This is a genomic window from Alpinimonas psychrophila, from assembly GCF_014137865.1.
GTDB lineage: Bacteria > Actinomycetota > Actinomycetes > Actinomycetales > Microbacteriaceae > Alpinimonas > Alpinimonas psychrophila.
Genome location: NZ_JACGWU010000003.1, coordinates 1 through 115,343 on the forward strand (window position 1 = coordinate 1; position 115,343 = coordinate 115,343).

At 59.8% G+C, this 115,343-nt stretch carries 103 protein-coding genes, 1 tRNA gene and 1 riboswitch (1 of these 105 running past the window's edge); of the genes, 52 read left to right on the forward strand and 52 right to left on the reverse strand.

Annotated elements, in window-relative coordinates; all coding sequences use genetic code 11:
• From FB555_RS05850 to FB555_RS05865, 4 genes are all read left to right on the forward strand, one after another.
• On the forward strand, positions 1–2,272 hold a 2,272-nt coding region (locus FB555_RS05850), incomplete at its 5' end, for a DNA topoisomerase (protein ID WP_182484548.1).
• Positions 2,269–2,889, forward strand: a complete 621-nt coding sequence (tmk, locus tag FB555_RS05855) for a dTMP kinase (RefSeq protein ID WP_182484549.1) — start codon at positions 2,269–2,271, stop codon at positions 2,887–2,889. The genes FB555_RS05850 and tmk, both read left to right, overlap by 4 nt.
• A gap of 64 nt (positions 2,890–2,953) precedes the next feature.
• Positions 2,954–4,165, forward strand: a complete 1,212-nt coding sequence (locus FB555_RS05860) for a DNA polymerase III subunit delta' (protein ID WP_182484550.1) — start codon at positions 2,954–2,956, stop codon at positions 4,163–4,165.
• The gene (locus tag FB555_RS05865; RefSeq protein ID WP_182484551.1) at positions 4,165–5,754 is read left to right on the forward strand and encodes an alpha/beta hydrolase; all 1,590 of its coding nucleotides are present in this window, start codon (positions 4,165–4,167) and stop codon (positions 5,752–5,754) included. Before FB555_RS05860 ends, FB555_RS05865 begins: the two co-directional genes overlap by 1 nt.
• A 15-nt stretch (positions 5,755–5,769) precedes the next feature.
• Here the strand turns inward: FB555_RS05865 and FB555_RS05870 are convergent, their stop codons facing one another.
• Genes FB555_RS05870 through FB555_RS05880 form a run of 3 tightly spaced genes read right to left on the reverse strand, consistent with a single transcriptional unit; the run spans position 5,770 to position 8,219 of the window.
• Complete coding sequence (locus tag FB555_RS05870; protein ID WP_182484552.1) at positions 5,770–7,017, reverse strand: MFS transporter; 1,248 nt, start codon at positions 7,015–7,017, stop codon at positions 5,770–5,772.
• Positions 7,017–7,820 (reverse strand): M48 family metalloprotease, encoded by an 804-nt coding sequence (locus tag FB555_RS05875; RefSeq protein WP_182484553.1) that lies wholly within the window; start codon positions 7,818–7,820, stop codon positions 7,017–7,019. Before FB555_RS05875 ends, FB555_RS05870 begins: the two co-directional genes overlap by 1 nt.
• 9 nt (positions 7,821–7,829) lie before the next feature.
• Positions 7,830–8,219, reverse strand: coding sequence for a BlaI/MecI/CopY family transcriptional regulator (locus FB555_RS05880; protein WP_182484554.1), 390 nt, complete (start codon positions 8,217–8,219; stop codon positions 7,830–7,832).
• 99 nt (positions 8,220–8,318) lie between these two features.
• On the opposite strand from FB555_RS05880, the gene FB555_RS05885 reads away from it, so the two are divergent.
• From FB555_RS05885 to FB555_RS05900, 4 genes are all read left to right on the forward strand, one after another.
• Positions 8,319–8,909 (forward strand): copper chaperone PCu(A)C, encoded by a 591-nt coding sequence (locus FB555_RS05885; RefSeq protein WP_182484555.1) that lies wholly within the window; start codon positions 8,319–8,321, stop codon positions 8,907–8,909.
• Between the two features lie 42 nt (positions 8,910–8,951).
• Positions 8,952–10,142, forward strand: coding sequence for a Dyp-type peroxidase (locus tag FB555_RS05890; RefSeq protein WP_343046416.1), 1,191 nt, complete (start codon positions 8,952–8,954; stop codon positions 10,140–10,142).
• Positions 10,142–10,753 (forward strand): copper resistance CopC family protein, encoded by a 612-nt coding sequence (locus tag FB555_RS05895; protein ID WP_182484556.1) that lies wholly within the window; start codon positions 10,142–10,144, stop codon positions 10,751–10,753. Before FB555_RS05890 ends, FB555_RS05895 begins: the two co-directional genes overlap by 1 nt.
• A 62-nt stretch (positions 10,754–10,815) precedes the next feature.
• Positions 10,816–10,891: transfer RNA gene (locus tag FB555_RS05900), tRNA-Thr, on the forward strand.
• Between the two features lie 20 nt (positions 10,892–10,911).
• On the opposite strand, the gene FB555_RS05905 is transcribed toward FB555_RS05900, so the two are convergent.
• Positions 10,912–12,549 (reverse strand): thiamine pyrophosphate-dependent enzyme, encoded by a 1,638-nt coding sequence (locus tag FB555_RS05905; RefSeq protein ID WP_182484557.1) that lies wholly within the window; start codon positions 12,547–12,549, stop codon positions 10,912–10,914.
• A gap of 185 nt (positions 12,550–12,734) precedes the next feature.
• Here FB555_RS05905 and FB555_RS05910 point away from each other — a divergent pair, with 185 nt between their 5' ends.
• Positions 12,735–14,192 (forward strand): benzaldehyde dehydrogenase, encoded by a 1,458-nt coding sequence (locus tag FB555_RS05910; RefSeq protein WP_182484558.1) that lies wholly within the window; start codon positions 12,735–12,737, stop codon positions 14,190–14,192.
• Positions 14,193–14,234: 42 nt separating this feature from the next.
• Positions 14,235–15,146, forward strand: coding sequence for a malate dehydrogenase (locus tag FB555_RS05915; protein ID WP_182484559.1), 912 nt, complete (start codon positions 14,235–14,237; stop codon positions 15,144–15,146).
• 233 nt (positions 15,147–15,379) lie between these two features.
• On the opposite strand, the gene hpaD is transcribed toward FB555_RS05915, so the two are convergent.
• The 6 genes from hpaD to FB555_RS05945 all read right to left on the reverse strand — a co-directional run bounded on the left by hpaD (position 15,380) and on the right by FB555_RS05945 (position 22,681).
• Positions 15,380–16,453, reverse strand: a complete 1,074-nt coding sequence (gene hpaD, locus FB555_RS05920; protein WP_182484560.1) for a 3,4-dihydroxyphenylacetate 2,3-dioxygenase — start codon at positions 16,451–16,453, stop codon at positions 15,380–15,382.
• Between the two features lie 33 nt (positions 16,454–16,486).
• Positions 16,487–18,040 (reverse strand): aldehyde dehydrogenase, encoded by a 1,554-nt coding sequence (locus FB555_RS05925; protein WP_182484561.1) that lies wholly within the window; start codon positions 18,038–18,040, stop codon positions 16,487–16,489.
• A gap of 2 nt (positions 18,041–18,042) precedes the next feature.
• The gene (gene dapA / locus FB555_RS05930) at positions 18,043–18,990 is read right to left on the reverse strand and encodes a 4-hydroxy-tetrahydrodipicolinate synthase (protein ID WP_182484562.1); all 948 of its coding nucleotides are present in this window, start codon (positions 18,988–18,990) and stop codon (positions 18,043–18,045) included.
• A 43-nt stretch (positions 18,991–19,033) separates the two neighbouring features.
• A complete protein-coding gene (locus FB555_RS05935; protein WP_182484746.1) occupies positions 19,034–19,738 on the reverse strand; it encodes a GntR family transcriptional regulator in 705 nt (234 codons plus the stop codon).
• Entirely contained in the window at positions 19,735–21,201 is a 1,467-nt protein-coding gene (locus tag FB555_RS05940) for a fumarylacetoacetate hydrolase family protein (RefSeq protein WP_182484563.1), read from the reverse strand. The genes FB555_RS05935 and FB555_RS05940 overlap by 4 nt, the downstream gene beginning before the upstream one ends.
• Before the next feature lie 91 nt (positions 21,202–21,292).
• Positions 21,293–22,681: an amidase family protein gene (locus FB555_RS05945; protein WP_182484564.1), complete on the reverse strand. Its 1,389-nt coding sequence runs from the start codon at positions 22,679–22,681 to the stop codon at positions 21,293–21,295.
• A 155-nt stretch (positions 22,682–22,836) separates the two neighbouring features.
• Between FB555_RS05945 and FB555_RS05950 the strand changes: the two genes are divergently transcribed.
• A complete protein-coding gene (locus FB555_RS05950; protein ID WP_182484565.1) occupies positions 22,837–24,375 on the forward strand; it encodes a GMC family oxidoreductase in 1,539 nt (512 codons plus the stop codon).
• Positions 24,376–24,700: 325 nt separating this feature from the next.
• On the opposite strand, the gene FB555_RS05955 is transcribed toward FB555_RS05950, so the two are convergent.
• Positions 24,701–26,359: an amidohydrolase gene (locus FB555_RS05955; RefSeq protein WP_182484566.1), complete on the reverse strand. Its 1,659-nt coding sequence runs from the start codon at positions 26,357–26,359 to the stop codon at positions 24,701–24,703.
• A 9-nt stretch (positions 26,360–26,368) separates the two neighbouring features.
• Entirely contained in the window at positions 26,369–27,070 is a 702-nt protein-coding gene (locus tag FB555_RS05960) for a MoaF N-terminal domain-containing protein (RefSeq protein WP_182484567.1), read from the reverse strand.
• 188 nt (positions 27,071–27,258) lie between these two features.
• Between FB555_RS05960 and FB555_RS11090 the strand changes: the two genes are divergently transcribed.
• The gene (locus FB555_RS11090) at positions 27,259–28,359 is read left to right on the forward strand and encodes a zinc-binding dehydrogenase (protein WP_182484568.1); all 1,101 of its coding nucleotides are present in this window, start codon (positions 27,259–27,261) and stop codon (positions 28,357–28,359) included.
• Between the two features lie 343 nt (positions 28,360–28,702).
• On the opposite strand, the gene FB555_RS05970 is transcribed toward FB555_RS11090, so the two are convergent.
• From FB555_RS05970 to FB555_RS05985, 4 genes are all read right to left on the reverse strand, one after another.
• Positions 28,703–29,590, reverse strand: coding sequence for a dioxygenase family protein (locus FB555_RS05970; protein ID WP_182484569.1), 888 nt, complete (start codon positions 29,588–29,590; stop codon positions 28,703–28,705).
• Between the two features lie 2 nt (positions 29,591–29,592).
• A complete protein-coding gene (locus tag FB555_RS05975; RefSeq protein WP_182484570.1) occupies positions 29,593–30,669 on the reverse strand; it encodes a maleylacetate reductase in 1,077 nt (358 codons plus the stop codon).
• Between the two features lie 474 nt (positions 30,670–31,143).
• Positions 31,144–32,745, reverse strand: coding sequence for a 4-hydroxyphenylacetate 3-hydroxylase N-terminal domain-containing protein (locus FB555_RS05980; RefSeq protein ID WP_182484571.1), 1,602 nt, complete (start codon positions 32,743–32,745; stop codon positions 31,144–31,146).
• 190 nt (positions 32,746–32,935) lie between these two features.
• Positions 32,936–35,833 carry an AfsR/SARP family transcriptional regulator gene (locus tag FB555_RS05985; RefSeq protein ID WP_343046417.1) on the reverse strand — a complete coding sequence of 966 codons (2,898 nt, stop codon included), beginning with the start codon at positions 35,831–35,833 and terminating at the stop codon, positions 32,936–32,938.
• A 283-nt stretch (positions 35,834–36,116) separates the two neighbouring features.
• Between FB555_RS05985 and FB555_RS05990 the strand changes: the two genes are divergently transcribed.
• The 8 genes from FB555_RS05990 to FB555_RS06025 all read left to right on the forward strand — a co-directional run bounded on the left by FB555_RS05990 (position 36,117) and on the right by FB555_RS06025 (position 45,091).
• Positions 36,117–36,620 (forward strand): flavin reductase family protein, encoded by a 504-nt coding sequence (locus FB555_RS05990; RefSeq protein WP_182484573.1) that lies wholly within the window; start codon positions 36,117–36,119, stop codon positions 36,618–36,620.
• A gap of 324 nt (positions 36,621–36,944) precedes the next feature.
• Positions 36,945–37,943, forward strand: a complete 999-nt coding sequence (locus FB555_RS05995; protein ID WP_343046418.1) for an AraC-like ligand-binding domain-containing protein — start codon at positions 36,945–36,947, stop codon at positions 37,941–37,943.
• A gap of 351 nt (positions 37,944–38,294) precedes the next feature.
• Positions 38,295–38,642, forward strand: coding sequence for a helix-turn-helix domain-containing protein (locus FB555_RS11145; RefSeq protein ID WP_425485602.1), 348 nt, complete (start codon positions 38,295–38,297; stop codon positions 38,640–38,642).
• A gap of 154 nt (positions 38,643–38,796) precedes the next feature.
• Positions 38,797–40,005, forward strand: coding sequence for an ABC transporter substrate-binding protein (locus FB555_RS06005; RefSeq protein ID WP_182484575.1), 1,209 nt, complete (start codon positions 38,797–38,799; stop codon positions 40,003–40,005).
• A gap of 115 nt (positions 40,006–40,120) precedes the next feature.
• Positions 40,121–40,987, forward strand: coding sequence for a branched-chain amino acid ABC transporter permease (locus FB555_RS06010; RefSeq protein WP_182484576.1), 867 nt, complete (start codon positions 40,121–40,123; stop codon positions 40,985–40,987).
• Entirely contained in the window at positions 40,974–42,743 is a 1,770-nt protein-coding gene (locus FB555_RS06015) for a branched-chain amino acid ABC transporter ATP-binding protein/permease (protein ID WP_182484577.1), read from the forward strand. The genes FB555_RS06010 and FB555_RS06015 overlap by 14 nt, the downstream gene beginning before the upstream one ends.
• Positions 42,740–43,426 (forward strand): ABC transporter ATP-binding protein, encoded by a 687-nt coding sequence (locus FB555_RS06020; protein WP_182484578.1) that lies wholly within the window; start codon positions 42,740–42,742, stop codon positions 43,424–43,426. The genes FB555_RS06015 and FB555_RS06020 overlap by 4 nt, the downstream gene beginning before the upstream one ends.
• A 192-nt stretch (positions 43,427–43,618) precedes the next feature.
• Positions 43,619–45,091, forward strand: coding sequence for an NAD-dependent succinate-semialdehyde dehydrogenase (locus tag FB555_RS06025; protein WP_182484579.1), 1,473 nt, complete (start codon positions 43,619–43,621; stop codon positions 45,089–45,091).
• Positions 45,092–45,181: 90 nt separating this feature from the next.
• On the opposite strand, the gene FB555_RS06030 is transcribed toward FB555_RS06025, so the two are convergent.
• The 9 genes from FB555_RS06030 to FB555_RS06070 all read right to left on the reverse strand — a co-directional run bounded on the left by FB555_RS06030 (position 45,182) and on the right by FB555_RS06070 (position 53,619).
• Positions 45,182–46,153: an NAD(P)H-quinone oxidoreductase gene (locus FB555_RS06030; protein WP_182484580.1), complete on the reverse strand. Its 972-nt coding sequence runs from the start codon at positions 46,151–46,153 to the stop codon at positions 45,182–45,184.
• A gap of 10 nt (positions 46,154–46,163) precedes the next feature.
• The gene (locus FB555_RS06035) at positions 46,164–48,158 is read right to left on the reverse strand and encodes an ABC transporter ATP-binding protein (protein ID WP_182484581.1); all 1,995 of its coding nucleotides are present in this window, start codon (positions 48,156–48,158) and stop codon (positions 46,164–46,166) included.
• A 68-nt stretch (positions 48,159–48,226) separates the two neighbouring features.
• Positions 48,227–48,649: a hypothetical protein gene (locus FB555_RS06040; protein ID WP_182484582.1), complete on the reverse strand. Its 423-nt coding sequence runs from the start codon at positions 48,647–48,649 to the stop codon at positions 48,227–48,229.
• Between the two features lie 13 nt (positions 48,650–48,662).
• Positions 48,663–49,031, reverse strand: coding sequence for a hypothetical protein (locus tag FB555_RS06045; RefSeq protein WP_182484583.1), 369 nt, complete (start codon positions 49,029–49,031; stop codon positions 48,663–48,665).
• A 68-nt stretch (positions 49,032–49,099) separates the two neighbouring features.
• The gene (gene ribH, locus FB555_RS06050) at positions 49,100–49,573 is read right to left on the reverse strand and encodes a 6,7-dimethyl-8-ribityllumazine synthase (protein ID WP_182484584.1); all 474 of its coding nucleotides are present in this window, start codon (positions 49,571–49,573) and stop codon (positions 49,100–49,102) included.
• Positions 49,570–50,850 carry a GTP cyclohydrolase II gene (gene ribA, locus FB555_RS06055; RefSeq protein ID WP_182484585.1) on the reverse strand — a complete coding sequence of 427 codons (1,281 nt, stop codon included), beginning with the start codon at positions 50,848–50,850 and terminating at the stop codon, positions 49,570–49,572. The genes ribH and ribA overlap by 4 nt, the downstream gene beginning before the upstream one ends.
• Positions 50,850–51,557 (reverse strand): riboflavin synthase, encoded by a 708-nt coding sequence (locus FB555_RS06060; protein WP_182484586.1) that lies wholly within the window; start codon positions 51,555–51,557, stop codon positions 50,850–50,852. The genes ribA and FB555_RS06060 overlap by 1 nt, the downstream gene beginning before the upstream one ends.
• Before the next feature lies 1 nt (position 51,558).
• A complete protein-coding gene (ribD, locus tag FB555_RS06065) occupies positions 51,559–52,767 on the reverse strand; it encodes a bifunctional diaminohydroxyphosphoribosylaminopyrimidine deaminase/5-amino-6-(5-phosphoribosylamino)uracil reductase RibD (RefSeq protein WP_343046419.1) in 1,209 nt (402 codons plus the stop codon).
• Between the two features lie 107 nt (positions 52,768–52,874).
• Positions 52,875–53,017: riboswitch (FMN riboswitch) on the reverse strand.
• 218 nt (positions 53,018–53,235) lie between these two features.
• Positions 53,236–53,619 carry a hypothetical protein gene (locus FB555_RS06070; protein ID WP_182484587.1) on the reverse strand — a complete coding sequence of 128 codons (384 nt, stop codon included), beginning with the start codon at positions 53,617–53,619 and terminating at the stop codon, positions 53,236–53,238.
• Positions 53,620–53,862: 243 nt separating this feature from the next.
• Between FB555_RS06070 and FB555_RS06075 the strand changes: the two genes are divergently transcribed.
• Complete coding sequence (locus FB555_RS06075; RefSeq protein WP_182484588.1) at positions 53,863–54,243, forward strand: endonuclease domain-containing protein; 381 nt, start codon at positions 53,863–53,865, stop codon at positions 54,241–54,243.
• Here FB555_RS06075 and trpS read toward each other — a convergent pair.
• The 8 genes from trpS to FB555_RS06115 all read right to left on the reverse strand — a co-directional run bounded on the left by trpS (position 54,240) and on the right by FB555_RS06115 (position 61,087).
• Positions 54,240–55,247, reverse strand: a complete 1,008-nt coding sequence (trpS, locus tag FB555_RS06080) for a tryptophan--tRNA ligase (RefSeq protein WP_182484589.1) — start codon at positions 55,245–55,247, stop codon at positions 54,240–54,242. The two genes, FB555_RS06075 and trpS, sit on opposite strands and share 4 nt — an antisense overlap.
• Before the next feature lie 26 nt (positions 55,248–55,273).
• Entirely contained in the window at positions 55,274–56,113 is an 840-nt protein-coding gene (locus tag FB555_RS06085; RefSeq protein ID WP_246323626.1) for an exodeoxyribonuclease III, read from the reverse strand.
• A 2-nt stretch (positions 56,114–56,115) separates the two neighbouring features.
• Positions 56,116–57,048, reverse strand: a complete 933-nt coding sequence (locus tag FB555_RS06090) for a YihY/virulence factor BrkB family protein (RefSeq protein ID WP_182484591.1) — start codon at positions 57,046–57,048, stop codon at positions 56,116–56,118.
• A gap of 90 nt (positions 57,049–57,138) precedes the next feature.
• On the reverse strand, positions 57,139–57,414 hold the full coding sequence (locus FB555_RS06095) for an HPr family phosphocarrier protein (RefSeq protein ID WP_182484592.1): 276 nt from the start codon (positions 57,412–57,414) through the stop codon (positions 57,139–57,141).
• Positions 57,407–58,885: a PTS fructose transporter subunit IIC gene (locus FB555_RS06100; protein WP_182484593.1), complete on the reverse strand. Its 1,479-nt coding sequence runs from the start codon at positions 58,883–58,885 to the stop codon at positions 57,407–57,409. The genes FB555_RS06095 and FB555_RS06100 overlap by 8 nt, the downstream gene beginning before the upstream one ends.
• The gene (locus FB555_RS06105; RefSeq protein WP_182484594.1) at positions 58,882–59,346 is read right to left on the reverse strand and encodes a PTS sugar transporter subunit IIA; all 465 of its coding nucleotides are present in this window, start codon (positions 59,344–59,346) and stop codon (positions 58,882–58,884) included. The genes FB555_RS06100 and FB555_RS06105 overlap by 4 nt, the downstream gene beginning before the upstream one ends.
• Complete coding sequence (locus FB555_RS06110; RefSeq protein ID WP_182484595.1) at positions 59,343–60,329, reverse strand: 1-phosphofructokinase family hexose kinase; 987 nt, start codon at positions 60,327–60,329, stop codon at positions 59,343–59,345. The genes FB555_RS06105 and FB555_RS06110 overlap by 4 nt, the downstream gene beginning before the upstream one ends.
• Positions 60,326–61,087, reverse strand: coding sequence for a DeoR family transcriptional regulator (locus FB555_RS06115; protein ID WP_182484596.1), 762 nt, complete (start codon positions 61,085–61,087; stop codon positions 60,326–60,328). The genes FB555_RS06110 and FB555_RS06115 overlap by 4 nt, the downstream gene beginning before the upstream one ends.
• Before the next feature lie 166 nt (positions 61,088–61,253).
• Between FB555_RS06115 and ptsP the strand changes: the two genes are divergently transcribed.
• Positions 61,254–62,894, forward strand: coding sequence for a phosphoenolpyruvate--protein phosphotransferase (ptsP, locus tag FB555_RS06120; protein ID WP_182484597.1), 1,641 nt, complete (start codon positions 61,254–61,256; stop codon positions 62,892–62,894).
• Between the two features lie 17 nt (positions 62,895–62,911).
• Here the strand turns inward: ptsP and FB555_RS06125 are convergent, their stop codons facing one another.
• The 4 genes from FB555_RS06125 to sdhC all read right to left on the reverse strand — a co-directional run bounded on the left by FB555_RS06125 (position 62,912) and on the right by sdhC (position 66,414).
• Positions 62,912–63,658 (reverse strand): succinate dehydrogenase iron-sulfur subunit, encoded by a 747-nt coding sequence (locus tag FB555_RS06125; protein ID WP_182484598.1) that lies wholly within the window; start codon positions 63,656–63,658, stop codon positions 62,912–62,914.
• Positions 63,659–63,660: 2 nt separating this feature from the next.
• Positions 63,661–65,475: a succinate dehydrogenase flavoprotein subunit gene (gene sdhA / locus FB555_RS06130; RefSeq protein WP_182484599.1), complete on the reverse strand. Its 1,815-nt coding sequence runs from the start codon at positions 65,473–65,475 to the stop codon at positions 63,661–63,663.
• A 64-nt stretch (positions 65,476–65,539) separates the two neighbouring features.
• Positions 65,540–65,992, reverse strand: coding sequence for a succinate dehydrogenase hydrophobic membrane anchor subunit (locus FB555_RS06135; RefSeq protein ID WP_182484600.1), 453 nt, complete (start codon positions 65,990–65,992; stop codon positions 65,540–65,542).
• Positions 65,992–66,414 (reverse strand): succinate dehydrogenase, cytochrome b556 subunit, encoded by a 423-nt coding sequence (gene sdhC / locus FB555_RS06140; protein ID WP_343046420.1) that lies wholly within the window; start codon positions 66,412–66,414, stop codon positions 65,992–65,994. The genes FB555_RS06135 and sdhC overlap by 1 nt, the downstream gene beginning before the upstream one ends.
• A 140-nt stretch (positions 66,415–66,554) precedes the next feature.
• On the opposite strand from sdhC, the gene FB555_RS06145 reads away from it, so the two are divergent.
• The 8 genes from FB555_RS06145 to FB555_RS06180 all read left to right on the forward strand — a co-directional run bounded on the left by FB555_RS06145 (position 66,555) and on the right by FB555_RS06180 (position 76,114).
• Positions 66,555–67,676 (forward strand): mannose-1-phosphate guanylyltransferase, encoded by a 1,122-nt coding sequence (locus tag FB555_RS06145; protein WP_182484602.1) that lies wholly within the window; start codon positions 66,555–66,557, stop codon positions 67,674–67,676.
• A gap of 162 nt (positions 67,677–67,838) precedes the next feature.
• A complete protein-coding gene (locus FB555_RS06150; RefSeq protein WP_182484603.1) occupies positions 67,839–68,915 on the forward strand; it encodes a BMP family lipoprotein in 1,077 nt (358 codons plus the stop codon).
• 128 nt (positions 68,916–69,043) lie between these two features.
• The gene (locus FB555_RS06155) at positions 69,044–70,558 is read left to right on the forward strand and encodes an ABC transporter ATP-binding protein (RefSeq protein ID WP_182484604.1); all 1,515 of its coding nucleotides are present in this window, start codon (positions 69,044–69,046) and stop codon (positions 70,556–70,558) included.
• Positions 70,555–71,817: an ABC transporter permease gene (locus tag FB555_RS06160; protein ID WP_182484605.1), complete on the forward strand. Its 1,263-nt coding sequence runs from the start codon at positions 70,555–70,557 to the stop codon at positions 71,815–71,817. Before FB555_RS06155 ends, FB555_RS06160 begins: the two co-directional genes overlap by 4 nt.
• On the forward strand, positions 71,814–73,133 hold the full coding sequence (locus tag FB555_RS06165; RefSeq protein ID WP_182484606.1) for an ABC transporter permease: 1,320 nt from the start codon (positions 71,814–71,816) through the stop codon (positions 73,131–73,133). Before FB555_RS06160 ends, FB555_RS06165 begins: the two co-directional genes overlap by 4 nt.
• A gap of 9 nt (positions 73,134–73,142) precedes the next feature.
• On the forward strand, positions 73,143–73,574 hold the full coding sequence (locus tag FB555_RS06170) for a cytidine deaminase (protein WP_182484607.1): 432 nt from the start codon (positions 73,143–73,145) through the stop codon (positions 73,572–73,574).
• Between the two features lie 32 nt (positions 73,575–73,606).
• Positions 73,607–74,905: a thymidine phosphorylase gene (locus tag FB555_RS06175; RefSeq protein ID WP_182484608.1), complete on the forward strand. Its 1,299-nt coding sequence runs from the start codon at positions 73,607–73,609 to the stop codon at positions 74,903–74,905.
• A 78-nt stretch (positions 74,906–74,983) separates the two neighbouring features.
• Positions 74,984–76,114 (forward strand): adenosine deaminase, encoded by a 1,131-nt coding sequence (locus FB555_RS06180; RefSeq protein ID WP_182484609.1) that lies wholly within the window; start codon positions 74,984–74,986, stop codon positions 76,112–76,114.
• A gap of 9 nt (positions 76,115–76,123) precedes the next feature.
• Here FB555_RS06180 and FB555_RS06185 read toward each other — a convergent pair whose 3' ends face one another.
• From FB555_RS06185 to FB555_RS06195, 3 genes are read right to left on the reverse strand one after another with little or no spacing between them, the layout of a single operon-like run.
• Positions 76,124–77,041 carry a DMT family transporter gene (locus FB555_RS06185; RefSeq protein WP_343046421.1) on the reverse strand — a complete coding sequence of 306 codons (918 nt, stop codon included), beginning with the start codon at positions 77,039–77,041 and terminating at the stop codon, positions 76,124–76,126.
• Between the two features lie 9 nt (positions 77,042–77,050).
• Positions 77,051–78,787 (reverse strand): phospho-sugar mutase, encoded by a 1,737-nt coding sequence (locus FB555_RS06190; protein WP_182484610.1) that lies wholly within the window; start codon positions 78,785–78,787, stop codon positions 77,051–77,053.
• On the reverse strand, positions 78,787–79,617 hold the full coding sequence (locus FB555_RS06195) for a purine-nucleoside phosphorylase (RefSeq protein WP_182484611.1): 831 nt from the start codon (positions 79,615–79,617) through the stop codon (positions 78,787–78,789). The genes FB555_RS06190 and FB555_RS06195 overlap by 1 nt, the downstream gene beginning before the upstream one ends.
• A 90-nt stretch (positions 79,618–79,707) precedes the next feature.
• Between FB555_RS06195 and FB555_RS06200 the strand changes: the two genes are divergently transcribed.
• Entirely contained in the window at positions 79,708–81,144 is a 1,437-nt protein-coding gene (locus tag FB555_RS06200) for an NAD(P)H-quinone dehydrogenase (protein ID WP_182484612.1), read from the forward strand.
• A gap of 16 nt (positions 81,145–81,160) precedes the next feature.
• Here the strand turns inward: FB555_RS06200 and FB555_RS06205 are convergent, their stop codons facing one another.
• From FB555_RS06205 to FB555_RS06220, 4 genes are all read right to left on the reverse strand, one after another.
• Complete coding sequence (locus FB555_RS06205) at positions 81,161–81,454, reverse strand: HigA family addiction module antitoxin (protein ID WP_182484613.1); 294 nt, start codon at positions 81,452–81,454, stop codon at positions 81,161–81,163.
• A 40-nt stretch (positions 81,455–81,494) separates the two neighbouring features.
• Positions 81,495–81,776, reverse strand: a complete 282-nt coding sequence (locus tag FB555_RS06210; protein ID WP_182484614.1) for a type II toxin-antitoxin system RelE/ParE family toxin — start codon at positions 81,774–81,776, stop codon at positions 81,495–81,497.
• Between the two features lie 522 nt (positions 81,777–82,298).
• Positions 82,299–84,071, reverse strand: coding sequence for an acetyl/propionyl/methylcrotonyl-CoA carboxylase subunit alpha (locus FB555_RS06215; protein ID WP_182484615.1), 1,773 nt, complete (start codon positions 84,069–84,071; stop codon positions 82,299–82,301).
• 138 nt (positions 84,072–84,209) lie between these two features.
• Positions 84,210–84,851: a Maf family protein gene (locus FB555_RS06220; protein WP_182484616.1), complete on the reverse strand. Its 642-nt coding sequence runs from the start codon at positions 84,849–84,851 to the stop codon at positions 84,210–84,212.
• Positions 84,852–84,919: 68 nt separating this feature from the next.
• Here FB555_RS06220 and FB555_RS06225 point away from each other — a divergent pair, with 68 nt between their 5' ends.
• On the forward strand, positions 84,920–86,212 hold the full coding sequence (locus tag FB555_RS06225) for a class I SAM-dependent RNA methyltransferase (protein WP_182484617.1): 1,293 nt from the start codon (positions 84,920–84,922) through the stop codon (positions 86,210–86,212).
• On the opposite strand, the gene FB555_RS06230 is transcribed toward FB555_RS06225, so the two are convergent.
• Positions 86,209–86,415, reverse strand: coding sequence for a hypothetical protein (locus FB555_RS06230; RefSeq protein ID WP_182484618.1), 207 nt, complete (start codon positions 86,413–86,415; stop codon positions 86,209–86,211). The two genes, FB555_RS06225 and FB555_RS06230, sit on opposite strands and share 4 nt — an antisense overlap.
• The gene (locus FB555_RS06235; protein WP_182484619.1) at positions 86,415–88,001 is read right to left on the reverse strand and encodes an acyl-CoA carboxylase subunit beta; all 1,587 of its coding nucleotides are present in this window, start codon (positions 87,999–88,001) and stop codon (positions 86,415–86,417) included. Before FB555_RS06235 ends, FB555_RS06230 begins: the two co-directional genes overlap by 1 nt.
• Positions 88,002–88,105: 104 nt before the next feature.
• Between FB555_RS06235 and FB555_RS06240 the strand changes: the two genes are divergently transcribed.
• Both FB555_RS06240 and FB555_RS06245 read left to right on the forward strand, forming a co-directional pair.
• Positions 88,106–88,945 carry a biotin--[acetyl-CoA-carboxylase] ligase gene (locus FB555_RS06240; RefSeq protein ID WP_343046422.1) on the forward strand — a complete coding sequence of 280 codons (840 nt, stop codon included), beginning with the start codon at positions 88,106–88,108 and terminating at the stop codon, positions 88,943–88,945.
• The gene (locus FB555_RS06245) at positions 88,929–89,477 is read left to right on the forward strand and encodes a PH domain-containing protein (protein ID WP_182484621.1); all 549 of its coding nucleotides are present in this window, start codon (positions 88,929–88,931) and stop codon (positions 89,475–89,477) included. Before FB555_RS06240 ends, FB555_RS06245 begins: the two co-directional genes overlap by 17 nt.
• Here the strand turns inward: FB555_RS06245 and FB555_RS06250 are convergent.
• Both FB555_RS06250 and FB555_RS06255 read right to left on the reverse strand, forming a co-directional pair.
• Positions 89,474–90,268 (reverse strand): polyprenol monophosphomannose synthase, encoded by a 795-nt coding sequence (locus FB555_RS06250; protein WP_182484622.1) that lies wholly within the window; start codon positions 90,266–90,268, stop codon positions 89,474–89,476. The two genes, FB555_RS06245 and FB555_RS06250, sit on opposite strands and share 4 nt — an antisense overlap.
• Positions 90,265–90,768: a GtrA family protein gene (locus FB555_RS06255; RefSeq protein ID WP_182484623.1), complete on the reverse strand. Its 504-nt coding sequence runs from the start codon at positions 90,766–90,768 to the stop codon at positions 90,265–90,267. Before FB555_RS06255 ends, FB555_RS06250 begins: the two co-directional genes overlap by 4 nt.
• 85 nt (positions 90,769–90,853) lie before the next feature.
• On the opposite strand from FB555_RS06255, the gene FB555_RS06260 reads away from it, so the two are divergent.
• The 3 genes from FB555_RS06260 to FB555_RS06270 are packed head-to-tail and all read left to right on the forward strand — an operon-like array spanning position 90,854 to position 93,881.
• Positions 90,854–91,981, forward strand: a complete 1,128-nt coding sequence (locus FB555_RS06260) for a 5-(carboxyamino)imidazole ribonucleotide synthase (RefSeq protein ID WP_182484624.1) — start codon at positions 90,854–90,856, stop codon at positions 91,979–91,981.
• A gap of 17 nt (positions 91,982–91,998) precedes the next feature.
• A complete protein-coding gene (purE, locus tag FB555_RS06265) occupies positions 91,999–92,499 on the forward strand; it encodes a 5-(carboxyamino)imidazole ribonucleotide mutase (protein ID WP_182484625.1) in 501 nt (166 codons plus the stop codon).
• Positions 92,496–93,881: an LCP family protein gene (locus tag FB555_RS06270; RefSeq protein ID WP_182484626.1), complete on the forward strand. Its 1,386-nt coding sequence runs from the start codon at positions 92,496–92,498 to the stop codon at positions 93,879–93,881. Before purE ends, FB555_RS06270 begins: the two co-directional genes overlap by 4 nt.
• 18 nt (positions 93,882–93,899) lie before the next feature.
• On the opposite strand, the gene FB555_RS06275 is transcribed toward FB555_RS06270, so the two are convergent.
• A complete protein-coding gene (locus FB555_RS06275) occupies positions 93,900–94,937 on the reverse strand; it encodes a LacI family DNA-binding transcriptional regulator (protein ID WP_182484627.1) in 1,038 nt (345 codons plus the stop codon).
• A 137-nt stretch (positions 94,938–95,074) separates the two neighbouring features.
• On the opposite strand from FB555_RS06275, the gene FB555_RS06280 reads away from it, so the two are divergent.
• The 6 genes from FB555_RS06280 to FB555_RS06305 all read left to right on the forward strand — a co-directional run bounded on the left by FB555_RS06280 (position 95,075) and on the right by FB555_RS06305 (position 101,281).
• Positions 95,075–96,712 (forward strand): ABC transporter substrate-binding protein, encoded by a 1,638-nt coding sequence (locus FB555_RS06280; protein WP_182484628.1) that lies wholly within the window; start codon positions 95,075–95,077, stop codon positions 96,710–96,712.
• Positions 96,713–96,788: 76 nt separating this feature from the next.
• Positions 96,789–97,724, forward strand: coding sequence for an ABC transporter permease (locus FB555_RS06285; protein ID WP_182484629.1), 936 nt, complete (start codon positions 96,789–96,791; stop codon positions 97,722–97,724).
• Entirely contained in the window at positions 97,721–98,551 is an 831-nt protein-coding gene (locus FB555_RS06290) for an ABC transporter permease (RefSeq protein ID WP_246323628.1), read from the forward strand. Before FB555_RS06285 ends, FB555_RS06290 begins: the two co-directional genes overlap by 4 nt.
• Complete coding sequence (locus FB555_RS06295) at positions 98,551–99,357, forward strand: ABC transporter ATP-binding protein (protein ID WP_182484630.1); 807 nt, start codon at positions 98,551–98,553, stop codon at positions 99,355–99,357. Before FB555_RS06290 ends, FB555_RS06295 begins: the two co-directional genes overlap by 1 nt.
• Positions 99,354–100,187 carry an ABC transporter ATP-binding protein gene (locus FB555_RS06300; RefSeq protein WP_182484631.1) on the forward strand — a complete coding sequence of 278 codons (834 nt, stop codon included), beginning with the start codon at positions 99,354–99,356 and terminating at the stop codon, positions 100,185–100,187. Before FB555_RS06295 ends, FB555_RS06300 begins: the two co-directional genes overlap by 4 nt.
• Positions 100,184–101,281 carry a C45 family autoproteolytic acyltransferase/hydrolase gene (locus FB555_RS06305; RefSeq protein WP_182484632.1) on the forward strand — a complete coding sequence of 366 codons (1,098 nt, stop codon included), beginning with the start codon at positions 100,184–100,186 and terminating at the stop codon, positions 101,279–101,281. The genes FB555_RS06300 and FB555_RS06305 overlap by 4 nt, the downstream gene beginning before the upstream one ends.
• Positions 101,282–101,298: 17 nt before the next feature.
• Here the strand turns inward: FB555_RS06305 and FB555_RS06310 are convergent, their stop codons facing one another.
• The gene (locus FB555_RS06310) at positions 101,299–102,429 is read right to left on the reverse strand and encodes a hypothetical protein (protein ID WP_182484633.1); all 1,131 of its coding nucleotides are present in this window, start codon (positions 102,427–102,429) and stop codon (positions 101,299–101,301) included.
• A 10-nt stretch (positions 102,430–102,439) separates the two neighbouring features.
• A complete protein-coding gene (locus FB555_RS06315) occupies positions 102,440–103,618 on the reverse strand; it encodes an acyl-CoA dehydrogenase family protein (RefSeq protein ID WP_182484634.1) in 1,179 nt (392 codons plus the stop codon).
• Positions 103,619–103,769: 151 nt separating this feature from the next.
• Here FB555_RS06315 and manA point away from each other — a divergent pair, with 151 nt between their 5' ends.
• The 4 genes from manA (at position 103,770) to FB555_RS06335 (ending at position 110,089) form a co-directional block, all read left to right on the forward strand.
• On the forward strand, positions 103,770–105,044 hold the full coding sequence (gene manA / locus FB555_RS06320; RefSeq protein WP_182484635.1) for a mannose-6-phosphate isomerase, class I: 1,275 nt from the start codon (positions 103,770–103,772) through the stop codon (positions 105,042–105,044).
• A 136-nt stretch (positions 105,045–105,180) separates the two neighbouring features.
• Positions 105,181–105,495 (forward strand): WhiB family transcriptional regulator, encoded by a 315-nt coding sequence (locus FB555_RS06325; RefSeq protein WP_182484636.1) that lies wholly within the window; start codon positions 105,181–105,183, stop codon positions 105,493–105,495.
• 78 nt (positions 105,496–105,573) lie between these two features.
• A complete protein-coding gene (locus FB555_RS06330; RefSeq protein ID WP_182484637.1) occupies positions 105,574–108,513 on the forward strand; it encodes a glycosyltransferase family 2 protein in 2,940 nt (979 codons plus the stop codon).
• Positions 108,497–110,089: a DUF5719 family protein gene (locus FB555_RS06335; protein ID WP_182484638.1), complete on the forward strand. Its 1,593-nt coding sequence runs from the start codon at positions 108,497–108,499 to the stop codon at positions 110,087–110,089. Before FB555_RS06330 ends, FB555_RS06335 begins: the two co-directional genes overlap by 17 nt.
• 21 nt (positions 110,090–110,110) lie before the next feature.
• Here the strand turns inward: FB555_RS06335 and FB555_RS06340 are convergent, their stop codons facing one another.
• Positions 110,111–110,560 (reverse strand): metallopeptidase family protein, encoded by a 450-nt coding sequence (locus FB555_RS06340; protein ID WP_182484639.1) that lies wholly within the window; start codon positions 110,558–110,560, stop codon positions 110,111–110,113.
• 85 nt (positions 110,561–110,645) lie between these two features.
• On the opposite strand from FB555_RS06340, the gene FB555_RS06345 reads away from it, so the two are divergent.
• The 5 genes from FB555_RS06345 to mtrB all read left to right on the forward strand — a co-directional run.
• Complete coding sequence (locus FB555_RS06345) at positions 110,646–110,852, forward strand: DUF3499 family protein (RefSeq protein WP_182484750.1); 207 nt, start codon at positions 110,646–110,648, stop codon at positions 110,850–110,852.
• Positions 110,842–112,266: a phosphomannomutase/phosphoglucomutase gene (locus tag FB555_RS06350; RefSeq protein ID WP_182484640.1), complete on the forward strand. Its 1,425-nt coding sequence runs from the start codon at positions 110,842–110,844 to the stop codon at positions 112,264–112,266. Before FB555_RS06345 ends, FB555_RS06350 begins: the two co-directional genes overlap by 11 nt.
• A gap of 9 nt (positions 112,267–112,275) precedes the next feature.
• Entirely contained in the window at positions 112,276–113,760 is a 1,485-nt protein-coding gene (gene ahcY, locus FB555_RS06355) for an adenosylhomocysteinase (protein WP_182484641.1), read from the forward strand.
• 109 nt (positions 113,761–113,869) lie between these two features.
• Positions 113,870–114,550: an MtrAB system response regulator MtrA gene (gene mtrA, locus FB555_RS06360; protein WP_182484642.1), complete on the forward strand. Its 681-nt coding sequence runs from the start codon at positions 113,870–113,872 to the stop codon at positions 114,548–114,550.
• 7 nt (positions 114,551–114,557) lie between these two features.
• Positions 114,558–115,343, forward strand: partial view of an MtrAB system histidine kinase MtrB gene (mtrB, locus tag FB555_RS06365; protein ID WP_182484643.1) — the 5' portion only. The gene runs 825 nt beyond the window's last position; the window shows 786 of its 1,611 coding nt (coding positions 1–786); the start codon lies at positions 114,558–114,560; its stop codon lies beyond the right edge, outside the window.

The window sequence follows — 115,343 nt, forward strand, 5'->3', positions numbered from 1 at the left end:
TGACAACGGAACCCTGGCCGCCAGAGCCCGCGCTCTCAGTGAAACCGAGGCCCGCAGCTTGACCGATGCCATGCGGTTGCCTTCCGCCAGCTGCACGGTTACGAAGCTTGAAACGAAGCCCTACTCGAAGCGCCCTGCGGCGCCGTTTACGACTTCCACACTGCAACAAGAGGGTGTCAACAAGCTCGGCTTCTCCTCCCGTCAGACCATGAGCGTCGCTCAGCGTCTGTATGAAAACGGTCACATTACCTATATGCGAACCGACTCGCCTTCGCTCTCGGCCCAGGCCATGAACGCGGCGCGCTCGCAGGCTGTCTCCATGTATGGTGCCGATCAGGTTCCGGATGCTCCCCGCCTCTACTCCGGCAAGAACAAGAGCGCTCAGGAAGCCCACGAGGCAATTCGCCCCGCCGGCGAAACGTTCAAGACGCCGGCCGAACTCTCCACCGTGTTGCGCGGCGAAGAACTGAAACTCTACGAGCTCATCTGGAAGCGCACCGTCGCCTCCCAGATGGCAGATGCCAAAGGCCAGACCGCCACCGTCACCATCGCGGCCGAGGCCGATGGTTTCGACACGGCCGAGTTCACGGCGAGTGGAACTGTCATCACGTTCCGCGGTTTCATGAACGCCTACGAGGAAGAAATTGCGGTGGAGCGCAACGCCCAAGACACCCAAGATGACGCCAAGCTTCCTCAGATGACCGAGGGGCAGGTGCTGGTTTTGGCAGAGGTCACCGCCAAGGGTCACGACACGACGCCTCCCGCTCGATACACCGAGGCATCCATTGTTAAAAAGCTCGAAGAGCTGGGTATCGGTCGCCCATCGACCTATGCCTCGACCATTTCGACGATTATGGACCGCGGTTATGTGACCTCCAAGGGCAAGGCCCTCGTGCCGAGCTGGATTGCATTCGTCGTCGTTCGTTTGATGGAAGAAAGCTTCGCCGACCTCGTCTCCTACGACTTCACAGCCGCCATGGAAGACGACCTCGACCGCATCGCGAACGGCATGGCCGACCGCGGCGAGTGGCTGAAAGATTTCTACTTTGGGGCCGGCGAACAACGCGGACTTCTGGCCACGGCCGAAAACCTCATCACCAGCGACAAGCAGAGCCTGAACTCGGTGGTCATTGCCGATGACATCACCCTGCGCATCTGGCCCACCAACGCGTACCTCGAGATTGATGAGCCCGGCGCCGATGAAGAAGAACCCAAGCGCAAGATTTACCTGCCCGAGGGCATGGCGCCGGATGAACTGACCGAAGCCCGCGCCCGCGAACTTGCCGCGGCTCCCGTTGCCGGTGACCGCGTGCTGGGAATCAATCCCGATAACGGCAAGCAGGTCGTGGCCAAGGACGGTCGCTTCGGCCCCTATGTCACCGAGGTCGATCTGGAACTCGCGGCCGCAGCCGCGGAGGCCGAGAAGACGGAAGCTCTGGCCGCCAAGGAATTGGCAGCGGCGAACACCACCGTTGATCCCGTGACCGGAGAGGTCATCGAGCCCAAGGCTCCGAAAAAGAAGGCCAAGGTTGCGCCCCCCAAGGAGCGCACGGCTTCGTTGTTCAAATCGATGGATCCTTCCACCGTTGATTTTGAAACCGCTCTCAGCCTGTTGAATCTTCCGCGCGAGGTGGGTGCCGACCCCGAGACCGGCGACATGATTTTGGCGCAAAACGGTCGCTTTGGGGCGTACCTGAAAAAGGGAACCGACACGCGTTCGCTCGATAACGAGAGCCAGATCTTCGGCATCGACCTGGCCGGAGCCCTCGAGAAGTTCGCTCAGCCCAAGTACGGAGCCCGTCAGGGCGCTTCCTCCATTGCCGAGTTTGAGGCCGATCCCACCAGCGGCAAGGCGATCAAGGTGAAAGATGGCCGCTTTGGCCCCTACGTCACCGACGGGGAGACCAACGCCACGATTCCTCGCGGCGAAAAGGTCGAAGAGGTCGACTACGAGCGTGCCATCGAGCTGCTCGCGGAGAAGCGGGCGAAGGGTCCGGCGGTTCCTCGTGCCAAGAAGGCTCCCGCCAAAAAGGCTGCGGTCAAGAAGCCTGCCGCCTCGGCAGCTAAGAAGCCCGCCGTTCGTAAGTCCGCGGTCAAGAAGCCTGCGGCAAAAACTGCCGCCTCGACGACGGCAAACACTATTCGCAAGGGAACGGCCGCCAAGCGAACGCCCGTTGTCAAGACTGGTTTGCCCTCCCGCGCTGGTGCCGGTGCCAGCGCCGGTTCCGAATCTGGCGCCCGGGTACCCACATTCAAGGATGCGGGTCAATGACCCGACTCTTCGTCACCTTTGAGGGCGGGGATGGCGTGGGCAAGTCCACGCAGGTTCGCTTGCTTGCAGCGTGGCTAGAGGAGCGTGGGGAGACGGTTGTTTCCACGCGGGAACCCGGCGGAACAGACGTCGGTCTCGAGGTACGTGAGCTCGTGTTGCACCACCGGGGTGACATTTCGCCCCGCGCCGAAGCCCTGCTGTACGCGGCAGATCGCGCCCATCACATTGCCACGCTCGTGCGTCCGGCACTCGAGCGCGGCGAGGTCGTCATTCAGGATCGCTACATCGACTCCTCCGTGGCATACCAGGGTGCCGGGCGCGTTTTAGATTCGGCCGAGATTCGTTCGCTGTCGCTGTGGGCCACCGAGAACCTCGTGCCCGACGTCACCATCCTGCTGGACCTCGACGAGCGTCTCGCACGGGAGCGTTTGACCTCGGATGCCAAAGTTTTCGATCGGCTGGAGAACGAGAAATCCGAATTTCACGAACGTGTTCGTTCCGGATTTCTGGCACTGGCTTCCGCTGAACCTGAGCGGTTCCAGGTGCTGAACGCGGAGGCTTCTGTGGAGGAGCTTGCGGCGAGCATCCGTGCCCGCATCGAACCGTTATTGTCTTAGCCTTCCCCTTTTTTTGTCAGCAAGACGTCACGTATTCGGCGCGGGTGACGGGTAGCCTTATTCCATGAGCGTGTGGGATGAGCTGGTCGGCCAGAAAGAGGCCATTGCCGTCTTTCGCGCGGCGGCAGAATCCGGGTTGGCGGTGTCGCCGGGCAGGGTTCAAGCCGGTGTCGACACCGTAGGCAAGGCTGCCTCGATGAATGACGCGTCGATGACCCACTCGTGGCTGGTGACCGGTCCTCCCGGTTCGGGGCGCTCAAACTTGGCCTACGCTTTCGCCGCGGCATTGCTGTGTCGTAACGGCGGATGCGGGGACTGCCCCGACTGCAAGCAGGTTGCTGCCCGAACGCATCCGGATTTGGCGACCCTCACCACTGAAGCCGTCATCATCAAGATTGAAGATGTGCGTGAGCTGGTTCGTGGTTCACAATTTTCTCCGGCGGTTTCGCGTTATCGCGTGATCGTTATTGAGGATGCCGACCGCATGGCTGAGCGCACCTCCAACGTGTTGCTCAAGGCGCTCGAGGAGCCACCGGAGCGCACCGTGTGGATTTTGTGTGCCCCGAGTGAAGCCGATCTGATCCCCACGATTCGGTCGCGCGTGCGTTCCGTGCGGCTGCGGGTGCCGAGCATCCCCGATGTTGCTGAGTTGATCATGGCTCGCGATGGCGTTACCAACGAGGTGGCCGAGCGCGCTGCTCGCCACGCCCAGAGCCACATTGGCATGGCGCACCGCCTCGCCACCAACCCTGAGGCGCACACCCGCCGCGATGAAACGTTGCGGCTCGCGTTAGGGCTTTCCGGCGTTCGGGACGCGGTTTTGGCCGCCGCGCGCATGATCGAAATCGCCACCGATGACGCCAAGGCGCTCACCGATGAGCGTGACGCCAGCGAGCTCGAAAGCACTCGGCGCTCCATGGGGGTTGCCACCGGTGACGCCGTTCCGGCCCAGCTGCGTTCGCACATCAAGAACCTCGAGGATCACCAAAAGCGCCGCGCCACGCGCTCCCTGCGCGATGGCCTCGATCGCATTTTGGTCGACCTCCTCTCGCTGTATCGCGATATTTTGCGGCTCCAATTGGGCGTCGAAACGAGTCTCATCAACGAAGAGCTGGAGGCCGGCCTGCGCGCCGCCGCCACGGCCCGCACGGCCGCCGACACCCTCGCCACCATGGAGGCCATCGGGGTGGCCCGCACCCGCATCGACTCCAACGTGAGCCCAGTGCTCGCCATTGAGGCGCTCATGATTCGTGCGGCTCGAAAGGAAGCCGCCTGATGCGCCGCTGGAACCTCCAATTAAGCCTCCGATCAAGCCTCGCGGTGGCACTCTCCACCACGCTGCTCGTGGGGCTTTCGGCCTGTATTCCTTCCTTCCCCAATATCTCCGTGGACATGGGGACGAGGACTGCCGAAAAACTAGACCCCGCCGTCGCGTCCTTTTACGAGCAACAACTGACGTGGGGAACCTGTGCTCCGGATGCCGCCGGTACTCCGGTCGCTGCGGTTATGCAGTGCACGCGGGTTAGCGCGCCCATTGACTGGGCGAAGCCCGCAGGGGAGACCGTGAGTCTGGCGCTCATCCGCCATGAATCCACGAAGAAAAATTCTCTCGGATCACTATTTGTGAATCCCGGAGGTCCCGGCGGATCTGGCCTCAACTTTATTCGGGATTCGTTGGACTACGCGGTCGGCAAACCCCTTCAAGAAAGTTATGACATCGTGGGATTCGACCCCCGCGGAGTCGGGCAATCAACGCCTGTCACGTGCTACACCGATCCAACCCAGACTGATGATTTGCTCTACGGCCTTACTCCGGCTGCCCGCGGCAGCGACGAGTGGATTGCCGCCCGCGAAGCGTCAGCTCGTGATTTTGCGGCCGCCTGCGCGGCCAATACCGGCGCGCTGCTCGCCCATGTCGATACCGTCAGTGCCGCCAAGGACCTCGACATGCTGCGCTACGCCCTCGGCAATACGCACCTTAACTACCTTGGCTACTCCTACGGCACCCTGCTGGGAGCCACGTACGCCGACCTTTTCCCCACGCATGTTGGACGTATGGTTCTGGATGGCGCCCTTGATCCCTCCTCCTCGGGCGCGGATGTCACGCTCACCCAGGCAGTGGGCTTCGAGAACGCACTTCGCTCCTACCTTGCCTGGTGTCTCTCGCAAACCGAGTGCCCCGTAGCGGGGGACGGAAACGTGGATTCAGCCCTGGCCGACATCACAGCGCTACTGGCCAACATCGATACCAACCCCATCTTGCCCTCGGGAACCGAGACGCGAACCCTTGGTGCTGACACGGTCGTGACGGCCATCATCGCTCCGCTCTATGACAAAACGGCGTGGAGCTACCTCTCAACGGTGCTGGCGGCAGCCCAGGCCCGCACGGCCGCGCCGGTTTTTGAATCCGCCGACTGGTACAACGGGCGCGATGGTTCGGGCACCTACCGTGATAACTCGACCGAAGCTTTTCTGGCCATTAACTGTCTCGACTATCCGGCTTCCGCCGATGTCGCCTCCTGGCGAACGGATGCCGCTGCGCTCAGTGCCTCTGCCCCGGTAATTGGTCCCTACTTCGGTTTTGGTGATGCGACGTGCGCCAATTGGCCCTACCCCGCCACCCGCACCCCCGCACCGATTGCCGCGGTGGGTTCGCCCGACATCCTCGTTATTGGAACCACCGGAGACCCCGCGACCCCGTATCAGTGGGCCGTCAACCTCTCAGGGCAGCTGTCGAGGGGGCATCTTGTGAGCTATGCGGGCGAGGGACACACGGCGTATAACAAGTCGAATTCCTGCGTGGATGATGCGGTCGTCGCGTTCTTCGTGTCCAGCGTTGTGCCCGCCACCGATCCGAAATGTTAGGAGCCCGGCAGCTTCCTAGAGGCGTTTAGCGAAAACCGGTGACAGAAGCACGACAATGAGCCCCACGAGGGGGACGAGGAGCAGTCCGGCTCGTAGCCCGAACTGATCGGCGATGGCACCCACAATCAGGGGGGAGCTAAAGGCACCGATCCGCATGAGCCAGGTGACGAGGGTCAGTCCCGTTCCGGTCCGAAATCCGGGGAGCTCGTTGGCCGCATGCATGGCGGCCGGAATCAACGTCGCTACGCCGAAACCGGCAGTCGCAAAACCGACAATGGTTGAGGGAGTGCTCGGGAAGGCAAGCGCGACTCCCATCCCCAGCATCATGATCGCCGCTCCGCAGAGCGTGATGGCGCGTTGCCCAAACCGATTGACGGCGTAATCGCCCGTGATGCGTCCAAGGAATTGCGCACTCAGGAAGGCGATGAGCCCCAGGCCGACCAGCGAGGACGGGGTCGCGATCTCGTTGTTCAGATAGAACGTCGACCACGTTATTCCGGCATCTTCGACGATCATGCCACCGATTGCCATGATGGCCAAGATTGCCAGTGCAATCCATTTTGGTGAACGGGCGGGACTACCCTGTCGGGCGATCGCGACGGTATTTTCGCCAGCGGGCAGATCAGAGTTTAGCTCCGACCTCAGTTCTGTGCCGTGCAACATGAAGCGATACGCGAGCAGGCTGAGGGCAGTAAAGACGAGCCCTGAGAATGCTAGATGGATGCCGAGCGGGATATCCAGAGCGGCAGCAGCAGCTCCCATGGCCCCGCCGAGGACGGCACCGACGCTCCAGCCCGCGTGAAAAGAGTTCAGAATCGAGGACCCATAGATCTTCTGCACGCGAAGGCCCTGGGCATTCTGGGCAACGTCGGTCAAGGCATCCATGGCACCGGCAAAAAAAAGCGCTGAAGCTAGCAGAATCCAAGATGGGGCCAACCCGGCGCAGAGCATGCCGAGGCTGAGTAACAACGTCGCAACGACGGCTACGCGGGCGGAGCCGAATCGGCGGATCCCCACGCCAGCCAGGAGGCCAAAAACGATGGCGCCGACAGGGAATGCGGCTACGGCAGCGCCGAAATCAAGGTAGGTGAGATTGAGGGCATCTTTGATCTGGGGATAACGCGGCAGGATGTTGGCAAGGAGTGCGCCGTTTGTAACGAAGAGGAGCGTCACCGCGAGACGGGCGGTGCGAACCTGGGGTCGTGAAAGGGTGACGTCGGGATGTCGACCCGCGGGGACCCAGGAAAGACTCCGTCGCGACATCAGTGGACCGCCCTTCGCGCAGCGCGCTTACGCAAACGCGCGACTCGTTCGGTGATGTCGGGATTCTTAGGAAAGGCGGCCAGCAGGGCGTCGGCCACAATATCCGGGCCATATTTTTTCGTGGCAAAGGCGCACGCTACGTCATCCGCGATGAGCTCAGTGGCAATGCGGGTGGCCTGCGCCATGCGAGTGCTGGCCGAGAAAACGGGAGCCACGGCAACGGCGAGCTGGCCAATTCCGCGGAGGGCTGCGTGGTGCTCGCGCAGGTGCGTCTGTTCGTGTTCGACGGCGGCTTCCAACTGAGGAACCGTGAGGGCGTCGCGCAAGCTGGTGGTGAGCAAGACGTGGTGCCGCGCGGGAAGTGCCCCGAGAACGCGCAGCGGGGACTCGACAAGCAGAACGGTACGGGTGCCCACGGTGAGAGGCACCGCCCCTGTAAGGAGCATCAGCAGGCGAAGATTGCGAGCGTTTGTATCGGCGCGCAACTCCTGAGCGGCAACACCGAGGCGAAAGGCGATGAGACCGAACGCGGCGATGGCTGCCCAGCCGAGCATCGTGTCGATCGTGGGTCCCAGCCAGTCGTGGTTGGTGATGTGCTCGACATGATGACGGAGGGCTCGACCCACGAGAGTGCCGAGGGCCACCGTGAGGCTGGTCAGCGAAATAAGGAGGGCCGACATCCAGAGATTGAGGACTAGTCGCGGATGTTCTGACACCAATACGGGCCGGGCCAAGACCCAGGGGGCCAAAAACGTTACTCCCACATAGGTGAGTAGCAAGGCCACGATGGCGAGAGGCTCCATCTAAGGAGGTTACTCGCTGGCGAGCCCGTCGGCCGGCTCGCCAGCGGGCTCGATAGCCGCTCGCAAGAACTGGCGGTCTTCCTCGGAGAGAGCGCCGGCGAAGAGGAGGAGGGCAGCGGTGCGATCGTCAGCACCATGCAGCGCGGTGCTCATCGTCTCGGTGATATCGAGCACGCGACTCCGCGTAGCGGAAAAAACGTGGCTGCGTCCACTGGTGGCTTCGCGCACCACAGAACCTTTGGCGCGCATTCGATCGAGCACGGTGATGACGGTGGTGATGGCGGGAACCTTGACTGTGAAGGAGGCCTGAACTTCGCGGGCAGTGAGAGGCCCGGAAGCATTCCAGAGCACGTTCATGAGATCGGCTTCAAGCTCGCCGCGGTTGCGAGAGGTGGTCATGATGGCGGCTCCTTTTGCATTTTCTACAACTCGTAGAATAATGTGGTCGTACTACACATTGTAGAATGAATTCTGAGGTAAAAGGAAACTATTTCGCTCATGACGATGACAATAATTGCGAAGCGCACCCTCGCTTTCGCGACTCTCACTATGGCCGCCCTCGCGCTCGCGGGGTGCACGTCGGCCGCGGCAGTCTCCACGCACACTCCTGAGGCCGACGCCGCTGTGGTTCCCACCTTCACCGATGTGTGGGTCAAGGCTGCTCCCGAGCTCATGGGCGGCACCGGCATGACGGCTCTCTTCGGTGTCTTCGAAAACCCCAGCCATGACGACATCACCATCCTTGGGGGAACGGCGGATGCTGCGCTGACGACCACCAAGCTTGACACTCACGAGGTTGTTCAAAACGATGCCGGCGAGATGGTGATGCAGGAAAAGAAAGATGGCATCGTCATCCCAGCTCATGGTTCCGTCACGCTGAAGCCTGGCAGTTACCACATCATGTTCTGGGATCTTAAGAAGCCCATCGCCGTGGGAGACACCATTACGATCACGGTGAACTTCTCCAACGGTACGAGTGCCACGGTCGATGCGGTTGCACGCGACATTGCGAACGCTAACGAGACCTACGACCCCAAGGCTGACACCGGTGCGACCCCCGCTCCGTCATCCACCATGAACATGGGTTAGCCGCTGTCTGCCCCCGAAACGCCAGGAACTTCCCGCCGTGCTGTGACGCGACGGGGTTTCCTGCTGTCCGCTGGTACGACGACGGGGGCCTTCGCGCTCGGCGCCGGAGTCGGAGTCGCGGCAAACGCCGCAGTGGCGTTGAGAGCCGACACGGCTGTGGGAGCCGCCACCGTTAATTTTTACGGCGCCCACCAAGCCGGTATCGAGACGCCTTTTCAGGCGCACGGCGTTTTTCTCGGGTTTGACCTCAAGCGTGATACCACTCACGTCATGGCCCGTCGCATGATGGAGCTCCTCACCGATGACGCGGCTCGCTTGGCGCAAGGGGACCCGGCCCTGCCCGACAATGACCCCTACCTCGCCGAAAAACCGGCCCGACTCACGGCGACCTTCGGCTTCGGCCCGGGATTCTTCACCAAGCTGGGGCTGTCGTCACAGATCCCCGCGGGCTTCGCTGATCTCCCCGCTTATCGCATCGACAAACTTGTTCCCGAGTACAGCGGCAGCGACCTCGTCATCAGTATTGGCTCAGATGACCCCCTGACTCTGGCCCACGCGGTGCGCCAACTGACCCGCACCGCCCGGAGTTTCTCGAGCATCCGCTGGTCCCAGAAGGGATTTGTGCGCAGTCAGGGTGTTGCTCCGGCAACCCAGACAAACCGCAATCTCTTTGGACAAGTCGACGGCACTATCAACCCGGCGCCCGGAACTGAGGCCTTTGCGGGGCAGGTTTGGGCCGAGGGGAGCCCATCGTGGTTTGCCGGCGGAACGCAACTCGTTTTGCGCCGCATTGCCATGAACCTCGACACATGGGACAAGTTGGACGAGGGTGGCAAAGAGATTTCCGTCGGTCGCAAGCTCAGCAACGGGGCGCCGCTGACCGGGGTGCACGAGTTCGATGCTGCCGATATGGAAGCGAAAAATTCTGCAGGCCTCAGTGTTATTCCCGACTTCGCGCACATGCGCCGTGCCAGAACGGATAACCCCAAAGAGAAATTCTTGCGGCGGCCACTGAACTATGACGACGGTATTTTGCTCGACGGCACCAGTAATTCTGGCCTCCTATTCGCGGCCTACATGGCGAACATCCAGACGCAATATCTGCCCGTTCAACAGCGTCTGGTTGATCTTGATTTGCTGAACACCTGGACGACGCCGATAGGCTCGGCCGTATACGCCCTTCCGCCAGGATGCCTTCCCGGTGGCTTTATTGGAGAAGGACTACTTTCCTAATGCACAAAACTCTCGTCACCCTGGGGGCCCTCATTGCCGGTCTCACTCTCGCGTTCGGCAGTGCCAGCGCAGCTACTGCGCACAGTGAACTCGAAGGGTCCGTCCCCGCTCAGGGCTCCACGGTAAGCACGGTGACCGAGCTTGTTTTGACCTTTGGTGAAGCGGTTGTGCCGGATTACTCCACGGTCGTTCTGGCCAATTCTGCCGGCATCTCGGTAGAGCTCGGTGCGCCAACCTACGACACCACGGCCACCGTCATGACAATCCCCATCACCTCGGGGGCCCTTCCCAATGGCGACTACATCGCTGGTTTCCGTATTGTCTCCGTGGACGGTCATCCTATTTCTGGGGAAATTGACTACACGGTAGCCGGTTCGGATGTGCCGGCTTTCGTTGTACCGACTCCCTCTGACTCGGCAACCGAAGCTGCAACCCAGGGACCCGTCGTCACCGACGGCACCACCGAAACCGTCACTCTCACAAGGGCCAATGATGGCCCCAACGTTCTCGTTGTCGTGGGCACCATCTTCGCGGCCCTCGTGGCTCTCGGTCTCGTGACCGTTGTGCTCCTCGTTGCCATCCGCCGCAACCGCGCAAAGGCCACAGAGTAGGTTTTCACCAACAGCGCCCAGAGGATAGGATTAGTCTCTGTTGCGCCGTCACGGCTTAACATGCCGCCTTAGCTCAGTTGGTAGAGCAATTCACTCGTAATGAATAGGTCGCGAGTTCGACTCTCGCAGGCGGCCCCACGTTCAAAAAATTGCAAGCTCTACGGGGCGAAGTGCTGCTCTGGCTCCACGTCGACAACGAGTACCAGCGGTTCTGTGCGGTCCGCGAGGTCGGCCACGGCGCTCGTGAGAACGTTTTCCAGGGTGCCGTAGTCACTGAGTCGTTGACTAGTGCAACCGAGACTCGCTGCCAAGGCGACGAAATCGATGGCGTCGAAGGCCGGCCACGCTGGGGGCGCGGAGCTCGCACGTTCGGCCAAGCGGTCCATGACGGCATAGCGTTCGTTGTTCAGGATCACGAACAGAGTGCCCACGTTGTAGTGGCCAGCGCTCCAGAGGCCTTGGATGTTGTAGAGCGCCGAACCATCTCCCAGCACTGCAACGACCGGGCGCTTCGGGTTTCCCATGCGCAAGCCGATTGCGGCCGGAAGCCCAAAGCCGAGGCCGCCCATTGCGGCACTCACGAAGCCCAGCGGCGAGCGTGCCGGCATGAGCTCATGCATGTCGGGGCGAGAGGAGGGGGTCTCCTCGACGACGATGGCATCGGCAGGCAACAGCGCCCCCAACAGTGCCATGACATGCGAAGCGCGGATGGGCTCGCTGGCCTTCGGGGGCGCAGGGGCCGCTCGGTGCGGCGGAATCACCGTGCGTGGGGACGGGACGAGGGCGACGAGATCCCGAAGGTCCGCAAGCGCCGGGGCAGGATCGGCAATGACCACGACAGAAGCGCGACTGCGGTGGGCCTCGTCGGTGTCTTCGGTAACGAGGAGAACCGTTGCGCCCTCGTCAAACATGGCGCCGGGTTCAAAGTTGTACTGACGAAAAACGGGAGCACCGACGGCCAAAATAACGTCGTACCCGACAAGCTGGCCACGAAGCGTTGACCGCGCTGCCGAGAGGAACCCCGCGAAAAGAGGATGATCCTGAGGGAAACCGGGGCGTGCGCCGAACGACTCCTGATAGACGGGGAGCTGAAGTTTCTCGGCAAGGGCAACGGCTGCCGTCCATCCGTCATCGGTGGCATTGCCGCTTCCAACCACCAGGACGGGGTTCGTGGCGGCATCGAGGTGTGTGGCGAGCTCGGTGAGAGCCGCGGGGGAGGCAAGACGGTCGGAATGAACGAGGTCGGGGGCCGCGAGAACGTGCGTGAGGTCGTAGGGCGCGAGCCAGTCATCCATGGGAACGATGACCACGGCCGGCCCGCGGTGGGTCGTGGCCTCGTGGAATGCTCGGGCAATGGCGGCAGGAACATCCTGGGCTGTTATGGGCTCATTGAACCAGACGGGGTAATCGCCCAGAAGGCCCCGAAGGCGACCCGCCAAAAAAGGTTGCGTGGCAAGGTGACGGCGATCCTGCTGGCCAACGATGATGACCAGTGGCGCCCTATTGACGCGTGCCGTGGCGATCGCGCCCACGGCGTTGCCGAGACCAGCGGTGGTGTGGACGACGACAAGGGCCGCATGATCGGTCGCCAAAGCGTGCCCGGTGGCCATTCCCACGACCGAGCCCTCATGCAGGGCAAGGATGAATTCGAGGTCTTCGGGGAGGTCAGCGAGCAGCGTAATCTCGGTCGAGCCGGGGTTGGCAAACATGCGAGTCAACCCGTGAGTTCGGAGAATATCGAACGCGGCATCGCGAACGGTAGGCACAGGGACTGGCTGGATTTTGGGCTCTGACATGGAGGCGAGGCTACAGGGGCGGGCGGGATTAGGGAATAGCTCCTGCGAAGCTCAGCGCGCTCTGTGTACTCGCTGACAAAACCTTTGCACGCATGGACAAATGGAGGGGGTTCCCCCGGATTAGTGTCATGCTTGAACGACTGTGAATTTCGACGGCAGTGCCGCCACTCGTCTTAGGAGAAGTTATGACCTTGCTCGACCCCGCTCTGTGGAATGACAAAATTTTTATCAACGGATGGGTTGCCGGCAACGGTGGCACGCGTGACGTTGTTGCCCCAGCCACGGGCGAGAAGCTGGGATCGTTGGGTCTTGCGTCTGTCGAGGACGTTGCCGCTGCGGCAACCGCTGCATCGGCCGCGCAGAAGCTCTGGGCTGCAAAGAAGCCTGAGGAGCGAGCAGCCGTCTTACGCAAGGCGGGCGACTTGTGGGAACTTCACGCTGCTGAAGTTCAGGAGTGGCTCGTCAAGGAGGCCGGTTCGATTCCCCCCAAAGCGGGGCTCGAAACCCATATCGCGGCAAACGAGTGCTTTGAGGCAGCAGGGCTTCCCTCGCACCCCATGGGAAATGTGCTTCCCTCGAACGAGGCCCGCTGGAGCATGTCGCGCAAGCGCCCGGTCGGTGTCGTCACGGTTATTGCCCCCTTCAACTTCCCGCTCATTCTCTCGATTCGTTCGGTTGCCCCGGCGATTGCGCTGGGTAACGCTGTCCTTTTGAAGCCAGATCCTCGTACCGCAGTAAGTGCCGGTGTCTCTCTGGTTCGTATCTTCCAAGAGGCGGGGTTGCCCGATGGCGTTCTGCAACTGGTCAACGGCGGCGTTGACGTTGGCGAAGCCGTTGTTTCAGCAGCCGAAGTCCGAGTTGTCTCATTCACGGGTTCGACCGCAGCCGGTCGCAAGGTTGGCGAATTGGGTGCCCGTCACCTGAAGCGCACCCACCTTGAGCTGGGGGGCAACAACGCTCTGATTATTCTTCCGGGAGCGGACCTCGCCAAGGCGGCATCCGCCGGCGCATTTGGATCCTTTATGCACCAGGGCCAGATTTGCATGACCACGGGGCGTCACATCGTGCACGAATCTTTGCATGATGAGTATGTGGCGCTGCTGTCTGAGAAGGCGTCGCACCTTCCCGTTGGTGACCCGTCCACGCAACAGGTTGCTTTGGGTCCCATCATTGACGCGAACCAGACGGCCCGCATTCAATCGATTGTGGACGCCACGGTCGCCGCGGGCGCAACCCTGTCAGCCGGGGGAACCCACGAAGGCAACTTCTACAAGCCCACCGTCCTCACCGACGTCACTCCGACCATGAGTGCGTGGAAAGACGAGATCTTTGGCCCCGTCGCCCCCGTTATGAAGTTTTCGACGATTGAAGAAGCTATCGCGTTGGCTTCCGACAGTGACTACGGACTCTCTCTCGGAATTCTCGGTGATGTTGGTGAGGCAATGAAGATTGCGGATGCCATCCCCAGCGGAATCATTCACATCAATGAGCAGACTGTTTCTGACGAGGCCAATGCGCCTTTCGGTGGCGTTGGCTCGTCGGGAACGGGTTCTCGCTTTGGCGGTGCCGAGGCGAACATTGAGGCCTTCACAGAGACGCAGTGGTTGACGCTTCGCCCGGACATCGCGTCGTACCCGTTCTAGATCGATTCGTCTTCTGACGAATATCAGTGAGGTGGCACCACCATGAAGATCGTTCTCATTGGCGGAGCCGGCGGTATCGGTTCATCCGTTGCTTTCAACCTGCTGCGCACGCAGACACCGTACGACATCGTCGTCGTCGATAACCGCGACAACATGATCACGTCGCACGTAATGGACCTCCAAGATGCGCTCTCCCTCGGAGGCGCGCGGTCCATTCGCGGCGGCACGGCATCCGATGCCCTGGATGCTGACATTGTGGTGGTCAGTGCTGCTGTCCCCTTGCGGCTGAACACCTCTCGGGACGTTTTTCTGCACGACAACGCGAGCCTCCTCGCCGGCATCGTCGACCCGCTCGTTGCCAGCGGGTGGAGTGGGGTTTTCATTCTGATGACGAATCCCGTCGACCCGCTGCTCACCTGGCTCTCGCGTCGCACCGGTTGGTCTCGCAATCATTTGCTCGGGTACACCCTCAACGACACGCAGCGATTCCGAACGGGCATTGCAGTGGCTCTGGGCATCGCGCCCCAAACGGTGACCGGGGTCGTCGTTGGCGAGCACGGAGCAGGGCAAGTCCCGGTCTGGAGCAGCGTGCGCGTGAATGGCAAGCCTGTCACGCTCACATCCGCCCAGCGTGACATCGTGCTCGACTACATCGACAACTGGTACATCAGGCACGTGGCGTTGGATTCCGCGCGCACCTCCACGTGGAGCTCGGGTCTAGGCGGTGCCCTCATGGTGGAGGCCGTCGTGCATGGAACCGAGGACCCGTTCCCGGCCTCCGTGATTCTCGAGGGCTCCTACGGCGTGATGGGGATCAGCTCATCAACCCCGTGCATTCTGGGGCCGACCGGGCTCGTTCGGGTACTCGAGGAGCCTCTGGAGTCGGAAGAGCTCGCGAAGTTTGCGGGGGTTGCCCGCAAGATTGGCGAGCTCGCCGACTCCATCACCGTCTAGCCGGCGAGCCCACGAGCCCACGAGCCCATGTTTCGCGCCGGGGCCTCTCGGAGTCCCTCGCGGATGCCTTGAGATTTGGTCTCTCGAGTAACAATTTCATCGAGACCTCACGAAATCCGACCTCGCGATGCGGTGGCCCGGATTTCGTGGGATCTCGGCGTCAGATCTCCGAATTAACCCGGATTTCGCGGTGTTTCGCCAGGTCTCGCGGCAGAGGCCGGATTGTGTGGCGCCTAGAGCTGGTGACCTAGCTTGAAGCCGTGCTCCTTGTCGTCCTTGCGCGTGTAGGAGAATCCATCCGCACCGATGGTCTGGGCGAGCTCGCTGGGATCAGCGCGCTCGATGACCGGCTGAGGGTTGCCTTCCAGATCGAGCACGAGGGATGCCTCCGTGTACCAGCTGGGGACCACGGCGTTGCCCCACCAGTCGCGACGCTGGTTGTCGTGGACATCCCACGAAACGCGGGGGTTGTCGGGGTCGCCGGTGTAGTAATCCTGCGTGTAAATCTCGACGCGGTGGCCGTCGGGGTCCCGCAGATAGAGATAGAAGGCGTTCGAGACACCGTGACGACCGGGACCTCGTTCGATGTGATCCGACTTGCGCAGGGCGCCGAGCTTGTCGCAAATGGCGATGATGTTGTGCTTCTCGTGAGTCGAGAAAGCAACGTGGTGCATGCGGGGACCATCGCCTCCAGTCATCGCGGTGTCATGCACGGTGTCTTTGCGGCGAACCCACGCGGCGTAGACAACGCCATCCGAGTCGCTGATGTCTTCGGTGACCTTGAAGCCGAGGTCTTCGACGTAGGCGACCGCGCGGGGAACATCCGGGGTGACCTGGTTGAAGTGATCCAGGCGCACGAGAGCACCGGGAGTCTGAAGGTCATAGGCCCACGCCAAGCGCTCGACGTGAGTTGTCTCGAAGAAGAACTCGTAGGGAAAGCCCAGAGGGTCTTCTACGCGCAGGGAGTCGCCTATGCCCTTGACGAAACCCTCCTTGCGACGCTCAACCTTGCAGCCGAGCTCCTCGTAGTACTTCTGAGCGGCGTCCACGTCGGCGTTACTGCGCACTCGGAAGGAGAACGCGGCAACCGCGGCGATAGGGCCTTTGCGCAGAACGAGGTTGTGGTGAATGAACTCTTCGAACGAGCGCAGGTAGATGGCGTTTTCGTCCTCTTCGGTGACGACGAGACCGAGAATATCGACGTAAAACTCGCGGGATGCGGCGAGGTCGGTGACGACGATTTCCATGTAGGCGCACCGAAGGATGTCGGGTGCCGGCGCTGTGGGGGTGGGGATCGGGTTTGACATGGCTCTCCTCCTTGGGAGTCAGTAGAAAAGGTGTTAGTGCTTGGCGGTGCTGCCGGTGCTGCCGGTGCTGCCGGCGCTGCTGGCGGAACCGTTGCCGACACCGAAGCGCGGGGAGTGAGATTCTTCCAGCGAGATCTGCACCGATTGTTGCGTTGTGTAGAAGTCAATCGAGCGGTAGCCGCCTTCACGCCCGAGGCCCGAGGCCTTGACGCCCCCAAACGGGGTGCGCAGGTCGCGCACGTTGTTGGAGTTCAGCCACACCATTCCTGACTCGATGGCATGTGCGAAGTTGTGCGCACGTTTGAGGTTCGACGTCCACACGTAGGCCGCGAGACCGTACTTGGTGTTGTTGGCGAGTTCGAGGGCTTCTTCATCGGTGTCAAACGGGGTGATGGCAACGACGGGACCGAAGATCTCTTCTTGGAAGATGCGTGCTTCGGGCTTGACGTCGACAAACACGGTCGGGGCAATGAAGTTACCCGTCGGGAATCCTTCAGGGCGCCCACCACCAGCGAGGAGACGACCTTCTCCCTTGCCGATCTCGATATAGCTCATCACCTTATCAAAGTGATTCGGGTGAACCAGGGCACTGATTTCGCTCGCGGCATCGGTGGGAAGCCCCACCACAATGTTGCGGGCGCGTGTCGCGTAGCGCTCAATGAAGTCGTCGTAGATCTCGCGCTGAACGAGCACACGGCTGCCGGCCGTGCAGCGCTCGCCGTTCAGGCTGAACGCGCCAAAGACGGTAGCGTCCAGCGCGGCCTCAAGGTCTGCATCGGCGAAGACCACAGCGGGAGACTTGCCGCCGAGCTCCAATGACAGACTCTTTAGGAGGGGAGCCGCGTTGGTCGAAAGCATGGCACCGGTAGAACTGTCACCAGTGAAGGAAATCAACGGAACGTCGGGGTGCTTGACGAGAGCGTCTCCGGCGATACCGCCGGGGCCGAGGATGAGGTTAAAGACCCCATCGGGCACACCAGCCTCACGAAAGATGTCCGGCCACAGAACGGCCGAGAGCGGCGTGTAGCTAGCGGGCTTCAGCACGACCGTGTTACCGGTTGCCATTGCGGGCCCCAGTTTCCACGACTCCTGCATGAACGGCACATTCCACGGCGTGATGAGCCCAGCAACCCCAATGGGCTTGCGGTTCACGTAGTTCATCTGGCGACCAGGAACCTTGAAGGCGTTGTCCTGTTGGGCGACGATCAGGTCAGCGAAGAAGCGAAAGTTCTCGGCGGCGCGACGAGCCTGACCGAGCGCCTGAGTGATGGGCAAGCCGGAGTCGTAGGACTCGAGTTCTGCGAGCAACGCATCACGCGACTCCACGATGTCGGCGACATTATGAAGGATGCGCGAGCGCTCGCGGGGAAGCATCCGCGGCCACGGGCCCTCGTGAAAGGCACGCTTGGCTGCGGCAACGGCCAAGTTGACATCGGCTTCGCTCGCCGACGCAGCCGTGATGTAGGTCTCGTTTGAGACGGGCTCGAGCACGTCGAATGTGGCACCGTCAAGCGAGTCGACAAATTTGCCATCGATGAAGTGCTGAAGGTGGGCCGGAAGATTTTTGGGGATCGGTTGAATCGTCATGGTTACTTTCTCCGCATGTCGAACTCGGGAAGGACAGGAGTGATCCACTTTTCGCCCTGGGCCAGAAGCTTTTCAATCTTCTCGATGCCGCCGGGAGTGGGAGTGATCAGTGGGGGGCGAACGAGGCCACTCTTCACCAGGCCCATGCGCTCGAGGACATACTTGCCGGGAGCTGGGTTGGTTTCAACGAACAGCAGGTCGACGAGGGGGTGAACGCCATAGTGAATCTCGCGGGCACGCTCGAAGTTACCTTCTTCGTAGGCCCAGAACATATCGGAGACGGCCTGGGGGGCAATGTTCGACAGTGCCGAGATGAAGCCGATGCCGCCCAAGGCGAGCAGGGGGAGGCACAAGAGTTCGATGCCCGACCACATGAGAACGTTGCTGCCGCACAGGTGGAAGACTCTGGAGAAGTGCTCGAAGTCCTTGGTGGTCTCCTTGATGCCGACGATGTTATCGAAGTCACGGTACAAGCGCGCAAAAGTCTCGGGGTCGAGCTCCACGGCGGTGCGACTCGGAACGTTATATGCCACGAGGGGCATATCGGGAAACTCGCGCGCTACGGTCGCATACCATTGGTACAGGGCCTCCTGCGTGGGACGAGCGTAGTAGGGCGTGATGATGAGGGCAGCATCAACACCCATCTCTTGCGCGGCAGCCGTGACCTCGAGCGTCTCGTCAAGCTTGGCGGAACCCGTTCCGGGCATGAAGGGCACGCGATCGCCAATGGCATCGTTAACCGTCTTGATTGCCGCGATGCGTTCGGCCACGGTCTGCGAGCTGGGCTCACCGGTTGAACCGCCAAGCGAGATGCCGTTGGTGCCATTGGCGAGCTGCCAGTTGACGAGGTTCGCCAAGGAATCATGGTCTACGGAACCGTCAGTGTTGAACGGGGTCATGAGCGGCGCGAGGGAGCCGCGCATCGAGCGGGGATCGCTTCTGAACTTCATTGTGAGGTGCCTTTCCAGTGTGGCGTGAGATGTCGGTCAGTCTTTAGGAAACGGAGGGATGTTCGGCGTGGCCGGGAGATTCGAGAAAGGCTCGGAGTGTGCTGAGGCGGTGCTCGCGCGCGGCCAGCTCGATGGTGAGCGCGTCGGCGCCACTCTCAATCAGGCTCAGCAAATCATCGTGCTCGCGCACCGAGTCCTGAGCGCGGCCCGGAATATAGGTGAACATGGATTCGCGAATTGTGGCCAGACGATTCCAGCCACGGTGCACGAGATCAAGAATGTGCAAATTCGAGCAGTGCTCGAAAATCACCGAGTGGAAGTCGTGGTTCAGTGCCGTAAACTGTTTGGCGTCAAACGCCGTGAGGACCTCACGCATCTCGGCATTGATGGCGCGAGCGGAGGCGATATCACTGGCCTCCAAAAAGGGTGCCGCCATGGCTGTGGCCATGCCCTCGACAAGGCTGAGCGTCTCCATGGTGTACCGATATTCACGGGCATCGGTGGCAACGACCTGCGCGCCAACGTTCTGCGTAAACGTGACGAGTCCCTCGGCTTCGAGACGTCGGATGGCTTCGCGAACGGGCACCGCACTGATGTCGAGTTCGGCAGCGGTCTGGCCGAGAACGAGGCGGAATCCTGGTCCGAACGTACCGTTGGTGATGTTGTCCTTGATGTACACGTAGGCCCGCTCGGCCTTGCTGGGAACGAGAGTGTGGGTGACAGCAATCTCTTCCGTCAGGGACGTCATGAGCGTGCCGCCAGCCAGACGACGAACTTCGCTTTCCATGAAGCGTTCATTGGGTACAGGCCGTCGACGCCTTCGCCGCCCGCTACCATCTCGGCGATATAGGTCTCTTCCTGTTCCTGCACAATTGAATCGGCTACAACTTCTTCGATCAGATACGGCGGGATGACGAGCACGCCGTCGGCGTCGCCCACAATTACATCGCCGGGTTGAACCGCTGCGCCACCGCATCCGATAGTGAGATCGAAGTCCCACGGCACGTGGCGACGGCCCAAGACGGCCGGATGACCCCCCGCGTGATAGGTCGGAATATCGAGGGCTGAGACGGCAGCGAGGTCGCGAACCCCACCATCGGTGACAATTCCGGCGGCTCCTTTGATCTGGGCGCGAAGCGCCAGAATGTCGCCCACGGTGCCGGTACCTCTTTCGCCGCGTGCTTCCATGACGAGAACGTCATCGGGGCCGAGAGCATCGAAGGCACGCTTCTGGGCATTGTATCCGCCACCGAATTTCTCAAAGAGGTCTTCGCGATGTGGGATGTAGCGCAGGGTTCGGGCCAGGCCAACCAGGCGAGTCTCGGGCCGGGTCGATTTCAGGCCGTCGATGCTCACATTGTTGAATCCGCGCTTGCGCAGTTGCGAGCTCAGCGTTGCGGTTCCGACGGAGTTGATGCGGGCCTTGAGCTCGGGGGTCAAGGTGCTAGCTACCGGAGTGATTCCGGCGGCTTCGGCAGAGCCCCAGGCCTCGGCCCGCTGGAGGTCGTCGACCTTGGGGCCGGGGCTATAAGCGGGCAGGGGCGCGGTGCCCTCGATGATGGGGGTAACGAGGCGCCCCGTAGTCGGGCTTCCGGATGCCGTGGGCGCGTCCACCTCCACCTCGACGGTGTCGCCGGGAACGACCACGGAAGAGCCCGCAGGGGTTCCGGTCAAGATCACGTCGCCCACCTCCAGAGTCATGAGTTGCGACAAGTCGGAGACGAGCACACTAAAAGGAAAAGCGAGGTCTGTGGTGGTGTCGTCTTGCACGAGTTCACCATTGACCCAGGTGCGCACGCGCAGGGCTGTGGGATCAATCTGGCGGGCGTCGATGACAGACGGACCCATGGGCGTGAAACCGTCACCCCCCTTGGAGCGCAGGTTTGACCCCTTGTCGGCGTAGCGCAGGTCGTAGACACCAAAGTCGTTCGCAGCGGTAATGCCGGAGACGGCAGCCCACCCGTCCTCGGGGGTGACGCGGCGAACTTCGGTACCGATGATGAGTGCAATCTCGCCTTCGAAGGCCAGAAGCTCGGTTCCCGCGGGACGCTCGAGTACTTTCCCGGTCGAGGACAACGATGTCGAAGGCTTAACAAAATAGGAAGGGTGCGCGGGAATGCGACCGCGTTGGGCAATGCGTGAGGGGTAATTCAAGTGCAGGGCAATGATCTTGCCGGGCGTGAATTCGTTGTTCAAGGGAACAACAGTCATGGTCTCTCCGCTTCCTCGCGAGTGGTATTTGAAATCATATACGATTTGGGGCAACCGTCAACCCCTCCCGTACGCAGCGCAGATTGCGGGGTTAGTGCCCCGCCAAAATTGCTTCCAACGTGACCGCGACGGCCAACACATGACGGTCCGCCCCGATGGCGCCTTCAATCCCCAAGCCAATGGGGAGCTGCCCGGCGGCTCGCGGCAGCGGGATGCTGAGCGCAGGCTGACCCGTCAGGCTTCCGGGATCAGTGTTGCGAATTGTGGTGGCGAAGTGCGGCAGAGCGATGCCGTCAATATCCACCGTCGACTCCCCAATGACGGGCGCGGTCACGGGAACGGTGGGGTAGATCAGGGCGTCGAGACTATCTTTCGCAAACGCATTCGCGTAGGCCAACGCGAGAACCTCTTTGGCATCGAGCGCGCTCTCGTAGGCCTCGAACGATACGGGGGCCGCCAGGAGGTTTTCCATGATGGCGCGAACATCGGGAGAGGCAACCTGGGCGGCAACATCCTGAATCGTCAACGAACCGAACGGTTCGGGAAGACTCTGCAGGTACGTGTCGAAGCCGTTCAGGGTTTCGTAGGCAACGACGGGCATGGCAGCGGCCTCGGCAATCGCCTGCGCATCGACAACCTCGGTTTCTATGATCACGACCCCCGCACGTCGAAAAGCCTCAATCGCCTCCTCGGTGGCCACGCGCACCTCCGCGCTCAGCAGGTCGAAGAAGCCGGGCCGAGGGACCCCTAAGCGAATCTGGTCGGCGGTGATGGGGAGCAGCGGAGCATCACCCGTGATGATCGCATCGACCTCGGCCACATCTGCGACCGTGTGGGCGAAGATTCCTGCGGTGTCGCGCGTGGGAGAGAGGGCGATCATGCCCGCTCCGGGATATCTTCCTGTCGTCGGACGCATGCCAACGACGCCGCAGAACGCAGCGGGAATGCGCATTGAGCCGCCCGTGTCATTCCCCACCGCGAAGGCGACGATGCCAGCGGCAACGGCCGCCGCGGATCCACCGCTGGAGCCCCCGGGCACTCGAGTTGGATCCACGGGGTTATGCACGGCCCCAAAAGTCGCGTTGTTGCTGGTGGTCCCGAAGCCCAGTTCGTGCATGCCGACCTTGCCCACCATGTCGGCGCCCGCCTTCCGGATACGGGCAACGACCTCGGCGTCTAACGCGGGAATGGAACCGAGGAGGGCTGGCGTGCCACTGGTGGCCGGGAGTCCGGCCGTCTCGACATTGTCCTTAACTGCGAAAGGGATGCCCGCCAATGGGCCATCGGAGGAACGTGCGACAGCGTCGTCGGCCACCGCCCAAAAGATTCCCAGCGTCGGTTTCGTTTCCACGGCGAGGCGACGAGCTTCGAACGAAACGGCGCGCGCATCCGCCGCCACACGGGCGCGAAAATCAGCAATGGATCCTGACATAACCATGGGATTCTCCTCTTTGAGATCAACAACTTCAGTTTCGACCATGGAGGGCGCGCTCAGCTTGCCGCAGGGAGAAAGCAGGTAGGCGCACCGCGAACTGTTCGCCCGTGGTCAATTCGGACTTCAGGTTCCGACAACCACACGGCCATACTCTGAGTGAAGATAGTCGCAGGCACTCAACGAAGAGGAATCTGATCATCATGACGACACAACCTGACGTAATCATTGTTGGCGGTGGCACCGCAGGGTCCATCATTGCTCGTCGCTTGGTCGACGCCGGCAAGAAGGTACGCCTGCTCGAAGCAGGACGCCCCGATGTGAACCCCGCCATTCATGACATCAGCCGCTTAGGCGAGTTGTGGCTCAGTCAAGACGATTGGGGCTACTTTACGACGCCGCAAAAAGACGCCTTTGGGCGAAAGTTGCATTGGCCTCGCGGCAAAGTTCTCGGCGGCTCCCATTCCCTCAACGCCTCGATCTATGTGCGCGGCAATCACGCAGACTTTGACGGCTGGGAAGCTTCGGGTAACCCGGGCTGGGGGTGGAAAGATGTTCTCCCCGTTTACCAGAAGATCGAAAACTACATCGGTGAGGCATCCCCTCTGCGGAGTCCCGGTGGTCTCCTCGACGTGACGACCGACTACCCCAAGGCGCCCATTCAGGTCTCCGGTCTCGAGGCAGCCCAGCAGGCGGGTGTTCCCCTCAACCCCGACTACAACGGCGAAAGCCAAGAGGGCGTCAACTTCGAACAACTCAACATGCGAGGCGGTGAGCGCCTCAGCACCTACCGGGCCTACTTGCACCCCATTGTGGGCAACGCGAATCTCGAGATCACGACAGGCGCTTGGGTTCACCGCGTCATCATCGAAGACGGTCGTGCTGTCGGTGTCGAATACGAGAAAGACGGAGAGGTGCACGCCCTTCTCATCAAGGCTGGTGGCGAAGTCGTTCTCTGCGGTGGCGCCCTCGACTCTCCTCGAGTGTTGCTGCAATCGGGAATTGGCCCCACGAAAGACCTCGAAGCTCTCGGCATTAATGTCGTCAAGGACCTTCCGGGGGTCGGCGAAAACTTGCACGATCACCTCCTTGTTCCCGTGATCTTTAAGACCACCAAGAAGGATGTCGGCCCGCCGCCCGCCAACGTCCCGATCACGCAGGTGCACTGGTTTACCACCAGCCGCCCCGGCCTGAGCGTGCCCGACACGCAGCCCATCATCTTTAGCGTGCCTATGACGAACGCCGACACCATGCCCGATGCTCCGGCAACGGGCTTCACCATCATGGGCGGTCTCGTTACCCCCAAGAGCCGTGGAACGTTCAAACTCTCTGCCAAGGACCCGCACGCGCCAACCTTGCAGGACCCCCATATTCTCGAGAATGATGATGACGTCACGAGTCTCGTGTTCTCGGTCAAGGAGGCTCGTCGCGTTGGTGCGCAGGCGGCGCTCGCCGATGAGTGGGGGGCAGTCGAGGTATACCCCGGCGCTGACGTCGTCACCGATGAGCAGATCGCGGACTACATTCGCCACAACGCCATCACCTACCACCACCAGGTGGGCACGACGAAAATGGGGATTGATGAGCTTGCCGTCGTGACGCCCACGTTGCACGTTTACGGCATTGAAGGGCTGCGCGTGGCGGATGCCTCGGTCATGCCTTTTGTGTCGACTGGAAACACTAACGCCCCGTCAATGGTCATCGGTGAGAAAGCGGCCGAGTTCATCCTCGACGGAAAGTAAGACCACTTTTTACGCTTTGCTCGACTCGACGAAAGATTCCTTCATGTCTTCTGCCCGTTCTGCTCGCGATGTTGTCACCGCTCACTACGCGAACTCCGCCGCAGGCGACATGGAGGCCGCTTTCGCCGATCTCTCGCCGAACATCGTATGGACCGAATCGGCGGGGAGCGCCTACGCCGGAACGTTTGTGGGGCTACCGGCTGTCTTTGAGAACGTGTTCGGCCGCATTGCCGCCGAGTGGGATGACTTCGGCGCAATCCCATCGTCGATCATCGCCGATGAAACGACCGGGACGGTAGCCGCCGTTGCAAAACGCCAGTATGAGCTAGCGTTCGTAGACCTTTTCGCCCGCGAACCACGTCTGAAGCACCACGGTGTCGGCGATGTCGGTCGCAGGAATCTCCCACGGATTGCGATCCAGCACGATGAAATCCGCCGACTTTCCAGGCTCGAGACTGCCAGTGATGGCGTCCAGCCCCATGGCCTTCGACGCTGCTGTCGTGTAGACCGCGATGGCTTCATCGACGGAAAGCGCCTGTTCCAGCCATAGAGTTCCGGGAAACTCGCCGTTGGGATCCGCGCGCGTGATGAGGCCTTCGATTCCGAGCCAGGGGTTGGGGATTGGGACCACGGGCCAGTCGGAGCCCCCGATGACGACGGCCCCCTCATCTAGGAGCAACCGGTTGGGTTGCATGTGCGTGGCGCGCTCTTCGCCAATCACGAGTTTGATCGCCTCAAAGATCACGCCGGGAAACCACAGCGACGGCGAAATCTCGGCCGTCACGGCAAGGCGTGCCATCCGGGGGATGTCCGCAACCGAGACGAATTGGCCGTGGGCGATATGAACGGCCGTTTTCGTGAGACCCTGGCCCCGCAGAATTTCTACGGAGTCCAGCACCTGGCGAACCGCCCCATCGCCGGTGCAGTGAATCTTGGCGGAGAGTCCCGCTTTCGCCGCGCGAATGAGCCAGTGTGTCAGTGTGTCGGGCGACATGGCAGTGTGTCCATGGTGGTTCGCGCCATGTTCGGCATCAGGCAGGTATGGCTCGAGAAAACAGGCCGTGCGGGTCGGCGGAATGCCGTCCAGAAAAATCTTGATGAAGTCGGGGAGGTGGTGCTCGGTTCGAAATGCTTCGCCACCCCAGACCAGTCCATCGCCCACGGGGTCGGCCCCGAAGATCATGTCGTTGGCCATCATGCACGAGACGGCCCACGCCTTAAGACGGCCTTCATCATCCATTTTCTTCATCGCGGTCATCAGTTCGAGGCACGCCCCGGCGTCCTGAAAAGCGGTCACGCCATAACGATGCAGAATCTGGATGCCCCGTTCGGAGGTATCTGCCCACTGCTCGATGCTGAGGCGGTTTGCTGCCGCCATGACTTTCTCAACCATGACGCCGGCCGTTTCGAGCAGCACGCCGGTGGGGTCGCCGGTGGGGGAGCGTTCGATGCGCCCCTCGGCGGGGTCTGGGGTTACGGCCGTAATGTCGGCGAGACTCAGCGCCGCACTATTGGCCCACTTGTTGTGGTGGCTGTCATCGACGAACAGTGCCGGATGGTTGCCCGTGGCCTCATCAAGGCGAGTCAGCGTTCCCGAAGCCGACAGCTCTTCGAGCAACGTGCTACCCCACGAGCCGCCGACGATCCAGGAGCCGGGGGTGAGGTTTTCGGCATAGTCGCTGATGGTCTCAAGGATCGCATCGAGCGAAGCCGTCGGAAGAAAATTGACCTCCATGAGGTCGGCCTTGCCGCCAATTTGGTGATGGTTGTGAGCGTCATGGAGTCCCGGCATGAGAAAAGCACCCTGCATGTCGTGCACGACAGAATCAGGACCGTGATGAGCAGCGTGAATCTCTGCCACGGTTCCAACGGTGAGAACTCGACCATTCTTGATGGCCAAGGTATCGGCCCACGGGGCCCCGGGATTCAGAGTCGCAATTCGGGCATTGCGAACGATGAGGTCAGCGGCCGTTTTCTTCGCCATGGTAAGAATTCACCTCTCTTGGTGGGGGTTTGTGGTGGAGAGCAGAGCGCCATCGGTGTCGTCGGTGCCGAAAGTGAAGTGGACCGTCTCCGTACCCGAGGAATCGAGGCCAAATACTGCCCCTCGGCTGCGAGGGTTATGTTCATCGCGGCGGTCAGCGATGATGACGGCCCCGCGCGGGACAACTTTTTCACGCCACGTTGCCACAAAAATACCGGATCGGATTTCGCACGTCGACTGGCCCTTCGCGTCCACAGGGGAGACAACGGGCATTGCGCCGGTAGGCTCGCTGCCGACAATCGTGAACGGCTCAAATTGGTGCCGAACAGTCAACATTCCGTCCGTGACGTCGTCAATTGTGGCGATGACAGAGAGCCCCACCCCGCGGGTCAGATCAAAGAATACGGAGGGCGCCTCGATAGGACGGTCATCGCGCTGAAACTGAAGATAATAGAGTCCCTCGTCGATCTCAAAAACTTCGCAGGGGTCGTACCCACGCCGATCGCCGTGATTCGTGAGGTAGTGCCACGTGAGGCCATCTGGCTCGAAATTGTGATCAATGAGGGTGCCATCGGCCCACAGGGTGCGCACCAAGAGACCTTCGAGATCACGAGACCTAGGCGCCTGATTTGTCGTGAAACCAGGCATGACGCCGTCGAGAGTCAACCACTGTGCCGTTGCACTCACGTTCGGTTTCTGGTTGGACGTCATTGTCAGCCTTGTTTCTTAAATCGCCAAGTATGTCTTCCCTCACAGTATGAACGATTCGAGGCCCGTGAGCCTTGCGCGTGCGTGCTAATGCCTTGCGATAGAGCGCAGTGGGGCACACGTTGCGGTCCGCGATAAACCGGCGTTAACGTTAGAGACGTCAAAGTTCGCTCGTTCGAGGAGAGTTAATCGTGAAAACTACCGCCGCCGTCGCATTCGCCAAGGAACAGCCCCTTGAGATTGTGGAGATTGATCTTGATGAGCCTCGCGCCACGGAGGTGCGCATTCGCATGGTCGCCAGTGGCGTTTGCCACACCGATGCAATCGTGCGGGACCAGTGGTACCCCACTCCGCTCCCCGCTGTTCTTGGTCATGAGGGTGCTGGTGTTGTGGATGCCATCGGTTCCAGCGTTACCAAGGTGGCTGTTGGCGACCACGTCCTCCTGAGTTTCGACCACTGTGGCGAATGCGCCAACTGCGCCGCTGGCCTCCCCTCCTATTGCACCAACTTTTTCGGGGCTAACTTTGGTGGTCGTCGCGCCGACGGTTCCTCCGGATTCAGTTTGGGCGGCGAGCAAATTTCGTCACACTTCTTCGGCCAGAGTTCCTTCGCCGAATATGCCAATGTGTCGGTCAACTCGGTGGTCAAGGTCTCGAAGACCGCACCCCTTGAGGCGTTGGCACCACTGGGGTGCGGGATTCAAACCGGCGCCGGAGCAGTCTTGAACAGCCTGAACCCGGCGGCCGGGTCCTCCATTGTGATCTTCGGTGCTGGAGCCGTGGGGCTGTCAGGTCTCTTGGCCGCCGTTATTGCCAATTGCACGACCATCATCGCCGTCGACGTGCACGAGAGTCGACTGACTTTTGCCCGCGAGCTGGGTGCGACGCACACGATCAATGCCGCCGCCACCGCTGATGTTGTCAAAGAGATCCAAAAAATTACGGATGGGGGAGCGCAATACGCTCTGGAGACCACGGGCGTTCCCGCAGTCTTCACCAACATGACAAAAGCGCTCGCCGTTCGCGGCCACGCGGTCGTCGTCGGCGCCGCTGCACTGGGAACAAATGCCAACTTCGACATTGGGTCGCTCCTCCCCATGGGGATTACCGTCACCATGGTCGTTGAGGGTGATTCCGTGCCCTCACAGTTTGTTCCGCAGTTGGTCGATCTCTATGAGCGTGGACTATTTCCCTTTGACAAGCTCACCAAGCAGTATGCGTTCGCCGATATCAATCAGGCATTTGACGACTCGGCCGCCGGGATTACGCTCAAGCCCATCGTGATCTTCTAGGGAGGGCTCCGATGGATGCAACGAGGTCGGCGCGAACCGCCGTCAATTTAGCTTCATTTCTTTCCGCTTGGCGGATGCAGTAGCTCTGCAAGACGTCTGATTGTCCAATCTGCCCGTCACGGATTTTGGCCGACGCATCCGTGAGCTGAAGGGGGCTCTGCCCGTGAATTCTTGCATGGCGCTGGCAGCCCACTTTCCTGTGGCCAACCTTTGGAGATTGTGACGACCTGTCGGATTCGTTCTATTCCAAACTGTTTCTTCAGTGAAGAGTTTCGTCGTCATGTCCTTCTCGGTTCCGATGGCCGTGCGAGCAACGTTGAGACAGCAATGTCTCGACTCAGGACTAGGCCGGAGCTAAGACAATGTCAAAGCGCGTTCGTGACCATGGCAGGCCCCCTACATCCCTGCCATCAGGCGTGGGCGTGTCACCTCGTTGGATATCAAAGTGTTTGATGAGTGATTCCTTCACGCCAAACACGCTGTCGCTAATCAACAAGTCGTCTCCGGCGACGAATATGTGGGTTATAAGTTTCCGTTTGTGCAGTGCGGTTACCATGAAATGCAAGTGTGCTGCCCGCATGGGGGACCGGCCCGTTGCTTCAAGCAACATGCCGACAGGTCCATCGTGAGGAATTGGATACGGTGTGGGGGTCAAACCCCAAAATGAATATTTTCCTTTCGGATCGGCATAAAGATGCGCCCGACCGGCAACTCGACCGTCAGCGTATTGAACATCGTAGAGCCCGTCGTCGTCAGCTTCCCAAACCTCAATTCGAGCACCTCCAATTGGGTTGCCCTGAGTATCACGAACGGTTCCTTCCACCCAGCAAAGTTGGCCCGGTGCACCCCCGGTGATGTCTCCACCTATTTTGATGGGCGGAGCATTTTTTACGAAAAAAGGGCCGAACACCGTTGCTTCAGTCGCACTCCCTGATGCCTCATTGTTGACAGCTACCGTTTGCATGGATATTCCAAGAACGTCTGATAGGAGAATGAATTCTTGGCGACGTTCATCTGTCATGTGTCCCACGGCGGTCAGGAAATCAATCATGCTGCCCCATTCGGATTCTCCCAATCGAACATCGCGAACAAAGTTGTGGAGGTGTTGGACCAACTTCTGCATAACTTCTCGTAAACGGGGATTTGAAGTTTTTTCAAACGACGCAATGACGGCATGAACAAGTTCCTCTTCGCGTTTCGATTGATCATCGGAAATATTGGTCGTCGACATTTTTACCTTTCGTCGTTCGAGACTGGCGTTTCGCCGGCCCAAGCGGTGTGGAGCAATTCAATGAGATTTTCTCGAGATACTTTGCGGGGGTTGCTTTCAGGAATTAGAGGAAAGATAATTTCCGACGCTTCCTCAATGTTGGATTCCTCGAAGCCCAAGTCTTTAAGCCCTGTGGGAACGTTAAGCGCTGCACGCAGCAGATTCAGGCCCTCGAGCCCGCTTGATGCCCCAAGAGCATAAGCGATGCGCTGATTCGCCTCCTCAGCAAACGGTGCGTTGAAGGCTAAGACATATGGCAATACCGAAGCATGGGTCTGAGCATGAGGGAGGCGGTAAGTTCCGCCAAGGACATGGCAAATCTTATGATGCATCCCTGATCCTGCCGATGCAAAGGAAGCCGCTGATAGGTAGGCTCCATAGAGAGCTAGCTCTCGGCCTCTTTCGCCCGAGGGATTCCTGAGGATCATAGGTAGTCCTGACGCAAGCGCACGGATTCCCTCAGTCGCCAAAGCCTGGTTGATGGGGTCCGCCCCCGGAGCCCACATCGAGTCAATACAATGAGCAATTGCGTTCATCCCCGACGCGATGGACAAATCAACTGGCAAGGAGTACGTCAATTGTGCGTCGTAAACTACCGCAACGGGAAGGACTTTGATGTCGCTACCAGTGGTCTTTCGGGTTGCTTCAGTCAGCCCCCACACATTGGTTGCTTCTGACCCCGCGTAGGTCGTTGCTACCGCAAGAATCGGGATCCCAGTAGTCAAGGCAATCGCTTTAGCCAGACCGGTCGCTGATCCGCCCCCAACAGAAATTATGAGGTCGATGCCGTTGTCCGTTGCCGCTTTTCGGGCAGCCTCTGCACCCTCAATGGGGACATGTTGGACGACGTCGTCACAAGTTAGAGCAATCGAAATCCGGGAGGTCACCGTCCTAACAATTTCCGATTCCAGAGAGGTCGCAACAAGCATCACCTTGCGGGAACCCTGTCGCGCGACTTCTTCGGCTACGTTAATTGCGGCTTTTCCACTTCCGAAGAGAAGTCGCTGACCGAGGGTTTCATGGGTGAAATTAAGTCCCATACTATAAAGACCTTCCTGCCTAGGCTTTGGTGTTGAGCGTCAATTGGGAAAATTTCGGAATCTAACGTTGATCATCGAAGTTGTGTCAACACCGCCGATTTTGTTGGCGACCTCAATTAGAACGGACTGGTCCTAAAAAACGAGGGAGATTGCATCGAATTACGTAACGTGAATTACTAGCTACGTTGAGCAGGAATTCGGGCACTCCCCGTCAATCCAGACGGAGGCATGACTTTTTCCTCACTAACCCAATGGGAACAGAAGGTCGTTCTGAGGGATGTCGTTTGGGGCCTCGTTCGTAGAAGATTAGCCGAGATGCGCGCGACTCGGCGGCTAAAAATTTAATGGTAGCCGCGCTCTGTTTTCTCAACAATTGCCTTCGCTTTAAGGCCACAATACTTTCTTGCGAAAAAATCGGTTGCTTCGGGGACGAAGCTGGCCTCGCCCCCGAAGCTACCGTTTTCGGAAAGTTTCCTATTTGTTGGACATCACTTTTGTCGCGGATTTCTCGTTCATATAGCCTTCCTTTTGATCCTGCGCCTTGGCATATTCGGGTTGAAAGCGGACGCTAGCATAATGCGATGCTTTCTCAGCTTCCTCTGCACGTTTACCTAGTTCAGCGGTATCTCCAAAGCCGAGAACATCTCGAGCCAGCTGCGTCAAGGGCCCGTCAACTTGGTATTCCGTGCGTTGCATAGTGAGCAAGTTAATGAGGTAAAGGGGTGTTCCATTGAACTTCTCGAACATTTCGTGCCGAGCGCCCCACTCTGACAGGAATCGTTCACTAATCTGGCGGAAGATTTTAATGCGGTCGCGGGCGCTAATTTCAGACCCACGTAACGCTTCCTCTAGCTTGGGCCCAATATATGGGTCATCCAATTCTCTCTTTGTCGGTTGAATAACAACACCTCGGCCGCAAAAATCAATTAGTAGGTTAACCATGTCGTGCTGGTTTTCCAGATAGTGGGCACGACCAAAATCGATAAAAATATTGTTTGGTTTGTATAAGCCGCCAGGCGTGTGAAACCCAGTCTCTTCAGCCGCAATCATGAATGCGCGGCAAGTCTCACGAAAACGAATCAACTGAGCCAGTTGTGACTGAACCAAAGGGTTCGTTGCCGTGCCTAGCGATTGTGTAATTAGCAGGGCTAGGCCCACCATGAGCTCTGCATGGACAACTTGGCGAACTTGGGTTTCGAGATGTACCCAGTCGAATTGACGTTGAGGATACCATTTTGCGTGGTCTGGGTTGCCAATGTGCTGAACCTGGTCCCACGTAATGAGAACGTCATCAAAGTAGACCATGCCATCCAGTTCATCGCCGATACTGGCCAACGGGTGATCGTATGGATCGGCATCTGGAAGTGCGCGGGACTCGCGTGCAACGATTGAAACCCCAGGCGTTGCAACCGGAATAAGTGCGTACAGAGTTTGTTCTGAAGTTTGCCCCGGTCGCCAAAGGTTACCAATCAGAAGATGATTTACAAAAGGAATTGCCGTGCCAATCGCCTTCCAACCTCGAACAATCACGCCTTCGTCGTTCTCCTCGATTACGCTCAGCATGGGTGTTTCGGCCATGGCATCGTCGCGGCCGCGGTCATATTGAACATCTAGAAACATGGGCGAAATGGCATGATCCAGACTCGTAACCATGTCCCACTGCCGTTGGATGTTCCCGGTGAGATCACGCTGACCGTTCTTGAAAATTGAATTTCCTGCCCAGGGCTCCTGATCATCAACCTGTGTAAACATCACGACGTTCATCCCTGCCGGGGGCCTCGTAAAAATGCCACCTTTGAAATGCCGAAACATGAAATCGGCATAGTTACGTCGACGGACTATATCTTCCTTCGAGCGGGGCAAGAACCAGTGCATCGATTGACGATTTCCATCGTCATCGATAAATGTGCACAGATCTTGAAACTCGGGGTTTAGATGTAAATCGTAATAGTCCGCAATTGCGTGGGCGTATCCCTTTGTCTTGGGGTGGGTTGTGATGTCATCAATGACTTCGCCGCCCACGTAAACTTTGCGTCCATCTTGAAGTGACTCAAGGTATTCTTTTCCGGTTCGCATTCGAACACTCCTCAACATTAAATATGGCCCACATGGGCTTTCTTGAAGCATGACGAGTGAAGCGTTAACCTAGGGGAAATTTGTCGCTTGGAATTGCTCACGCCGTGGGATGGACGATTATGTTGGGTTGCGGTCTCAGATAGGGACCCCCATGTTGCTTGGCGAGCAGATTTCGTCGAATTGGTGCTCGCTAAGGTCGCAACAGAAGAAACAATTCTTTTGTAGCAGAGGAAGGAACTAAGCTTCCTTCAGCCAAAGCGGCTTCGCAGCGGAGATAAGAAGACGTCACAGCATCGGCATCACCAATTGCATTGCTCACTCGCATCATCATTCTCCAAGCGCGTTCTGAGTAAGGGTCTCCTGCCAGCGACGCTTCCGCCATCTTTTTAGCCTGTTGATATCGTTGTGCCGCAAAACAAATTGCTGCGCCAGCAAGGCTAGCGGTCACGGCTTTTTCTGACATCGATGAACGCCGACCGTCGGCCCAAGAGGATTCAATTCTCGGTAAGTACTCACCTTTGTCAAAAAGAGCTAAGGCCCGCACGAGGAGCTGTAGTTTGTCTTCTCCTTGGAGGCGGTTGGCTTCTAGGAGGAGACTCTCGAATTGAGTCGACTCACTTGTTATTGAAACCACCCCTGTAAAAGAAAGCACATCTCCTACAAAGGAAGGGCCCAATCCAGGAGGCATCACCTCGCGAAGACGATGAACTGCTTGCCTCAAATAAGCTCGTGATGAATCATTGTTTTCCCCTTCGAACAAAGCTTTGAGCGCCTCCGATCGTGTCACGCTGTGATTCGGCGAAGTCGCCAAGAGCGCGATCAGGGCGAGACTCTTGGCGATACGTGGTTTGACGCAAATACCTCCAACTTCAAGGGACGTCTCACCAAATTCCTGAAGTAGTAGCCAAACTCGACTCTGACTTTGACCCTTTAAATCACGACCCATCAAGGAGCGGCCGAGCTCATGCCACTCTGAGTCAACGTCAGTTTCGACATCAAGCCTCCTCGTCACCACGGCCTCGAAATCGGCTAGTGCAAGAAGGAGCTGATGATTAGATCCTTGTTGTTGGGCTGCGGCTAGAGCCCAATCCGTCGCAATGTCAGCCGCGTCTGAATTTCCAGAACGCCATTCCGCCTCGGCCAGGTACACGGCTGCAGAGGGAAGATCGATGATTCTTTGTGCCCTGTTCATGCTTTCCACTGCACGCCTTAGCGATACAAGCGCGAGCCCATCATGATCGCCCATTAGAAGGTTGGCCAGACCGCGCCACATATCAACAGCCTCGTTGATGAAATTGTATTTTCGGTTGCTTGCCTCTTCGACTTGATTGAGGAGAAAAATTGCCCTCTCCGTGTTACGTTGCAATTTGAGTTCGAGCTTAACTTCTATCAGGATATTGAGCCACTCAAAAACTATCGAACCGCTTGCTTTAATGTGATTGCGGCCGATTACTAGGGCGTGACGCGCTTCATCCACTCGTTGCAGATCTATCATGAGTTCAGGCCCAACAATGCCGTGTAACCAAGATAGTGAGTGGGCATGAAGGTCGGATCGTGCGTAGACATCGAGTGCTTCGGTCAAGCGACCGGTTGCCCGTAGGACGCCGATACGCCACGGAGCAGATACTGCAGCCGCCCACGGAGATTCAGGCTCTTGCGCCATTTCCTTCAAGCGCCCGTGAGCGAAATGAACCCGCATTACGAGTGCGTCGAGGGGGCCGCCCGTTAGTTTGATCCCTTTGTCAAATTCTGTAGCGTAGTTCTCGTTCAGAAGAGTCATCAGGTACCTGACGGCCGCCACTTCTGGAGTTAGTGGCGCCTTAGCCATAACAGATTCCATGTCGAGTATGCGGTTAAGGTGCCAGTACGACCAGGCCATCATGCTTGCGCCCACGGCAGACGTTGAAGCAAACTCGTCCCGCTGTTTTGCTATTTCCAGAGAGTCCGAAATATCACAGGCCAACCCGTAATTCTCTCTTGATATGGCAAGAAGAAGCTGTGGCAAGGCAAGACGAGGATCATGTTCACCGAATGAGGTGACGAACACCCCCAACCATCGGTCAGCGATCGCAAAATCCAGACGATCAATAATTCCGCCAATAACTGCCTCAGCAGGAATTAGTGCCTTGTCCAAATCCCCGACAAGCATGTACTGTTCAACCGCCTCCTCGTGATGCCCTTCGGTCAGGAGCAGGTCACCGTACAGAGATCGTCGGTAAGCGACTTCTTTGGGCTCGCGCCGCTCGAAAAGAGCAATGAGGTACTCACGAAAACGAGGGTGACATCTCATTCCCTCATGCCCGACCACCCACGAGACTGGTAAATGTTTCGTGCGAAGGCCCATCAAGATTTGTGGGCTCCGTCTTTCCTCAAGGGCCGTGGCCCGGCTTGGAGTGACTTCATCTAGTAAAGATGTACCTATGAGAAATTCGCGCTCGACTGGGTCGAGTCGGTCAAGAATTTGCGATGACAAGTAGCCGTGAAGCGGATCTGACTCTCCACCGACACCGATGATATTCTGTCGCGAGCGCCAAGATTCAAAAAGGATACCGGCGACCCAGCCGTTAGTCACTTCCATCGCGTGAATCGCGTCGACATCACCCATTTCCATTTTTTGAAGGACGATCACAGCCTCCTCAAGCGTGAATGCGAGATCTTGTTCTCCAATTGCTGCAACCAAGTCGACACCGCTTATCATTCGCGAATCGATCGGAATGTCTGAGCGGCTAAGTAACACAACCTTGAGTGAACTCGGTGCGTACCGGACAAGAGCCTCTATAACGGCAAGTCCACCTGGCGATTCAGTGAGATGCTCCAATCCGTCGACGACGAGGATAAGCGGAAACCCATTTGTGGCATCAACGAGAAGTCCGGCTGCCTCATCATGCGTTATTCGTGCTGCAAGGACCCCGTGGACCAAACCCCTTACCGATTCCACGTGTGATGCAATTGTTGCTTCTAAGTAGACGAGGATGCGACCCGGCGCAGAATCAGCCCAATCAAGCGTCAGCCATGCGACCGGAGTGACTCCGGACTGACATGCCTGAACAACTGCTGTTGTCTTTCCCGATCCTGCGGTCGCGGCCACAATAACTATTTGATTGTCCCGAATGGTATCGCAGATTAATTTAGTAAGTCTCGGGCGCTCCACCAAATTAGCGCCGAGGGGAGGTAACGCAATTTTGGTTCGAATTATCGAGGGCGGAGTGCGCGGAGTGGAGCGCCGTATTGTCCCAATCTCGTCTTTCTTCATTTGCATCACTATTTCGTTTCGGTTAACGCGCGGGGAGACATGCTGTATTCGAGACCCTAACTGGGGTCAAGCGAATATTGCAATGGGGACGCCGTCCCTCTTAGGGGTAAGGAATCAAATGTTGAATCCAGTGACTCAATTTACTTCGGTAGTCGATCGAGACATTTTCCGCGATGTTATATCGAACCTCGTGAGCGGTGTTTCAATCATCAGCTCTCAACGCGGAAACGAGCGATTTGGGGTGACAGCAAGCTCTGTCACATCACTGTCGATGGATCCCGCGTCAATCCTGGTTTGTCTTAACCAGCGCCTAGCCATTACAAATGTGATCTCGGAGACAGGGGTTTTTGCGGTAAATATTTTGGGTGAAGATCATGGACAATTAGCGGCTCAATTCGCAACGAGTCATGTCGATAAATTTCGGGGAACGAACCTGAAGAAAGACAGTCTTGGAAACCCAATACTGGCTGACGCGCTCGCCCATCTTGAGTGTCGCGTCATGGAGAGAAAAGATTACGCAACTCACGCTATTTTTATTGCACAAATCGAATCTGCGTCATCTCGACTCGGCTCTCCGCTGGCCTATTTCCGGAGTTCCTTTGGTCGCTTTGAGGTTGAGTAGAAGTTGCTGGCTTCGTTTTCCGGGTTCTGTTACTAAGAGCAGTCGCCATAAACGTTGAGAAGGATAGGGGGTTATGGGCGTTCAATAACTACTTGATCCCGAACTGCTTCTGAGGTCTCCTCGGCAGTTGAGCATTCATTAATCTAGGTCGGCGGGAAACCGTTTCCCACCTGGCGTAATCGTTATCTGAAAGATCCCTTGGTGAATCGAACAGGGGGAATCAAATCGTGTAGAATTGTATATGATTCGAGAATTGCACGCGTTTCGTTCGTCTGAATAAAGTTAGTTTTGCCGTCATTTTTTTGCCGTACGAAGGAGTACGCAGTGGAACTTTCTGCAACCGTGAAGCACCCAGATGTGACGGTCCTGTTCTCAACGGACAATTTCTCTGAATGGCGACACGCAATATCGCAGGCCTTCGTGCCGCTTCACGTCAGTACAGGGCATGCCGAGAACTTCATGGGGAAGATTCGTTCGCGCTCCATGGGCGATATTTTGATTAGTGAAATAACCGCCGGGCCTCACCAAGTGGAGCGAACTCCAGCGCTTATTTCTCGCAGTGAAAAGCGTTATTACAAGCTCTCCTTGCAGCTATCGGGTACGGGACTGCTGATTCAGGACAACCGCGAAGCGATTTTGCGCCCGGGAGATATCGCGATTTACGACACGGATCGACCGTACACACTTACGTTTGACCGTGATTTTCGGTCTCTCGTGGTGATGTTTCCACAGACGCTCATCGACCTCCCCAGGGATGCTGTTAGCCGATTGACGGCGACCCGAATCCCCGGTGACGAAGGCCTCACTCGCCTGGTCGGACCGTTCCTCACTCACTTGATGAGGAACATGGACCGCCTCACTGGACACAGCGGGATGCGCCTGGTTCACAACACTCTGGACCTAGTCTCGACGGTCTTGCATAGTGAACTTGATTCGCGCGGAGGTGAGAATCAGGCTAATCATCGGGCCACGAGGGTTCAAGAAATTCGCGCCTATATTGACGAGCACCTTTCGGATCCCGATCTCAGTCCTGCCCGAATTGCTGCCGTCAGCTTCATCTCCACGCGCCATCTCCACGGTATTTTTAAGGACCAGGAAGTCACCGTTTCGGCTTGGATCCGTGGCCGTCGGCTGGAGAATTGTCGCCGGGACTTGGCCGATCCTCTGTTTTTCAGCACATCCGTCGCTATGGTTGGTGCTCGTTGGGGTTTCACGGACGCCTCCCATTTCAGCAGGCTTTTCCGGGCGACTTTTGGCCAGACGCCGAGCGACTTCCGAATGCGCGAAATGGAAGAGTTCCGCCGCACACGGCAGGCGAGCTGAGGGGGCAGCACCTTCTGCACTGACTGGCGGTCGGGATATCGTCTCGCTCCAACTCTCACAAGAACCTACGAGACGGGATTCCGCTCCTTGGTGTGCCGGTTTCCTCAGAACTTCCTGGACCTTCCCAGAGAGTCAATCTTTCAATTAACCGCGACACGTTTCGAAGCGTCCTCCGAAGTTGCCCAACTTGTCGGTCCGTTCCTCACCCAAGCGGCTGATGCCATTGACTTGTTCCAGGCAACCAGCAGAGCCCGCCTGATGCACAATGCGGTCGATCTAATTTCTACGCTCCTCCACGAAGAATTGGGCCTACGCGTGGGCAGCAGTCTGACGCGCAAACAGTCTGCCTTGATGGCGCACGTCAATGTCTATATTGATGGGCACCTTTTGGACCCCAGTCTGCGACCCCCTTATGTGGCGCGGGCAAGTTATACTTCGACCCGTTACCTCCATGCAATCTTTCTCGCTCAGGGGGTGAGCGTTTCGACTTGGATTTGCATCCTCCGATTGTCACGTTGCTATCGCGATTTACTCGACCCACTTCTGGTGGAAATATCGATTTCTGCGACAGCGAATCGGTGGGGTTTTACGGACTCGTCTCAGTGCCGTCAAGTTTTCCGAAAGTCGTGCAGAGAATCTGCTCGCGACATCCGGAAACGAACTTCGCTCTCAGACAACTGCACTGCTCCACGGGACTAGAAGGACACATTTCTGGATCCTAATCTTTATCCACAGGACTGGAAGTGACGATGATGTCATTTTTTTCGGAGCTTCAGGTCTTTGCACGATTTTGCAAACGTAACTCCGAAAAGTGAAACGTTGTTGTTTCGCACCAAACCGAGAGGCATCACACATGCACATCACAAAGAAAGTTCTTGCAGTAGCCGGCATTGCCGCCGCATCGGCTTTGATTCTGGCGGGCTGTTCTAGCACGTCAACCAGCACCGGCGGCACCGCAGCCACGGGTATCCCCATCATCGTTTCGGGTATCAGCACGCTGTCCGTTTTCCCCGAAGCTCCTCAAGCAGCTCAGGCCGTCTTTGACGAGTACAACGCTGCGGGTGGCTTCAATGGCCGCCCCATCGCTTACACCGTCTACGACGATAAGATTGACCCCGCCGTCACCGCAACGGCCGCGAAGGATGCACTCGCTGCTGGCTCGGTAGCCATGGTCGGTTCCTCCTCGCTTCTCGAGTGCGGCGTGAACTACAAGACATGGCAAGACAATAGCGTCGTCTCCTACCAGGGAACTGGTGTTGACCCCTTCTGTTTCGCTACCCCCAACATTGCTCCTGCCAATGACGGCCCTTTCTTTGACATCTACGCCACGGCGTGGAACGCCGTCAAGGTTGACGGTGCCAAGAGCGCTTGTATCCTTGCTGCAACTGCTGACCCCGCAACGAAGCTTGCCTACGAGCAGACGTTCAAGGACTTCGAGAAGGCAACGAACACCAAGTTCGCCTACATTGATGACTCTGTCGGCTACGGTGCCGATTACACCGCCGCAATCACTAACTTGCTCGGCAAGGGTTGCGACGCCGTCATCATGGGTGGCGTCGGTCCCGACGTCACGGGAATGATCTCGGCAATGACGGCCCAGGGTTCCAAGCTTCCTGTCTACGTTCAGACGTCGTGCTACTACCCAGACTTCGCTGCCGGTGTTGCTTCCTACGGTGGCAAGGTTTCGGTTCCCGCTGAGTTTGCTCCATTGGATGACCCCGCAAACGCAGACTTCTCGGCTCTCATGGCTGCGAAGAATGTCACGCCGTCCTCCTTCGCACAGGGTGGCTACCTCGCCGCTAAGGACTTTATTTCCGCCCTCGAGCGCACCACAGGTGACGTCACGGCCAAGTCGGTCATGGCTGCCGCAACCTCGCAGACGGAAGCAAACTCGAGTGGAATGCGCGGTAACCCCTGGATCTTCGGACCCGGAACCTCGCACCAGGCGAACGCTGCAACGTACCGAATTGATATCGCTCCCGGATCCGGTGTATGGGCGAATGTCGGCCCATGGCTCCTCGGAGACACCATGAAGTGGGTCAACACGGTCGTCCCGTCCTAACATGAGTCACCGCGAGTAATTCGCACAAGCTGTGGGGGCGTTCTCGCCCCCACAGCACCTCTGTTTTTGTCTCATTGTCGAGGCCTCTCAACACGTTCTTTTTATAGGAGTTCACATGTGGTTGAACAACGTCGTCGCTGGCCTTACGCCCGGCGCGACCTACGCCATCGTGGGAGTATTGCTGACGCTCATGTCGCAGCTAACCCGCGTTGTTAACTTCGCCCAGGTCGCCGTCGGGATGTTCGGCGGATATATATCCCTGACGCTCGTCACCAAGATGCATCTGCCGATTTTCGTTGGCGTGATCGGAGGCATCCTCGTAGCGGCGCTGCTGTCGGCTCTCCTTGGCTGGATCATTGCAACGTGGCTTGCCGAGGCCTCGACCTCTGCTCGCTCGGCGGTGACGGTCGCGGCGCTACTCTTTTTAATCTCGCTCGCCTTCATTTTGTTCGGTTATCGAAATCAGCCCTTCCCTACTCTGGTGGCAGGTCCAATGTTTACGCTCCCCGGTGGGGCGGTGGTCAGCAAAGTAACGGTGCTTGTCATTGGTTTGGCAATCGTCATCACGGTTGGTTCATGGGCATTCCTCAAGTTCACTGCATTTGGAGTCAAGCTCCGGGCAGTTTCGGATCGTCAAATGGCGGCCGAACTTCTTGGCATTAACGTCAAAATGTTGAACGTGAGCGTCTGGTCCATTACGGGCGCCATCGCTGGCCTGACGGTGGCCCTGGTGGGCCCTACTGCGAGCAACGACTACGTGACGGTCTCGACTTTGGTTATTCCCGGCGCCGCCGCCGCCCTCGTTGGCGCATTCAAAAGGATGGATCTTGCTCTCGTGGGCGGTCTTGCAATCGGCGCCATTCAGGGCCTTTTCTCAGGATTCCCCAACCTACTCATTGTTCGGGACTGGGTTCCCATCATTTTCATCATCTTGTTCCTCTTGTGGAACCAACGGAAGGAAGTATGGGATGTTGCGCGTTAGGGTCGCTTCTCAAGAAAAATGGTGGCTTCCCTTAGCCATCGGTGGGATTGCCATCGTTGTGGGAATCCTTATTGCCGTCATCGTTCCCGCTGACTCCCTCTTTCGTCCGACCACCATCCTCGTCGCCAGTATTTCGCTCATGGGCTTGGGCGTCGTAACCGGCACCGCCGGCATGATTGCCCTGTGCCAACTCTCGTTCGCCGCTGTTGGTGCGTGGATTGTTGAGTGGCTCTCGGTCAACGACGTGTGGGGCAACATCTTCGGCAATTTTTCCTTCGTTGTCTACATGTTGATTGCCGGTGTTGGAACTGCCGTCATCGGTGTCATCGTTGGACTCCCGGCGTTGCGATTGCGCGGCGTAAACCTTGCCGTTATCACCCTCGGTATTGCGGCAGCATTTGACCTCACCCTCCAGAAGACGTCGTTCCCGGCGCTGGTGGGCGGCAAGCACATTGCTCGTCCCTTTGGCCTTGGATCCGACTTCGGCGGTGACCGCGGAATTTTCATCTTTGCTGTCGTGGTCACGGCCGCTGTCGCCATCGGCGTCACGTACCTCCAGCACAGTCGTTGGGGTTCCTCGTGGAAGTCTGTTGCTTTCTCTGAGCGCAGCACGGCATCCGCGGGTACCAGCGTTCAGTTCGCCAAACTCACGGCGTTCGGCGTGAGTGCATTCCTCGGCGGCATCGCCGGGGCTCTCTTTGACAGCCAGATTACGCAAGCCAATTACTCGAGCTTCTCGCCACTGCAGTCATTGGGAATGTATGTCCTCAGTGCCGTCGTCGGGTCGCACCTTATCGACATGGCACTCCTCGGTGGCATCCTCTTTGTTGTCATTCCTTGGATACTTCAGCTTCTTAAAGTCCCCCTCGAGTGGTCGACGGTTGTTTTCGGTGTTCTGGGAATCCAAGCTCTGACCACCGGGTCCAATTTGGGAACGGATATTCGAAACGCATTCCGCAAGCGTCGCGGTAAAGCTCTCGTCCCGGTCGAGGTGGGAATTGCCTCGAGTGAGGCTGTTGCTGCCGTCCAGATTCCTCGGGGAACAGGCAAAGTTTTGCTCGAGGTCACGGGGCTCACGGTGGCATTTGGCGCGGTGAAAGCATTGACCGACGTGAATATTTCGGTGGAAGAAGGAACAATCTTGGGGCTTATCGGCCCCAACGGGGCAGGAAAGTCGACGTTTGTTGACGCTCTCACGGGATTCCTTCCTCAGCACGGCGGAACCGTCACTCTCGATGGCATCAGCCTCGACAAGCTCGCTCCCAACCGCATTGCGCGAGTCGGACTACGGCGCACGTACCAACAGGACCGGGTACCGCCGACGTTGAGAGTCGGGGCATACGTTCGTTTCGTTTCTCGGGGGCAATCAAGCCCGACCGAAATCGCAGAAATCCTGCAATTCTTCGCGTGCCCCGTGGCCAGCACGCCCTTGAGCTTGGTCGACGTGGGAACGCGTCGCCTCATCGAGGTGGCCGCGAGCATCGCAGCAAAGCCCAAGGTGTTGCTTCTGGATGAGCCTGCTGCCGGTCTCTCGCATGAAGAGCACATCGCTTTCGGGGATCGGCTTCGCCAGGTACCCTCACGCTTTGGCGTTACGATCTTGCTCATTGAGCACGACCTCGACCTCGTGCGGAGCGTTTGCTCCAGTCTTACGGTGTTGAACTTTGGTGAAGTCCTGGCAACCGGTTCACAGGAGAGCGTGCTCTCCAACCCCGATGTTCTCAAGGCCTACATGGGCGAAACGGAGCTCCTATGACACTCAAATTGAACGACGTGACGGTGAGTCGCGGCGTGGGCCCCGTCATCTCCAACGTCACCCTCGAGGTGACGCCCGGAGAGGTCACGACGGTCGTCGGCCCAAATGGGGCCGGCAAGACGAGCCTGCTCGAATCTCTTTCGGGGGTCATTGGCATCAGCGGTGGTTCGATTGAGCTCGACGGTGTGGACATCTCCAAGATGTCGCGCCGCCGCCGGTCTCACGCCGGCCTCGCTCACGTGCAACAGGGACGCATGATCTTCCCGTCGTTGACGGTCAAAGAGAACTTGCAACTCACTGCCAGTACCAAGGCTGACATGGATGGTGCGCTGGCTCTCTTCCCGGAACTGGAGAAGCGTCTGGATAGTGCTACCGTCCTCCTCTCCGGTGGCGAGCAGCAGATGGTCGTTTTGGCGCGTGCTTTTGCGGCGAAGCCCAAGTACCTGCTCCTTGATGAGATGTCCTTGGGCCTCGCGCCGGTGGTCTTTTTGCGATTGATCCCCATCATCGAGCAGATCGCGAAGACCGGGGTGGGAGTTCTCCTCGTCGAACAATTTGCACACTTGGCCCTCAAGATTGCGAGCGATTCCCTGGTCATTACCAGCGGCCATGTTTCCTATCACGGCCCAGCCGATGCTCTTCTCAAGGACCCTGATCTCCTCAAGAAGGCTTATCTCGGGTAGTCGGGATGGAAAATATCCCACGGTGGCGTGAACCTGTACGCGATGTGCTCGCTCGCGAAGAACACTCAACCGTGTCGCCTCCGGCCTTCATGGAGTGATCTGTGAGGGCCGGTTTCCCTTATCCCGCCCCACCTTGTCAAACCCCGCGCAATTCTCAGCGAGTAGGCTTGAAGCTTCGAAGGAGAAATGACAATGACGATGATTTCCGAAGCCGAACTTTTGGCCCTGGTCCCCACGCAGCTGTACATCAACGGTGCGTGGGTTGACGCAACGGGCGGCAAGACTCTTCCCGTCTATGACCCGTCCAACGGCAAACTCATTGCCACCATTGCGGATGCCAGTCCCGCGGACGGTAAAGCAGCGCTCGACGCCGCTGTGGCGGCTCAGGACTCCTGGGCACGCACGCCCGCACGCACGCGGAGCGACATCCTGCGCAAGGCCTTCGACCTTGTCCAGACGCACAAGAACGAGTTCGCTCTGCTGATGACCATTGAGATGGGTAAGCCCTTCAATGAGGCTCTCGGTGAGGTGGGGTATGGCTCCGAGTTCCTTCGCTGGTTCAGTGAAGAAGCAGTGCGCGTGCAGGGGCGCTACGGTAGCAATCCCGAAGGCACGGGTCGTGCCATCATCACGCAGATGCCCGTCGGCCCCTGCTTCCTTATCACTCCGTGGAATTTTCCCCTCGCCATGGCAACGCGCAAGATTGCCCCGGCCCTCGCCGCCGGCTGCACGGTAGTCATCAAACCCGCCAGCCTGACCCCGCTGACCACGCTGTACTTCATGAAGATCCTCGAGGAGGCCGGCGTTCCTGCTGGCGTCGTCAACGTCTTCACGACCTCGACTACCGCTGCTGTTTCGGATCCCATTATCGCCGACAAGCGCCTCCGCAAGCTCAGCTTCACCGGGTCCACCGGTGTGGGCCAGGCTCTCATGCGTCAGGCCGCCGACAACGTTCTGCGAACGTCGATGGAGCTCGGCGGCAACGCCCCGTTCATCATCTTCGACGATGCCGACCTTGACAAGGCTGTGGAAGGCGCGCTCGTAGCGAAGTTCCGCAACATCGGTCAGGCCTGCACAGCGGCCAACCGTTTCATCGTGCACGAGTCGCTGGCCGAGGAGTTTGCCAAACGCATCACTAAGCGCGTCTCCGAGTTCACAATGGGCCGCGGCACGGAGGAGGGTGTGACCATTGGGCCCCTCATCGATAACAAAGCCGTTGCCAAAGCCGACGAGCTTGTTCAGGATGCCCTCACCCGCGGCGCGACCCTCACCACCGGGGGGCACAAAGTCGAAGGCGCTGGAAGCTACTACGAGGCAACTGTGCTGACCAATGTGCAAGCCGGCAGCAAAATTCTGAAAGAAGAAATCTTCGGGCCCGTGCTCAGTATCGTCACTTTTAAGACCGAAGACGAAGCCATCGACATTGCCAACGACACCGAATACGGTCTCATCGGCTACGTCTACACGGAGAGCCTGTCTCGCTCGCAGCGTCTCATTGAGCGCCTGCAGACAGGCATGATGGGCCTGAACGCTGGGGTCATCTCCAACGCTGCCGTTCCCTTCGGCGGAGTGAAGATGTCGGGCCTTGGTCGCGAGGGTGGGTTCGAGGGAATCCACGAGTACCTCTCGACCAAGTACACGATGACACCGAACCCTTTCGCCTAAGGAATCACTTCGCACGACAGTCTGCGTTATGCAGTATTGACAACAATGGGCTCCATCTCTGGAAGGGGCCCATTGTTGTGTCTGGAGTGTTTAGATCAGGAGCAGAATCTTGCCGATGTGATTCGACGATTGCATCAGCAGTTGGGCCTCGCGGGCATCCTTGAGGGGAAACGTCGCGTGGGTGAGGGGTTTGAGCGCCCCATTCTCGTAGAGCGGCCAGATGATCTCACGGACCTCCCGCAAAATATCGGCCTTGTCTTCGAGCGTTCGTGCCCGGAGGCCGGCAGCCGAGAGCGTGCCGCGCACACGCATGAGGGCGCCCATTTTGATCGTGGCGTCTTCACCGCTCATGTTGCCGATGCTCGCGATGTGGCCCCCCAGAGCGAGGACAGCGATGTCGCGGGCAATGTAGGGCCCACCGACGTGATCGAGAACCCGCGTGACTTTAATGCCATCCCGTTTTAGCCTCTCGGCGAAGTCCTCTGAGCGATAGTTGATCGCGACGCTCGCGCCCAGCGCCACACTGGCGGCTACCTTCTCATCCGTGCCGCAGGTCGTGACCACCTTGTATCCGAGAGCCACAGCGAGTTGGGTACCGAACGTGCCGATTCCGCTGGTGCCACCATGGAAGAGAATCCACGATCCGGAAGGCGGCAGGGTTCCCCGAAAAATATTGGACCACACGGTGGCAGCCACCTCGACGATTCCCCCGGCATCCGTGACGCTCATGCCACGCGGAACCGGGAGAACGTGGGAGCTCTCGGCAAGGGCATACTCTGCGTATCCACCGCCACCGAGCAAAGCGCAGACGCTGTTCCCCACGGCCCACTCGGTCACACCGTCGCCCAAGGCTGCAATCTCTCCGGAGACTTCGATGCCGAGAGTATCGGTGACACCAGCTGCAGGGGGATGCGACCCTTCGCGCTGATAAATATCGGCGCGGTTGATCCCCGCGGCAGCGACCCGAATCAGTACTTGACCGGGGCCGGGCACCGGGATCTCAACGTCAACAACGTTGAGAACTTCTGGACCACCGGGTTTAGATGCTACGACTGCAAACATGGCTCAAGTCTTACACGAGCAGTTGGTGCTTGGCCAAGTCGCGGTAGAGAGGTGTGCTGACAACCAGCTCGGAGTGCGTGCCGACCCCGACGACCACGCCATTTTCGAGCACAACAATCTGATCGCTGTCGACCACGGTGGACAGGCGGTGCGCGATGATCAACAGCGTGCGATCCACCGAGATCCGGTCGATGGCCTCACGCATGAGCTGCTCGTTCACTCCGTCGAGGCTCGACGTGGATTCATCCAGCAACAGGATGGGGGGAGCGGCCAGCAGGGCACGGGCAATCGCTAGGCGCTGACGCTCGCCTCCGGAAAGCATGACACCCTCCTCGCCCACGGGAGCATCGAGGCCCAGTGCCGTGCGCTCGAGCACCGTCGTGAGGTTCACCTCGTGCAGCACCGCGATGCACTGCGCGTCGGTGGCGTCGGGGGAGCCCAGGCGCAAGTTGTCGCGAAGGGAGCCGGCCAGGACGGGGGCGTCCTGCTCCACGTAACCAATCTGGTCGCGGAGGTCGGTGCGTTCGAGGCCGCGAATATCGATTCCGCCGAGGCTGATCGTGCCCGATGTCGGGTCATAGAAGCGCTCGATGAGAGCAAAAATTGTGGACTTCCCCGAACCGCTGGGTCCCACGAGCGCGGTGCGTTTTCCGTGCGGGACGGCAAAGGAGACGCTGTGCAGGATAACGGGAGCAGTCGGTCGGGGAGTGCCGTCCGCATTCAACCCGGGCGTTCCATCGGCCGCGTCGAGGGCATCGAGTGCGGCACGGCGGGCTGTCTCAATGACAGCGGTCGCGGCATCCGCTCGCTCACGGCGCGATGGCAAGCTGATGCTTTCATCTTCGGCAATGGCGAGTTGAACAAGCGGATAGGAGAACCGAACATCAGTGAACTCGAGGGCGTTGGGGCTCGACGCAATGGCGGCTCGAGCTCCGCCCGGTGCGACGGCGAGAGGGGCAACTTTTCGGTCGAACTCCCCTTCGCTGGGAAGGGCGATGATTTCTTGGATGCGACCGAGCGCACCAAGGGCTGCGTTCACCGAGGTGATGGCGCCGAAGGCCTGGCCCAGCGGCATGATCATCATGAAGAGGAACAAGATGAAGGTGACGAGCTGAGCTACGGTGATGGAACCGTCGGCCACGCGGAATCCGCCGACGCCGAGCACCGTGAGGAATGCGATCTGCATGGCGATTCCGGCGATGGGAACAACCAGGGCTGAGATGCGCGCGACTTTGATGCCCATGCGCCAGGCGCCCTCGGCTTCGGCCTCAACGGTTTTGATTTCTCGCTCGGTGGCGTTCGCCGCGCGGACGGTCCGAACGGAGGAGATGGCACGCTCAACCGAGGCAGCGAGCTCGCCCACCTTTGCCTGAGCCTTGCGACTGGCGACCCGGATGCGCCGTGACAGGAGCACGACGACGACCACGGCAACGAAGACCACCGTTACGGTGAGCCCCAGTAACACGGGATCGATCAAAATCATCGCCACGAGCGCGCCGACAAAGGTCAGAGAGCCTCCAATGGCCTCCACGAGGCCCTGCGTGAGGACGGCACGAAGGAGAGTCGTGTCGCTACCGACGCGGGAGACGAGGTCGCCCGTGCGACGCGTGTCGAACTCAGCGATGGGGAGCCTCAGAATGCGGCCGACCAGTCGACGGCGGGAGGACAGAACGACGCCCTCACCGGTGCGTTGCAGAAGGTAGTGCTGAAAACCGGTGATGAGTGCAGAAGCAACAACGAGCCCGATGAGGAGCCACACGAGGAAGCCGAGGGTATCGCCCTTGCCTACCAGCGTGATGACTTGACCGACCAAAAGTGGTTGCGCTAGCGATGCGCCGGCACCCAAAATACTGAGCACAATAACAAAGCTGAGTACGCGACGATGCTCCAGCAGATAGGGCATCAACTGACTGAAGCTGGCCTTGCTTCCGGCGCTGGCGGCAGAAGAATCGGCAAAATCGCGGCGGGACCGCGAACGCGGTTCTTTCGTGCGTGAAGTAGACATCCTTGTGAGTCTAATTCGCGTCTAGGGGCGAACGTGAGCGTTTCCCTTGAGGCGAAATGCTGGGTGTTCTACGCGGCCCAGCTGGCCAAGAGTTCCGACAGTGCGACACTGAATTTTGGGTTGTCCGTTCCGCAGACGTACGTGCTGAAATCGGCTTTCTTGCCGTCGCTGTAAGCGAGGGTCACCTTGCTGGTGAGGCCACCGACACAGCCCGTTGAACTGCCGAGAGTATCGGTGACGCCCGGCTGGATCTCGTAGGTCGTGAGGAGCTTTTCGAGGGCGGCAATTTTGGTGCTACTCGTGATGACGACATTTACCGGGGCGGCGTTCGTTCCGGCCTGTGTCTGCGAATACGTCACCTTCGTGATGGTCGCCATGGCGGGTGTCCTGGTGGAGTTCAGCGAGAAGAAGATGACACCAATGATGGCCAACAAAATGATGGCCGCTCCCACCAATACGGCTACGGTGTGGGCCTTGAACCATGCTCCCATGCGACGGTGTTCCTTACTTGCCGGTCCAGGCAACAGCCAAGACAACGTTTAGTGTTGTGAGGCCACCAATGGCCCAGAGAACCCAAGAGGGAGCAACCTCGCGCTTGCGGTAGACGAAGACCAGGGCGACGATGACCAAGAGCACAACAAGCTTGACGGCGATTTTGGCGTTGTTGACTTCTTCACCATCGATGAGGTGCGCCGAGTAGATACCGGTGAGGGCGAGACCGGTGATGAGCTGGAGTAGCGCTCCATCGATCATCCCGCGCAGAACACGGCCCTTGCCCTTCGCAATGTCTTTCACTTGAACCAGGAATGACCCCAGAAGAAAGGAAAGGCCGATGAAGTGAAGGATGACCAGAATGGTCGCGAGAATCTGCATGGCGTCAGCCTAGCGATTTCAGACCGCCACATGAAACTCTTATAGCGCCAAAATGGGGGACAAAAATCCTATTTATGGGAGATGTGGCGAAGAGTAACTGCCGTCGAGAGAGCGGCAATGGCCGCCTCGGCTCCCTTATCTTCTTTCGAACCAGGAAGGCCGGCACGGTCGAGGCCCTGCTGCTCATCGTCGAGAGTGAGCACACCAAAGCCGACTGGCTTGCCCGTATCGAGCATGACGCGCAGGAGTCCATCCGTGGTGGCGCTCGCGATGTATTCAAAGTGGGGAGTTCCGCCACGGATGATGACGCCGAGGGCGACCACCGCATCCGCGCCATTTTCTAGCGCCACCTTGCAGGCCAGGGGAAGCTCGAAACTTCCGGAAACGCGAACCAGAGAGTGCGAGGCGCCATTCTCCTCGAGGGTGCGTTGCGCGCCGGCAATCATGCCGTTGGTGATCACGTCGTGCCACTGGCCGGCGATGATCACGACGTTCATACCGTGGCCATCAACCTTGATTGTGGGAGAACCTTCGCCGCTCATGAGGTGACCTCTTTCTGACCGATCGTGGCCGATTCTAGGGCAGGGAGGTTGCCGGGAAGCTGGTGCCCCATGCGGTCGCGCTTGACCCCTAAGTACTCGGTATTGAATTCTCCTAGGCCAACGACGAGGGGAACGAGGGCCGTGATGCTGATGCCGTGGTCCTCGAGTTGGCGCTGTTTCTCCGGGTTGTTCGACAGCAGCCGGACAGAACGGATGCCCATGTCATCGAGCATGCGGGCGGCCGCCGTGTAGTCGCGGGCATCGGCGGGGAGGCCGAGGGCGAGGTTGGCATCCACGGTATCGAGGCCCGTCTCCTGCAGCTTGTAGGCCTTGAACTTGTTGACCAAGCCAATGCCGCGTCCCTCGTGGCCGCGCATGTACAGCACGATACCGCCCTCGCGGTTAATGGTACGCAAGGCTTCGTTTAGTTGCGGGCCGCACTCGCATTTGAGCGAGTGTAGGGCTTCGCCTGTGACACATTCGGAGTGAACGCGCACGAGGGCATTCTCAGCCGCCGGAGTGCCGGAGACAATGGCGATATGGTCGGCTCCCGTGGAGTGATCGCGGTATCCGCGCATGCGGAAAGTTCCGAATTCCGTGGGAACCGTCGTCTCCACCTCGAACGCAACACGGTAGGTGTCGAGTTCCTCGGCAGAGGGCTCCACGAATGGGTGGATATTGAGCCATTCGATCATCGCGGCAATGGTGGTGACCGGAATATTGTCGCGCTCGCCGAGATCGAGGAGGCCGGGCATCCGCATCATGTCACCGTCATCGGCAACGATTTCGGCGATAACACCCACGGGGGAGAGTCCCGCTAGGCGCATGAGGTCTACAGCGGCTTCGGTGTGGCCGGCACGAACCAAGACTCCGCCATCAACGGCGCGAAGTGGCAGGATATGGCCGGGCCGAATCAGGTCGCCGGGCACAGATTCGGGATTGGCGAGCGCGCGCAACGTCATCGCCCGGTCGGAAGCGGAGATGCCCGTGGTGATGCCAACAGCAGCATCGACGGTGATCGTGTACGCGGTCTTCCGGGAGTCCTGGCTGCGCTCGATCATGATGGGGAGGTTGAGGCGGTCGGCGACATCGCGGGGCATGGGGGCGCACAGGAGTCCGGAGGAGTTTCTGACAATCCAGGCGACACTTTCTTTCGTCGCGAGCTCCGCGGAGGCGATGGCGTCGCCCTCGTTCTCGCGGCCTTCGTCATCGGCGACGATCACGACGCGGCCGGCCCGCAGAGCGGCGAGCACTTGGGGCATGGGGGTGAGAGACATTAGAGACCTTCTGACGGGATAACGGGCGGTGCTGGTGGTGTCGTGATGGATGGTGTCGCGATGGATGTCGCGGCGGGGAATGCTGGAGGAGCTGACGCAAGGGTTTGAAATGCGAGCATGCGCTGCACGTGGCGAGCGACGATGTCGGTTTCAATATTCACGGTATCGCCCACGACGCGCTCGCCCACCGTTGTTGCCAAAAGTGTCTCAGGAATGAACGAAACCTCGAACCATTGATCGATCTCACGGGGGTCGCTCACGTTACTGACCGTGAGGGAGATGCCGTCCACGGCGATGGAGCCCTTATCGGCCACCAATGGTGCGAGCCCCGGGGAAAGGGAGAAACGCACAATGCGCCAATCCTGACTGGGAGTGATCGCGATAACGGTCGCTGTTCCGTCGATGTGCCCCTGGACGATATGGCCACCGAGGCGGTCGCCGGCGCGAGCCGCTCGCTCGAGGTTTACGGCGGTGCCCACGTGGGCTTCGCGCATGGTGCTCATCGCGAGGGTTTGCTCCATGACATCGGCGGTGAAGGAATTAGGGGTTTGCTCGACGACTGTGAGGCACACCCCGCTGACGGCAATGGAATCGCCGTGCTGGGCATCGGCCAAGACCGCGCTACCCGTGATCGTGAACCGTGCCGCGTCGGGCAGCTTCTCGATGGCCGTGATGGTCCCGAGCTCTTCGATGAGGCCAGTAAACATGTCAGGATTCCTTTGCTGGTTGAGCAGTCGTTGTCGGAGCGACCGGTGCTGCGGGTGCTGCGGGTACGTCCGATGATTCGCGCGTTGCGCGCGATTCAGGTGGTGCGGGTTTCGCCGGCTTCGCTTCTATATAAATATCCTCGCCCAATAGCTCCATGGCGATGAGTTTCAGGTTGAGACGTTCGGTGAGCGTGCTGATTCCGAGATCCGTAAGAGCCAACTTGGGCCCCCCAAGGAGCACTGGAGCGAGGTAAATGTAGAAGCGGTCGACAACGCCAGCCTCGATGAAGGCGCTCGCGAGGGTGGGCCCGCCTTCGACAAAGACAGATCGCACGCCTTTGTTTCGCAGCTCGGTGAGGGTTTGCTCGATGTTCCGGTGGCCGGTAACGAGAGCTTCGTGGGGGTGCCAGTAAACGAGTGAGTCGGAGGGGATCGGGCGCTCGCCGATGACAACCGGCATGGGCTGATTCCCGTGTAACTCGCCACCAGGGGTGCGGGCCGTGAGCGAAGGGTTGTCGGCAAGGATTGTTCCCGTGCCGACGACAATCGCATCGGATTCGGAACGCTGAACGTGCACGCGCTCCCGAGCTGCTTCTCCTGAAATCCACTGGCTCGTGCCGTCCTCGGCGGCCGCGCGGCCGTCAAGGCTCGACGCCCACTTCACCGTGACGAACGGTCGGCCGAGTTTGGCGGACCTCATCCAGTCATGAAGTTGTTCGTTGACTTCCTCGCCGAGGATTCCGCTGTCAACCTCAACGCCGGCGTCGAGCAACGTTTGGGCACCGCCACCGGAGGAATGGCCGGGGTCGGTGGCGGCGTAGATGACGCGCGCCACTTTGGCATCGATAATCGCTTGGGTACAGGGTCCGGTCACTCCGGTGTGATTGCAGGGCTCGAGAGTAACGACAAGAGTGGAGCCGGCGGCCTGGTCAGCCGTTATCTTGGAGAGCGCATCGACCTCGGCGTGGGGGTTTCCGCTTCCACGGTGCCAGCCTTCGGCAATGATGGCACCGTTGGAATCGAGGACGACACAACCCACTTGTGGGTTCAGGCCTCTCGCGGGGCCCCGCGCGGCGAGCTCTATGGCGCGGTGCATGAAAACCTCAACGGGAAGTGGGGAGATCACTGCCGAGGCCATGCCCTGACGTTCCTCAGGCTTTTGGACGTCGCGAGGTTCTTGGGTGCCCTGCTCGTTAGTCTGCGTGCTCATCTTCGGATTCTCTTCGTCATCATCGACGGGCTCCGGGGAGATAGTTGTCACAAACGACAGCTAACACCGACACCAGTTTCGCCACCGAAAGGTGGCTCAAAAAGTGCCGCGCGCTTCCTCCCATCCGGACTTTAACCGTCGGTCTCGGATTTTCACCGAATCAACCTCTTCACCGCATCCTGTTGGATGAAGATCGAGGGTCGTGGACTATCACCACCGGTACAGATTTACACTGACCCCGGAGCGCGTTGCTATGTATAAGAGTGTAAACCCTGGTGGTATTCCCGCATACGGTTCCCGTTCCGCCCTCCGCGGAACATTTTTGTCCCTTTCCTGCGGATTTCTCGTCCCCGGAGACCACTGGACCTTCCCGGTGGGTCACGGTTTGTTCGTAACTCCTGAAATCCTTCACCACGGTTTCGTTGGTGCCTGGAATTGCGCGGAACACGTTGGGTCGGGCCAAGAATCTCAGGAGTTACGAACAATTCGGAGGCGGCACCTCCTCACGAGGGCCACTTCGAGGTGGTTTTCCACAGAAAATGACGACCCTCGCAACGGCCGTGTCGCGTTCTTGGCAGAATTCTGGGCATGCACTGGGCAGATTACTTTCATGATCGTGGTCGGTCTGTTCTTGAGTCCGCGGTTTTCGTCGGAGACGGGGTAAAGCGTCGAAGGCTTGCCACGGCGTGCGAGCTCGGCGAGCTCATCCGACCACGCCGCGGGCATTATGTTCTGGGGGACACTGACCCTCGTGTCGTCGAAGCTGTGAGGGTCGGAGGTCGACTTGCCTGCGTATCTGCGGTGAGGCATGCAGACATATTTGGCTTCGACGACGGGAGGGTGCATGTCCATGTCGGAGCCTTGGGATCACGTCTTCGGGACCCTCGAAATCGCTCGCAAGCTCTGCGAGAAAGCGACGGGAGCAATGCAAAGGTGCACTGGGGAGCGCTCATGGAGCCCTCGGGGGGAAATGAGTATCGAGTGGGGCTCGTCGATGCGATCAGGCAGGCATTCATGTGCCAAGACCACCGCGTGGCTATGGCCACGCTAGAAAATGCCCTTCATCTGAACCGCCTCCCGGAGGGGACGGTCCCTGTGATTTTTTCCGCACTACCCGGGCGATTGCAATGGTTACGGTCACTCGTTGATGATCGAAGTGAGTCTGGCCAAGAGACGGTACTTCGACTCATCCTGATCGAGGCAGGGTTCCGCGTGGACATTCAGGTGTCCATCGAATCGGTGGGGCGGGTCGACATGCTGGTCGACGGGTTAGTCGTGGTGGAGGCAGATAGTCGCCAGTTCCACGACGGTTGGGAGGCCCACGCGCGCGATCGCGCGCGTGATGTCGACTTGGCCGCACTGGGCTACATGAGCCTCAGGGTTCTCTATCGCGACATCATGTTCGACCAGCAACGCGTCATTTCCGCAGTTCGCGGTCTTCTCTCCAGCCACGCAACCTACCCGCGCGAAACCTAACCGCGGGAAACTAAACCAATGCGGTCATAGACAGCTGTAAGGGTCGCATTGGCAACCTCGTTGGCACGGTCCGCGCCGACGCGCAGAATGCGGTCCAGCTCGCCCTGGTCGGCAAGGAGCTCCTTCGTGCGCTGCGCAATGGGAGTGAAGCTAGCTTCAACCACGGCCGCAAGATCCTTCTTCAGCGTCCCGTAGCCCTGCCCACCGTATTCGGCAACGAGGTCGTCAATCGTGCGCGAAGCCAGCACCGAATAGATGGTGAGCAGGTTGGCAATGCCCGGCTTGCCGTCTTTGTCATAACGGATCTCGCCCTCGTCATCGGTGACGGCCCGCATGATCTTCTTGGTGGTGACTTTGGGGTCATCCAGAATCTTCAAAAGCCCCGCTTCAGACTCGGCAGACTTCGACATCTTTGCCAATGGATTCTGCAAGTCGTAGATCTTTGCAGTTTCCTTGAGAATGTGCGCCTCGGGAACCGTCAACGTGTCGCCGAAACGGGAGTTAAAGCGCATGGCCAAGTCTCGGGTAAGTTCGAGATGTTGGCGCTGGTCTTCGCCAACGGGAACGACGTTGGCTTGATAGGCCAGGATGTCGGCCGCCATCAAGATCGGGTACGTAAAGAGGCCCACGCCGGCCGAGTCGGCACCCCCCTTGGCGGACTTGTCCTTGAACTGCGTCATGCGGCTCGCCTCGCCAAAACCAGTGATGGTGTTGAGAACCCAGGCCAGCTGGGCGTGGGCGGGAACGTGCGACTGGATGAAGAGAGTGCTGCGCGTAGGATCAATTCCCGCCGCAATGTACTGCGCCACGGTGGAGCGCGTGCGAGCACGCAACTCGGTGGGATCCTGCGGAACAGTGATTGCATGCAAATCAACGACACAGAAGAAGGCCGTGAACTCATCCTGCATGGCGACCCAGTTGCCGAGCGCCCCGATGAAGTTGCCGAGGTGAAGTGAGTCACTGGAGGGCTGCATGCCCGAGAGGATAATCGGTTTGGTACTCATGAGAATGCCTTCAGTTCGGGGGAAAATTAGAGGTCGTAGTCAACGACGACGGGGGTGTGATCGGACCAGCGTGTGTCATAGCTGTCGGCCCGGTCGACGACGTAGCTCGACACTGTTGCTGCAAGCGTGGGGGTTGCGAGCTGATAGTCAATGCGCCAGCCGGCGTCATTGTCGAATGCCTGGCCACGATAGGACCACCATGTGTAGGGGCCGGGTACTTCACCGGAAACCTGACGACCGACATCGACCCACCCAAGGCCTTCACCCGTTGTGCCATCCACCCCGGTAACGATCTCACCTTTGGAGCCCAGGATGCGATCAAAATAGGCACGCTCTCGCGGCAAGAAACCGGCATGCTTGACGTTGCCTTTCCAGTTCTTGATGTCCAATTCGCGATGGCCCACATTCAGGTCACCCGTCACGAGGGCATATTCGGAGTGCTCGGCAATCTCCCGCATGCGAATCGTCATGGCATCGAGAAACTCGTATTTCGCCACCTGCTTGGGCGTATCCGCTTCGCCAGAATGCACGTAACAGCTAACGACAGTGAGCGTCTTGTCGCCCACCACGTAGTCGGCCTCCAGCCAACGTCCCGCTGTATCAAATTCCTCAGCCCCGATCGAAACGCGATGAATCTGAGCCGAATTCCGGCTTGCCAAAGCGACACCGGCACGGCCTTTGGCGCTAGCGGCGTCGTGCAAAATGTTCCACTCTGGCCCAAGAAGTTCCTCGAGATCCTCAGTAGAGGCCCGAACTTCTTGCAACGCCAGGATGTCGATATCGCGAGCATCCAACCACCCCCCCATGCCCTTGCGGTAGGCCGCTCGAACACCGTTGACATTGACTGTGGCTACGCGAAGTGACATGTTCACAATTCTATTCGCGCGACCCGCGGAGCTCGGCTGCCAAAAATCCATCCGGAATCTTTGGCTTCGAGGCCGAGATCACTCATGCCGACGGCAATCCACGTCGCCGACAGGAGGTACACCCGGCACGCGATATTGAACCACACGAGCAGCCCGATGAAAACGGCGAACGACGCGAGAAGGGGATTCTGGCTCGTACCGGCAAGCAAATATGCGCCCCCAATTTTCATCGCGCCGAGCACGATCCCCCCGAAAAATGACCCGACAAAGAGTCTTTTCCACGGGATGGGGACACCGCTCAGCAAACGGATGAGCGAGGCCAACACGACCGTGTCCATCAACAGAATTAACAAGACGCCTCCGCCCTGCAGCGACGCGCGCAGGAAGGTGCTGGTTTCGGCGATTCCGGCCCACGTCGCGACAATTCCAATCAGTTTTGTAGCTAAGACGGATGCCGTCGCGCTCACAATAATGACAATTCCGTAGGCCAGAGCAATGATGAGGTCGTAAATCTTGAGGAGAACAACGTTGAGCGTCGAGGCGGGGAGATTGAAGATACGGTGAACCGCGATGCGAGCGTAATTGAGCCAGCCGATCGCCGTGTACAGCAGCACGAGGATGGCGATTGCGCCGGTCCACGTGAGGGCGGGGCTGTTGGTGAGCAGGGCAGGGTCGATAACGCCTTCCGTGCCAATGAATCCCGGGATCTGAATGTTAATAAAGGCAATAACGGCTTCGCGAATTGCCGGATGCCCGCTCAAATAGGCGCTGAAGAAAGTGAAGCCCACCCACACGGCAGCAAAAACGGCGAACACCGCTTGAAATGACATTCCCGCGGCGAGAAGGTTTCCCCCCGACGAGAGGTACGCGCGAAAAACGCGCACGGGACGCAGGCCTTGAGCCCAGGCAGACACTGCGGCAAGTCCTTGTTTCATTTCCTCAGCTTAAACGCCAAAATGGCCCACGCGAACCCCGGGGGAAGGGGACACGTGGGCCACAGGAGGCGACGGACGACCGAGATCCGGTTAGGCGGCGTCGAGATCCGATGCCAGCAGGCTCGCCAGCTCGTCGGCCACTGCCTCCGCGTTGTCACCATCGACGTCGAGCACGAGTTCTTCTCCGTGTCCGACGGCGAGAGCGAGCACCGAGAGGATGCTGGCGCCGTCGGCTGTATCACCGCTGGTTTTGGTAATCGTGACATCGTGTCCAGCGGCCGTCACAGCATGCACAAAAGTGCTGGCCGGGCGAGCATGCAGACCGACGCGTGATCCGACTGTTACGTGCCTGGTTGCCTTAGGCAATTGCGGCCTCCAGCGCTTCGTCGCTTGTTTCTGGATTCTTCTTAATGTTCTTCGCGACGAGAACCAGCAGAGCCGTTACGACGGTTCCAATAGCCACGGCAACGATGTACATCACCGGGTTCGAGACCAGCGGGAAGACAACCAGTCCACCGTGGGGCGCGCGCAGTCCGATGTTGAAGATACCGACGAGAGCACCGGTGAAGCCCGAACCGATCATGATCGAGGGGATCACGCGCAGCGGGTCGGCGGCAGCGAACGGAATCGCGCCTTCGGTGATGAAGAACGCTCCCAGGAGCCAGGCAGCCTTACCGTTTTGACGCTCGACGTTGGAGAAGAGGTGCTTACGAATGACCGTGGCGAGGGCAAGACCCAGGGGAGGCGTCATACCCGCAGCCATGACCATTGCCATGATGACAAAGGATGGGTCGGTCGGGTTCGTGTTGGCCAGCTGCGTTGCGAGCAAGCCGGTGGCAAACAGGTAGGCAACTTTGTTGACGGGGCCACCCATGTCGAAGGCCATCATCAGGCCCAAAACGAGACCAACGAGAGGCAGGTTGCCGCTGTCTGCCAGCTGCGTCAGTCCGGCGGTGAGGGCATCCATCAGGGCCTTGATGGGGGCGCCCAAAACGATGAACATGAGCCCACCGGTAACGAAGGATGCGACCAAAGGAATCAGCACAACGGGCATGACGGGCTTGAGCCAGTTCGGTACCTTCAGGCGGCTGAGGCCCAAGGCGACGAAACCACCCAGGAAACCGGTGATGAGCGCGCCCAGGAATCCGGCGCCCACGGCACCGGCGACAGCGCCACCGACAAATCCCGGAACGAGCCCCGGACGGTCAGCGATCGCGAAGGCGATGAAGCCAGAGAGCACGGGGAGCAGGAAGGCAAACGCGGTTCCACCGATAGCCAGGCACAGGGCCGCCCAATAGTGAACGTCGGATAGATTGCCCGCAGCGAGGGCGTCATCCTTGGCGGTGCCAAGAGCGATCTCGTAGCCACCCAGCAGGAAGGCCAGGGCGATGAGGATACCGCCGGCGGCCACGAAGGGAATCATGTACGAGACACCCGTCATGAGCCACTTGCGGATGCGCGTAGCCGTGCGCTCGTTGGCAACAACCTTGGTGGACAGTCGGGGGCCAGCGCTACCACCAACCAGAGGAGCGGAGGAGATTGATGCGACGGCGGAAGCGACGACAGCTTCTGCTTCGGCCAAGGCCTTGCTCACCCCAATCTGAAGGAAGGGCTTGCCGTTGAAACGGTTCTTGTCCTTCACCTCAAGGTCGGTGGCAAAAATCACGACGTCGGCGGCGTCAATGACGGCCTGGGGGAGGGGAGTGGAACCAGCGGAACCTTGAGTCTCGACCGAGATCTCATAACCCGCCTTCTTGGCAGCCTGCTCGAGAGCCTCGGCAGCCATGTAGGTGTGAGCGATACCGGTAATGCAGGATGTGACGGCGACAATTTTCATTGCTTCACCTCTCTAATGATGATCTCCGCGATGTCCGCACCGGTGCGCGCCTCGCGAAGAGATTGACGGAAATCTTCATGAACTAGTTTGCGGGCGAGTGACGCCAAGATGTGAAGATGTTTGTCATCGGCACCATCGGGGGCGGCAATCAAGAAAATAAGGTGGGCCGGGCCGTCCGCAGCCCCGAAGTTCACACCCTTTACGCTCGTGGCCACGGCAACACTGGGCACCGTGACATGAGCGGAACGTGCATGAGGGATACCGATACCGCCGGGCAAGCCGGTCGCCATCTGCTCTTCTCGCGCACGAACATCGACGAGGAAGCCCTCGAGGTCGGTGACTCGACCGGCGGCAGCAAGCGTTTGAGCCAGCTGACGCGTGGCGTCTTCCTTGGTTTCTGCGACCAAACCAACGATGACAATGTCTTCGGAGGTGAGGGCCACGTTCTGGATATCAGTCATCCGTGGAGCTCCTTAATAGTGAGGGTGTGGCTGGGGTTCATACGCACGCTGACGGCGTCGAGCGTAATGTTTTCGGGACCCGGGGCGTTGGTGGCGGGCAGTTGCACGGCAGCGGAACCCCACGCGACGGCCGTGGAGATGCGCAGTACGTTGGCGGAATCGATGTCGAGACTCTCGGCACGAACACGAACGTCGGCGGCGAGATAGCCCGCGAGCGTACTGTCGCCGGCGCCAACCGTGCTGTCGGCAATGACAGGGGCGTGGCCGGCCCAAATTGTTGCGGAGGGCGTCACCAGCAAGGCGCCGTTTTCACCGAGACTCACGACGATGGCGGCTTTTTCATTGGCCAATAGGCTCCGCGCAAATTCTTCCACGTCCCCGACCGTGGGGAGCCCTCGTCCGGCGAGTTCTTCCAACTCCTCGTGGTTGGGCTTCATGAGGTCGGCGACTCCGGAGTGGGCAACTTCGGCAAGGGCGCCGCCGGAGGTGTCCACGGCAAAACGCACGCCGAAGTCACGGGCCAGTTTTCCGAGATGCACGTAGAACGATCCATCGAGTCCGCGTGGCAAGCTCCCGGCGGCAACGAGCCAGGCGGGCCGCGTTTCCAGAACGCTCACGATGGCGCCGTGCAGTTCTGCCTTCTCGTCGGCGCTCAAGACAGGGCCCAACGCATTGATCTTTGTGGTGGTGCCGGCGGCATCCTTGATTGTGATGTTGTGACGAATTTCATCGTGGATGGGCGTTGTAACGGTGGAGATTCCGGCAGCAGTCATAGCGGCAATGATCCACTGACCGGTCGAGGCATCGGCGGGGAAGAGAGCCGAAGTGGGAATGCCGTTCTTAGCGAGAGCTTTCGAAACGTTGATCCCTTTGCCCGCGGGATCCTTGTGGCTGCTGAGGGCGCGGTTAACCTCGCCATTTTCGTATGTCTCAATTTCCAGCGTCAGGTCAACGCTGGGATTGGCAGTAAAAGTAATGATCATGCGACAATCACGTCCGGTCCCCCTTGTTCGATTTCACGCAACAGCTCGCTGTCAATGCCACTGTCGGTGATGACGGTGTCGATGAGGCTGAGGGGCGCCACGTTGGCAAAATCTTGGCGACCAAACTTCGTGTGGTCGGCGAGCACGACGGTGCGGCGAGCGGACTCGACAAAGAGTGTCTTGATGCGCGCTTCTTCAAGATCTGGTGTGGTCAGACCCCGATCTGCCGTCAGGCCGTTGATGCCGAGAAAGGCGACGTCAACGGAAATCGTTGCGAGTTCATCCTGAGGCCAGGTGCCGACAACCGCAAGAGTTTGGCTTCGGACGTGACCGCCCAGAAGGTGAAGAGAGATATTGGGGCGCGTCGCAAGGGTGGCCGCGATGGGGATGGAGTTTGTGACGACCGTCAGCTCGATGTGGGTCGGGAGCATGCTCGCCAGGCGAGATGTTGTCGTGCCGGCGTCGATGATGATGGAGCCGCCATCGGGGAGCTCGGCGAGGGCGCGGCGGGCAATGCGCTCTTTCTCGTCGGTGTAGACGGCATCGCGGTCCGCCACTCCGGGTTCCACACCGAGGCGGTCCACGGCAATGGCGCCTCCGTGAGCGCGCTGCACGAGACCGCGGCGCTCCATAACGGTCAGGTCGCGGCGAATGGTCTCGGGGGTGACATCAAGTTCTTCCGCGAGCGACTTGACCTCGACGCGACCAACGAGGCGTGCCTTGGCCAAGATGGCCTGGTGGCGCTCAGATGCGTACACGCGGGACTCCGTTGTCTGGGGAGAGGATCAGGGGCAGAAACTATTTTCTCCCTCGAATATACACACAAAATGTTTGTTTGTATTGTTTTAGTCCCGTTTTGGCTTGTTTGTGCTGTTCTGCCCGGGTAAAGTAGTCAACGCACGCGCATCTATGAGGAGTACAGCAATGGAGCTACACGGAATCGGCGTTGGCCGCGGAATCGCGGCGGGGCCCCTGAAGCGCATGCCGGAACCACTGGCCGAGCCAGCAGATGTTGCCCGCACCGCCGATGCTGAGGTCGAGATTGCCGTGGCACGGGAGGCACTTGCCGCCGTGGGTGCCTGGCTACGGGAACGCGGGATTGCCGCCGGAGGCGAAGCCAAAGATGTGCTGGATGCCCAAGCACTGATGGCGGCCGACCCCACGTTGGCCAAAGATATTGCGGCACGGATCACCGCGGGCACGACAGCCGAACGTGCTGTCTTCGATGCGTTCGCGAGCTTTCAGAAACTTCTGGAAGGCATGGGGGGATACATGGGGGAGCGTGCCACTGACCTCGCGGATGTCGCCCAACGCGTGATTGCCCGTTTGCGTGGTGTGGCTGCCCCGGGAGTGCCTGAATCGGATCAACCCTTTATTTTGGTGGCCCACGATCTAGCCCCGGCCGATACCGCACTGCTCGACTTCACCAAAGTCTTAGGGTTGATCACCCGCGACGGTGGCCCCACATCCCACACGGCGATCCTTGCTCGCTCCAAGTCGATCCCCGCGATCGTGGGCGTCGTTGGTGCCGACGCCCTCGTCGAGAACACCGTCATCGTGTTGGATGCGGGCACGAACACCGTCATCGTGGATGCGAGTGATACCGAGGTAGCGGATGCCCTGCAGCGCCGGGAAGCGTGGCTCACCGCCTCCAACGCCCCCATCACTGACGGAGCGCTCAAAGACGGCTACCTCGTTCCTTTGCTCGCGAATCTTGGTTCCGCGACGGAGGCGGCCGAAGCCATCGCCCTGGGTGCCGAAGGTGTCGGACTATTCCGCACGGAGTTCCTTTTTCTGGACGCGCTGTTGGCGCCGACCGTTGCCCACCAAGAAGAGCAGTACACCGCCCTGCTCGAGGCATTCCCTGGCAAAAAGGTCGTCGTTCGTGCACTGGATGCCGGGGCCGACAAGCCTCTCAGCTTCTTGAACGATGCCCATGAGGAGAACCCAGCGCTGGGACTTCGCGGCCTGCGGGCACTGCGTGTCAACGAGCACATCCTGCGCGATCAACTCACTGCTCTGGTGAATGCCCAGAACAAGACAACGGCGGACCTGTGGGTCATGGCGCCCATGGTTTCCGACGCGGAGGAGAGCGACTACTTCGTTGAGTTGGCACGTGAACTCGGCATCAACGTTGCCGGGGTTATGGCGGAGGTGCCGTCGTTGGCGCTGATGGCCGAGCAGGTCATGGTCAATTCCGACTTCGTGAGTATCGGCACCAATGACCTCACGCAGTACACGATGGCCGCCGATCGCATGCTCGGTACGGTTGCTTCCTACCAGGACCCGTGGCACCCCGCGGTGCTGCGCCTCATCAAGCAACTCGGCGTTGCCGGAGCACTGCTGGATTGCCCCGTCGGAGTCTGTGGCGAAGCGGCAGCGGACGCCAACCTCGCCATCGTGCTTGTTGGCCTCGGTGCGACCAGCCTCAGCATGACACCAGCAGCCTTCGCGGATGTTCGCGCGGCATTGCTCACCGTCACTCTCCCCGAGGCCCAGGCGCTCGCCGCCAAGGCTCTCACAGGTCGCACCGCCGCCGAATCCCGGGTGCTCGGCACCGCCTAGCACTCTCGTCTTTCGGGCTAGCGCTTTCCGCGCAGAACAGCCTGCTTCACTTCGGCGATAGCCTTAGTGACCTCGATGCCACGCGGGCACGCCTCGGTGCAGTTGAAGGTCGTGCGGCAGCGCCACACGCCCTCTTTGTCGTTGAGAATGTCGAGACGAACATCCGCTGCATCATCGCGCGAGTCGAAGATGAACCGGTGAGCGTTGACGATAGCCGCGGGGCCAAAGTACTGGCCGTCGGTCCAGAACACGGGGCATGACGTTGTGCATGCGGCGCACAGGATGCACTTGGTGGTGTCATCAAAGATGGCGCGTTGCGCAACACTCTGCGTGCGCTCCTTGCCGGCCTCGGGGGTGGAGTTGGCGATGAGAAAGGGCTTGACGGCGCGGAAAGCCTCGAAGAAAGGCTCCATGTCGACGATCAGGTCCTTCTCCAACGGCAGGCCCTTGATGGCCTCCACGTAGATGGGCTGGGTAATGTCGAGATCCTTGATCAGGGTCTTGCAGGCCAAGCGATTGCGACCGTTGATGCGCATCGCATCCGAGCCACAAATGCCGTGCGCGCACGAGCGGCGGAACGACAACGTGCCGTCCTGTTCCCATTTGATCTTGTGCAGGGCATCCAGGATGCGGTCGGTCGAGTAGACCGAAACGTCGAAGGATTCCCAACGCGCCTCGTCATCGACGTCAGGGAGGAAGCGACGAATAATGAGGGTGATGGTGAACGCGTCAGCGGCGGTGAGAGTTTGGGTCGCAGCAGCCATGATTAGTACTTCCTCTCCATGGGCTGATAATTCGTGATGACGACCGGTTTCCAGTCGAGCTTGATGTGGTCGCCGGCGTGCTCCGAGGAAGCATCACCGGTGAGGTACGCCATGGTGTGAACCATGTAGTCCTCGTCGTTGCGCAGAGGGTAGTCATCGCGCATGTGACCGCCACGGCTTTCCTTGCGGTTACGCGCTGAGTAGACGACAACCTCGGCGAGGTCAAGCAGGAAGCCCAGTTCCACGGCCTCGAGGAGGTCGGTGTTAAACCGCTTACCCTTGTCGTGAATGGAGATGTTCTTGTAACCCTCGCGCAGTTTCGTGATGGTGTCGGTGACCTGGCCGAGCGACTCGTCGGTGCGGAACACCTGAGCGCCGCGGTCCATTTCTTCCTGCAGTTCCTTGCGCAGTGCCGAGACGCGCTCGGTTCCCCCAGCGTTACGGATGCTCTCAATCATGTCGCGCACGGGGCCGGCAGGATCTTGCGGAAGAGGAACGAACTCGGCCGTCTTCGCGTACTCAACCGAGTAGCGACCGGCGCGCTTACCGAACACGTTGATGTCCAGCAGCGAGTTGGTACCGAGGCGGTTCGAGCCGTGCACGGAAACGCAGGCACATTCCCCCGCGGCGTAGAGGCCAGGGATGACGGTGTCGTTGTTGCTGAGAACCTCGGCCTTGATGTTGGTGGGAATACCACCCATGGCGTAGTGAGCGGTCGGCATCACGGGAACGGGCTCAACGACCGGGTCGACGCCCAGGTAGGTGCGCGCAAACTCGGTGATGTCAGGGAGCTTGGTCTCGAGGACTTCGGCACCGAGGTGGGTGCAGTCGAGGTAGACGTAGTCCTTGTTGGGACCTGCGCCACGGCCTTCCTGTACTTCTTGCACCATGCAACGCGCCACAATGTCACGCGGCGCGAGGTCCTTAATCGTGGGGGCGTAGCGCTCCATGAAGCGCTCGCCGCTGGCGTTGCGCAAGATGGCACCTTCACCGCGAGCACCCTCGGTGAGCAAAATGCCGAGACCGGCAAGACCTGTGGGGTGGAACTGGAAGAACTCCATGTCCTCCAAAGGAATCCCCTTGCGCCACAGGATGCCGACGCCGTCACCGGTCAGGGTGTGAGCGTTGGAGGTGGTCTTGTAGATCTTGCCGAAGCCACCGGTGGCAAAAATGATCGACTTGGCCTGGAAGACGTGAAGGTCGCCGGTGGCCAACTCGTACGCGACCACAGCGGAGGGGCGCTTGACGCCATCTACCTCGGTCATCACCAGATCGAGCACGTAGTACTCGTTGTAGAACTCGATGCCCAGCTTTACGCAGTTTTGAAACAGGGTTTGCAAGATCATGTGGCCGGTGCGGTCAGCGGCGTAGCAGGAACGGCGAACCGGTGCCTTACCGTGGTCGCGCGTGTGGCCACCGAAGCGGCGCTGGTCAATCTTGCCCTCGGGCGTGCGGTTGAAAGGAAGGCCCATGTTCTCGAGATCGATAACCGCGTCGATTGCTTCCTTAGCCAGGATCTCGGCGGCATCCTGATCAACTAAGTAGTCGCCACCCTTGACGGTGTCGAAAGTGTGCCATTCCCAACTGTCTTCCTCAACGTTGGCAAGGGCCGCAGCCATACCGCCCTGCGCAGCACCGGTGTGCGAACGCGTGGGGTAGAGCTTGCTGATGACGCCTACGCGAGCGTGCGGACCGGCTTCGATGGCGGCACGCATGCCGGCACCACCGGCTCCCACAATGACAACGTCGTATTGGTGATAATGAACCCCGTCGATGACCTTGGTCTCTTCGTGGGCAGATGAACTGGGTGACGTCACGAGTCAAACTCCGTTACAGGCGCAAGGCCATTGGGAAAGGGATGAGAAAAGTTAGCAAAGTGCGTTACTGCGGAGGGCAGAACGAGGGCAGCAACGAGAACTGATCTGCTGGCACGGCGGGACACGGGTCAAATGTGAAGATCACGAGGGTTCCCAAAATGATCAAGATCGCTGCCGAGGCGAAGATAGCGCCCTTAAGAACTCCGCCCAGACGAGGCGAGCTCGCGTAGTCGTTCACCAGGGTGCGCATTCCGTTGGCGCCGTGAATCAGTGCGAGCCACAACATGAGGAGGTCCCAGACCTGCCAGAAGGGTGTCGCATACTTGCCGGCGACGAACGCAAAGTCGATCGCCTTGACACCATCGCCCACCATGAGGTTGATAAAGAGGTGACCGAAGATGAGGACAACGAGCACGACGCCCGAGGCGCGCATGTAAATCCAGCCCCATTTTTCCCAATTGACACCGGAACGGCGAGCGGGAGTGGGGGAGCTGCGAGGAGCTTCAATGGTTGACATTAGTTACCCACCTCGCTGAAGACATTGATGAGATGGCGGGGTACGAAGCCGGCCATGAGGACAACCCAGACGCCCACAACAATCCAGAACATCAGGCGTTGGTATTTAACGCCTTTGCCCCAGAAGTCAATCAGGATGATGCGCAACCCATTGAGAGCATGGAAGATAATCGCACCAACAAGGCCAACTTCACCCAAGCCCATGATGGGGTTCTTATAGGTGCCGATGACGGCGTTGTAGGCCTCGGGGCTAACGCGAATCAGCGCTGTGTCGAGAATGTGGACGAGCAAGAAAAAGAAGATGGCCACACCCGTGATGCGGTGCAGAACCCATGACCACATTCCGGTGTTGCCGCGGTACAAGGTACCGCCCGGACGGGCTGATTTCTTTTTTGCTGAACGTGGTGCCGGAGCAACTGACACGTACAACCCTCCTTGGTTGTGAAGTGAGCACACGAAACGATCAAGTCGCACGCGAGCACAGGAACTAGGGATGAGTTTACGACTAATCGAATGGCGCACAGTGAGGCGATGTGGGCTTGCGTGCCCGATAGTGTTGCAATATGGCATTGCAGAGCGACCCCATTGATGGCTTTTACGTGGTAATTCCGGCCGGCGGAATCGGTTCGCGACTCTGGCCCCTCTCCCGCGCGGATGCCCCCAAATTCCTGCACGATCTAACAGGTTCGGGGTCCTCCCTTTTGAGGGATACCTGGGATCGCATGGCGCCACTTGCCGGGGAGCAACGGGTCATGGTTGTCACCGGTCGCGCTCACCGCGCCGCCGTAGAAGAGCAGCTTCCCCTTCTCGCGGATGCCAATGTTGTCCTCGAGAGCGAGCCCCGTGAGTCTTCTGCCGCTATTGGCCTCGCCGCCGCCATTTTGGAACGCCGCGAACCCGGTGTGGTCATCGGCTCCTTCGCGGCCGACCACGTCATTAAAGGTGCTCGATTCTTCCGCCAGTCGGTGACGGAAGCTGTTGCGGCGGCGCGTGCCGGTTACATCGCCACCATTGGCATCCGGCCCACCGAACCGGCCGTCGGCTTTGGTTACATTTGCGCTCCCCAGCCGGTCGCGATCGACGGCGCTCCCACGGCCCATATTGTTCAGTCTTTTGTCGAAAAGCCTGACTTGGCGACGGCGGAGTCCTACGTCACCAGCGGGGATTACATGTGGAACGCGGGCATGTTCATCTCGAAGGCATCCGTACTCCTCGAGGCTCTTGGTAAGACGCAACCGGAACTTCTCGCCGGGATCAATGAGCTGGCGGATGCCTGGGATACTCCGCGCCGAGGGGTGGTCGTCGATAAAGTCTGGCCACGCCTTGTGAAGATTGCGATCGATTACTCAGTTGCCGAACCCGCCGCCGCGGCCGGAAAGCTCGTCGTCATTCCCGGAGAGTTTGACTGGGATGACGTGGGGGATTTCGCCTCAATCGCCAAGCTGCATTCGACCGGCTACAAGAACGACCTCGCCATCCTGGGAGCGGACGCACGCGTGCTGGCCGATGCCTCCAGCGGCATCGTGGTTTCTGAAGGCGGCCGCACAATTGCGGTCATTGGCGTTAAGGACATTGTCATTGTCGATACCCCGGACGCCCTCCTGGTGACGACCATCGCCAACGCTCAAAAAGTCAAGAGTGTCGTCGATGCCTTGCGGCTCGCCGGCCGGGACGACGTCCTCTAACTGCATGTGAACGAATCCATGCTCAGATGAGCGCCATAACGGCACTTTGTGTAACCATTCCGTAGCGATTCGTTCGAAACGTCATTGTGATTCGTTGCATTCGGTAACGTGTTGTCAACACTCCAAGCACTCTTGCGCGGGGATCAATTTCTGGAGGTAATTTTGAGTACTATTACCCGCAAGGCCGCTTTTGCCGGTCTGGCATCGTTGGGGGCCATCGCCCTTCTCGCTGGTTGCGCTAGCGCGCCAGCAGCAAACACCGCATCGGCCGGAGCATCTAACTTCATCCCATGTATGGTTTCCGACGCTGGTGGATTCGATGACAAGTCGTTCAACCAGTCCGGTTTCGAGGGCCTGAAAGCCGCCGCCGCCAAGCTGGGCGTCACGCCCATCACGACCCAGTCCGCTGCCGAGACCGACTTTGCCCCCAATATCCAGAGCCTCGTCGACCAGGGCTGCAACCTGATCACCACGGTTGGTTTCTTGCTGGCTGACGCCACCAAGGCATCCGCTCTCGCAAACCCCACTATCAACTTCGCCATCATCGATGACAGCTCGATCGTTGCACCCAACGTGAAGCCCATCGTTTTTGACACTGCTCAGGCCGCATTCCTTGCGGGCTACGTAGCAGCGAGCTACAGCACCACCGGTGTCGTCGGTACGTTCGGTGGAATGCAGATTCCTCCCGTCACCATCTTCATGGATGGCTTCGTTGACGGTGTTGCTTACTACAACGCCCAGAAGAGCGCCAGCGTCAAGGTTGTCGGCTGGGACGTTGCTGCACAGACCGGTTCCTTCACGGGCGGCTTCGCTGCCGGTGTGGAAGCCAAGACCGCAGCTCAGGGCCTGATTGATCAGAACGCTGATGTCATCTTCCCCGTGGGTGGCCCCATCTTCTTGAGCGCTGCTGAAGCAATCAAGGACTCGGCAAAGCCCATCGTCATGATTGGTGTCGACGCAGACGCGTTCCTCACCGCTCCTGACATCTCGTCGCTGTTCTTGACCTCGGTTCTGAAGCAGGTTGGTGTTGGTGTTTCTGACGTCACAAACGCTGCCGCTGCTGGCACCTTCGACAACACACCCTTCGTTGGCACCCTTGCCAATGACGGTGTCGGCCTAGCACCGTTCCACGACTTCTCCGCCAAGGTGAAGTCTGGTCTTCAGGCTGAGCTGGACGTCATCAAGGCCGGAATCATTGCGGGCACGATTCCCGTGGTGTCGCCTTCTTCGCCCAAGTAATAACGCACCACCGGTGAAACGGGGAGGTTGGCCATATGGCTAGCCTCCCTGCTTCCTTTTTAGGCCCCTATGCTCAGGTGAGCAATTCGTTCTTTGCGCCACGTCACACTCAAAGTAGATTGAGACCCATGAAGCTCGAACTTCGCGGTATTACCAAAAGATTCGGCACGCTGACCGCCAATGATCACATTGATCTTGTCGTTCAACCCGGAGAAATTCATGCCCTTCTCGGAGAGAACGGTGCCGGTAAGTCCACGCTGATGAACGTTCTCTATGGCCTGTATCAGGCCGATGAGGGACAGATCTTGCTCGACGATGTCGTGCAGTATTTCTCTGGCCCTGGCGATGCCATGCTCGCCGGCATCGGAATGGTGCATCAGCACTTCATGCTGATCCCTGTTTTCACCGTGGCCGAGAACGTCATGCTCGGCCACGAGAGCACCACTTTCGGTGGTCGCCTTAACCTGGCCGCCGCTCGTGACAAGGTGCGAACCATTAGTGCACGCTTTGGTTTCGATGTTGATCCTGATGCACTCGTGGGCGACCTTCCCGTCGGCATTCAGCAACGCGTCGAAATCATCAAAGCCCTCTCCCTGGATGCCCAAGTTCTTATTTTTGATGAACCCACGGCAGTTTTGACACCTCAGGAGACCGACGAGCTCATGGCGATTATGCGCCAACTCCGGGAAGCCGGAACAGCCATCGTTTTCATTACGCACAAGCTGCGTGAAGTTCGCGAAGTTGCCGACAAGATTACGGTTATCCGGCTGGGGGCTGTTGTCGGGGAAGCTGATCCCGCGGCCACCAACGAGGAACTCGCCACGATGATGGTGGGGCGCGAAGTTGAACTCACCGTGCACAAGGCGCCGGCCAAGCCGGGGGCCGCATCCTTCGTGGTGCAAAACCTCACTGTCCTGGACGCTCACGGAAACCGCGTCGTCAACAACGTAAGTTTTGAGGTTCACATCGGTGAAATCCTGTGCATTGCGGGGGTTCAAGGTAACGGCCAGACCGAGCTGGCGGAGGCCATCATGGGGCTCGAGCCGCACACTCAGGGGGTCATTGAGCTGAACGGTGAGTCACTTCGCGGACGCAGCGTCCGTCACATTTTGGATGAGGGTGTTGGGTATGTTCCCGAGGATCGCTCGCACGACGGGCTCGTCGGGGAATTCACGATTGCCGAGAACCTCATGCTCGACCGGGCGAACGGTGCCCCCTTCGTTAAGGCAGGCAGCTTGCAGCTCAAGCACCTGGCGGAGTTTGCCACGATAACGTCGAAGGAATTCGATATTCGATCGCAGGGAATTCTCTCGAAAGCGAGCGAACTCTCGGGTGGGAATCAACAGAAAGTCGTCTTGGCGCGAGAGCTCAGCCGTGAGCTGAAGTTCTTCTTGGCGGCTCAGCCGACGCGGGGTATCGACGTGGGTTCCATCGAGTTTGTGCACAAGCGCATTGTGGCCACTCGAGATGCCGGGGTTCCCGTCATTGTGGTCTCCACTGAGCTTGATGAGGTGACGGCTCTGGCGGACCGGATCGCAGTGATGTATCGGGGCAGCATCGTCGGCATCGTGCCCGGCGATACCCCACGACAGGTTTTGGGTCTCATGATGGCCGGCGAAGTTCCAGCGGAGGTAGTGGCATGAGCGACAACAAATTAACGGCAGAGGTTGCCGAAACAAAACCAGCGCCACCCTCACGGTGGAACGTTGCTCTCAACGAAATCTTGAGCGGAAGCATCATCATCTCGATTCTCTCGGTGGTACTCGCTCTCGTCGTGGGCGCCATCCTGATCGTGCTGGTTGACCCGAAGGTCGCCACGGCGTCAGGCTACTTCTTTGCCCGACCGTTGGACACCCTCGGTTCGATGTGGGACTCGGCATCCGGCGCCTATTCCTCGCTATTCCAGGGGGCGATCTACAATTTCCGCCGCCCTGACTTCGCTTCGGGGATTCGACCCTTCACCGAAACCCTAAACTTTGCGGCGCCCCTCATCGTCGCTGGCCTCGGTGTCGCGTTAGCGTTCCGAGTGGGACTGTTCAACATCGGTGGCCGCGGCCAGATGCTCATCGCTGCGGCATGTGCCGGCTATGTCGGCTTTGCGTTTGACCTGCCTCCTGTGCTGCACCTTGTGGTGGCCATCGCTGCGGGTCTCGCTGGAGGCGCTCTCTGGGGCGGCATCGTGGGTCTCTTGAAAGCACGAACTGGTGCCCATGAAGTCATTGTGACGATCATGCTCAACTACGTGGCGTTCTACCTCGTCTCGTACATGTTGCGCACGCCCGGCCTCCTGCAGGCACCGGGATCCAACAACCCCAAGACGGCTCCGATCAACCCCAACGCCATCTTGCCGGATCTCTTGGGTACGACCTACAATCTCAATTTCGGTTTGATTATCGTGATCGCCCTCACCGTTCTGGTGTGGTGGATTCTGTCGCGCTCGAGCTTGGGATTCCAGTTCCGTGCGGTGGGGGAGAACCCCAATGCTGCGCGCGTTGCCGGCATCCGGGTGGACCGCATGTACATCTACGCCATGCTCCTCTCCGGCGGGCTCGTCGGTATGGCTGGCATCATTCAAGTGCTGGGAACGGTGCCCTCGGGCTTTAGCTCAGGCATCGATGCGGGAATTGGTTTTGACGCCATCACCGTGGCGTTGCTCGGCCGCGCTCGTCCCTGGGGCGTTTTCTTTGCGGGGCTCCTGTTCGGTGCGTTCAAGGCCGGCGGTTTTGCAATGCAGGCGGCCGAGGGTATTCCGATTGACATCGTGCTCGTTGTTCAGTCGCTCATCGTGCTTTTCATTGCGGCGCCTCCTCTGGTTCGCGCCCTCTTTAGACTTCCCACTCCCTTGGGGGAGCATAAACCGGTTTCGTTACGGAAGCCCAAGCTGAAGGCGGTGGCCCGATGAGTGTCACGACAACCAATTCCAATAACGCGTCCTCCGCGGCGTCCGGCGCCAACTCGCCGTCGCAGGTCATTGTGAGAGAAAAAGAAGCCATCCGCAGCTGGAAGGCCCCGATTTCGTTCGCAGTATTCGCCGCTCTCGGTGTAGTCCTGTTCTGGATCCTCGGGCGCGATGCTGTGAGTAACTTCCGTCTCTCGACCGATACAGACGTCATTCAGCTGGCCTCCGTCGATTTGCCGACTCAGCTAACGGGGATCGTGATCAGCCTTGCGCTCATTCTCATCACGGCCTACAGCTTCTGGCTAAGTGTGGTTAAGCGTCCAACTCCGATTTGGGTCGTAACGGTTTACGGTGTTTTGTTCATGGTGGGTTTCCTCACGTGGGCCGGCGCTGGCGAGTCAATTCTCGTTCCCGGGCTTCTCCTAGGTGCTGTCGGTCTGAGCATTCCACTGATCTTTGGCGCCATGGGCGGCATCATCTCCGAGCGCGTCGGGGTCGTCAACATCGCGATCGAGGGGCAGCTCTTGGCAGGCGCCTTCGTGTCGGCTGTCGTGGCCTCCGTGACCGGAAACGCTTATTTGGGGCTGATCGCGGCCATGGCGGCGGGAATGCTCGTCTCCTTCGTGTTGGCGACATTCTCGATCAAATACCTGGTTGACCAAGTCATCGTCGGTGTAGTGCTCAACGTGCTTGTACTCGGGCTCACGAGCTTCTTCTACTCCAGCATCCTGACTGAAAACTCGTCACTCTTGAATTCACCTCCGCGCTTTGACCGCATTGAGATCCCTCTTTTGAGCCAGATCCCCATTGTGGGCCCGGTTCTCTTTCGCCAGACGCTGATCGTGTACTTGATGTACATCATCGTTGCCGTTGTGGCCTATGCCCTGGTGAAGACCAAGTGGGGTCTGCGCTTGCGATCGGTGGGAGAGCATCCTCAGGCTGCCGACACTGTTGGCATCAACGTCTACATGACACGCTTCTGGAACGTCTCCCTCGCGGGAGCGATTGCCGGAATTGGTGGCGCATACTTCACCCTCGGTTCGGTGGGTTCCTTCCAAAAAGACATGACCGCGGGCGCCGGTTTTATCGCCCTCGCTGCCGTTATCTTTGGACGCTGGGACCCCATCCGGGCACTGCTGGCGGCCCTGCTCTTTGGTTTCGCGACCAACCTGCAAAGCGTGCTCGCCATCATCGGCTCGCCCGTACCCAGTGAGTTCATGCTCATGTTGCCCTATGTCGTCACGATCATTGCGGTCGCCGGATTCGTGGGCAAGGTCCGAGGGCCGGCCGCCTCCGGCAAGCCCTATATCAAGGGTTAGGAGCCCGCCATGACGAACGATATCGATTGGGTTGCCCTCAAGGCGGCCGCTGTGGCGGCCAGGGCCGGCGCCTATGTTCCCTACTCGAAGTTTCCCGTGGGTGTTGCCGCGCTCACGAGCGACGGTCGCATCATCTCCGGCTGCAATGTCGAGAACGCTTCGTACGGCCTCACGCTGTGTGCCGAGTGCGGTCTCGTTTCCTCGCTCCATGCCACCGGGGGCGGCACCCTGGTGGCCTTCACGTGTGTCGACGGAAATGACAACGTGTTGATGCCGTGCGGCCGCTGTCGTCAGCTTCTGTTCGAGCACTCGGCTCCCGGCATGGTGCTGGAGACCGTCTCAGGGTTTCGCACCATTGAAGAAGTCTTGCCGGATGCCTTCGGGCCCCGGGTACTTGATGCGTACAGCGCAACGGCATCCTCTGCACCATCCGCTCCATAACCAGAATTCAACGAAAGTAGCGCAGTAACCGCATGACAATCGAACCGTTCGACGCCGTTCAGCTCATCACGATCAAGCGCGACAAGGGCGAACTCTCGACCCCGCAGATCAACTGGATGATTGAGGCTTACACGCGCGGCTACATCGCCGACGAGCAGATGGCCGCCATGACGATGGCGATCTTCTTGAACGGCATGAGCCGTAGAGAGATCAAAGACATGACGATGGCCATGATCGCTTCGGGCGAGCGCATGAGCTACCCGGGGCTGGGAAAACCCACCGCCGACAAACACAGCACCGGCGGAGTGGGCGACAAGATCACCCTGCCGCTCATGCCCTTGGTGGCGTCCTTCGGCGTGGCCGTGCCTCAGCTGTCTGGCCGCGGCTTGGGCCACACGGGTGGCACGCTAGACAAGCTCGAGTCCATTCCTGGATGGCGCGCGAACCTCACCAACGCGGAGATGCTGCAGCAGCTCAAGGACTACAGCGGCGTCATCTGCGCCGCCGGTTCGGGGCTGGCTCCGGCCGACGGCAAGCTGTACTCCCTTCGTGACATCACCGGAACGGTCGAGGCCATTCCCCTTATTGCCTCCAGCATCATGAGCAAGAAGATCGCTGAGGGCACCGAGTCCCTCGTGCTCGACGTGAAGTTTGGCTCCGGTGCCTTCTTGAAGGACATCGAGCGCTCGCGTGAGCTTGCCCGCACCATGGTGGCTCTCGGAACAGATGCCGGTGTCAACACGACTGCCCTGCTCACCGACATGAACGTTCCCCTTGGCTTGGCCATCGGGAACGCAAACGAGGTGCGCGAATCGGTGGAAGTTCTGGCCGGTGGTGGCCCCGCCGATGTCATCGAGCTCACGGTGGCCTTGGCGCGCGAAATGTTGGCGATGGCAGGCATGCCCGATGTGGATGTCGCCGCGAACCTTCATAACGGTAAGGCCATGGATTCCTGGCGCCAGACGATCGCGGCTCAGGGTGGAGATCCGGATGCGGCACTGCCCGTTGCTCGCGAAACCCACGTCGTGCTCGCCGAACGTGACGGTGTACTGCTCGACCAGCTCGCCCTTCCCTTCGGCATCGCTGCCTGGCGCCTCGGGGCGGGCCGCGCGCGCAAGCAGGATCCCGTGCAGCACGCTGCCGGAATCGACCTGCACGCCAAGCCCGGTGACGTCGTTCGCAAGGGTGAGCCGCTGTTCACCCTGAGCGCCGACGAGCCGGCCCGCTTCGCCCGCGCTCTCGAAGCGCTTGAGGGCTCCTACGTTATTGGCGACGCCAAAGACTACGTTGCTCGTGGACCGCTGGTCGCCGAGCGCATAACGGCTAACTAACCGACAGAAAACGTTCATCTTTATCGCGTAACGTCACGAGCGTTGCGCGAGCTCCGAACTTCAAAAAAAGGATCCCTAATGTCTTTCGAAAACGACTTTTACGTTGATGGCGTCGACGTCACGGTGTTGCCGAAGATTTCGCTCCACGATCACCTCGACGGCAGCCTGCGCCCCGAGACCATTCTGGAGCTCGCCGCCGAGGCTGGTATCGCGGTTCCCGCAACCGATGAAGAGTCTTTGAGACGTTGGTTCGCCGAGTCCTCGAACTCCGGCTCGCTCGTGGAGTACTTGAAGACGTTCGACCTCACGTGTGCCGTCATGCAGACCGCGGAAAATTTGACCCGCGTTGCCCGCGAAAGTGTGGTCGACCTTGCTGTCGACGGTGTGATTTACGGCGAACTTCGCTGGGCGCCCGAGCAGCACCTCACGCAGGGGCTCACGCTGGACGAGGCTGTTGAAGCCGTTCAGGTGGGGATCGAAGAGGGGATTGACGAGGCAGAGGAGCTGGGGTACAGCATCCGGATTGGTCAGCTCGTGACCGCCATGCGTCATGCCGACCGCAGTCTTGAGATCGCCCAACTTGCCGTGCGCCACCGCACCAATGGTGTCGTCGGCTTCGATATCGCTGGGGCCGAGCTCGGTTTCCCCGCCTCAAACCACGCCGCGGCATTCGACTTCTTGGCGCACGAGTACTTCCCCGTGACGATTCACGCGGGGGAAGCTGACGGCCTCGGCAGTATTGAGAGCGCGTTATACGACGGCCGTGCCTTGCGCCTTGGTCATGGCGTGCGCTTGGCGGAAGACATCGATGTTAATGGCAAGGACGGAGATGCCACCTATGTCACGATGGGAATGCTTGCCCACTGGGTCAAGGATCGCGGCATCACGCTGGAGACCAGCCCCACCTCGAACCTGCAGACTGGCGCCATCGCGCAATGGGGCGATGACATCACTGATCACCCCTTCGACCTTCTGTACCAGCTGGGATTCACCGTCACGGTCAACACCGACAACCGTCTGCAGAGTGACACGACGCTCACGCGCGAACTATGGCTGGTAGCGGATGCTTTTTCCTACGACCTTGCCGACCTTGAGACGTTCCAGCAGAACGCTGCCGCTTCGGCTTTCCTTCCTTCTGAGGAACGTGACGAGCTCGCCGAGCTCATCTCGGACGGCTTCGTAGCCGCTGTGGCGGCTGCGCGCCGCTAGTCTCTGCGGCTAGGCGGCTGCGAGACTCTTCACGCGAGCCCTCACTGCCGTGCCAGCGAGAATGAAAACCGCGGCAGCAGCAATCCAGACAACGGGTGAAATCACTTCACCAAAGATAAGCGCAGCCCACACAATTGTGAGCACAGGCTGAATAAGTTGGATTTGACTGATACGTGCCATGGGGCCGATTGCCAAACCCCGGTACCAGGCAAAGAATCCTAGGTACATGCTGATGAGGGCGATATAGGCGAACCCCAGCCAGGCCTGCGGTGTTACGTAAGCACTGATCGCAGCCAGGCTGATCAGAGCGACGGGAATCATGGCGGGTAGCGCAACAACAAGGGCCCAACTGATGGTCTGCCACGAGCCAATTTCCCGCGCCAGGAGGCCACCCTCTGAGTAGCCGATCGATGCCAGGATGACTGCGCCTACCAAGAGTAGGTCACCGAGCGAAGGACCAGTGTGCGCTTCGCTGGTCAGTACGGAGAAGACAGCAACGGCCGCGGCACCGCTCAGTGAGGCAATCCAAAAAGTGCGGGACGGCCGTTCGCGACCGCGAATCACCGCGGCCACGGCGGTAGCCGCCGGTAAAAGGCCAATCATGACAGCGCCGTGCGATGACGGAACGAATAGCAGGGCAAAGGATGTGAGGAAAGGGAATCCCACCACCACGCCGAGGGCGACAACAGCCAGGCGTAGCCATTGGCGACCACCAGGTAGTTTCGTGCGGGTGAGAGCCAACACAGCAATAGCAATGGCGGCCGCGACGACAGCCCGGCCCGCGCCGAGGAAGAGGCTCGGGAAACTTGTGAGGGCCAGCGAGGTCATGGGTAGTGTGAAAGAGAAAGCCACCACCCCGAGGGTGCCAAAAAGAATCCCGGCGAGGGGTGTACTCGTGAGACTCTTGGGGGGCGTTCGCGGGGTCACGCGTGAAGCCTACGCGACGAGCTCCTCGGCCCCAGCCCGCAGGGCAGCGAGCGAGGTCTGGGCGACGGCCTGGCGTTCGGCCAGTGTGCCCTCGGCACAGTGGGTGTCGAGGTAGATCTTGAGCTTGGGCTCGGTGCCGCTCGGCCGAATCATGACGCGCGAGCCATCGGCGAGCCACAGACGCAGAACGTCGGCGGGAGCGAGGCCGTCGAAGCCGGCGGAGAGGTCGTCGATCGAGGTGACCGCGATGCCGCCAAAATTGGTGGGCGGCGTCGCGCGCAACGAGCTCATGATGTCAGAGATGCGGCTGATGTCGGTGACGCGAAGCGAGACCTGGTCGCTGGCGAAGTGACCGAAGCGCAGGCTGAACGCGTCGAGGTGATCGGCGATGGTCTTGCCTGCGAGGGCAAGGTCGCTTGCAAGGGATAGAAACGCGAGGCCGGCGGAGATGCCGTCCTTGTCGCGCACCGTCTCGGGGTTCACGAGGTAGCCGAGAGCCTCCTCGAAGCCAAAGAGGAGCCCGGGCGCTCGAGAGACCCATTTGAAGCCCGTGAGAGTCCAGGCGAAGTCGAGTTTGTAGTCGGCAGCAACGGCGGCCAAAGCGGGGCTGGACACAATGGAGCAGGCCAAAGCGCCAGTGGTCTTGCCTTCGCGGGTAGCACGATCGGCGGCCCACCAACCAAGGAGGGAACCGACTTCATTACCGGTCAGGCGGCGATACCCCTCTTCACGGGAGGCATCGGGGATGGCGACGGCCAGGCGGTCAGCATCCGGGTCATTGGCAATGATGAGATCGGCATTGGCTTCGCGTGCCGTGGCATAGGAGAGGTCGAGAGCGCCGGGCTCCTCAGGGTTGGGGAAAGCCACCGTGGGAAAGTCGGGGTCAGGCTTAATCTGGGCCGCGACAATGACAGGCTCATCGAAACCAGCGGCGCCCAGCGTGCTCGCGAACGTCTCCCACCCGACGCCATGCATGGCCGTGTAGACGACTTTTAGCTGCGTATCGGGGGCGGCCACGAGAGAAGAGGTGAGGGCGATGTAGGCGTCTATAACGGATTCTTCGGCCAGCTCAAACTCGCCGCGGGGGAGTTCCAACACACTCAGGTCGCGGGCAACGCTGTCGATGTGATCCGAGATGTCAGCATCGTCGGGGGACACAATCTGCGAGCCGTGGTTGAGGTCTCCGAGGTACACCTTGTAGCCGTTATCGGCGGGAGGATTGTGACTGGCCGTGACCATGACACCGGCACTGGCCTTCAGCTCGCGCACAGCGAATGCCACGAGTGGCGTGGGCAGCATGCGGGGAAACAGGATGGCACGGATGCCGACCCCGGCCATAATCTCGGCGGTGTCGCGGGCGAAGATGGCGGAGTTCTTGCGGCCGTCATAGCCGATGACGACGCTGGGCGCGCGATCCTCGGCACCGGAGGAACTCGCGGCACGGTGCTCGAGAAGGTACGCAGCGAGGCCGGCGGCGGCCTGGCTGACCACTACTCGGTTCATGCGGTTGGGGCCGGCGGCTATCTCGCCGCGGAGCCCGGCCGTGCCAAACGCGAGGCGCGTCGAGAGACGGTCCCGCAGAGATTCGCGAGCAGCAATTTTGCGAGAAACACCCTCGTCGGCCGTGACGGTGTCATTACCGCCGGCAGCCTCAGCGAGTAACAGTGTCAGCTCGGCACGGGTTTCGGCATCCGGATCTTGCGCCAGCCAAGCCTCGGCCGAGAGGGCAATGTCGGCATCCGTCATCACAGTTTCACCACGATTCGGGCAAGCAGGTCGCTGATGACCGCTTCGGCGTTACGCCCAGCCTCGAGCACCTCGGTGTGCGACAGGGGTGTCTTCTGAATGCCGGCGGCGAGGTTTGTGATGAGCGACATCCCCAGCACCTCCATGCCGGCTTGGCGGGCAGCAATCGCCTCGAGGGCCGTGGACATTCCCACGATGTGGCCGCCCATGATGCGGGCCATCTGCACCTCCGCGGGTGTCTCATAATGGGGGCCGCGGAACTGTGTGTAGACACCCTCATCGAGGGTGGAGTCAACCGTATGCGCAATGTCGCGTAGGCGCTGGGAGTACAGGTCGGTCAGGTCGATAAAGGTCGCGCCCTCGAGCGGAGAGGCCGCCGTCAAGTTGAGATGGTCACTGATCAACACCGGGGTTCCGGGCTTCCACGTCTCCTTGATGCCACCGGCGCCGTTGGTCAATACCATCACGGATGCTCCCGCCGCCGCCGCGGTACGAACACTGTGAGCGACTCGCCGAACGCCGTGACCCTCGTAGAAATGGGTGCGGGCGCCAATGACCAGAGCGTGCTTTCCGTTGGGTAACAGGATTGATCGCAACGTGCTCGCGTGGCCCACCACGGCGGAGGCGCTAAAGCCCGCAATCTCGGTGGCGTCGATGACGGCGGTGGTCTCACCAATGAGATCCGCGGCCTTGGCCCAGCCGCTTCCGAGCGTCAAGGCGATGTCATGCTTGGCCACGCCCGTCTTCTCCGCTAGCTGGGCGGCAGCGAGTTTCGCGACCTCGAACGGGTCGGCGGAAGGATCATCCAGAGGGTTCACGTAGTCAGACATGAACTAACCCTATTGCTACGAGCGTGTGAGCAGGGGAGCGCTCTTTTGCGCAGTTTGGTGAGGACCTGCCCGGGGCGGGAGAATGAGAGTATGCCTTTCGATTTTGAACGTACCCAGCGCATTGTCGTCATTGGTGGAGGCCCTGGAGGCTACGAGGCAGCACTGGCCGCCGCTCAGCTCGGTGCCGACGTCACTCTCATCGAACGCTCCGGCATTGGTGGCTCGGCTGTGCTGACCGACGTGGTTCCGTCAAAGACCCTCATTGCGACAGCTGAGTTCACAACAACACTCGGGCGTTCCGCGGAACTGGGCGTTCAGTACTTCGTGCGCGGCGGCGACGGCAAGCCGCAGAAGCCAGAAGTTGCCGTCAATCTTTCTGTCGTGAACAAGCGACTTCTTGGCCTTGCTCAGGACACCTCGCGAGACATGGGCCAAACACTCACCGCGGCCGGCGTCAAGGTTATCTCCGGACACGGGCGCCTTGAAGGCACCCACACAGTCGTAGTCTCCACCGACAAAGGCGGAACCGACTTCGATCGCCTCGAGGCCGACACCATTATCATTTCGGTCGGCGCGAGTCCCCGCACCCTTCCCTCGGCCATGCCCGATGGCGAACGCATTCTCACGTGGACGCAGCTCTACACCCTGACCGCCATTCCCAAGCACATGATCGTCGTGGGTTCCGGCGTGACCGGTGCCGAGTTCGCCAGCGCCTACCGCGCTTTGGGCTCCGAGGTGACGTTGGTTTCCAGCCGCGATCAGGTCCTGCCGGGTTCCGACGCTGACGCAGCCGCGGTTCTCGAAGATGTTTTTCTCCGTCGTGGTATGCGCTTGAAATCCAAGGCCCGCGCCGAATCCGTCACCCGCACCGAAAAGGGGGTGCTCGTCACGCTGGCCGATGGCTCGACCATTGAGGGTAGTCATGCCCTCATCGCGGTGGGTTCGGTTCCCAACACTGCCGATCTGGGGCTTGAAGAAGCCGGTGTCGAAATGGATGATGACGGCCGCGTTCATGTGAACCGTGTCGCCCGCACGAGTGTGCCCAATATTTACGGTGTGGGCGATTGCAGCTCGGTGATGCCGTTAGCATCCGTTGCCATCATGCAGGGCCGCACGGCTGTCTTTCATGCCCTCGGTGACGCCGTCGAACCTTTTGACGAGCGCATGGTTGCCTCCAACGTGTTTACTCAGCCGGAGATTGCGACCGTCGGCTGGAGCCAAGCGGACATTGAGGCCGGCACCATTCGTGGCACCGTCTACAAGCTCCCTTTGACCGCGAACCCGCGTGCAAAAATGCAGGGAATTCGTGACGGATTCGTCAAGCTCATTTGTACGACAACATCCGGAACCGTTATTGGTGGCGTCATTGTGGCCCCGCGCGCATCGGAACTCATTCTCTCGGTGGCGCTCGCCGTCGAACACCGTCTCACGGTCGATGACGTTGCCCGCTCGTTCGCGATCTACCCGTCAATTTCGGGCAGCATCGTCGACGCCGCGCGCTCGATGCACATCGTCAAACGTAAGTAGCGGCTGGGGCCGGAGCCTAGGCGCGCTTGCGCGGCTCAATGAAATCGAGGCTTTCGCCGAGCCGATTTTTCTCGACCTCGAGGTCGTAGTGCGACTGGAGATTAATCCAGAACTCCTCCGACGTTTCGAAGAGGCGGGCAAGGCGCAAGGCAGTGTCGGCTGTTATGCGTCTCTTGCCGTGAACAATCTCGTTGATGCGGCGAGGGGGCACTCCGATGAGGCGAGCGACCGCATGTTGGTTGAGCCCGAAGGGGTCGATGAACTCCTCGAGGAGGATTTCTCCCGGGTGAATCGGCGACTGTGTATTCATAATTGCTCTTCCCTCTCGGAAGTTCTGGCACGGGTGGTGATTAGTGGTAATCGCCAATTTCGACTGTGTCCGCTCCGCCAGCAGACCAAGTGAAACAGACTCGCCATTGGTCGTTGATTCGAATACTGTGCTGGCCCTGGCGGTTCCCCTTCAATTGCTCCAGCCGGTTTCCCGGTGGGATTCGTAAATCGTCAAGAATCATGGCCGCGTGAATCATGACGAGCTTCCGCAATGCTGGTCGAACAATTATCGGATCGATGCCTTTAACGAGCATTCTCCCCCAAAGTCTCTCGGTCTCGGCGTTGCCAAAGGAGCGAATCATCACTTAAACATAACGCGAGGCGTTATGTTTCGCAAGGCCTCGGCATGGTTATGGGCTGCGTCTACGGATTGGAGGAGATCCTTCCGAAACGATGACGAGAGGGTTGAATCTGCGGGTGTTTCGGAGCGGAGTCGCTGGGATCTCCTCCGATTCGTATGCTGGCCTATTGGGAAAACCCCGCGGCGGATCCTTGGGACCCTGTGCAGGAACCCCTTGTCGGACCCCTGGGGAACCCCCGGAGTATTCTTTGCCGCACCCAAAGTGTGCGTAACTACTGAGATTCTTCGGTTTCGAGAATGGGAGGCGCCTAACTGCGGCGAAGTTGCCGGGCGCGGAAAAAATTATCAGGAGTTACGAACATCTCTATAGCGACAAACGTTGGAAGGGCGTCACAAAGCCGGCCGTACTGGCCGCAGTCCGCGTGGCTGAGCAAGGTAGGGCAGGCAGGGTTGGACAAGCCGGGCAGGTGTCGAGTGCTGAAGGCTGGAAGTCTGACGCGGAGTCAGATCCGTACAGCAGCGACTATTTCCCGTCGATGTTGAGCAGTACGTGACCGTTCGAGACGGTCTGGCCCACGACAGCGTTGATGTTGCTGATGACGCCATCACGGTGCGCGGCAACGGGCTGCTCCATCTTCATGGCTTCCAACACGAGGATCAGGTCGCCCTTGACGACCGTCTGGCCCTCGGTGACCGCGACTTTGACCACGGTGGCTTGCATGGGCGCCTTGACGACAGTGCCCATTGCGGAGCCCGCAACGTTGGCGCTCGTCTTGCGCTGAGGCGGGGGCCCCATCGTTGCGAGGTCATCGGACGTGGCTCGCAAGAGCTTGGCGGGAAGCGAAACCTCGATGCGGCGACCGTCAACTTCGACGACCACGTGCTGCCGTTTGGCCAGCGACGGAGTCTCTTCGGCTTCGCCGCTCCACGCCTCAATCTGGTTGTCGAATTCGGTCTCAATCCACCGCGTGTAAATCGTGAATGGTTTGTCGCCCTCAGGCGCAAAGGCCGGGTCGCGCACGATCGCGCGATGGAAGGGCAGCACGGTGGGGAGGCCAGCAACCTCGAACTCGTCGAGGGCACGGCGGGCCCGTTGAAGCGCATCCTGGCGCGTGGCGCCGGTGACGATGAGCTTGGCCAACAGAGAGTCGAACGAGCCCGAAATGATATCGCCGGATTGAACACCGGTGTCGACGCGCACGCCGGGGCCGCTCGCGGGCCGGAACACGTGAACGGGGCCGGGGGCAGGCATAAAGTTGCGGCCAGCATCCTCGCCATTGATACGGAATTCGAAGGAGTGACCAGTGGGCACGGGGTCGCCATAGTCGAGCACCCCACCCTCGGCCAAGCGGAACTGCTCGCGCACGAGGTCAATTCCGGTGATCTCTTCGGACACAGGGTGCTCAACCTGCAGCCGCGTGTTGACCTCCAGGAAGGAGACGGTGCCATCCTTGCCGATCAAGAACTCGCAGGTGCCGGCACCCACGTAGCCAACCTCCCGCAAAATGGCCTTGGATGCGCGGTATAGCTCGGTGTTTTGAGCCTCGGTCAAGAAAGGGGCAGGGGCCTCTTCGACCAGCTTCTGGTGGCGACGCTGAAGCGAGCAGTCGCGGGTGGAGACGACGACGACGTTGCCGAACGCATCTGCGAGGCACTGCGTCTCTACGTGGCGAGGCTCATCGAGGTACTTCTCCACGAAGCACTCACCGCGACCAAAAGCGGCAACGGCCTCGCGCGTGGCGGAGTCAAACATTTCGGGTATCTCGTCACGGGTGCGGGCCACCTTGAGACCGCGACCACCGCCACCGAACGCAGCTTTGATGGCAACCGGCAGGCCGTGGATGTCGACGAAGTCGAGCACTTCCTGCGCACCCGAAACGGGGTTGAGCGTTCCGGGGGCCAGGGGCGCCCCCACGCGCTCAGCGATGTGGCGGGCCGAAACCTTGTCGCCCAACTGCTCGATGGCTTCGGGGGAGGGCCCAATCCAAATCATGCCGGCATCGATGACGGCGCGCGCAAAGTCAGCGTTCTCGGCCAAAAATCCGTAGCCGGGGTGAATCGCGTCGGCGCCGGAGCGGCGAGCTATGGCCAAAATCTTGTCGATGACCAAATAGGTTTCGGCGCTGGTGGTGCCACCGAGGGCGTACGCCTCATCGGCCAGCTTGGAATGCAAGGCATCCCGGTCCTGATCGGCGTAGACGGCAACCGAGGCAATGCCACTATCTTTCGCGGCCCGAATAACACGAACGGCAATTTCGCCACGATTGGCAATGAGGACCTTTTTGATGCGCGACATAGGTCTCAGCCTATCCAGAGCACCCCCGTCGGCGTTGTCTCCCGCGAACAAAAAATCATTCGAGTCGTAGCGGATGCCTACAAGCCCCGCGGCTCAGATGCTTCCGGTAGGCACGAGCCGTTCGGCCTGAAGAACGAACTAGTTGCGGTTCCAGAGATCCGGCCAGAACACGTCGAGGCGTCCGGCCAGGCGGCGCACCGTGGGCACCGAGACGCCGACAACCGTTGAGGGGTCGCCCTCGATGCGCTCGATGAAGGGAGCTCCGAGGCTATCGATGGTGAAGGCTCCGGCGACCTTGAGGGGTTCACCGCTGGCAATGTACGCGTCGAGTTCGGCATCCGAAATGTCGTTGGCAAAGGTAACGGCAGCCACGGCAACTTCGCCCACGGCCGAGTTCACTTGCCCTCCCCGGTAGTCAATCAGCCAGTGCCCGGAGAAAAGGTGCCCCGTGCGTCCGCGCTGCAGGTGCCAGCGCTCGCGCGCAACCTCGGGGGTGTGTGGTTTGCCATAGATGGTGTCATCAAGCACGAACGCGGAGTCGCCTCCGAGCACCAGTCCATCGAGGGGTGCTCCATCCACCAGGGTCGCGAGCACGGCTTCGGCCTTTGCCTTGGCGAGCAGTTCCACCATTTCGCTGGGGGACAGCGGTCCGGTCAGTGATTCGGCTAAACGCACGACCTCATCCTCATCCACCTCGCTAGGGACGACAATCGGCTCAATGCCCGCGGCCCGCAGGGTTGCCAGGCGAGCGGGAGAGGTGGAAGCCAGGTACAGGCGCATTGTGCTCCGATGGGAAAGTTTGGGCGGGTGGTGGATGGGGCGCACCTCAAGTATGAGATTCTTAGAGGATGGCCTCACGCATTTCACCCAATGACCGCGGTTCCGAATTCATCGGATCCGAGTACGAACTCGAGATTACCAACGTTGCCCATGGCGGCGTGGGCGTTTCGCGGCATGAGGGCCGTGTCATTTTTGTTGCCGACACGATCCCCGGTGAGACCGTGCGTGCCCGCATTACGGATGCGACCCAGAAGTCGTTCTGGCGCGCCGACACTGTTGAGGTGCTCAAGGCATCACCTCACCGCCAACCCCACATTTGGGCGGCAGCCAGCGTCGATCTCGACCCCCGCGACCGCGCCGGGGGAGCCGAGTTCGGCCATATCACGCTCGCTCGTCAGCGTGAGCTGAAAGAGTTTGTTCTTACCGATTCGCTCTCCCGCATGGCGCACCTCACCCAAGAGGTCACGGTTGAGGCACTGCCGGGCGATGAGGAATCGAAGGGCACCAACTGGCGCACGCGCGTTCGCTTGCATGTGGATGAGGGCGGCACCGTCGGCCCCTATGCCGCTCGCAGCCACCGGGTAATTCCCGTTCGTGATCTTCCACTGGCCACCGATACGTTGGCTCAGTTGGCGCCGCTCGGCGGCTTCATGCCCGACATGGAATATGTCGACCTCATCGATCCCAGCGGCGAAGAACCCCGCATGATCGTGACCTCGCGCGAGGCAGGTCGTGTCAAAGTTCGTCCCGCGCGTGACCCGCTGCGCGAAATCGTCGGCAATCGCGAGTTCGCCGTTGACGCCCGCGGCTTCTGGCAGGTTCACCGGCAAGCTGCCACGACGCTTTCGACGGCCGTCACCGCCATGATTGATGAGGAGCTCTTCGAGCCCCACGCCGCCAACCTCGATCTCTATGGCGGCGTCGGACTGTTCGCCGCTGCCATCGGCGACCGCTTTGGTTCCTCGACGGGAATGACTGTTGTGGAATCGGATGACATGGCTGTCGCCTACGCCGCCGAGAACCTCGCAGAGTGGGCCGGTGCGTACGCCATTTCTGCTCGCGTTGATGACTTCATGCGCGACCTGGTCGACAACGCCACCGCCGATGAGAAGGTCTACTTTGAGCAAGCCACGGTAGTGCTCGATCCTCCTCGCGCCGGCGCCGGCCGGGATGTTATTGAGGGCCTCGCTCAGATGCGTCCCGCCCAAATCATCTATGTTGCCTGTGACCCCGTGGCTCTGGCCCGCGATGTTGAGTCCCTCGCGCGCCTCGGCTACAAAATGGCGAACCTGCGTGCGTTCGACCTGTTCCCCAACACGCACCACGTTGAGGCCATTGCCCGCTTCATCCCGGCGGGTTAGTGGTTGTAATCCCACCCAAAGGTGCGGGTGCCACGAATGTCACCGCGAATGGCACGTTGGCTGCGTGACCAGCGCGAGGGGCCAACGCCGCTCACGGCGTGCTCCAGAGCAGACTCTTCGTCAATTTGGGCGTCCAAAACGGCTTCGACCGCAGCTTGCTCTTCAGGGCTGGCCCCCTGGGTGATGAACCTAATCGCACTCATTAGAGCGGAATGTTTCCGTGCTTCTTGGGCGGCAACGACGCGCGTTTGCCGCGCAACGATCGCAACGCCTTGATGACAGCCACGCGGGTGGCGGCGGGCTCAATCACGCCATCCAGCTCGCCGCGCTCGGCTGCCAAGAACGGGCTGGCCACGTTGTAGGTGTACTCGTTTGCGAGTTTCGTGCGCACGGCGGCAACGTCTTCGCCGGCACCTTCAGCCTGCTTTATTTCGTTGCGGTACAAAATGTTGACGGCGCCTTGGCCGCCCATGACGGCGATCTCGGCCGTAGGCCACGCAAGGTTGATGTCGGCACCGAGTTGCTTCGAGCCCATGACGATGTAGGCGCCGCCGTAGGCCTTGCGAGTGATGACGGTGACGAGAGGCACGGTTGCTTCGGCGTATGCGTAGAGCAGCTTGGCGCCTCGGCGAATGACGCCGGTCCATTCCTGATCGGTGCCCGGAAGGAATCCAGGAACATCCACCAGGGTAAGAATCGGAATCGAGAAGGCATCGCAGAACCGAACGAAACGGCTGGCCTTCTCACCCGCCTCAATGTTCAAGGTGCCGGCCATCTGGCTGGGTTGGTTGGCCACGATGCCCACCGAGCGGCCCTCGACCCGGGCGAAGCCAATCACGATGTTGGGCGCAAAAAGCGGCTGGACTTCGAGGAAGTCTTGATTGTCGACCACGTGGCGAATGACTTCGTGCACGTCATAGGGCTGGTTCGTGGAATCAGGAATCAGTGTGTTGATCTTGCGGTCGGCCTCGGTGATTTCCAGTTCGACGTTGCTCTCGTAGACGGGCAGCTCGGCCATGTTGTTATCGGGCAAAAAGCTCACGAGGGTGCGGGCGTAGTCCAGTGCGTCACTCTCATCCGACGCCAAGTAATGCGAGACACCAGAGATGCTGTTGTGCGTGAGCGCGCCACCGAGCTCCTCCATGCCGACATCTTCACCCGTCACGGTCTTGATGACGTCGGGGCCGGTCACAAACATTTGACTGGTTTTGTCCACCATGATCACGAAGTCGGTCAAGGCGGGGGAGTAGACGGCGCCACCGGCGGCAGGGCCCATGATGATGGAAATCTGGGGGATAACACCGGATGCCGCCGTGTTGCGGCGGAAAATCTCGCCGTACTTGCCGAGCGCAACGACACCCTCTTGGATCCGCGCTCCGCCCGAATCGAGGATTCCGAAGATGGGGACCCCCGTTTTGAGGGCGAGGTCCATGACCTTGATGATCTTCTCACCGGCAACCTCGCCGAGTGACCCACCGAACACGGTGAAATCCTGCGAGTACACGGCAACCTGACGACCGTGAATCGTGCCGGTCCCGGTCACGACGGCATCGCCGTAGGGGCGCTTGGCATCCATGCCGAACGCCGTGGTGCGGTGGCGCACGAATTCGTCCAGCTCCACAAAGGATCCGGGGTCCAGTAGCTCGGTGATGCGCTCACGCGCCGTCATCTTGCCCTTGGCGTGTTGCTTCTCTTTGGCGACCTCACCACTGGCGATGACCGCCTCGTGGTAACGATCCTTGAGGTCGGCAAGCTTTCCAGCGGTAGTGAACTGGTCTGTAGTTTTCATCTCGGCACTCACGTTTTCACTCTACTTGCCGGTCCCTAGCGAATAGGGTTAGAGAACACCTACAAAAAAACTGTGGCGATAACCGCCACAATGTTCATATGCATGTGCCGTTGAGTACCGCCGTTTGCCCAACCATGACCTGGACCTCGTCGGTGGGCTCCACAAATGTGGTGTTGCGTCAGCGGGCAACCCAAGAATCCCCGGTGGAGGCCCCGGACTTTACGGTACTGGCTACCGACAATCAGACCGCCGGACGTGGGCGCCTGGACCGGACGTGGATAGCGCCTGCCGGCGGGTCGCTCGCCGTCTCGGTGCTCCTTCGCCCCCAAACGCCTTCGTCTCGTCCGCTCGAGATGGCCGCCTTCGGCTGGTACTCGCTGCTCGCAGGATTGGCGATGACGCGCGCGTGTGCGTCCGTTCTGGAGGTGCCCGCCACCGCCACCCTCAAATGGCCCAACGACGTCTTGGTCAACCACAAAAAGGTCAGCGGCATTCTCACCGAACTCGTGATAACGCCCACGGGCCCGGCGCTCATCATCGGTGCCGGCGTCAACCTCACCCTCACCGCTGATCAACTCCCGACGCCCACCTCCACCTCGTTGACGCTTGCGGGAGTCACCCCGGAACAGCAGGGTGATCTGCTCGACTCCGTGCTGGCGGCGTACCTCACCGAGCTCAGGCGACTCACCGCAGTCTTTGCCGCGGCCGAGGGAGACGTCGAATCCTCGGGAGTCCGGGCCCAGGTCGTCAAGGCGTGCGACACCATCGGGCGTTCGGTTCGCGTGGAACTTCCGTCGGGTCAAAGTCCGATTGGAACAGCAACGGGTCTCGACTCACAGGGCTGTTTGTGGGTGGATCTCGGAACAGATGCGCCGCCCCTCGTGGTGGCAGCCGGCGACGTGACCCATCTCAGGGTATTAATGGAGGATGCCCAACCCGACTGACACCATTGCCGTTGTTCCGCTGACTCCGGAACGAGCCGAACCTGTCGTGGCTCGCCTCCGTCGTCACGGCCGCGTTTTGGTGCTTCCGTCAATCGCCCTCATCGTGCTCGCCGGGGTTGCCGGTTACGGCCCCTCGCTCTTGACGGAGGCGTGGATGATGACGCCATTCTGGATCGTCACCGCCGCCCTGGTTTTACTGCTGTGGATTCTGCCGTTGGTGACGTGGATGGGTGGCCGGGTCATCATCACGACCCGTCGCGTCATCGTCTACAACGGTTTTTTGGTGCGTACGCGCCAAGAAATCTTGTGTGCTCGGATCCATGACGTGACGGTGCGGCGTACCGCGATTCAGGGTATTTTTGGCTCAGGCGACGTGCTGCTCAACACGGGAGCGGAGAAACAAATTCGCTTGCGTGATTTGCCAAAGCCGAACCTTGTGCTCTCAGCACTCACCGATCTCGTGGAGAAAAATGCTCCGCTGCGCATGCAGCTTCAGCGCGACGACGCGCGCTGGAACACCGACGAAATTTAGCGGATGACGTTGTCGCTGCGGGTGTAATCCGCAACGAACGCGCTTTTGCCCAAGAGTTTGCGCCAGGTGCGTTGGATGCCCCAGACCGTTACTTTCGACATGGCTTCCAGCACGATTGCCTGGCTCATCTTTGATTCGCCTAGGGTGCGCTCGCGGAATTCAATGGGAACCTCGACGATGGTGAATCCCGCATCCGAAACGCGGAGGGTCATGTCGATTTGAAAGCAATAGCCGTGCGAGTTGACGTCTTCAAAGTGGATGGTGCGCAACACGTCGGCACGGAAGGCTCGATAACCGGCCGTGGCGTCTTTGACGGTGAGTCCCAGCATGGCGCGGGCGTAGGTGTTTCCGCCGCGGCTCAAGACCAAACGATGCAGGGGCCAGTTGACGACCGAGCCACCCGTGGTCCAACGTGAGCCGATAGCCAAGCCCGGGGTGTTGGCAAGCGCGCTGTTGGGCGCGGGGGTGACGCTCGCGATGAGGGTGGCGAGGGACTCAGCCGGGTGCGATCCATCCGCATCCATCTCGACCAGAATGTCATAACCGTGGTCGAGCCCCCACGTGAAACCGGCGATGTAGGCGTCGCCCAGGCCGTTCTTGACGGTGCGGTGCAAGACGTGAAGTTGGCTATCCGTCAGGGCCATTTCATCGGCAAGACGGCCGGTCCCATCGGGGCTTCCGTCGTCGATAATCAGGATGTCGGCGCTGGAAACCGCGCGGCGAACATTACCGACAATGACGGGAAGGTTTCCAAGTTCGTTGTATGTGGGAATGAGAATCAGGGTAGTCATGCGTTGACGCTCTCCAAGGATTTCTTCGACGACTTTCCGCGGTTGGGGTTAAAGACCCAGTAGCGGTAGAGCACAAAGCGCAAGGCCGTGCCTAGGCCAAGGCCGATGACGTTGCCCGCGATATTGTCGGAAATGATGTCGCGCAGACCAAGAACGTGGTGGCTGATCCACAGACAGGCCAGGGCCACAATCATGCCGGCCACGGAAGCGAGAACGAATTCAACGAGTTCGCGGAACACCGGGGAAGTTCGGTGTTTGCGGAAGGTCCAGAAGCGGTTTCCCAGCCAGTTGAAGACAATGGCGACCGACGTGCTGACGACTTTCGCGCCCAGCGCCGAGGTCCACCATTCTTGTTGGGCGCCCGAGATCTCGAGGTAACGCAATAAGTTGAAGATGCCGACGTCTATCACGAAGCCGATCAGTCCAACGATGCCAAACTTGACAATAGATCCGACGATGCCCGCTCGTAGCTTGGCAATAATCGAATCGGCGTTGCTCATTGGTGGTTCTCCTGATGGTGGGACTTTGTGACGGTGCACAGAATCATCGTGAACGATAAACTTATCAATACTTGAGAGGCGAGCAATGAACACTGTAGTTGGCGTTATTGGCGGGGGCCAATTGGCCCGAATGATGGTGCCTCCAGCAATAAATCTAGGGCTTGAAATCCGAGTGTTTGCTGAGAGTGAGAGTTCACCAGCCGAAATGGCGGCCACGGCCATTGGCGACTACACCAATGTGGACTCCGTATTCGCGTTCGCGCAAGGCTGCGACGTCGTCACCTTTGATCATGAGCATGTCCCCCAAGCCGTTCTGACCGAGCTTGTCCGTCGGGGAATTAGGGTGCGGCCCAGCCCAGAGTCCCTCATTTTTGCGCAAGACAAACTCCTCATGCGGGAGCGGTTGGCGGCGCTGGGAATTCCCGTTCCTGGCTGGGCAAAAGCGTCCACGGCCGCCGAGGTCGATTCTTTCCTACTTGAATATGGTGGACGAGCTGTGGCCAAAGTGGCGCGCGGCGGCTACGACGGCAAGGGCGTTCGCATCATCACGTCTTCGGCTGATATCACGCAGTGGCTCACCGCCCTCGCCCCGGGAGAGTCCCTCTTACTCGAGGAGCTCGTCTCGTTCCGCCGTGAATTGGCTCAGCTTGTCGCCCGGCGTCCCTCGGGCGAACTTGCCCTGTGGCCGGTTGTCGAAACCGTTCAGCAAGACGGTGTGTGTAGTGAGGTCATCGCACCGGCGCCCCACTCCGCGGGACGCATCGCCGACGTCGCTGCGCAGATTGCCGCTGACATTGCCGAAGGCTTGAACGTCACCGGGGTGATGGCCGTCGAATTATTCGAGACTACGGATGACCGCATCCTGGTGAATGAACTGGCCATGCGCCCTCATAACAGCGGTCACTGGAGCATTGATGGGTCGACCACGAGTCAATTTGAGCAGCACTTGCGGGCCGTTCTTGACTTACCTCTTGGAGCAACCGGCATGACGGAACCGTTTAGTGTCATGGTGAACATCCTGGGCGGTCCACAAGCGGGCGGGTTACCTTCGCGTTATGCGCAAGCCATGAAGTTGCATCCCACGGCAAAGTTTCACAGTTACGGCAAGGAGGGGCGGCCCGGACGAAAGGTTGGGCATGTCACCGCCTCGGGGGATGACCTAGCAGACGTTGCCTATCAAGCGCGTGGCGCATCGGCATTCTTCCAGCACTGACACCTACCATTAAGCTCATGCCTGAATTGCGCCCGCTCGTCGCCGTCGTCATGGGTTCCGATTCCGATTGGAACGTCATGAGTGCGGCCGTTGCCGTGTTGAATGACTTCGGCGTCCCTCACGAAGTTGAAGTACTCTCGGCGCATCGCACGCCGGAAAAGATGATTGCCTTTGGCAAAACGGCTGTAGCGCGCGGGCTCAAGGTCATCATTGCCGGTGCCGGTGGCGCGGCCCATCTCCCCGGCATGCTCGCGAGCGTGACACCGCTTCTTGTCGTTGGCGTTCCGGTTCCCCTTTCCCGTCTTGACGGCATGGACTCACTCCTGTCGATCGTGCAAATGCCTGCCGGGGTGCCCGTGGCCACGGTCTCCATTGGTGGCGCGACGAATGCGGCGCTGATCGCCGTCAAAATTTTGGCGACCAGCGACCCCATCCTGCTGGCGCGCCTCGAAGAGTACGCCGAAGGCCTCGCCCTCACGGTGGAAGAAAAGAACCGGGCGCTCAAATCTCAACTATGACGATGTCAAGCCCCATGCGTTACCCCGATTCCAGCTCCGCGAAGGTCATGACGACCCGTGGCTGGTGGCTCGTGGTGCTCAATTTCCTTCTCCCAGGCTCCGCGCAGACCATGGCGGGCAACCAACGTCTCGGCCGTTTTGGGCTGCGAGCGACCCTGACGGCCTGGGGCATCGTGATCGTCGTGTTCGTCCTGTATCTCCTGTGGCCGACATCCGTCTATTTTTTGGGCACCTGGAACGTCAGCCTTTTTGTGGGCCAGATGGCCATGTTCTTCTACGCTATTCTTTGGGTCGTTCTCACCTTTGACACATTGCGCTTGGTGCGGATCGTCAAGACCACGCCCTCCGCCCGCGGTTGGATTGCGGGACTCTCGGTGGTCATGCTCGTGCTCTCGGCGGGAGGAATCGCTTACGCCGGGACGCTCACGGGGGGCTTGAACGGTGCCCTGTCAAAAATTTTCGTTGCGGGGCCGACGCAGGAGCCCATAGACGGCCGGTATAACTTTCTCTTGCTCGGCGGGGATGCGGGCCCTGACCGGGACGGATTGCGCCCCGATACGACGCAGGTTGTCAGCATTGATGCCACAACGGGGGCCGCCACGATAATTGGGATCCCTCGTGACCTTCAGTCCATTCCTTTCTCGGCGGGTTCGCCCATGTTGAGTATCTATCCCAATGGGTATAGCCAAGATTCTGGCGAGTACTGTACGCGCTGGGCCTGCCTCAACACGGTCTACGTTGCTGCTGAGATGGACCACCCCGAGCTGTACCCCAATGCTGTTTCGGAGGGCTCGTCGCCCGGTATCGAGGCAATGAAAGACGCTGCCGAGGGAATCACGGGACTGACAATTCAGTATTACGTTTTGATCGACATGCAGGGTCTGAGCGAGTTGATTGACTCGCTCGGTGGCGTCACCATTGACGTGACCCAACGCGTAGCAATCGCGGAACCCGAAACGTCCGAGGCGAACGTTGCCGAATGGATTGAGGTTGGCCCGCAGCACCTCGATGGCTATCACGCACTCTGGTACGCGCGATCACGCTGGGGCGGCGAAGGCGACTATGACCGCATGGTGCGCCAGCAGGAGTTGCAGACGGCGCTTCTCCAGCAGATGACGCCGACCAATGTTTTGGCGAAATTCCAAGATATCGCTGCCGCGGGAACTCAAGTTGTGAAGACAAATATTCCGCAATCGATGCTCGGGTATTTCGTGGATCTCGGCATGAAAACGCGCGCGGTGCCCCCGACAAAGATTGCGCTGACGCCCGCCAATCCAGACTTCCCCGTGGACACGGAGTTCCCGGATTACCCGGCTATCCAGGCGTACATCAACCAGGTTCTCTACCCGCCGACGCCTACGGCAACTCCGGCCATCAACTAAAACTTGCCTGGTCGATGCCTACGCCGAAGGGCGTGTTGTCGAACCGCGCACCCGCAGCGTGTTCTGTACGGGCGGTGGCGCGACGGCGTTTTCGTCGTCCAGTCTTCGTAACAAAAAATCTACGGCGGCGCGGGCAGTTTCTTCGGGGGCCAGATCAACCGAGGTGATGGTGGGCACGGCACTGCGGGTTTGTTCGGCATCTGAACCGGCGACGATCAAGAGGTCCCTTGGAATTTCAAGGCCTCGCTCCTGAAAGCGTGCCTGCAGTCCAGCTGCCCCACGGCCTGTCAGAAAATAAACAGCATCGGGCAGACCCCGCGCATCGGCCAGCATCGCGTCGGCGACGACGCGGCCACCCGTTTCGCCAGTGGTCTCATCTTGGTGATACACAATGGCGTCTTGGGGATGCGCCAGTATCCATTCCGCGTATGCCTGCATGCTGTCGGCGTACCATGCGTTGTCATCAGTTCCCGTCACCAAGGCGATCCGTTTGGCCCCTTGGGCGCTCAAGTGTTCGAAGACCACGGTGGCATCGGTGACCCCGCCGGATTCGAGCCAATTTTCAAAATTCGGGCGCTCGATGTCTCTCCCGACTGTGACGAGAGGGATGTCGCTTCGATCGAGCAACTCGATCACGGGGTCGTTGCCCACCGGGTCGCACACAATGAACCCATCCACGCCGAGAGCAATGGCGGGAGCATTCTGTTTCGTGGGGTCGCGCACGAGCATCAGACCAAAGCCGCGATCCAGGGACTCGACAGCGGCGGCCCCGACGAAACGAACGAAATAGTCAACTCCCTCGGGCTGGTAGGTCTCCAGCGAATCAAGCGGGCGAATGACGAGGCCAATGACGCCCAGCCGGTTACCCCGCAGACGCCGGGCAATGGGATTGGGGCTATAACCCAGGGCCGCGGCAGCATCCAAAACACGTTGCCGCGTTGCGGCGGCCACGATGCCCTTCGTATTGAGGGAATGAGAAACCGTGGTGATGGAAACTCCTGCGTGGCGCGCAACGTCATGGATGGTCGCGCGTCGCCTGTCCCTGTCTGCAGTCATATACGGCACATTACCGGATTATCACGATTAGCAAATCGTTTTGTAAAAAGCTCGCACAAAACGTTTTGTGCGATTAGGTTACATAAAAGAGTTCTTGTTCAATTCACCAATCCATCCGTCATAACAAGGAGCCCCTCATGAAACAGAAGAAGAAAGCAGTCGCCGTTCTGGCGGTTCTGGCACTCGCCCTCACCGGGTGTTCCGCCGGAGCCACCACTGCCACCCCCGGCCTGGCGATCAATGACTTGCTCGTCACGACTCCCGCTGCCACGGGTGACCTCGCCTTGGCTACCTGGAACCTCCCGATGGGGGAGCCGGCATCGTTGGACCCCATCAAGGCCTTCAACTACCCCGAAAACACTGTGGTCGCAAACCTCTGCGAGGGGCTCATGCAACTGCAGCCGGATTACACGATTACTCCCGGTTTGGCCGAGAAAGTCGTGAGCCCCAATGCCTCGACGTTCGTCTACACAATTCGCCAGGGCGTCACGTTCTGGGACGGAACCGCGATGACGGCCGACGATGTCGTCTTTAGCCTCAATCGCCAGCTGAACCCCGATGAGGGTAGCTACTGGGCCGGCGGTCTTGTCAACAACATTGCGTCCATCACCAAGACGGGCGATTGGGAAGTTACCGTTGCCCTCACCAAGCCCGACAGCACATTCAATTCCTACATGGTGACTCCCGTGGGGAACGTCGTCTCCCAGGCATTCCGCGAAGCAGCCGGCGAAAACTTCGGAACGCCCACTGGCAAGGTCATGTGCACCGGCCCCTTCTCCGTCGGAGATTGGAACCAAGGCCAGTCCATTTCGTTGATGCGTAATGACTCCTACTGGAACCCGACCAAGATGGCCAAGACCGCCCAGATTGACATCAACTTCATCGTTGACTCCGCTGCCATCGCGAATGCGTTGACGACCGGCGCCATCGACGGTTCCTATGATGTTCCCCTCGGTGCCATCACAGCCCTGAAAGGTGCCACGAACGGAACGCTGTATCTCGGACGTTCAACTCAACTCGTTGCCATCATTGGTACGGGAAACGGCGCATTCGCTGACCCCGCCGTTCGTCAGGCACTCATGATGGCCACGGATCGTGACGCAATTGCGGCAACCGTTTTTGAAGGAACGGCCACGGCATCATCTTCGCTGGTCCCCAACAATGGCTGGTCGTACGGTGCGAGCACCTTTGAAAAGGGCCGCGCGGCACTGCCTGCATCAACGGTTGATATCGCAGGAGCCAAGAAGGTTCTTGAGGGCGCAACGGTGGATATCACCCAGACGATCAAGATTGTCTACCCCTCCGAGCGCACCTACTACGCCGACATCATCTCGGAAATTGCGAACGGTGCCCGCTCCATTGGGCTGACGGTCGAACCAGAGGGCGTTCCTAGCGCTCAGTTCGGTGCGTTCTTCTCAGATTCCGCAGCGCGTGCCGGTCACGATGCTTTCGTCACGAACAACTACATGGATGTTCCAGACCCCCTGGCCTTCCTGCGCACCATCGTCGGCACCGGCGGATCTCAGAATTACAACGGCTTCAGCAACGCGAAAATTGACGGTTTGCTCGATCAGGCAGCTGCTGCGGCTACCGACGACGAGCGTGCCACGATTGTCAACGAAATTCAGGCTCTCGCTATGGCTGAGTTGCCCTGGATTCCCATTGTTGATCCTTCGGTACGACTGTTCATGAGTGATCGAGTGACGGGTGTTCCTGCGTCGTTCGTTTACCTCTACTACCCCTGGGCCGCTGACCTCGGCGCATCAGGTAAGTAGTTCACCCGTGAGGGGGCACCATGCCCCCTCACGGTTTCCTTTGCTCAACGCCAAGAAATAAAAAAAGAGGGTCCGCATGTTTATTGTTCGAAGACTTTTGGCCCTTGTGGGGGTGCTCATCGCCTCCAGCTTTCTGGTGTTCGCCGCCATGTACGCGGCCCCCGGAAGCCCCGAAAATTTTCTCGTTCAAGGTCGAACGGTTTCCCCCGATGTGCTCGCCGCTATCCGCCAGCAGTATTCCCTCGATGACCCGTTTCTCGTTCGATACTGGAACTGGCTCGTCAACGTACTTCAGGGAAACTTTGGCCTATCGCTCACCAATCGCCAAGATGTCGGCGAACTCCTCGCGAACCGCCTTCCCACCACCTTCATGCTCGTAGCGATGGCCGCCATCCTGATTGTCATTTTCGGTATCGGTCTCGGCGTGATTGCGGGCCTGCGCGACGGTGTTGTCGACAAGGTCATCATCCTCACCTCGAACTTAGGGTTCGCCATCCCCACGTTCTTTGCGGCTCTCATTCTGATGAGCATCTTCAGCGTCAGCTTGGGGTGGTTCCCCGTCTTCGGCTCGGGAGAAGGTTTCCTCGATCGCGTCTGGCATCTCACACTCCCGGCAGTGGCACTGTCGCTCCCCTCCGCCGCTGTCGTTGCCCGCATCACGCGCACGTCCATTCGTGAGGAGCGTGGCTCGGAGCACTCCGTCATGGCGGTCGCTCGGGGGGTGCGCAACGCTCTCGTCGTTCGTCGCCACGTCATTCGCAACTCGATGCTGCCCGTCACCACGATTGTAGGCGTGCACATTGCTGGGCTCATCGCCGGATCGTTCGTGGTGGAGTACGCCTTCACTCTCGACGGAATTGGCACACTTCTGGTCAACGCCGTGCAGCGCAAAGATTTTGCGGTGGTCCAAGCCATCGCCATTATTTTGGTCGCCGCGTTCGGTGTCATGAACCTCCTCGTCGATCTTCTATACGCCGCCATCGATCCCCGAGTTCGCGGGGTGCGCGCATGATGGCTCGTATTTTTGATCGCATGGGGGTGCTGGGATGCATTGCCATCGGTTTCATTGGAATCGTTTTGTTGGCGGCGTTGTTTGCTCCCTGGATTGCCCCTTTCGACCCCACCGTGGGCTCCGTCACGCAGCGCTATTTGGGGAGCAGTGCCGTGCACCTCCTTGGAACGGATCAGGCCGGCCGCGACATCTTTTCGCGTCTGTTGTGGGGAGCGCGTTCGAGCCTGACCGGCCCCATTATTGTGGTCGTGGTCACGGCGATCTTTGGAACCGGTATTGCTTTGATCGCTGTCTGGTGGGGTGGCCTCGTGGATGCGGGACTCAGTCGTGTTCTGGATCTCCTGTTCGCCTTCCCTAACCTCCTTTTGGCCATGTTGGCCATTGCGGTGTTTGGGCCGAGCCTCACGACCGCCGCTCTGGCTCTCGCCATTGCGTACATTCCCTATACCGCGCGCGTCATCCGGAGTCAGGCCATGCGCGAACGCAATTTGCCGTACATTCGTTCACCGCAGCTCCAGGGCATCTCCGGCACGGTGATCACCATGCGGCATCTGATGCCCAATATCGCGCCGCTGATCATCACAGGAGCGACGATCAACTTTGGTTTCGCCATGATCGAGCTGGCGGCACTGTCGTTTCTCGGGCTCGGGGTTCAGCCGCCAGAGGCCGATTGGGGGCTGATGATCTCGAACGGTCAACAGTCACTGCTCAATGGATACCCTGCCGAGAGCATCTTGGCCGGACTCTGCATTGTCATCACGGTGGCCTCGCTCGGCTACGTGGGGGAACGCCTCGGCGGCCGTGCCGCGGCAGGGAGGAAAGCCTGATGTTACGCATCGAAAACCTGTCCCTCACTATCAGAGCGCAGCGGGAAGAAATCCCGGTTTTGCACTCGGTCAACCTCACCGTTGGTCGGGGAGAATCCGTGGGCATCGTCGGGGAATCTGGTAGCGGGAAGTCAATGACGCTTCGTTCCATTCTGCGAATCGAACCGGACGGGTCCACCGTAACGGGCCGGATCACTTTTGACGGCACAAACGTGCTGGAGTTGAGCGGCGAGCCCCTTCGACGCCTTCGGTCGCACGAGATTGCGATGATTGCCCAGAACCCGCATGCCGTCTTGAACCCCGTACTGGCGGTCGGGCGGTATCTCGTCGAAGGCATGCATGACGCTCAGGGCATGCCCACGCGCGCCGCAAAACTGCGGGCCGGAGAATTGCTGGAACAGGTGGGAATCGATGACGTTGATCGCGTCCTGAGGTCGTATCCGCATCAGCTTTCCGGTGGCATGTTGCAACGTGTCGTGATCGCCGGCGCGATCGCCGGAAACCCAAAGTTGCTGCTTGCCGACGAACCCACGACGGCATTGGATGTGACCACCCAAGCTGAGGTGATGGCGATCCTGGATGACTGCCGCCGCGAGCTGGGAATGGCCATGCTCTTTGTCACGCACGATCTCGATCTCGCTGCCGCTGTGTGCGACCGTATTAGCGTGATGAAAGATGGCGTCGTCGTCGAAGACGGCGTACCAGATCAGCTCCGAGACAATCCTCGGCATCCCTACACGCGTGAACTCATGGCCTCGCGTCCCGCCAGCATTGCCTGGCATGGCTCGAAAGGCGCGACAGCATGATGTCCTCTCCCATTGTCGTCAAACATCTCACGAAGACGTTCCGGGGCACGCGTTCCAGCGGACCGGTTCTCGCGTTGGACGCCGTAAACCTTATTGTTGAAAAAGGAACCTGCATGGCCGTCGTGGGCGAGTCGGGGTCGGGCAAGACGACGCTAGGGCGCATCATTGTCGGCCTTGAGTCTGCCGATTCCGGAACGGTCGCGGTCGGGGGACGTCTCGTCTCCGGTCGGGCGACGAGGCGCGAACGCCAGCGGAGATCGTCTCAGATTCAAATGGTTTTCCAAGATCCTCAGAGCTCTTTGAACCGTAGACTTCCCGTGCGCGTTGCGATCGATGAGGTTCTTCGTATTCATTCAACGCTGGGAGCCGGTCCTCGAGCCGAGCGGTGCACCGAGCTGTTCGAGCAAGTGGGTTTGGAAGCTCGGCACCTTGACGCGTTGCCGAGTGAACTCTCGGGTGGCCAACGTCAACGTGTCGCTATTGCTCGTGCCCTCGCGGCATCACCTTCGGTCATCGTTCTGGATGAATCGGTGGCAGCCCTGGACGTCACCGTTCAAGCCCAGATCTTGGACCTTCTTACCCGACTCCGACAGGAGCAGGGTCTCACCTACCTGTTCATCACCCATGACCTCACGGTCGTCCAGCAGATCGCCGACAACGTCGTGGTCATGCGCAAGGGCGCCATTGTTGAGCGCGGCCCTACGGCCGATGTTTTGGGCGCACCGCAGCATCCCTACACTCAGCTCCTTCTGGAGTGTGCTCCCCGGCCTGGTTGGAAGCCCCAGCGAGGCGTAATTCGAGCACTACGCGACGAAAGTGAAAAGTTATGACGACCACCCCCACCATTGTCACCTTGGATGCCGCGGAACCGTTCGAACGGGGTCGTCAACGCGGTGTCGCCATTCGGGATGCCATTGCCACGAGTAGTCGCATCTACCGCGAGCTTTTTACCGCCGTCGGAATTGAGCGCGCGGACGTCCGCCGCTACGCCGAAGAATCCATCGCGGCCACCGAGAATTGGTCGATCGCCCTCGCAGAGGAAATGCGGGGAACCGCCGAGGGCAGCGGACTTCCGCTCTGGGAAATCGCCTCATTGAATGCTCGTACCGAAATTCTCTCTCTTGCGCGCGGGGCCAAACCGGGGGAGTGCTCCACCATCGTGAGTACGCGCGGCACCCCGGTCGGTTCACAGACCTGGGACTGGCACGAGGAGTTGTCGGCCGGCTGGCATCTGCAGCGGGTGAGCGGGGCAGCGCATAGTTTTGTCGGTCTCACGGAACACGGCATCCTGAGCAAAATTGGCGTGAACGATGCCGGAATCGGCGTCATGTTGAACATCCTGGGCCACCAAGACGACAAGCCTGGCGGTGTACCCGTTCACCTCGTCGGCGCCCGCGTCCTGGCGGAAGCATCGACGTTTGACGAGGCTTTGAACATCCTGCGGGGAGCCCCCGTTAGCACCTCGAGCGCCGTGACGTTGCTCGGCCCCGGCGGCGCAGCGACCATCGAGCTCAATCCCCACGGTGCCGCCGTTGTGCGCCCCACCGAAGGTGTCCTGCTGCACACGAATCATTTCTTGGACCCGGCGCTCGCTCAGGGCGAAAAGCCCGGGTTGTACGACCCAGATTCCCAATTGCGGATGCAGATGCTCGAAGAGCGAACACGCGACGCTGCGCGGATTCCCATGGAGGCATTGGAGCTTGTGCCCCTTCTCGTTTCGTACCCCGGCGACCTCGCCGACCTGTGCTGCATCCCCTCAGCGGGCGCGACGTTAGGGGAACGCTGGGCCACCTTGGCGACCGTCAGCCTCGACGTTGCCAAGCGGCGCCTGACGGTGTCTGCTGGCTCGCCCGCGGATGCCCCGGCGGCCGAAAAGATTCAGCTCGACGCCATGTCCAAGCTCGGCACCTTAGCTCGGCCATAAAAAGCCTGAGCCCACTGTTAGGGGCGAGCGCCGTGAACTCGACCGGGCGACTTCATCATCACGGCACAGATCACCAGGAGCGCCCATCCGGACTGATCAAGCTGCGGTCTGCTGAGAACACTCTGTGTCAGAAGGGCGACGAGGATCAGCAACGGCAAAAGCGAATTTGCCGTAAAAGGGCGCTGATCGTTGAGATCCCAGCGGGGGCGATCGATGGCCACAAACCATGCACGCCAGGTCGTAGAAAGCACGAAAAAACCACAGACAACCAGGCCGATAATGCCGAGTCGACCCCAGATATCCCGCCACGTATTCGGGATGTTCCAGATTGTGAGCCCGCCGGTCAGGACTCCGAATACTCCCCAGGTCCCGATGCCGAGCAACACGAGTGCCGCCACGGCGTAGACGCCACGCCGGGCAAGGGGGCTGGTGGCGCGAGCCCACAGGGCAAAGCCCAACACCAACAAAACGGCGGCAGCCGGGAGCAAGACCGTCGGCGAGTGTGTGAGCGCCAGGGTTCCAAGGGCGACAGCTAGCCAGGCAATCCCCCAAATGCGCCAGACCGTGCCATCGACGAGTTGCAGGCTGAACACAATCAACGCAATGAGTGCGAGGAATCCGAGTTCGTTCCCGGCGCCCACAATCCCGTGAATGACGCCGTTGTCGAAGCCATTGTAGAAACCGTTGTCGAAACCGTTGCCGTTTCCGAACCCGAAGACGTAAATTTCGAACGCCAGAGACAGCGCTAGGAGCCAGCGGAGAGTCGTGCCCAGTGCCCGGATCAGGTCACGCCACGGCAAGAGAAGGGCGATGCCCAGGCCGATGATGGTCGTGAGCACCAGCACCGCAGCCGTCAGAATACTCGTGACGCGGTCGGGTGACCAGGCGATGGATACGATGACCAGGAGTAGGAAGCCGAGCAGTGTTACGGGAAGACGTCTCAAGGAGACTCGGCGTCGGGCGCGCCACAGCAGAACGGCATACGTGATCGCGAAAGCAAGAGCCATCACGAAGTAGATGACCAACCCCAGCAAGGCCAGGAAGTAATCCCCGGTAAGGAACACGAGAATGCCGTGGCCACCGAAGAGCAACGCAAAGGCAGCGACGGCCAGGCCGGTATGGGCATTACTGATCTTGCTCAGGGGCATAGCTAACAGGTTAGACGAAGGCAGCGTGTCCGGTGATGGCGCGGCCCACGATGAGGGTATTCATTTCGCGCGTTCCTTCGTAGCTATAGAGTGCTTCCGCATCAGCAAAGAATCGGGCCACGTCGTAATCCAGCACGATCCCGTTTCCGCCGAAAATCTCGCGGCACCACGCCACGCTTTCGCGCATCCGGGTAGTGGCGACGGCTTTGGCTAGGGCCGCATGCTCATCACGTTGGGTTCCAGCATCCTGCATTCTGGATGTCTCTTGCACCAACGCCAGCGATGAGGTGATGTTTCCCAGACTCTTCACCAAAAGGTCTTGGATGAGCTGGTGGGAGGCGATCGGACGCCCAAATTGGATGCGCTCCTTGGAATATGCCAGGGCAGCCTCGTAGGCGCCCACGGCAATTCCGACTGCGGCCCACGCAACCTCGCCACGTGTGAGTCGAAGCACGGTGGCGGTGTCGGCAAACGAGTTGGCGTTGACCAGCTTGTTGGCATGGGGGATGACAACATCCGTGAGGACAATGTCGGCATTTTGCACGATGCGCAACGACTGCTTGCGCTCAATCTTGGTGGCGACGAAGCCCGGAGTGTTGGTGGGCACGATAAAGCCCTTCACCTGCTTATCGGCCACATCCTTAGCCCAGATAATGCAGATGTCACTAAACGTGGCGTTGCCAATCCACCGCTTTTCGCCATTGAGGACCCACGTGTCGCCGCGCTTTTCGGCCGTGGTGCGCAGACCCTGCGCGGAGTCAGAGCCCGACAGCGGCTCGGTCAAACCGAAGGCTCCCACAATCTGGCCGGAGCCCAAGCCCGGTAGCCACTGGGCACGCTGCTCAGGGGATCCGCAGACGCCGATGGCCCCCATGGCCAGACCGTTTTGAACGCCCACGTAGGTTGCGACGCTGGCGTCGATTCGTGCGAGCTCCAAGGCGACCCAGCCGCGAAAGACCGCGGTGGTTTCGAAGGGCCACGTTTCGGGAAAAGCCATGCCAATGACGCCAACACGGGAGAGCCCGGCGATGATGTCTTTCGGAAATTCAGCGCGATCCCAGTGATCGTTGACCACCGGTTTGACGTCAGTCTCGAGGTAATGGCGCAACTCGGCCAGTTTCGCCTTTTCATAGTCGGCGAGGCCCGCCTCGAGCCCAAAAAAATCTGAGGACAGTGTTGTAAACGTCATGGCCACAGGCTAGCGAGTCATGGGCGCGATGTCAGCGGCAATTGATACCGTGAACAATGGGCGTCGCTTCGACACAGTTTTTCTTGTTTGGCGCCCACAAAAGTCGGGGTATCTTTTGCTCCCCTGCGCGTCGTGAGAAGGAATCCCCGCCATGTTCGTTCGCCTCGAGAACACCCCGCGCGACTATGCCTGGGGCTCGACTACAGCAATCGCCGAGCTTCTAGGGCGTAAGGCTTCGGGCGGTCCTGAAGCCGAGCTGTGGCTCGGAACCCATTCGGGCTCGCCGACGCGCATTGCTAACCCCGCGCAGGTTGGCGGCTATTCCACCCTCACAGAGTGGGTGGCCGCAAAACCCGAGCTGAAGATTGGTTTTTTGCTCAAGATCTTGGCTGCTGACCATCCTCTTTCACTGCAGGCGCATCCCACCATTGCGCAGGCCCGAGACGGATACGATCGCGAGAACGCAGCAGGGGTTCCCTTGACCGCCCTCAGGCGCAACTACAAAGATCGCAATCATAAGCCTGAGCTCATCGTTGCCCTGAGTCCGACGTTCGACGCCCTGTGTGGTTTTCGCCCACGGGAAGAAACTCTGAGAGTTCTTCGAGAATTCATCGTCATAGCCCATTCGGCGAAATTGTCGGCGGACGTCCTCGAGGTCTTTGCGGCAACCTTCGAAACGTTCGCCACCGATGAAGCGGCCAATGCGTGGGCCCTCCAGTGGCTGCTCACGGGTTCCGAGGGGACTCTCGAGCTCGTGAGTGAGTGCGTTGACGTCGCGACGACAGTCGTATTCGCCGAGGCATCTGCTACGGCATCCGCTCCTTCAGCCCCTAGCCCAACTGCGATTGGTGCGGTTGCTGCAGCGGCTACCGTGCGGGAACTCGCCGCCGAATACCCCGGTGACCCGGGAATCGTTCTTGCCCTTCTCTTGAATCGCGTACGCCTCGCCCGCGGCGAGGCTCTGTACCTGCCGGCCGGCAACATGCATGCCTACCTCCGGGGCCTGGGCGTGGAGCTCATGGCCACGAGCGACAACGTCTTGCGCGGAGGTCTCACCCCCAAGCACATTGATGTCGCAGAACTCCTGACCATCACGCAATGCCAACCGCTGCCTGTCCCCAGGCTGGCGCCCCGGGCGCTCACGCCGGGGATTGAGATTTTTGACCCAGGGTTGAGCGATTTCGCTCTCCTCCACGTAGTTCGTGAGGGCGCCAGCGGTCGGGAGCACGAACCGATCACTTTCGATGGCCCGGCCATCATTATCTGCACCGAAGGCGCGATAGAAATGACGGGCAAGAGTTCCTCGGTGTCCGTGAGAAGAGGCGACTTTTTCTTTGTCACACCCGACGAGGGCGCCATAAATTTTGAGGGAATCGGGGAGATATTCGCCGCTAGAAGGGGTTTGACCCCTGTTTTTGGTCAATAAACGCGGGATTATTCGCAACTTTCGAGCATTGCTTGAAACTCCAGAAATCTCGACTTGACGGAATCGAATGACAACGATGTAATTAGTCAAGCGCCAGTAAGGCGTGTCGGGATACACAACAGGACGGGAGTTCGATATGGCACCGGAATATCGCGCTGGCGTACCAGACAATTGGTTCATTGATCCAGTTCGTTTGGGGGTACCTGGAGCACGTCAGCCTGAGATTGATGACAATCCCCTCGCCTGGCAAGCTGATGCACTGTGTGCTCAGACAGACCCTGAGTCCTTCTTCCCCGAAAAGGGCGGATCCACTCGGGACGCAAAAAAGATTTGCACCACGTGCGAAGTTCGCAATGACTGCCTCGAGTATGCGCTCTCCAACGATGAGCGTTTTGGTATCTGGGGCGGACTCAGTGAACGTGAGCGCCGCAAACTGCGTCGTCGCGCCTAGGGTCACTTTTTCCTGACGTCTTCGCCACGCCCGGTGGCTTCAGGCGTTTGACTGATTTCGCAACTTAGGCTGACAACAATGAATCCGAGAGTCACGGCGATTATTGTTGCCCAGCAAGGTGGGGAACATCTCGCGCGCACCCTCGAGGCGCTTCGTCTTCAGACGCGCCGTCCGGATATTGTTCTCGCCGTCGACAACTCGGTTAAAGGCGCGGCAAAACCACAGCTACTCGCTTTTGGCCCCGCCCAGATCATTTCGCTCAGTGACAAGATCACCTTCGGTGAGGCGGTCGAACTGGCTGCGCGCGTCATCCCCGTTGCCTCCAGCCCCGATGATTTTCTCTGGTTGCTGGCACAAGACAGTGCCCCTTCAGCCGATGCTCTCGCCTCGCTTCTCGGAGCCCTCGAGGTCTCACCTTCCGTTGGCATCGCCGGGCCTAAACAGATGGATTGGGCGTCGCCCGATCACATTCGTGAATTTGGCCTGACCCTCACTCGGGGCGGTCGCACGGTTTCCCTGGTCACGGATGAGCTGGATCAAGGCCAGCACGACAACCTCAGTGACGTTATGGCCGTGGGAGCTAACGGGATGCTGATGCGTCAGAGCCTGTGGCATGAGCTCGGCGGATTCGACTCACATTTGCGTGACGTGGATGATGCGCTCGACTTCTGCGTTCGCGCACGGCTGGCGGGCCACCGCATCATTGTCGTTCCTTCCGCGCGGGTCCTGACTGCGGGCGACGGCGTTATCGGTCTTCCGGAGGCCGTGACCGTGCGTGCTCGCAAGAGAATCGCCCGGCTGCGTCGTTCGGCCGAACTCTATCGTCGTCTGGTTTATGTCCCCGGCGGCACCGTTTTTTGGCACTGGTTGGGACTCCTTCCTTCGGCCATAATTCGGTCCCTGGGGCAACTGCTAGCTAAGAATCCCGGAGCTGTCGGTGGCGAATTCCGTGCCGCGGCTGCCGCGGGTTTCTCCGGTGGCGCTGTTGGACGCGCGCGTCGTTCCCTCAAAGTTTCGCGCCGGGCGCAGTGGTCATCCATCGCGGCCCTACGCATGTCTCCGGCGGAAGTGCGCCGCCGTCGCATTTTGGCCCGAGAGACGGCCCACATTATTGTGCACGGCGAGAAACGACCGGTGCATTTCTTTGCAACCGGTGGAGGCTGGTCCGTGTTGGCGTTGGCAGCTGTCTCCATCGCCGCTTTCTCTCCCTTGCTCGGAGCTGCAAACCTTGCCGGTGGCGCCCTTTTGCCCCTGGGGGCAAGCCCACTGGACCTGTGGCAGCAGGTTGGCTACGGCTGGCGCGATAACGCCTTGGGGGTGATCGGTGCCGCCGACCCCTTTGCCGGTGTCGTGGCTGTTCTGGGCTCCATCACGTGGTGGCAGCCCTCGTTCTCCCTTGTCCTCCTCTGGTTTGCGGCCCTCCCCGTAGCTGGCTTGGGTGCGTGGTTCTTGGCATCCCGAATGACGGAGCGTGCCGGGATTCGGGCCTTTGTCGCCATTGCCTATGGACTGTCGCCGACTCTCATCATCGCCTTGCTCGACGGCCGCCCGGCAGCTGTTCTGGTGCACCTCTTTTTGCCGTGGCTGTTCTTTGCGGGAATTCGATCGGCACGGTCGTGGTCGTCTTCGGCAACCACCGCCCTCCTTTTCGCTGCGGTCATTGCCTGCGCACCCTCGCTCGCGCCAGCACTGCTTGCCGTCTGGTTAGGGTCCGTTATCTTAACGGGACGTTACGTGGCGCGCTATCTCGCGATTCCCCTCCCGGCCGCCGTCTTGTTTGCTCCGCTCTTTGTGACGCAACTCCTGGCCGGCAACCTCTTGGGTCTTCTCAGCGACCCCGGTGCTGTAGTCGGTTATGCGGTAGCCCCGAGCTGGCAGGTGGCCCTGGGTTTCCCCACCGCGGGCCTGGGTGGCTGGTTTGAAGCCACTGCAGCGTTGCCGTGGGCGGCACCCGCGGCGAGCCTTCTCGTTCTCATTCTTGTAGGTGTTGTCGCGGCACTCGCCATTGCCGGCTTGTTCTCGGCCCATCCGATTCGCGCACAAATAGCCTTGGGGATCTCACTTCTCGGGCTCATCACGGCCGTCATGGCTTCGGGCTTCGAGGTTGCTTTTGCGGGTGGCGAAGTTGTGCCCCTTTGGGCCGGCGCCGGCCTGAGCCTCCTGTGGCTTGGTCTCGTCGTCGCGGCGGCAACGGGGATGAGCGTGTTGCGCAAGTTTTCCGTCTACCCGGCCGTGGTGGGAATCGTGGCCGTTTCCCTTTTGGCCTTCCCGCTCTTGGTGACAATGAACATGGGCGCAGCCGCGGTATTCGCAGGAAACGGCAAGGTCCTTCCCGCTTATGTTGTGGCGCAAGCGCAGCTCGACCCTGGAGTGGGAACGCTCGTCCTGACCCCGCAACCCGGGGGCGGGCTCGGCGCGATCCTCGCACGAGGAACGGGCCCGACGCTCGATGGTATCTCCACGTTGGTCACAACGCGCATCTCTTTTTCTACAGAAGACCAGCGACTAGCCAACCTTGTCGGCAATTTGTCTTCCAACAGTGGTCAAGATTCCGTTGCGCAGTTGACCGATCTTGGGATTGGGTTCATCGTGTTGACGGCCCCTCAAACCGCCAGTGGCACCCCCGCTTCCAGTGCCGCCCAGAGCGCGTCCAATCGGGTCAAGACCGCGCTAGATTCGAATCCCGACATTGATACCGTGGGTGTGACGGACACAGGCCTGCTGTGGCGTTTCGCCGGTGGAATCGGCACGGCACCCGGGGCGCAGATGCCTCATTCGGCCACGGAACCCCTGCTCTTTCTCATTGTTGGGGGCCAAGCCCTTGTCATTGTGTTGACGTTGCTCTTGGCCATCCCCACGGGGGCACCTCGCGGTGATATTCGACCAAAGCGCGAACTCGTGACTTCGGGAATTGGTTCGGGCCGTGCGCGCGAATCAGATTCTGCCAAAACCTCCGATGATATTCCGGTCGGCGCGAGCGACCCTCTAGCAGGTGAGAACGATGACGAGCAAAATTAGCTTCCTCCGCGCTTCTCTGACGGGCTTTGCCGGGCTCGTGGGTGTTGGTGTGGCCACCGTGGTTGTGGCGGCAGCGTGCCTGTTGCCACTTCCGGCGTATACAGCCGTGACGTCCCCCGTCGAAGTCCTCCCGGCCGCTGGTGAGCAGTCGCGAGTGTGCGCGGGACCCCTCCTTCAGGTTCTGCCGCAAGTCGGCGATACGACCACATACTTTGCGGCAGGACCCGCGACCATCTTCTCGGATGCCGTGGGGGCGACCGTGAATACGCGTCAGCTTGACGCCGTGAATGTGACTCAATCGGGTTCGGTCACGGCTCCCTCCGTTCTCACGGTTCCCCCTGCAGGAGAAGCCGACACGCAGCCCAAGTTGGCAGGCATGCAGCTGCAACAGGTTGCGACCGAAGATATTGCGGGTCTGGCGGCAGCCCCCTGCACCGATGCCTCCAGTGAGGCGTGGCTGGTCGGTGGCGCTACGGAAGTTGGAAGAACCACGCTGCTCCTGTTGAGCAACCCGACGGCGGTTACGGCCTCCGTGGCTCTCGAAATCTTTGGCGACAATGGCGCGGTGAGCACCCCGGGCGCTACCGGAATCTTGGTCGAGCCCGGTCAGCAACGGGTCCTGTCTCTTGCCGCGTACGCTCCCAACCAGATAAGTCCTGTGGTGCACGTCATCTCTACCGGGGGTCTCGTGCACGCCGCCCTTCAGCAGAGCATCATTCGCTCACTGGTGCCGGGCGGTGTCGACATCATCACACCGTCTGCGTCGCCTAACACCACGCAAATCATGACCGGGGTGGCGCTCACCGGTCTCGCAGCGCAAGACAGTGGCGAAAAAGGGTTGGTCATCAACGATCTTGAACCGACCATTCGAATTGCGGTTCCCGGTGCCGAGGCATCGGATGTGGTCCTCACCGTCATTGGTGGCGCAACCGAGCCCGTTGAGATTCGCACCACAATCGAAGCGCACCACACCCTTCAACTGCCCTTTACCGGAATCACGGATGGCGTCTATACCGTCGTCGTAACCGGCTCGAAGCCCATTGTTGCGGGCGTTAGATCTGTTCAGGCCGCGTCCTCTGACGGTGTGGTTGTGGTCCCGGTTCCCGTCTCCAGCGCGGCTCCGGCAACTCCCCAAACACCGGCCGCTGGTGGAGGGGAAGGCTTTAACGGCGGTACCTCGGGGGTCGCACCTCAGCAGTCGCAGGCAGCACAACCCACGCAAAGTTCACCCACCATTACGGGGGGCGACTTCGCTTGGCATGCATCTTCTCTATCGCTGACCGGCGACACTCTCATCCCTGTCGGTACGGGTCCGAGCGCCACGTTGTCGCTCTACAACCCCACCAGTGCGTCCATTACCGCTACGCTCGCAAGCCCTGCCGGCTCGGATCTCACGATCGTCATCGCGGCCGGAAAAATGATGACGGTACCGGTTTCATCAGCAACGCGCTACACCCTGACGGGCGGCGCGAATCTTCACGCAGCTCTCACCTATGCGGCCGTAGGTTTGGGAGCGTCCGTTGCCATTAGCCCCACCAATCAGCGTGGTGCGGCGATTACGGTCTTCCCCCGCTAGTCGGCTCTGCTTTTGCGCGTTTCAGTGGCGGTAGCGTTCGGGCCCAAGATCCCAAGGCTCTTTGCCGAGTAACTCGGCGACGCCGCGAAAAACAACGCTCTCAATCATCATTTGTCGATGCAGATCGTCATCGATGTGCAATCGGCTCATGCGTTGAATCGGGATGCGGTACAACACGATTCGGCGTCGTTCATGGTCAACTTTCCAACGCTCAACAACGCCAGCCACATCGGTGCGGGGCGGAGTGGCCGCAACATCAAAGTGGACATCTGCAAGCTCTTCCGGCCACAGGCCCCGCAGATAGTCGACCGTGTGCGAGACCGTGAGAAAAAAGGTGTCAATTCGACCCCGCAGGCGGGGAAGGTGGGGACCAGTGACGGGCCCACGCATGCCGCGCCCGTGCCGATCGCGAGTGAGACCGCGAGGGGGCACCGGGCTCGAAAACGAGTCTGTCTGCTTATCCCGGGCCATGATCTCAATGCTAGGCCAGATGTTAGGCCGGATGTTAGGCCGGTGCTCCCAAGGTCCTCGCGAAAAAGATAATCTGGAGACCGTGATGCGGCCCTGTACGAAAGACGCCTGCCCCAACGAGGCAACGGTGACGATCACGTACGACTATGAAGATCAGATTGCTGTCCTGGGGTTGTTATCGCCATCGAAGGAAGCGCACGCTCACGACCTCTGCCCGCGGCATGCCCAACGGTTCACTGCCCCGGCCAGGTGGCAGGTCATCCGCCACATAAGCTTGAGCAATGACACTTAGTCCTTCCGAGAAACTTCGCTCCATCGTCAAGACCTACGACGTTCGTGGTCTGGTGGGAAACACCCTGACCGAGGACATGGTGGAAGCACTTGCGGCCGGTTTCGTTGATGAAATCAATGGCGCCGGGGCGGATGTTGTTGTCGGCCACGACATGCGTGACTCGTCCGTCGGGTTCACCGCAGCGTTTGCTCGGGGAGCAAGAGCGCGAGGCGCGAACGTTGTCAACCTCGGGCTGTGCTCAACAGACGAGACCTATTTTGCTTCCGGTAGCTGGTCGGCCCCCGCGGCTATGTTTACGGCGAGCCACAACCCCGCGGCCTATAACGGCATCAAGTTCTCGCGCGCCGGCGCTCAAGGAATCAGCCTCGATACGGGACTTGCTGCCATCCGTGATCGTGCCATCGTGTACCTCGATACGGGGATGACCTCGGTGCCAACGCCGGGCACCTACCGCGAGATTGACGTGATTGCCGACTACGCCAGCTACCTGCGTTCGCTCGTAGACCTCGCTTTAATCCGGCCTCTGACCATCGTGGTTGACGCCGGTAACGGCATGGGCGGGCTTACCGTTCCGGCGGTATTGGGCACTGCAGCGGGCTTGGCGGAGTTGCCGCTCACAATCATCCCGATGTACTTCGAACTCGACGGAACTTTCCCCAACCACGAGGCGAACCCGCTCGAGCCCAAGAACTTGATCGACCTGCAAAAGGCCGTGGTTGAGCATGGCGCCGACTTAGGCTTGGCTTTCGACGGCGACGCTGACCGTTGCTTCGTCGTGGATGAGACGGGCGCCGCGGTGACCCCCTCCGCCGTGGCCGCCATCGTTGCCCTTCGCGAGATCGCGCGCGCTAAGGCCGAGGACGCCCGCGCGGACATTCACGTCATTCACAATCTGATCACCTCCAAGATCGTGCCCGAAACTATCCGGGCTGCCGGTGCGATTCCGGTGCGCACGCGCGTGGGTCATTCCCTCATCAAGGACGAGATGAAGCGAACGGGTGCCGTCTTCGGCGGAGAGCATTCGGCCCACTACTACTTCCGCAACTTCTGGGGCGCCGACAACGGAATGCTCGCGGCAATGCATGTACTTGCGGAGTTTGGCCACCAGTCGCTTTCGCTCTCTGAATTTTCTGCCGAGTTCATGCCCTACGCCCTCAGCGGCGAAATCAACTCCACGGTGGCCGACGTTGTGGCGTCCACAGCGCGCGTTCGTTCAGCGTTCGAGGGTCGCGCATCCTTTGACCTCATGGATGGCCTCACCGTTACCGGGGCCACCGCCGGAGACGAGCCATTTTGGTGGTTTAGCGTGCGCCCCTCCAATACGGAACCGCTGTTGCGACTGAACGTGGAGGCCGCCGAGCCCCACACGATGGCGGCCATTCGCGATGAAGTTCTGGCCTTGATTCGTGCCTAAAATAGGGGCATGAGTCTTCTTCTTTCCTCTGAAACTGCCCTCGCTTTCCGCGTCGCTGACCTCACTCTTGCTGAGGCGGGCCGCCACCAGATTCGTCTGGCCGAAAACGAGATGCCCGGGCTCATGTCGTTGCGCGAAGAGTTTGGCCCGACCCAGCCCTTGAAGGGCGCCCGAATTGCCGGATCGCTTCACATGACCGTGCAGACGGCCGTCCTGATCGAGACGCTGGTTGCTCTTGGCGCGAAGGTTCGCTGGGCCAGCTGTAACATTTTTTCTACGCAGGATGAGGCTGCCGCCGCCGTTGCAGTCGGTCCCACCGGCTCCGTGCAGTCTCCAGCCGGTGTTCCCGTCTTTGCGTGGAAGGGTGAGACCCTCGAGGAATACTGGTGGTGCACCGAGCGCATTTTCGATTGGTCCACGGAGGCCCGCGCGGCTGGTGAAAGTTGGACTGGTCCGAACCTGATTCTTGACGACGGTAGCGACGCCACGTTGCTCGTTCACAAGGGCGTCGAGTTCGAACGCTCCGGGGCCGTCCCCGCAACGCAGCCGAGTGACAGCCACGAATACAGCGTCATTCTCGATTTGCTGCGGACCACCGTCTCTGCAACCCCCACACGATGGGGAGTCGTTGCGAAAGAACTCTTGGGCGTCACCGAAGAAACCACGACGGGCGTTCACCGCTTGTATGAACTGGCCGCAGCAGGCAACCTGCTGTTCCCCGCGATTAATGTCAATGACTCGGTCACCAAAAGTAAATTTGACAACAAGTACGGCATCCGTCACTCGTTGCTCGACGGTTTGAATCGTGCCACTGACACTCTCATCGGAGGCAAGGTTGTCTTCGTCGTGGGATACGGTGACGTGGGTAAGGGTGCAGCCGAGGCTCTCCGTGGTCAGGGGGCTCGCGTTATCGTGAGCGAAATTGACCCGATTTGTGCGCTCCAAGCAGCAATGGACGGCTTCCAGGTTGCCCGCATTGAGAGCGTCATTGGCCAAGCCGATATTTTCGTGACCACCACCGGCAACAAAGATGTGATCACAGTCGAGCACCTGTTAGCGATGAAGCACCAAGCCATCGTCTCCAACGTCGGCCACTTTGACAATGAGATCGACATGGCAGGCCTCGAGTCCCTTGCCGGCGTCACCAAAGTCGAGATTAAACCTCAAGTGCACGAGTGGATCCTGCCACACGGTCGCAGCATCCTGATTCTCAGCGAGGGTCGCCTGATGAACCTGGGCAATGCCACTGGTCACCCCTCCTTCGTGATGAGTAATTCGTTCGCCAACCAGGTTCTGGCCCAACTTGAGCTCTACGTTCGCGCCGAGAATTATCCCGTTGGGGTCTACGTCTTACCGAAGCACCTCGATGAGAAGGTGGCTCGATTGCATCTGAATGCGCTGGGTGTTGAACTCACGCAACTGACCCCTGAACAGGCCTCCTACATTGGGGTTCCGATTGCGGGCCCGTATAAAGTGAACCACTACCGCTACTAGGGGCAATTCCGTGCAGAACTCGGGCGTCAGCACCCGAGATCGATCGCTCTGGGATAATCTGGAGCGCACTGGCTTCACGTCACCGAAGACGACCCGCGAGAGGAAACCCATGAACACCCGCATTCTCGTCGTCGATGATGACTCAGCGCTCGCCGAAATGGTGGGCATTGTTTTGCGTAGTGAGGGTTTCGAGCCCAGTTTCTGTGCGGATGGTTCGGGAGCCCTCTCAGCGTTCCGCGCCACAAACCCCGATCTCATCCTGTTGGATCTCATGTTGCCGGGCATCGACGGCATTGAAGTGTGTGGTCAAATTCGGGCAGAGTCTGGTGTTCCGATCATCATGTTGACGGCGAAGACCGATGCCACTGATGTGGTGGCAGGCCTTGAAGCTGGCGCCGATGACTACATCGTCAAACCTTTCAATCCGAAAGAATTAGTGGCGCGCATTCGTACGCGTTTGCGACCGACCCAGATCACGTCCGTTCAGATTTTGAACATCGGCGATATCGTTGTGGACATTGCGGGGCACGAGGTCACTCGAGGGGGAACGCGCATTTCTTTGACGCCCCTGGAATTCGATTTGCTCGCGGCGCTGGCGTCCAAGCCCGCTCAGGTTTTTACCCGCGAAATGCTCCTGGAACAGGTGTGGGGTTATCAATACAAGGCGGATACGCGTCTCGTCAATGTGCACGTGCAGCGTCTGCGGAGCAAGGTGGAACATGACGCCGACAACCCCACCATAGTGACCACCGTTCGTGGCGTCGGCTATCGCGCAGGAAGCGTCGTCTAATCCGCCCATGAACGCGTTTTGGGCTCGCCTGGCGCACGCCGATTGGAAGGGACTGCCAGCGCGGGTAGCGCGACAGTGGCGCCGGTCGTTGCAGTTTCGCACCGTCATCACCTCGATGGCCCTCTCGGGTGTAGCGATTATCTTGGTCGGCGTTTACATGTCGTTCAGCATCAGCAATGACCTCTTCGCCTCCCGCCTTGATCAAGTTCTGGGGGAGTCGCAACGCGCGCAGGTCGCCGCTCAACGGATTTTTGATTCCTCGGACGCCACCGATAGAGCGTCGGTTCAATCAGTGATGAACGCCGCGCGAACCGCGATCCGTGACGCGTCTTCCAGCGGTCTGATCGCGGTGTATCGCGTGCCTGGACAAGAGTCGAGCGCCGTTGCTCCGCAAAACTTCACGAGCCCCGAGCTCACAGCCGGCGTCATTACGGAAAGCCTCCGAGCGTCGGTTGAAAGCGGTGGGGGAGCGCAGTCTTGGCAGTCCACGAGCATCCCCACGAACGGTCGTTCAGCTCCCGGGCTAGTTGTGGGAACGCTCATGGATATCCCCGGTATCGGTGCCTACGAGCTCTACATCGGCTACGACCTCGTGCAGGCCGAGGAGACGCTTCAGTTCATTCAACAGGTCCTGTGGATTTCGGGTCTCGGCCTCCTTTTGCTCGTGGGAGCTATCGCGTGGGTCGTGGCTCGACTCGTAGTGTCGCCTATCCGTTTCGCCGCAGAAACGAGTGAGCGCCTAGCTGCCGGCGATCTCGCGGTGCGCCTGCCGGAGAAAGGCGAAGACGTCGTG

Bases quoted from the DNA above. Each gene is read 5' to 3' on its own strand.
- tmk (WP_182484549.1), top strand. From the start codon at position 2,269: ATGACCCGACTCTTCGTCACCTTTGAGGGCGGGGATGGCGTGGGCAAG.
- FB555_RS05860 (WP_182484550.1), top strand. From the start codon at position 2,954: ATGAGCGTGTGGGATGAGCTGGTCGGCCAGAAAGAGGCCATTGCCGTC.
- FB555_RS05865 (WP_182484551.1), top strand. From the start codon at position 4,165: ATGCGCCGCTGGAACCTCCAATTAAGCCTCCGATCAAGCCTCGCGGTG.
- FB555_RS05870 (WP_182484552.1), bottom strand. From the start codon at position 7,017: ATGTCGCGACGGAGTCTTTCCTGGGTCCCCGCGGGTCGACATCCCGAC.
- FB555_RS05875 (WP_182484553.1), bottom strand. From the start codon at position 7,820: ATGGAGCCTCTCGCCATCGTGGCCTTGCTACTCACCTATGTGGGAGTA.
- FB555_RS05880 (WP_182484554.1), bottom strand. From the start codon at position 8,219: ATGACCACCTCTCGCAACCGCGGCGAGCTTGAAGCCGATCTCATGAAC.
- FB555_RS05885 (WP_182484555.1), top strand. From the start codon at position 8,319: ATGACGATGACAATAATTGCGAAGCGCACCCTCGCTTTCGCGACTCTC.
- FB555_RS05895 (WP_182484556.1), top strand. From the start codon at position 10,142: ATGCACAAAACTCTCGTCACCCTGGGGGCCCTCATTGCCGGTCTCACT.
- FB555_RS05905 (WP_182484557.1), bottom strand. From the start codon at position 12,549: ATGTCAGAGCCCAAAATCCAGCCAGTCCCTGTGCCTACCGTTCGCGAT.
- FB555_RS05910 (WP_182484558.1), top strand. From the start codon at position 12,735: ATGACCTTGCTCGACCCCGCTCTGTGGAATGACAAAATTTTTATCAAC.
- FB555_RS05915 (WP_182484559.1), top strand. From the start codon at position 14,235: ATGAAGATCGTTCTCATTGGCGGAGCCGGCGGTATCGGTTCATCCGTT.
- hpaD (WP_182484560.1), bottom strand. From the start codon at position 16,453: ATGTCAAACCCGATCCCCACCCCCACAGCGCCGGCACCCGACATCCTT.
- FB555_RS05925 (WP_182484561.1), bottom strand. From the start codon at position 18,040: ATGACGATTCAACCGATCCCCAAAAATCTTCCGGCCCACCTTCAGCAC.
- dapA (WP_182484562.1), bottom strand. From the start codon at position 18,990: ATGAAGTTCAGAAGCGATCCCCGCTCGATGCGCGGCTCCCTCGCGCCG.
- FB555_RS05935 (WP_182484746.1), bottom strand. From the start codon at position 19,738: ATGACGTCCCTGACGGAAGAGATTGCTGTCACCCACACTCTCGTTCCC.
- FB555_RS05940 (WP_182484563.1), bottom strand. From the start codon at position 21,201: ATGACTGTTGTTCCCTTGAACAACGAATTCACGCCCGGCAAGATCATT.
- FB555_RS05945 (WP_182484564.1), bottom strand. From the start codon at position 22,681: ATGGTCGAAACTGAAGTTGTTGATCTCAAAGAGGAGAATCCCATGGTT.
- FB555_RS05950 (WP_182484565.1), top strand. From the start codon at position 22,837: ATGACGACACAACCTGACGTAATCATTGTTGGCGGTGGCACCGCAGGG.
- FB555_RS05955 (WP_182484566.1), bottom strand. From the start codon at position 26,359: ATGGCGAAGAAAACGGCCGCTGACCTCATCGTTCGCAATGCCCGAATT.
- FB555_RS05960 (WP_182484567.1), bottom strand. From the start codon at position 27,070: ATGACGTCCAACCAGAAACCGAACGTGAGTGCAACGGCACAGTGGTTG.
- FB555_RS05970 (WP_182484569.1), bottom strand. From the start codon at position 29,590: ATGTCGACGACCAATATTTCCGATGATCAATCGAAACGCGAAGAGGAA.
- FB555_RS05975 (WP_182484570.1), bottom strand. From the start codon at position 30,669: ATGGGACTTAATTTCACCCATGAAACCCTCGGTCAGCGACTTCTCTTC.
- FB555_RS05980 (WP_182484571.1), bottom strand. From the start codon at position 32,745: ATGCGAACCGGAAAAGAATACCTTGAGTCACTTCAAGATGGACGCAAA.
- FB555_RS05990 (WP_182484573.1), top strand. From the start codon at position 36,117: ATGTTGAATCCAGTGACTCAATTTACTTCGGTAGTCGATCGAGACATT.
- FB555_RS11145 (WP_425485602.1), top strand. From the start codon at position 38,295: ATGGCGCACGTCAATGTCTATATTGATGGGCACCTTTTGGACCCCAGT.
- FB555_RS06005 (WP_182484575.1), top strand. From the start codon at position 38,797: ATGCACATCACAAAGAAAGTTCTTGCAGTAGCCGGCATTGCCGCCGCA.
- FB555_RS06010 (WP_182484576.1), top strand. From the start codon at position 40,121: ATGTGGTTGAACAACGTCGTCGCTGGCCTTACGCCCGGCGCGACCTAC.
- FB555_RS06015 (WP_182484577.1), top strand. From the start codon at position 40,974: ATGTTGCGCGTTAGGGTCGCTTCTCAAGAAAAATGGTGGCTTCCCTTA.
- FB555_RS06020 (WP_182484578.1), top strand. From the start codon at position 42,740: ATGACACTCAAATTGAACGACGTGACGGTGAGTCGCGGCGTGGGCCCC.
- FB555_RS06025 (WP_182484579.1), top strand. From the start codon at position 43,619: ATGACGATGATTTCCGAAGCCGAACTTTTGGCCCTGGTCCCCACGCAG.
- FB555_RS06030 (WP_182484580.1), bottom strand. From the start codon at position 46,153: ATGTTTGCAGTCGTAGCATCTAAACCCGGTGGTCCAGAAGTTCTCAAC.
- FB555_RS06035 (WP_182484581.1), bottom strand. From the start codon at position 48,158: ATGTCTACTTCACGCACGAAAGAACCGCGTTCGCGGTCCCGCCGCGAT.
- FB555_RS06040 (WP_182484582.1), bottom strand. From the start codon at position 48,649: ATGGGAGCATGGTTCAAGGCCCACACCGTAGCCGTATTGGTGGGAGCG.
- FB555_RS06045 (WP_182484583.1), bottom strand. From the start codon at position 49,031: ATGCAGATTCTCGCGACCATTCTGGTCATCCTTCACTTCATCGGCCTT.
- ribH (WP_182484584.1), bottom strand. From the start codon at position 49,573: ATGAGCGGCGAAGGTTCTCCCACAATCAAGGTTGATGGCCACGGTATG.
- ribA (WP_182484585.1), bottom strand. From the start codon at position 50,850: ATGTCTCTCACCCCCATGCCCCAAGTGCTCGCCGCTCTGCGGGCCGGC.
- FB555_RS06060 (WP_182484586.1), bottom strand. From the start codon at position 51,557: ATGTTTACTGGCCTCATCGAAGAGCTCGGGACCATCACGGCCATCGAG.
- ribD (WP_343046419.1), bottom strand. From the start codon at position 52,767: ATGAGCACGCAGACTAACGAGCAGGGCACCCAAGAACCTCGCGACGTC.
- FB555_RS06070 (WP_182484587.1), bottom strand. From the start codon at position 53,619: ATGGACATGCACCCTCCCGTCGTCGAAGCCAAATATGTCTGCATGCCT.
- trpS (WP_182484589.1), bottom strand. From the start codon at position 55,247: ATGAGTACCAAACCGATTATCCTCTCGGGCATGCAGCCCTCCAGTGAC.
- FB555_RS06085 (WP_246323626.1), bottom strand. From the start codon at position 56,113: ATGTCACTTCGCGTAGCCACAGTCAATGTCAACGGTGTTCGAGCGGCC.
- FB555_RS06090 (WP_182484591.1), bottom strand. From the start codon at position 57,048: ATGAAACAAGGACTTGCCGCAGTGTCTGCCTGGGCTCAAGGCCTGCGT.
- FB555_RS06100 (WP_182484593.1), bottom strand. From the start codon at position 58,885: ATGAAAATTGTCGCCGTCACATCCTGCATTACCGGTATCGCTCACACC.
- FB555_RS06105 (WP_182484594.1), bottom strand. From the start codon at position 59,346: ATGACTGATATCCAGAACGTGGCCCTCACCTCCGAAGACATTGTCATC.
- FB555_RS06110 (WP_182484595.1), bottom strand. From the start codon at position 60,329: ATGATCATTACTTTTACTGCCAATCCCAGCGTTGACCTGACGCTGGAA.
- ptsP (WP_182484597.1), top strand. From the start codon at position 61,254: ATGGAGCTACACGGAATCGGCGTTGGCCGCGGAATCGCGGCGGGGCCC.
- FB555_RS06125 (WP_182484598.1), bottom strand. From the start codon at position 63,658: ATGGCTGCTGCGACCCAAACTCTCACCGCCGCTGACGCGTTCACCATC.
- FB555_RS06135 (WP_182484600.1), bottom strand. From the start codon at position 65,992: ATGTCAACCATTGAAGCTCCTCGCAGCTCCCCCACTCCCGCTCGCCGT.
- FB555_RS06145 (WP_182484602.1), top strand. From the start codon at position 66,555: ATGGCATTGCAGAGCGACCCCATTGATGGCTTTTACGTGGTAATTCCG.
- FB555_RS06155 (WP_182484604.1), top strand. From the start codon at position 69,044: ATGAAGCTCGAACTTCGCGGTATTACCAAAAGATTCGGCACGCTGACC.
- FB555_RS06160 (WP_182484605.1), top strand. From the start codon at position 70,555: ATGAGCGACAACAAATTAACGGCAGAGGTTGCCGAAACAAAACCAGCG.
- FB555_RS06165 (WP_182484606.1), top strand. From the start codon at position 71,814: ATGAGTGTCACGACAACCAATTCCAATAACGCGTCCTCCGCGGCGTCC.
- FB555_RS06170 (WP_182484607.1), top strand. From the start codon at position 73,143: ATGACGAACGATATCGATTGGGTTGCCCTCAAGGCGGCCGCTGTGGCG.
- FB555_RS06175 (WP_182484608.1), top strand. From the start codon at position 73,607: ATGACAATCGAACCGTTCGACGCCGTTCAGCTCATCACGATCAAGCGC.
- FB555_RS06180 (WP_182484609.1), top strand. From the start codon at position 74,984: ATGTCTTTCGAAAACGACTTTTACGTTGATGGCGTCGACGTCACGGTG.
- FB555_RS06190 (WP_182484610.1), bottom strand. From the start codon at position 78,787: ATGACGGATGCCGACATTGCCCTCTCGGCCGAGGCTTGGCTGGCGCAA.
- FB555_RS06195 (WP_182484611.1), bottom strand. From the start codon at position 79,617: ATGTCTGACTACGTGAACCCTCTGGATGATCCTTCCGCCGACCCGTTC.
- FB555_RS06200 (WP_182484612.1), top strand. From the start codon at position 79,708: ATGCCTTTCGATTTTGAACGTACCCAGCGCATTGTCGTCATTGGTGGA.
- FB555_RS06205 (WP_182484613.1), bottom strand. From the start codon at position 81,454: ATGAATACACAGTCGCCGATTCACCCGGGAGAAATCCTCCTCGAGGAG.
- FB555_RS06210 (WP_182484614.1), bottom strand. From the start codon at position 81,776: ATGATTCGCTCCTTTGGCAACGCCGAGACCGAGAGACTTTGGGGGAGA.
- FB555_RS06215 (WP_182484615.1), bottom strand. From the start codon at position 84,071: ATGTCGCGCATCAAAAAGGTCCTCATTGCCAATCGTGGCGAAATTGCC.
- FB555_RS06220 (WP_182484616.1), bottom strand. From the start codon at position 84,851: ATGCGCCTGTACCTGGCTTCCACCTCTCCCGCTCGCCTGGCAACCCTG.
- FB555_RS06225 (WP_182484617.1), top strand. From the start codon at position 84,920: ATGGCCTCACGCATTTCACCCAATGACCGCGGTTCCGAATTCATCGGA.
- FB555_RS06230 (WP_182484618.1), bottom strand. From the start codon at position 86,415: ATGAGTGCGATTAGGTTCATCACCCAGGGGGCCAGCCCTGAAGAGCAA.
- FB555_RS06235 (WP_182484619.1), bottom strand. From the start codon at position 88,001: ATGAAAACTACAGACCAGTTCACTACCGCTGGAAAGCTTGCCGACCTC.
- FB555_RS06245 (WP_182484621.1), top strand. From the start codon at position 88,929: ATGCCCAACCCGACTGACACCATTGCCGTTGTTCCGCTGACTCCGGAA.
- FB555_RS06250 (WP_182484622.1), bottom strand. From the start codon at position 90,268: ATGACTACCCTGATTCTCATTCCCACATACAACGAACTTGGAAACCTT.
- FB555_RS06255 (WP_182484623.1), bottom strand. From the start codon at position 90,768: ATGAGCAACGCCGATTCGATTATTGCCAAGCTACGAGCGGGCATCGTC.
- FB555_RS06260 (WP_182484624.1), top strand. From the start codon at position 90,854: ATGAACACTGTAGTTGGCGTTATTGGCGGGGGCCAATTGGCCCGAATG.
- purE (WP_182484625.1), top strand. From the start codon at position 91,999: ATGCCTGAATTGCGCCCGCTCGTCGCCGTCGTCATGGGTTCCGATTCC.
- FB555_RS06270 (WP_182484626.1), top strand. From the start codon at position 92,496: ATGACGATGTCAAGCCCCATGCGTTACCCCGATTCCAGCTCCGCGAAG.
- FB555_RS06275 (WP_182484627.1), bottom strand. From the start codon at position 94,937: ATGACTGCAGACAGGGACAGGCGACGCGCGACCATCCATGACGTTGCG.
- FB555_RS06280 (WP_182484628.1), top strand. From the start codon at position 95,075: ATGAAACAGAAGAAGAAAGCAGTCGCCGTTCTGGCGGTTCTGGCACTC.
- FB555_RS06285 (WP_182484629.1), top strand. From the start codon at position 96,789: ATGTTTATTGTTCGAAGACTTTTGGCCCTTGTGGGGGTGCTCATCGCC.
- FB555_RS06290 (WP_246323628.1), top strand. From the start codon at position 97,721: ATGATGGCTCGTATTTTTGATCGCATGGGGGTGCTGGGATGCATTGCC.
- FB555_RS06295 (WP_182484630.1), top strand. From the start codon at position 98,551: ATGTTACGCATCGAAAACCTGTCCCTCACTATCAGAGCGCAGCGGGAA.
- FB555_RS06300 (WP_182484631.1), top strand. From the start codon at position 99,354: ATGATGTCCTCTCCCATTGTCGTCAAACATCTCACGAAGACGTTCCGG.
- FB555_RS06305 (WP_182484632.1), top strand. From the start codon at position 100,184: ATGACGACCACCCCCACCATTGTCACCTTGGATGCCGCGGAACCGTTC.
- FB555_RS06310 (WP_182484633.1), bottom strand. From the start codon at position 102,429: ATGCCCCTGAGCAAGATCAGTAATGCCCATACCGGCCTGGCCGTCGCT.
- FB555_RS06315 (WP_182484634.1), bottom strand. From the start codon at position 103,618: ATGACGTTTACAACACTGTCCTCAGATTTTTTTGGGCTCGAGGCGGGC.
- manA (WP_182484635.1), top strand. From the start codon at position 103,770: ATGTTCGTTCGCCTCGAGAACACCCCGCGCGACTATGCCTGGGGCTCG.
- FB555_RS06325 (WP_182484636.1), top strand. From the start codon at position 105,181: ATGGCACCGGAATATCGCGCTGGCGTACCAGACAATTGGTTCATTGAT.
- FB555_RS06330 (WP_182484637.1), top strand. From the start codon at position 105,574: ATGAATCCGAGAGTCACGGCGATTATTGTTGCCCAGCAAGGTGGGGAA.
- FB555_RS06335 (WP_182484638.1), top strand. From the start codon at position 108,497: ATGACGAGCAAAATTAGCTTCCTCCGCGCTTCTCTGACGGGCTTTGCC.
- FB555_RS06340 (WP_182484639.1), bottom strand. From the start codon at position 110,560: ATGGCCCGGGATAAGCAGACAGACTCGTTTTCGAGCCCGGTGCCCCCT.
- FB555_RS06345 (WP_182484750.1), top strand. From the start codon at position 110,646: ATGCGGCCCTGTACGAAAGACGCCTGCCCCAACGAGGCAACGGTGACG.
- FB555_RS06350 (WP_182484640.1), top strand. From the start codon at position 110,842: ATGACACTTAGTCCTTCCGAGAAACTTCGCTCCATCGTCAAGACCTAC.
- ahcY (WP_182484641.1), top strand. From the start codon at position 112,276: ATGAGTCTTCTTCTTTCCTCTGAAACTGCCCTCGCTTTCCGCGTCGCT.
- mtrA (WP_182484642.1), top strand. From the start codon at position 113,870: ATGAACACCCGCATTCTCGTCGTCGATGATGACTCAGCGCTCGCCGAA.